This is a genomic window from Propioniciclava soli, assembly GCF_038502305.1.
Taxonomy (GTDB): domain Bacteria; phylum Actinomycetota; class Actinomycetes; order Propionibacteriales; family Propionibacteriaceae; genus Propioniciclava; species Propioniciclava soli.
Window position 1 is genome coordinate 1,376,548 of the sequence record NZ_CP115965.1, and the last position, 113,368, is coordinate 1,489,915.

General features: G+C 72.1%; 105 protein-coding genes, 2 tRNA genes, 1 other RNA gene and 1 pseudogene (2 of these 109 running past the window's edge). 68 read left to right on the forward strand and 41 right to left on the reverse strand.

The genetic code is table 11. The features are described 5' to 3' along the window. From PCC79_RS06320 to PCC79_RS06340, 5 genes are all read left to right on the forward strand, one after another. A protein-coding gene (locus tag PCC79_RS06320) for a TlyA family RNA methyltransferase (RefSeq protein WP_342373320.1) crosses the window boundary here: on the forward strand, positions 1-684 show its 3' portion. Its footprint begins 66 nt before the window's first position; 684 of the gene's 750 nt are visible here — the last part of the coding sequence; the start codon falls outside the window, past its left edge; it ends in the stop codon at positions 682-684. Positions 685-693: 9 nt separating this feature from the next. Then, on the forward strand, positions 694-1,629 hold the full coding sequence (locus PCC79_RS06325; RefSeq protein WP_342373321.1) for an NAD kinase: 936 nt from the start codon (positions 694-696) through the stop codon (positions 1,627-1,629). Then, on the forward strand, positions 1,619-3,307 hold the full coding sequence (gene recN / locus PCC79_RS06330) for a DNA repair protein RecN (protein WP_342373322.1): 1,689 nt from the start codon (positions 1,619-1,621) through the stop codon (positions 3,305-3,307). Before PCC79_RS06325 ends, recN begins: the two co-directional genes overlap by 11 nt. Positions 3,308-3,437: 130 nt before the next feature. Further along, complete coding sequence (locus PCC79_RS06335; RefSeq protein WP_342373323.1) at positions 3,438-3,932, forward strand: DUF3145 domain-containing protein; 495 nt, start codon at positions 3,438-3,440, stop codon at positions 3,930-3,932. Between the two features lie 131 nt (positions 3,933-4,063). Then, positions 4,064-4,888, forward strand: a complete 825-nt coding sequence (locus PCC79_RS06340; protein ID WP_342373324.1) for a PfkB family carbohydrate kinase — start codon at positions 4,064-4,066, stop codon at positions 4,886-4,888. Between the two features lie 51 nt (positions 4,889-4,939). Here the strand turns inward: PCC79_RS06340 and fabF are convergent, their stop codons facing one another. From fabF to PCC79_RS06375, 7 genes are all read right to left on the reverse strand, one after another. Continuing rightward, positions 4,940-6,193 (reverse strand): beta-ketoacyl-ACP synthase II, encoded by a 1,254-nt coding sequence (gene fabF / locus PCC79_RS06345; protein ID WP_232548269.1) that lies wholly within the window; start codon positions 6,191-6,193, stop codon positions 4,940-4,942. Between the two features lie 119 nt (positions 6,194-6,312). Beyond that, the gene (locus PCC79_RS06350) at positions 6,313-6,555 is read right to left on the reverse strand and encodes an acyl carrier protein (protein WP_342373325.1); all 243 of its coding nucleotides are present in this window, start codon (positions 6,553-6,555) and stop codon (positions 6,313-6,315) included. Between the two features lie 65 nt (positions 6,556-6,620). Then, positions 6,621-7,613: a beta-ketoacyl-ACP synthase III gene (locus tag PCC79_RS06355; RefSeq protein WP_342373326.1), complete on the reverse strand. Its 993-nt coding sequence runs from the start codon at positions 7,611-7,613 to the stop codon at positions 6,621-6,623. A 1-nt stretch (position 7,614) separates the two neighbouring features. Further along, on the reverse strand, positions 7,615-8,541 hold the full coding sequence (locus PCC79_RS06360) for an ACP S-malonyltransferase (RefSeq protein ID WP_342373327.1): 927 nt from the start codon (positions 8,539-8,541) through the stop codon (positions 7,615-7,617). Between the two features lie 78 nt (positions 8,542-8,619). Then, positions 8,620-9,444 carry an SDR family NAD(P)-dependent oxidoreductase gene (locus tag PCC79_RS06365; protein ID WP_232548266.1) on the reverse strand — a complete coding sequence of 275 codons (825 nt, stop codon included), beginning with the start codon at positions 9,442-9,444 and terminating at the stop codon, positions 8,620-8,622. A gap of 39 nt (positions 9,445-9,483) precedes the next feature. After that, positions 9,484-10,338, reverse strand: coding sequence for an SDR family NAD(P)-dependent oxidoreductase (locus PCC79_RS06370; protein ID WP_342373328.1), 855 nt, complete (start codon positions 10,336-10,338; stop codon positions 9,484-9,486). Positions 10,339-10,404: 66 nt separating this feature from the next. Beyond that, positions 10,405-11,586 carry a PucR family transcriptional regulator gene (locus PCC79_RS06375; RefSeq protein WP_232548264.1) on the reverse strand — a complete coding sequence of 394 codons (1,182 nt, stop codon included), beginning with the start codon at positions 11,584-11,586 and terminating at the stop codon, positions 10,405-10,407. Positions 11,587-11,680: 94 nt separating this feature from the next. Here PCC79_RS06375 and PCC79_RS06380 point away from each other — a divergent pair, with 94 nt between their 5' ends. From PCC79_RS06380 to PCC79_RS06390, 3 genes are all read left to right on the forward strand, one after another. Continuing rightward, positions 11,681-12,706 carry a PHP domain-containing protein gene (locus PCC79_RS06380; protein ID WP_232548263.1) on the forward strand — a complete coding sequence of 342 codons (1,026 nt, stop codon included), beginning with the start codon at positions 11,681-11,683 and terminating at the stop codon, positions 12,704-12,706. 98 nt (positions 12,707-12,804) lie between these two features. Next, entirely contained in the window at positions 12,805-15,552 is a 2,748-nt protein-coding gene (aceE, locus tag PCC79_RS06385; RefSeq protein WP_342373329.1) for a pyruvate dehydrogenase (acetyl-transferring), homodimeric type, read from the forward strand. 175 nt (positions 15,553-15,727) lie between these two features. Further along, on the forward strand, positions 15,728-16,105 hold the full coding sequence (locus PCC79_RS06390; RefSeq protein WP_342373599.1) for a DUF3052 domain-containing protein: 378 nt from the start codon (positions 15,728-15,730) through the stop codon (positions 16,103-16,105). Positions 16,106-16,193: 88 nt separating this feature from the next. On the opposite strand, the gene PCC79_RS06395 is transcribed toward PCC79_RS06390, so the two are convergent. Next, a complete protein-coding gene (locus PCC79_RS06395; RefSeq protein WP_342373330.1) occupies positions 16,194-16,901 on the reverse strand; it encodes a hypothetical protein in 708 nt (235 codons plus the stop codon). Between the two features lie 457 nt (positions 16,902-17,358). Here PCC79_RS06395 and PCC79_RS06400 point away from each other — a divergent pair. Then, positions 17,359-17,434, forward strand: a tRNA-Val gene (locus PCC79_RS06400). Between the two features lie 30 nt (positions 17,435-17,464). On the opposite strand, the gene PCC79_RS06405 is transcribed toward PCC79_RS06400, so the two are convergent. Further along, positions 17,465-18,886 (reverse strand): NAD-dependent epimerase/dehydratase family protein, encoded by a 1,422-nt coding sequence (locus tag PCC79_RS06405; RefSeq protein WP_342373331.1) that lies wholly within the window; start codon positions 18,884-18,886, stop codon positions 17,465-17,467. A 115-nt stretch (positions 18,887-19,001) separates the two neighbouring features. On the opposite strand from PCC79_RS06405, the gene prfB reads away from it, so the two are divergent. From prfB to PCC79_RS06435, 6 genes are all read left to right on the forward strand, one after another. Further along, entirely contained in the window at positions 19,002-20,111 is a 1,110-nt protein-coding gene (prfB, locus tag PCC79_RS06410) for a peptide chain release factor 2 (RefSeq protein WP_342373332.1), read from the forward strand. Between the two features lie 131 nt (positions 20,112-20,242). Next, positions 20,243-20,929 (forward strand): cell division ATP-binding protein FtsE, encoded by a 687-nt coding sequence (gene ftsE / locus PCC79_RS06415; RefSeq protein ID WP_232548259.1) that lies wholly within the window; start codon positions 20,243-20,245, stop codon positions 20,927-20,929. 13 nt (positions 20,930-20,942) lie between these two features. Further along, entirely contained in the window at positions 20,943-21,845 is a 903-nt protein-coding gene (gene ftsX / locus PCC79_RS06420) for a permease-like cell division protein FtsX (RefSeq protein WP_342373333.1), read from the forward strand. A 48-nt stretch (positions 21,846-21,893) separates the two neighbouring features. Then, positions 21,894-23,387 carry a peptidoglycan DD-metalloendopeptidase family protein gene (locus tag PCC79_RS06425; RefSeq protein ID WP_342373334.1) on the forward strand — a complete coding sequence of 498 codons (1,494 nt, stop codon included), beginning with the start codon at positions 21,894-21,896 and terminating at the stop codon, positions 23,385-23,387. 104 nt (positions 23,388-23,491) lie between these two features. Further along, positions 23,492-23,968, forward strand: a complete 477-nt coding sequence (smpB, locus tag PCC79_RS06430) for an SsrA-binding protein SmpB (RefSeq protein WP_342373335.1) — start codon at positions 23,492-23,494, stop codon at positions 23,966-23,968. Positions 23,969-23,978: 10 nt separating this feature from the next. Beyond that, on the forward strand, positions 23,979-25,850 hold the full coding sequence (locus tag PCC79_RS06435) for a DUF2207 domain-containing protein (protein WP_232548255.1): 1,872 nt from the start codon (positions 23,979-23,981) through the stop codon (positions 25,848-25,850). Positions 25,851-25,903: 53 nt separating this feature from the next. Here PCC79_RS06435 and PCC79_RS06440 read toward each other — a convergent pair whose 3' ends face one another. Then, the gene (locus PCC79_RS06440) at positions 25,904-26,272 is read right to left on the reverse strand and encodes an FKBP-type peptidyl-prolyl cis-trans isomerase (protein WP_232548254.1); all 369 of its coding nucleotides are present in this window, start codon (positions 26,270-26,272) and stop codon (positions 25,904-25,906) included. A gap of 116 nt (positions 26,273-26,388) precedes the next feature. On the opposite strand from PCC79_RS06440, the gene PCC79_RS06445 reads away from it, so the two are divergent. Together PCC79_RS06445 and ssrA are read left to right on the forward strand one after the other, a co-directional pair. Beyond that, positions 26,389-26,952, forward strand: coding sequence for a DUF1707 and DUF4870 domain-containing protein (locus PCC79_RS06445; protein ID WP_342373336.1), 564 nt, complete (start codon positions 26,389-26,391; stop codon positions 26,950-26,952). Between the two features lie 60 nt (positions 26,953-27,012). After that, positions 27,013-27,383: a transfer-messenger RNA gene (gene ssrA, locus PCC79_RS06450) on the forward strand. A gap of 207 nt (positions 27,384-27,590) precedes the next feature. On the opposite strand, the gene PCC79_RS06455 is transcribed toward ssrA, so the two are convergent. Then, positions 27,591-28,547: a cation diffusion facilitator family transporter gene (locus PCC79_RS06455; protein ID WP_342373337.1), complete on the reverse strand. Its 957-nt coding sequence runs from the start codon at positions 28,545-28,547 to the stop codon at positions 27,591-27,593. A 306-nt stretch (positions 28,548-28,853) separates the two neighbouring features. Between PCC79_RS06455 and PCC79_RS06460 the strand changes: the two genes are divergently transcribed. From PCC79_RS06460 to secA, 8 genes are all read left to right on the forward strand, one after another. Further along, a complete protein-coding gene (locus PCC79_RS06460) occupies positions 28,854-29,438 on the forward strand; it encodes a YqgE/AlgH family protein (RefSeq protein ID WP_342373338.1) in 585 nt (194 codons plus the stop codon). 25 nt (positions 29,439-29,463) lie between these two features. Then, positions 29,464-30,171, forward strand: a complete 708-nt coding sequence (mtrA, locus tag PCC79_RS06465; RefSeq protein WP_232548250.1) for an MtrAB system response regulator MtrA — start codon at positions 29,464-29,466, stop codon at positions 30,169-30,171. Positions 30,172-30,254: 83 nt separating this feature from the next. Next, positions 30,255-31,754: an MtrAB system histidine kinase MtrB gene (mtrB, locus tag PCC79_RS06470; protein WP_269779230.1), complete on the forward strand. Its 1,500-nt coding sequence runs from the start codon at positions 30,255-30,257 to the stop codon at positions 31,752-31,754. Beyond that, complete coding sequence (locus tag PCC79_RS06475) at positions 31,751-33,445, forward strand: LpqB family beta-propeller domain-containing protein (RefSeq protein ID WP_232548249.1); 1,695 nt, start codon at positions 31,751-31,753, stop codon at positions 33,443-33,445. Before mtrB ends, PCC79_RS06475 begins: the two co-directional genes overlap by 4 nt. A gap of 28 nt (positions 33,446-33,473) precedes the next feature. Beyond that, the gene (locus PCC79_RS06480; RefSeq protein WP_342373339.1) at positions 33,474-34,172 is read left to right on the forward strand and encodes a ComF family protein; all 699 of its coding nucleotides are present in this window, start codon (positions 33,474-33,476) and stop codon (positions 34,170-34,172) included. Between the two features lie 116 nt (positions 34,173-34,288). Next, on the forward strand, positions 34,289-34,900 hold the full coding sequence (hpf, locus tag PCC79_RS06485; RefSeq protein WP_232548247.1) for a ribosome hibernation-promoting factor, HPF/YfiA family: 612 nt from the start codon (positions 34,289-34,291) through the stop codon (positions 34,898-34,900). Then, positions 34,897-36,099: a winged helix-turn-helix domain-containing protein gene (locus tag PCC79_RS06490; protein ID WP_232548246.1), complete on the forward strand. Its 1,203-nt coding sequence runs from the start codon at positions 34,897-34,899 to the stop codon at positions 36,097-36,099. Before hpf ends, PCC79_RS06490 begins: the two co-directional genes overlap by 4 nt. Positions 36,100-36,168: 69 nt before the next feature. Continuing rightward, the gene (gene secA, locus PCC79_RS06495; RefSeq protein WP_342373600.1) at positions 36,169-38,958 is read left to right on the forward strand and encodes a preprotein translocase subunit SecA; all 2,790 of its coding nucleotides are present in this window, start codon (positions 36,169-36,171) and stop codon (positions 38,956-38,958) included. A 28-nt stretch (positions 38,959-38,986) separates the two neighbouring features. Here secA and PCC79_RS06500 read toward each other — a convergent pair whose 3' ends face one another. Beyond that, on the reverse strand, positions 38,987-39,475 hold the full coding sequence (locus PCC79_RS06500; protein ID WP_232548245.1) for an Rv3235 family protein: 489 nt from the start codon (positions 39,473-39,475) through the stop codon (positions 38,987-38,989). Positions 39,476-39,899: 424 nt separating this feature from the next. Here PCC79_RS06500 and PCC79_RS06505 point away from each other — a divergent pair, with 424 nt between their 5' ends. Continuing rightward, positions 39,900-40,499, forward strand: a complete 600-nt coding sequence (locus PCC79_RS06505; protein ID WP_232548244.1) for an RDD family protein — start codon at positions 39,900-39,902, stop codon at positions 40,497-40,499. A 39-nt stretch (positions 40,500-40,538) separates the two neighbouring features. Here the strand turns inward: PCC79_RS06505 and PCC79_RS06510 are convergent, their stop codons facing one another. Next, positions 40,539-41,273 carry a queuosine precursor transporter gene (locus PCC79_RS06510; protein WP_342373340.1) on the reverse strand — a complete coding sequence of 245 codons (735 nt, stop codon included), beginning with the start codon at positions 41,271-41,273 and terminating at the stop codon, positions 40,539-40,541. A gap of 104 nt (positions 41,274-41,377) precedes the next feature. Here PCC79_RS06510 and PCC79_RS06515 point away from each other — a divergent pair, with 104 nt between their 5' ends. The 6 genes from PCC79_RS06515 to PCC79_RS06540 all read left to right on the forward strand — a co-directional run bounded on the left by PCC79_RS06515 (position 41,378) and on the right by PCC79_RS06540 (position 47,066). Continuing rightward, a complete protein-coding gene (locus tag PCC79_RS06515; RefSeq protein ID WP_232548242.1) occupies positions 41,378-41,815 on the forward strand; it encodes a DUF5709 domain-containing protein in 438 nt (145 codons plus the stop codon). 117 nt (positions 41,816-41,932) lie between these two features. Next, positions 41,933-42,889 carry a PhoH family protein gene (locus PCC79_RS06520; RefSeq protein ID WP_232548241.1) on the forward strand — a complete coding sequence of 319 codons (957 nt, stop codon included), beginning with the start codon at positions 41,933-41,935 and terminating at the stop codon, positions 42,887-42,889. Further along, positions 42,886-43,338: an rRNA maturation RNase YbeY gene (gene ybeY, locus PCC79_RS06525; protein WP_342373341.1), complete on the forward strand. Its 453-nt coding sequence runs from the start codon at positions 42,886-42,888 to the stop codon at positions 43,336-43,338. The genes PCC79_RS06520 and ybeY overlap by 4 nt, the downstream gene beginning before the upstream one ends. Positions 43,339-43,405: 67 nt before the next feature. Continuing rightward, positions 43,406-44,776 (forward strand): hemolysin family protein, encoded by a 1,371-nt coding sequence (locus PCC79_RS06530; RefSeq protein WP_232548239.1) that lies wholly within the window; start codon positions 43,406-43,408, stop codon positions 44,774-44,776. 14 nt (positions 44,777-44,790) lie between these two features. Then, positions 44,791-45,840: a GTPase Era gene (gene era / locus PCC79_RS06535; RefSeq protein ID WP_232548238.1), complete on the forward strand. Its 1,050-nt coding sequence runs from the start codon at positions 44,791-44,793 to the stop codon at positions 45,838-45,840. 17 nt (positions 45,841-45,857) lie between these two features. Continuing rightward, positions 45,858-47,066, forward strand: a complete 1,209-nt coding sequence (locus PCC79_RS06540) for an FUSC family protein (RefSeq protein WP_342373342.1) — start codon at positions 45,858-45,860, stop codon at positions 47,064-47,066. Positions 47,067-47,069: 3 nt separating this feature from the next. Here the strand turns inward: PCC79_RS06540 and PCC79_RS06545 are convergent, their stop codons facing one another. Genes PCC79_RS06545 through PCC79_RS06555 form a run of 3 tightly spaced genes read right to left on the reverse strand, consistent with a single transcriptional unit; the run spans position 47,070 to position 50,287 of the window. Next, positions 47,070-48,443: a peroxidase gene (locus tag PCC79_RS06545; RefSeq protein WP_342373343.1), complete on the reverse strand. Its 1,374-nt coding sequence runs from the start codon at positions 48,441-48,443 to the stop codon at positions 47,070-47,072. After that, positions 48,443-49,180 carry a hypothetical protein gene (locus tag PCC79_RS06550; RefSeq protein ID WP_232548235.1) on the reverse strand — a complete coding sequence of 246 codons (738 nt, stop codon included), beginning with the start codon at positions 49,178-49,180 and terminating at the stop codon, positions 48,443-48,445. Before PCC79_RS06550 ends, PCC79_RS06545 begins: the two co-directional genes overlap by 1 nt. 27 nt (positions 49,181-49,207) lie before the next feature. Continuing rightward, the gene (locus tag PCC79_RS06555; RefSeq protein ID WP_342373344.1) at positions 49,208-50,287 is read right to left on the reverse strand and encodes a catalase family protein; all 1,080 of its coding nucleotides are present in this window, start codon (positions 50,285-50,287) and stop codon (positions 49,208-49,210) included. A gap of 115 nt (positions 50,288-50,402) precedes the next feature. Here PCC79_RS06555 and PCC79_RS06560 point away from each other — a divergent pair, with 115 nt between their 5' ends. Genes PCC79_RS06560 through PCC79_RS06575 form a run of 4 tightly spaced genes read left to right on the forward strand, consistent with a single transcriptional unit; the run spans position 50,403 to position 54,183 of the window. Next, positions 50,403-51,011: a TetR/AcrR family transcriptional regulator gene (locus PCC79_RS06560; RefSeq protein WP_232548233.1), complete on the forward strand. Its 609-nt coding sequence runs from the start codon at positions 50,403-50,405 to the stop codon at positions 51,009-51,011. Between the two features lie 36 nt (positions 51,012-51,047). After that, positions 51,048-51,746 carry a DUF1707 SHOCT-like domain-containing protein gene (locus PCC79_RS06565; protein WP_232548232.1) on the forward strand — a complete coding sequence of 233 codons (699 nt, stop codon included), beginning with the start codon at positions 51,048-51,050 and terminating at the stop codon, positions 51,744-51,746. After that, positions 51,743-53,128, forward strand: coding sequence for a hemolysin family protein (locus tag PCC79_RS06570; protein WP_232548231.1), 1,386 nt, complete (start codon positions 51,743-51,745; stop codon positions 53,126-53,128). The genes PCC79_RS06565 and PCC79_RS06570 overlap by 4 nt, the downstream gene beginning before the upstream one ends. Then, positions 53,128-54,183: a hemolysin family protein gene (locus PCC79_RS06575; RefSeq protein WP_342373345.1), complete on the forward strand. Its 1,056-nt coding sequence runs from the start codon at positions 53,128-53,130 to the stop codon at positions 54,181-54,183. Before PCC79_RS06570 ends, PCC79_RS06575 begins: the two co-directional genes overlap by 1 nt. Positions 54,184-54,230: 47 nt before the next feature. On the opposite strand, the gene PCC79_RS06580 is transcribed toward PCC79_RS06575, so the two are convergent. Beyond that, positions 54,231-54,533, reverse strand: coding sequence for a hypothetical protein (locus PCC79_RS06580; RefSeq protein ID WP_232548229.1), 303 nt, complete (start codon positions 54,531-54,533; stop codon positions 54,231-54,233). Between the two features lie 242 nt (positions 54,534-54,775). On the opposite strand from PCC79_RS06580, the gene leuA reads away from it, so the two are divergent. Together leuA and gdhA are read left to right on the forward strand one after the other, a co-directional pair. Beyond that, positions 54,776-56,527: a 2-isopropylmalate synthase gene (leuA, locus tag PCC79_RS06585; protein WP_342373346.1), complete on the forward strand. Its 1,752-nt coding sequence runs from the start codon at positions 54,776-54,778 to the stop codon at positions 56,525-56,527. 139 nt (positions 56,528-56,666) lie between these two features. Then, the gene (gene gdhA, locus PCC79_RS06590; RefSeq protein WP_269779225.1) at positions 56,667-58,004 is read left to right on the forward strand and encodes an NADP-specific glutamate dehydrogenase; all 1,338 of its coding nucleotides are present in this window, start codon (positions 56,667-56,669) and stop codon (positions 58,002-58,004) included. A gap of 4 nt (positions 58,005-58,008) precedes the next feature. Here gdhA and PCC79_RS06595 read toward each other — a convergent pair whose 3' ends face one another. After that, the gene (locus tag PCC79_RS06595; RefSeq protein ID WP_232548226.1) at positions 58,009-60,612 is read right to left on the reverse strand and encodes a PEP/pyruvate-binding domain-containing protein; all 2,604 of its coding nucleotides are present in this window, start codon (positions 60,610-60,612) and stop codon (positions 58,009-58,011) included. 255 nt (positions 60,613-60,867) lie between these two features. Between PCC79_RS06595 and argG the strand changes: the two genes are divergently transcribed. Then, the gene (gene argG / locus PCC79_RS06600) at positions 60,868-62,289 is read left to right on the forward strand and encodes an argininosuccinate synthase (RefSeq protein WP_232548225.1); all 1,422 of its coding nucleotides are present in this window, start codon (positions 60,868-60,870) and stop codon (positions 62,287-62,289) included. A 35-nt stretch (positions 62,290-62,324) separates the two neighbouring features. On the opposite strand, the gene PCC79_RS06605 is transcribed toward argG, so the two are convergent. Further along, positions 62,325-63,086 carry an SDR family oxidoreductase gene (locus PCC79_RS06605; RefSeq protein ID WP_342373347.1) on the reverse strand — a complete coding sequence of 254 codons (762 nt, stop codon included), beginning with the start codon at positions 63,084-63,086 and terminating at the stop codon, positions 62,325-62,327. 195 nt (positions 63,087-63,281) lie between these two features. Here PCC79_RS06605 and PCC79_RS06610 point away from each other — a divergent pair, with 195 nt between their 5' ends. Then, a complete protein-coding gene (locus tag PCC79_RS06610) occupies positions 63,282-64,202 on the forward strand; it encodes a universal stress protein (RefSeq protein ID WP_342373348.1) in 921 nt (306 codons plus the stop codon). Between the two features lie 10 nt (positions 64,203-64,212). Here PCC79_RS06610 and PCC79_RS06615 read toward each other — a convergent pair whose 3' ends face one another. Next, the gene (locus PCC79_RS06615; RefSeq protein ID WP_232548222.1) at positions 64,213-64,995 is read right to left on the reverse strand and encodes an isoprenyl transferase; all 783 of its coding nucleotides are present in this window, start codon (positions 64,993-64,995) and stop codon (positions 64,213-64,215) included. A gap of 185 nt (positions 64,996-65,180) precedes the next feature. Between PCC79_RS06615 and PCC79_RS06620 the strand changes: the two genes are divergently transcribed. The 7 genes from PCC79_RS06620 to larB all read left to right on the forward strand — a co-directional run bounded on the left by PCC79_RS06620 (position 65,181) and on the right by larB (position 73,068). Beyond that, the gene (locus PCC79_RS06620; RefSeq protein WP_232548221.1) at positions 65,181-66,308 is read left to right on the forward strand and encodes a sugar-binding protein; all 1,128 of its coding nucleotides are present in this window, start codon (positions 65,181-65,183) and stop codon (positions 66,306-66,308) included. A 105-nt stretch (positions 66,309-66,413) separates the two neighbouring features. After that, positions 66,414-67,952, forward strand: coding sequence for a multiple monosaccharide ABC transporter ATP-binding protein (mmsA, locus tag PCC79_RS06625; protein WP_332836156.1), 1,539 nt, complete (start codon positions 66,414-66,416; stop codon positions 67,950-67,952). A 4-nt stretch (positions 67,953-67,956) separates the two neighbouring features. Then, complete coding sequence (gene mmsB, locus PCC79_RS06630) at positions 67,957-69,189, forward strand: multiple monosaccharide ABC transporter permease (RefSeq protein ID WP_232548220.1); 1,233 nt, start codon at positions 67,957-67,959, stop codon at positions 69,187-69,189. A gap of 30 nt (positions 69,190-69,219) precedes the next feature. Continuing rightward, positions 69,220-70,542: a LarC family nickel insertion protein gene (locus PCC79_RS06635; protein ID WP_342373349.1), complete on the forward strand. Its 1,323-nt coding sequence runs from the start codon at positions 69,220-69,222 to the stop codon at positions 70,540-70,542. 9 nt (positions 70,543-70,551) lie between these two features. Next, entirely contained in the window at positions 70,552-71,532 is a 981-nt protein-coding gene (locus PCC79_RS06640; protein ID WP_342373350.1) for a squalene cyclase, read from the forward strand. An 11-nt stretch (positions 71,533-71,543) separates the two neighbouring features. Then, complete coding sequence (gene larE, locus PCC79_RS06645) at positions 71,544-72,413, forward strand: ATP-dependent sacrificial sulfur transferase LarE (RefSeq protein ID WP_342373351.1); 870 nt, start codon at positions 71,544-71,546, stop codon at positions 72,411-72,413. Then, entirely contained in the window at positions 72,406-73,068 is a 663-nt protein-coding gene (gene larB, locus PCC79_RS06650; RefSeq protein WP_342373352.1) for a nickel pincer cofactor biosynthesis protein LarB, read from the forward strand. Before larE ends, larB begins: the two co-directional genes overlap by 8 nt. A 24-nt stretch (positions 73,069-73,092) precedes the next feature. Here the strand turns inward: larB and recO are convergent, their stop codons facing one another. From recO to PCC79_RS06665, 3 genes are read right to left on the reverse strand one after another with little or no spacing between them, the layout of a single operon-like run. Continuing rightward, positions 73,093-73,833, reverse strand: a complete 741-nt coding sequence (gene recO / locus PCC79_RS06655) for a DNA repair protein RecO (protein WP_232548215.1) — start codon at positions 73,831-73,833, stop codon at positions 73,093-73,095. Positions 73,834-73,863: 30 nt separating this feature from the next. Beyond that, entirely contained in the window at positions 73,864-74,844 is a 981-nt protein-coding gene (locus PCC79_RS06660; protein ID WP_342373353.1) for an aldose epimerase family protein, read from the reverse strand. A gap of 25 nt (positions 74,845-74,869) precedes the next feature. Next, positions 74,870-75,880, reverse strand: a complete 1,011-nt coding sequence (locus PCC79_RS06665) for a LacI family DNA-binding transcriptional regulator (protein WP_342373354.1) — start codon at positions 75,878-75,880, stop codon at positions 74,870-74,872. 111 nt (positions 75,881-75,991) lie between these two features. Between PCC79_RS06665 and PCC79_RS06670 the strand changes: the two genes are divergently transcribed. The 3 genes from PCC79_RS06670 to araA are packed head-to-tail and all read left to right on the forward strand — an operon-like array spanning position 75,992 to position 79,867. Continuing rightward, positions 75,992-77,617 carry a xylulokinase gene (locus PCC79_RS06670; protein WP_342373355.1) on the forward strand — a complete coding sequence of 542 codons (1,626 nt, stop codon included), beginning with the start codon at positions 75,992-75,994 and terminating at the stop codon, positions 77,615-77,617. A gap of 41 nt (positions 77,618-77,658) precedes the next feature. After that, on the forward strand, positions 77,659-78,339 hold the full coding sequence (locus PCC79_RS06675; protein ID WP_232548211.1) for an L-ribulose-5-phosphate 4-epimerase: 681 nt from the start codon (positions 77,659-77,661) through the stop codon (positions 78,337-78,339). A gap of 28 nt (positions 78,340-78,367) precedes the next feature. Further along, the gene (araA, locus tag PCC79_RS06680; protein ID WP_342373356.1) at positions 78,368-79,867 is read left to right on the forward strand and encodes an L-arabinose isomerase; all 1,500 of its coding nucleotides are present in this window, start codon (positions 78,368-78,370) and stop codon (positions 79,865-79,867) included. Positions 79,868-79,891: 24 nt separating this feature from the next. On the opposite strand, the gene PCC79_RS06685 is transcribed toward araA, so the two are convergent. After that, positions 79,892-80,293, reverse strand: a complete 402-nt coding sequence (locus PCC79_RS06685) for a Fur family transcriptional regulator (RefSeq protein ID WP_232548209.1) — start codon at positions 80,291-80,293, stop codon at positions 79,892-79,894. 68 nt (positions 80,294-80,361) lie between these two features. On the opposite strand from PCC79_RS06685, the gene PCC79_RS06690 reads away from it, so the two are divergent. Beyond that, positions 80,362-80,670, forward strand: a complete 309-nt coding sequence (locus tag PCC79_RS06690; protein ID WP_342373357.1) for an antibiotic biosynthesis monooxygenase family protein — start codon at positions 80,362-80,364, stop codon at positions 80,668-80,670. A 7-nt stretch (positions 80,671-80,677) separates the two neighbouring features. Here PCC79_RS06690 and PCC79_RS06695 read toward each other — a convergent pair whose 3' ends face one another. Next, positions 80,678-83,002, reverse strand: coding sequence for a hypothetical protein (locus tag PCC79_RS06695; protein WP_342373358.1), 2,325 nt, complete (start codon positions 83,000-83,002; stop codon positions 80,678-80,680). A 196-nt stretch (positions 83,003-83,198) separates the two neighbouring features. On the opposite strand from PCC79_RS06695, the gene PCC79_RS06700 reads away from it, so the two are divergent. Genes PCC79_RS06700 through PCC79_RS06710 form a run of 3 tightly spaced genes read left to right on the forward strand, consistent with a single transcriptional unit; the run spans position 83,199 to position 85,827 of the window. Then, positions 83,199-84,371 carry a DegT/DnrJ/EryC1/StrS family aminotransferase gene (locus PCC79_RS06700; protein ID WP_342373359.1) on the forward strand — a complete coding sequence of 391 codons (1,173 nt, stop codon included), beginning with the start codon at positions 83,199-83,201 and terminating at the stop codon, positions 84,369-84,371. After that, complete coding sequence (locus PCC79_RS06705; RefSeq protein ID WP_342373360.1) at positions 84,368-85,105, forward strand: hypothetical protein; 738 nt, start codon at positions 84,368-84,370, stop codon at positions 85,103-85,105. Before PCC79_RS06700 ends, PCC79_RS06705 begins: the two co-directional genes overlap by 4 nt. Further along, positions 85,102-85,827, forward strand: a complete 726-nt coding sequence (locus PCC79_RS06710) for an amidohydrolase family protein (protein WP_342373361.1) — start codon at positions 85,102-85,104, stop codon at positions 85,825-85,827. The genes PCC79_RS06705 and PCC79_RS06710 overlap by 4 nt, the downstream gene beginning before the upstream one ends. A 26-nt stretch (positions 85,828-85,853) precedes the next feature. Here the strand turns inward: PCC79_RS06710 and PCC79_RS06715 are convergent, their stop codons facing one another. The 5 genes from PCC79_RS06715 to PCC79_RS06735 form a co-directional block, all read right to left on the reverse strand. Further along, positions 85,854-86,912, reverse strand: coding sequence for a dihydrodipicolinate synthase family protein (locus tag PCC79_RS06715; RefSeq protein ID WP_342373362.1), 1,059 nt, complete (start codon positions 86,910-86,912; stop codon positions 85,854-85,856). After that, complete coding sequence (locus tag PCC79_RS06720) at positions 86,912-87,931, reverse strand: NAD(P)-dependent oxidoreductase (RefSeq protein WP_342373601.1); 1,020 nt, start codon at positions 87,929-87,931, stop codon at positions 86,912-86,914. Before PCC79_RS06720 ends, PCC79_RS06715 begins: the two co-directional genes overlap by 1 nt. 20 nt (positions 87,932-87,951) lie before the next feature. Then, positions 87,952-88,761: a carbohydrate ABC transporter permease gene (locus PCC79_RS06725; protein ID WP_232548202.1), complete on the reverse strand. Its 810-nt coding sequence runs from the start codon at positions 88,759-88,761 to the stop codon at positions 87,952-87,954. Then, positions 88,758-89,606 carry a sugar ABC transporter permease gene (locus PCC79_RS06730; RefSeq protein WP_342373363.1) on the reverse strand — a complete coding sequence of 283 codons (849 nt, stop codon included), beginning with the start codon at positions 89,604-89,606 and terminating at the stop codon, positions 88,758-88,760. The genes PCC79_RS06725 and PCC79_RS06730 overlap by 4 nt, the downstream gene beginning before the upstream one ends. Positions 89,607-89,803: 197 nt before the next feature. After that, a complete protein-coding gene (locus PCC79_RS06735; RefSeq protein ID WP_342373364.1) occupies positions 89,804-91,063 on the reverse strand; it encodes a sugar ABC transporter substrate-binding protein in 1,260 nt (419 codons plus the stop codon). Between the two features lie 146 nt (positions 91,064-91,209). On the opposite strand from PCC79_RS06735, the gene PCC79_RS06740 reads away from it, so the two are divergent. The 6 genes from PCC79_RS06740 (at position 91,210) to PCC79_RS06765 (ending at position 98,272) form a co-directional block, all read left to right on the forward strand. Continuing rightward, positions 91,210-92,013, forward strand: coding sequence for a Gfo/Idh/MocA family oxidoreductase (locus PCC79_RS06740; RefSeq protein ID WP_342373365.1), 804 nt, complete (start codon positions 91,210-91,212; stop codon positions 92,011-92,013). Between the two features lie 10 nt (positions 92,014-92,023). Next, positions 92,024-93,037, forward strand: coding sequence for a LacI family DNA-binding transcriptional regulator (locus PCC79_RS06745; RefSeq protein ID WP_342373366.1), 1,014 nt, complete (start codon positions 92,024-92,026; stop codon positions 93,035-93,037). Positions 93,038-93,091: 54 nt separating this feature from the next. After that, positions 93,092-93,562 carry a transporter substrate-binding domain-containing protein gene (locus PCC79_RS06750; RefSeq protein ID WP_232548197.1) on the forward strand — a complete coding sequence of 157 codons (471 nt, stop codon included), beginning with the start codon at positions 93,092-93,094 and terminating at the stop codon, positions 93,560-93,562. Next, positions 93,559-94,557 carry a cation diffusion facilitator family transporter gene (locus tag PCC79_RS06755; RefSeq protein ID WP_342373367.1) on the forward strand — a complete coding sequence of 333 codons (999 nt, stop codon included), beginning with the start codon at positions 93,559-93,561 and terminating at the stop codon, positions 94,555-94,557. Before PCC79_RS06750 ends, PCC79_RS06755 begins: the two co-directional genes overlap by 4 nt. Positions 94,558-94,630: 73 nt before the next feature. Beyond that, positions 94,631-96,097: a glycine--tRNA ligase gene (locus PCC79_RS06760; protein WP_425325669.1), complete on the forward strand. Its 1,467-nt coding sequence runs from the start codon at positions 94,631-94,633 to the stop codon at positions 96,095-96,097. Between the two features lie 24 nt (positions 96,098-96,121). Beyond that, complete coding sequence (locus tag PCC79_RS06765) at positions 96,122-98,272, forward strand: alpha-galactosidase (protein WP_342373368.1); 2,151 nt, start codon at positions 96,122-96,124, stop codon at positions 98,270-98,272. Here PCC79_RS06765 and PCC79_RS06770 read toward each other — a convergent pair. Further along, on the reverse strand, positions 98,262-99,119 hold the full coding sequence (locus tag PCC79_RS06770; protein ID WP_342373369.1) for an SDR family oxidoreductase: 858 nt from the start codon (positions 99,117-99,119) through the stop codon (positions 98,262-98,264). The two genes, PCC79_RS06765 and PCC79_RS06770, sit on opposite strands and share 11 nt — an antisense overlap. 86 nt (positions 99,120-99,205) lie before the next feature. On the opposite strand from PCC79_RS06770, the gene dusB reads away from it, so the two are divergent. After that, positions 99,206-100,309 carry a tRNA dihydrouridine synthase DusB gene (gene dusB, locus PCC79_RS06775; RefSeq protein WP_342373603.1) on the forward strand — a complete coding sequence of 368 codons (1,104 nt, stop codon included), beginning with the start codon at positions 99,206-99,208 and terminating at the stop codon, positions 100,307-100,309. Between the two features lie 2 nt (positions 100,310-100,311). On the opposite strand, the gene PCC79_RS06780 is transcribed toward dusB, so the two are convergent. Beyond that, positions 100,312-100,977, reverse strand: coding sequence for a hypothetical protein (locus tag PCC79_RS06780; protein ID WP_342373370.1), 666 nt, complete (start codon positions 100,975-100,977; stop codon positions 100,312-100,314). 135 nt (positions 100,978-101,112) lie between these two features. On the opposite strand from PCC79_RS06780, the gene PCC79_RS06785 reads away from it, so the two are divergent. Continuing rightward, complete coding sequence (locus PCC79_RS06785; RefSeq protein WP_425325670.1) at positions 101,113-102,189, forward strand: HD domain-containing protein; 1,077 nt, start codon at positions 101,113-101,115, stop codon at positions 102,187-102,189. On the opposite strand, the gene PCC79_RS06790 is transcribed toward PCC79_RS06785, so the two are convergent. From PCC79_RS06790 to PCC79_RS06800, 3 genes are read right to left on the reverse strand one after another with little or no spacing between them, the layout of a single operon-like run. Further along, positions 102,173-102,739 carry a hypothetical protein gene (locus PCC79_RS06790; protein ID WP_342373372.1) on the reverse strand — a complete coding sequence of 189 codons (567 nt, stop codon included), beginning with the start codon at positions 102,737-102,739 and terminating at the stop codon, positions 102,173-102,175. The two genes, PCC79_RS06785 and PCC79_RS06790, sit on opposite strands and share 17 nt — an antisense overlap. 11 nt (positions 102,740-102,750) lie before the next feature. Beyond that, positions 102,751-103,470 carry a hypothetical protein gene (locus PCC79_RS06795; protein WP_342373373.1) on the reverse strand — a complete coding sequence of 240 codons (720 nt, stop codon included), beginning with the start codon at positions 103,468-103,470 and terminating at the stop codon, positions 102,751-102,753. Positions 103,471-103,495: 25 nt separating this feature from the next. Beyond that, a complete protein-coding gene (locus PCC79_RS06800; RefSeq protein ID WP_342373374.1) occupies positions 103,496-104,254 on the reverse strand; it encodes an ABC transporter permease in 759 nt (252 codons plus the stop codon). Between the two features lie 41 nt (positions 104,255-104,295). On the opposite strand from PCC79_RS06800, the gene dnaG reads away from it, so the two are divergent. The 4 genes from dnaG to PCC79_RS06820 all read left to right on the forward strand — a co-directional run bounded on the left by dnaG (position 104,296) and on the right by PCC79_RS06820 (position 107,764). After that, entirely contained in the window at positions 104,296-106,191 is a 1,896-nt protein-coding gene (gene dnaG, locus PCC79_RS06805; protein ID WP_342373375.1) for a DNA primase, read from the forward strand. Positions 106,192-106,309: 118 nt separating this feature from the next. Beyond that, positions 106,310-107,101 (forward strand): sigma-70 family RNA polymerase sigma factor, encoded by a 792-nt coding sequence (locus PCC79_RS06810; RefSeq protein ID WP_342373376.1) that lies wholly within the window; start codon positions 106,310-106,312, stop codon positions 107,099-107,101. A gap of 44 nt (positions 107,102-107,145) precedes the next feature. After that, a complete protein-coding gene (locus PCC79_RS06815; RefSeq protein ID WP_232548185.1) occupies positions 107,146-107,652 on the forward strand; it encodes a hypothetical protein in 507 nt (168 codons plus the stop codon). Positions 107,653-107,688: 36 nt separating this feature from the next. Next, a tRNA-Asn gene (locus tag PCC79_RS06820) sits at positions 107,689-107,764 on the forward strand. Between the two features lie 93 nt (positions 107,765-107,857). On the opposite strand, the gene PCC79_RS06825 is transcribed toward PCC79_RS06820, so the two are convergent. The 3 genes from PCC79_RS06825 to PCC79_RS06835 form a co-directional block, all read right to left on the reverse strand. Further along, positions 107,858-108,829, reverse strand: coding sequence for an SDR family NAD(P)-dependent oxidoreductase (locus tag PCC79_RS06825; RefSeq protein WP_342373377.1), 972 nt, complete (start codon positions 108,827-108,829; stop codon positions 107,858-107,860). 88 nt (positions 108,830-108,917) lie between these two features. Further along, positions 108,918-109,508, reverse strand: a complete 591-nt coding sequence (locus PCC79_RS06830) for a TetR/AcrR family transcriptional regulator (protein ID WP_342373378.1) — start codon at positions 109,506-109,508, stop codon at positions 108,918-108,920. Next, the gene (locus PCC79_RS06835; RefSeq protein ID WP_342373379.1) at positions 109,489-110,895 is read right to left on the reverse strand and encodes a DUF222 domain-containing protein; all 1,407 of its coding nucleotides are present in this window, start codon (positions 110,893-110,895) and stop codon (positions 109,489-109,491) included. The genes PCC79_RS06830 and PCC79_RS06835 overlap by 20 nt, the downstream gene beginning before the upstream one ends. A 187-nt stretch (positions 110,896-111,082) precedes the next feature. Here PCC79_RS06835 and PCC79_RS17395 point away from each other — a divergent pair. Further along, positions 111,083-111,370, forward strand: a pseudogene (locus PCC79_RS17395) (DUF3558 family protein); the annotation flags it as partial. A gap of 6 nt (positions 111,371-111,376) precedes the next feature. Beyond that, positions 111,377-111,760: a hypothetical protein gene (locus PCC79_RS06840; RefSeq protein WP_342373381.1), complete on the forward strand. Its 384-nt coding sequence runs from the start codon at positions 111,377-111,379 to the stop codon at positions 111,758-111,760. Between the two features lie 167 nt (positions 111,761-111,927). On the opposite strand, the gene PCC79_RS06845 is transcribed toward PCC79_RS06840, so the two are convergent. The 3 genes from PCC79_RS06845 to PCC79_RS06855 form a co-directional block, all read right to left on the reverse strand. Then, positions 111,928-112,155: a hypothetical protein gene (locus PCC79_RS06845; RefSeq protein WP_232548180.1), complete on the reverse strand. Its 228-nt coding sequence runs from the start codon at positions 112,153-112,155 to the stop codon at positions 111,928-111,930. Positions 112,156-112,209: 54 nt separating this feature from the next. Next, a complete protein-coding gene (locus PCC79_RS06850; protein ID WP_342373382.1) occupies positions 112,210-112,524 on the reverse strand; it encodes a copper chaperone PCu(A)C in 315 nt (104 codons plus the stop codon). 242 nt (positions 112,525-112,766) lie between these two features. Then, positions 112,767-113,368, reverse strand: partial view of a DUF7507 domain-containing protein gene (locus PCC79_RS06855; protein WP_342373383.1) — the 3' portion only. It continues 17,494 nt past the right edge of the window; only the last 602 of its 18,096 coding nucleotides appear in the window; its start codon lies off the right edge, out of view; its stop codon occupies positions 112,767-112,769.

Below are 113,368 nucleotides of genomic sequence, written 5' to 3' on the forward strand. Positions count from 1 at the left end.
GACCTCATCGCCCGCGGCCGGGTACGCGTCGAGGGCCGGCCGGCGCGGAAGGCGTCCGAACCTGTCGGCCCCGGCCAGCACGTCGAGGCCGACGCCGACCCCTACGTCTCCCGCGCCGCGCACAAGCTGCTCGGGGCGCTGGACGCCGCGCGCATCGCCGTGGGTGGCCGCGCGCTCGACGCGGGGGCGTCCACCGGTGGCTTCACCCAAGTGCTCCTGGAGCGGGGCTGCGCCCCGGTGTACGCCGTCGACGTGGGGCACGGCCAGCTGGCGGCCCCGGTGGCGTCCGACCCGCGCGTGGTGGCCCGCGAGGGCCTCAACCTGCGGGACCTGACGCTCGCCGACCTCGACGGCGAGCCGGTCGACGTGGTGGTCGCCGACGTGTCGTTCATCTCCTTGACCCTGCTCGTGGCGCCGCTGCTCGCCGTCCTGCGACCCACGGGGGTCGCCGTGCTCATGGTCAAGCCCCAGTTCGAGGTGGGCCGGGCGGCGCTGGACTCCCAGGGTGTGGTCGCCGATCCGGCGGCTGCGGTGGGGGCGGTGCAGCCCGTGGTGGATGCCGCCGCCGCGCTGGGCTGGGCCTGCGTGTGGCAAGGCGCCTCCACGCTGCCGGGGGAGCGGGGGAACCGGGAGTTCTTCGTGGTGCTGCGGGCCGGATCCGGGACTGTCGGCGGCGCCGGTTAGGCTGGCCAGGTGACCCAGCGAGACATCGCCCTGGTCGTCCACCCCGGGCGGCCCCCGGCCGTGGCAGCGGCCGTCGACTTCGTGCGCGGCGTCGCCGGCCACGCCATCACGTGCTGGGTGCGGGGTGAGGGGTTCGAGCCGGTCGCGGCGTCCGTCGAGGGGGCGGACGTCCGACGCTTCGACGACCTGCCGGAGGTGCCGGTGGAACTCGTGGTCGTCTTCGGCGGCGACGGCACGATCCTGCGGGCCGCGGAGTGGGCCGTGCCGCAGGGGTTCCCGCTGCTGGGGGTGAACCTCGGCCACGTCGGCTTCCTGGCCGAGCTGGAGCCCAGCCAGATCCACGACCTCTGCGCGCACGTCATCGCGAAGGACTACACGGTTGAGGAGCGGCTGTGCCTCGACGTCGAGCTGCGTGACCGGCCGGGTGGTGACCTGCTGTGGCGCTCCTTCGCCGTCAACGAGGTGTCGTTGGAGAAGGCCGCGCGCGAACGGATGATCGAGGTGGTCGTCGACATCGACGGCCACCCCCTCTCGCGTTGGGGCACCGACGGCGTCCTCGTCGCCACGCCCACGGGATCGACCGCCTACGCGTTCTCGGCGCAAGGCCCGGTGCTGTGGCCCGACCTGGACGCGCTGCTCGTGGTGCCGCTGCTGGCCCACGCCCTGTTCGCCCGGCCGCTCGTGCTGAGCCCCACCTCGACCGTCGTCGTCAGCATGCTGGAACACCCGGCGACCGGCGGGGTGCTCTGGTGCGACGGACGGCGCAGCACCACTGTGCCGCCGCTCAGCGAGGTCACCGTGCGCCGCAGCGAGCACGCCCTGCGCCTCGTGCGCACCACCCTGCAGCCCTTCGTCCAGCGGCTCGTGGCCAAGTTCGACCTGCCGGTCCACGGCTGGCGGGGGCAGGCCGAGCGGCGAACGCCCGAGGTCTTCGATGCTGACTGAGCTGCGCATCGCCGATCTGGGGGTGATCGACGATGCCGTCGTCGAGTTCGGCCCCGGTTTCACGGTGGTGACCGGTGAGACGGGCGCGGGCAAGACGATGGTGGTCTCCGGGCTGGGGCTGCTGCTCGGCGGGCGGGCCGACACCGGCCTGGTCCGCATCGGCGCCTCCCGGGCGCTGGTGGAGGGCCGCGTCACCACCGACGAGGCGTTCACCGCCTCGGTCGGGGCGGTCGGCGGCGTGGTCGACGGCGACGAGGTGCTGCTCACCCGCGTCGTGACCAGTTCCCGCTCGCGGGCGCGCGTCGGCGGCGTCCAGGTGCCCTTGCCCCTGCTGGCCGACGTGGTCGGCGAGCGCATCACCATCCACGGGCAGAGCGAGCAGCTGCGTCTCGGCTCCACCGAGCGGCAGCGCGACGTGCTGGACGCCTTCGTCGGCCCCGGCCACCTCGCGACGCTGGCGTCCTACCGGACGTGCTGGGCGCGTCGGCGGGCCGCGACGGCCGAGCTCGCCGAGCTGCGGACGCAGGCCCGCGCCCGGGCCCGGGAGCAGGCCCTGCTGGAGTTCGGCCTGGGCGAGATCGCGAAGGCCGAGCCGCGGGCGGGGGAGGACGAGGAGCTGCACGCCGAGGCGCGTCGGCTGCAGGCGACCGACGACCTCCGGCTCGCCGCGCGCGCGGCGCTGGTCGCGCTCGCCGGCGACGACGACGCCGTCGACGACGCGCCCCAGGCGCTCGGCCTGCTCGGTGCGGCGCGACGTGCCCTGGCTGGGGGAGCCGCCGAGGATGCGCAGCTGGCCGCGCTCGGCTCACGCGTGGACGAGGCCGCCTACGCGCTCGGCGACGTGGCGGGGGAGCTCGCGTCCTACCTGGCCTCGCTGGATGCCGACCCCGGGCGTCTGGAGTGGATCGCGGGCCGGCTGGCTGAACTGCAGGGGCTGACCCGACGCTACGGCCCGGGGCTGGACGACGTGCTGGCCTGGGCCGAGCGGGCGGCCACCGATCTTGAACGCCTGGCCGGCTCCGACGACCGCATCGCGGAGCTGGAAGCGGCCGTCGCCGCCTGCGACAGTGAGCTGGCCGCGCTGGCAGCGACGCTCACGCAGGCGCGCCGGGACGCCGCTGCGGAGCTGGGCAGACTCGTGGAGGAGGAACTGGTCGCGCTCGCCATGCCGCGCGCACGCTTGGAGTTCGCGGTGACCTCCCTCGACGCGCCGGGCCCCCAGGGTGCGGACCAGGTGACCATTCTGTTCTCGGCGAACCCCGGCAGCGCTCCGGCGCCGCTGGCGCGGGCGGCGTCCGGGGGTGAGCTGTCGCGCGTCCGGCTCGCGCTCGAGGTCGTCCTGGCTGCCGGCAGCGAGGGCCACACCTTCGTGTTCGACGAGGTCGATGCCGGCGTCGGCGGCGCGGTCGCCCTCGAGATCGGACGCCGCCTCGCCCGGCTGGCCCGCCACGCCCAGGTCGTCGTCGTGACCCACCTCGCCCAGGTCGCCGCGTTCGGGGACCGCCACCACGTGGTGCACAAGGCCGACGACGGCCAGGTGACCACGTCGGGGATCCGCGAGGTCAGCGGTGACGAGCGCGTGACCGAACTGGCGCGCATGATGGCCGGGCTGGAGGGCACACAGGCCGCCCGCGCCCACGCCGCCGAGCTGTTGGCCGAGGCGTCCGGCCAGCGCTGACCCCCTGCGCCGCCGCAGCCGCCGCCCTGGAGGGCGCCGCTTGACAGGGCAGGGCACAATGAATCCCAACGGCGTGATTTCGCGGTCCCGGTGGAGCAGGGGAAGGCATCACCGGACGAGAGGGATCGCCATGACAACGACTCGCGGAGTCCTGCACATCCATTCCGCCCCGTCGGCGTTGTGCCCACACATCGAGTGGGCCGTCGCCGGCGCGCTTGGCGTGCCTGTCGCCCTCGCGTGGGCGCCACAGCCCGCCGAGCGCGCGTCCTACCGGGCGGAGCTCGCCTGGCGTGGCCCGGTGGGCACGGCCACGCGCCTCGCCAGCCTCCTCAAGCGCTGGGGACGTCTTCGTTTCGAGATCACGGAGGAGGCGACGCCGGACTCCGAGGCCGAGCGGTACAGCTTCACCCCGGCACTCGGAGTGTTCCACGCCACGGTCGGCCTGCACGGCGACATCGTGGTGCCCGAGGATCGGATCCGGCACGCCCTGGCGTCCGCCACGGACGAACGCGCGCTGCGCGGCGCCCTGGACGACCTGCTCGGACGCCGTTGGGACGCCGAGCTGGACGTGTTCCGCCACGCCGCCGAAGGCGTCCCCCTGCGCTGGCTGCACGACGTCGGCTGAACGGCGGCGCTGACCCCGGCCGGGCGGGGGGAGCTGACCGGCGCATCGGAGGAGAAGTGCGGCCACCGGGCCCGCCCGCGCCGCAATGGTGGTGGAATGAAGCGTGCAACGACGCACGAGAGGAAGGCGCCATGGGCCGGGTCATCGTTCTGGGCTCCATCAACGTCGATCTGGAAACCAGGATCGACGCCTATCCGCAGCCGGGGGAGAAGGTGGTGGCTCACTCCCTCCACCGGTACGCCGGCGGGAAGGGGGCGAACCAGGCCGTCGCCGCGCGCGCCCAAGGCGTGGAGGTGCTGATGGTGGGGGCCGTCGGCGACGATGACGCCGGCCGCGCGTCCTTGAACCGGTTGCATCCGATGGGGATCAAGCTCTACGTCGAGCGCATCCCCCACGTGCCGACCGGCCACGCCCTCATCTTCTCCGACGGACGCACGAACGCCATCGCCGTGCTGCCCGGCGCGAACGCCAAGATCGGCCCGCGCCCGCTCGACCAGGTGAAGGGGCTGAGCCCGGGCGATGTGCTCCTGACCCAGCTCGAGACCCCGGCCGAGCGTGTCGCCCAGGCTGCGCGCCACGCGCACGAGCGGGGCGCCCGCGTCATCGTCAACGCGGCGCCCTACGTCGAGTTGCCCGACGACGTCTGCGCCATGGCCGATCCCCTGATCCTGCGGGCTGACGACGAGGACGCGTTCGCCGCACGGAGGGTCGAGCCGATCTCCCTGCTCGTCCTGCGCGGAGCGGCGGGGCTCGACTGGGACGGCCGCCGGTTCAGCGGGGAGGTGGTGCCGGCCGAGGACGTCGTGGACACCGTCGGCGCCTCGGACGCCCTCATCGGCACACTCGCCGCCCAGCTGGCGAAGGGAGCCGACCGACCCACCGCCGCACGCCTGGCCCTGCAGAAGGCGGCCGACAACGTCCGCCACGCCGGGGCGCAACGCTCGCCACGCCTCTGAGACGCCGCAGCCCCGCCGGCACCGGCCGGCGGGGCTGCCGCGCGTGGTGGCTCAGGTGTTCGCGTTCGTCACCGCGACCGCGACGTTGTGGCCGCCGAAGCCGAAGCTGTTGTTGATCGCGGCCAGGTCGCCCGCGGCGGGCAGCGGCGTCTTGACGTTCGCCGCCACGTTGATCGGGAGGTCCTCCTCCGGATCGGTGAGGTTGATGGTCGGCGGCACCATGCGATCCCGCAGCGCCATCACGCTGGCGATCAGCTCCACCGCCCCGGCGCCGCCCAGCAGGTGGCCGATCATCGACTTCGTGCTGGTCACGATCACGTCGTCGGTCGCATCCCCCAGGGCGCGGCGGATCGAGCCGGCCTCGGTGAGGTCGCCCTGCGGCGTCGAGGTGCCGTGGGCGTTGATGTGCTTGATGTCGGACGGCTCCAGCCCGCTCTCGCGGAGGGCCTTCGCCATGGCGCTGGCCTGCCCGCGGCCGGTCGGCTCGGGCTGCACCATGTCGTGGTTGTCGGCGCTGATGCCCGCACCGGCGACCGTGCCGTAGATCGTCGCACCGCGCGCCTTCGCGTGCTCCAGGGACTCGAGCACGAGAACGCCCGCCCCCTCGCCCATGACGAAGCCGTCGCGCCCCTTGTCCCACGGCCGGGACGCCCCCTCCGGGTCGTCGTTGCGGCGGCTGAGGGCGTGCATCTGGTTGAACGCGGCCAGCGGCAGCGCGTGAATGGTGGCCTCGGTGCCGCCGGCGACCACGACGTCCGCCCGGCCGAGCCGGATCTGGTCGACGGCCAGCGACACGGCCTCGTTGCTGGACGCGCAGGCCGACACGTGCGCCTGGATCGCGGCCTGGGCCCCCACGAGCAGCCCGACGTTGGCCGCCGGCGCGTTGGCCATGAGCATGGGGATGGTGAAGGGGCTCACGCGGCGCGGCCCCTTGTCACGGTAGTTGTCCCAGTTGTCGAGGATCGAGTGGAGCCCGCCGATGCCTGAGGACAGGGCGACCGCGAGGCGGTCGGGGTCGACGTCGTTGTCCTCACCGAGCCCGTAACCAGCCTGCTTCCAGGCCTCCTCGGCGGCGATGAGCGCGATCTGGGCCGACCGGTCGAGCCGGCGGGCCTTGACCCGGTCGATGACCTCAGACGGGTCGACCTTCAGCGTGGCGGCGATGCGGACGCCGAGGGGCTCGGCCCACTCCTGCGTCAGGGCGACGACGCCCGACGTGCCGGCCAGCATGGCCTCCCACGTGCTGGGCAGGTCGCCGCCGATCGGGGTGGTGGCGCCCATTCCGGTGATGACGACTTCGGTCATGACGTTCCTTCGGCGTGTGGGTGGGACGGGGATGGTGCGGGTGGGTGGGACGGAGGGTGGAGCGGTGGGGGGGGGACGCCCGGAATGGTCACGGACGCCCCGCCCGTCCCGGGGTGGGTTCAGCTGTGCTGCTCGATGTAGGCGACGGCGTCGCCGACGGTCTTGAGGTTCTTGCTCTCCTCGTCGGGAATCGTGACGCCGAACTTCTCCTCGCAGCCGACGATGATCTCGACCATCGCGAGGCTGTCGACGTCGAGGTCGTCGACGAAGCTCTTGTCGAGCTGCACGTCCTCGACCGGGACGCCGGCGACGTCGTTCACGAGCTCGGCGAGCTGGCTGCGGATCTCTTCGGTGGTGGCCATGGTGGCTCTCCTTCTTTCTGGTGGTGGTGGTTGGGTGGACGTGGTCGCCGGCCGGAGCCGGGGAATCAGGGCAGACGGACGACTTGGCCGGCGTACACGAGGCCGGCGCCGAAGCCGATGAGAAGGGCCAGATCTCCGCTCTTCGCCTCGCCGGAGGCGAGCATGTCGCACAGCGCGACCGGGATCGACGCGGCGGAGTTGTTGCCGTAGTGGGTGATGGTGCGGGCGACCGTGACGCTCTCGGGCAGGTGGAGGTGGCGCAGCATCGCGTCGGTGATGCGGTTGTTGGCCTGGTGCGGCACGAACAGGTCCAGCTCGTCGGGGCGGACGCCGGCGGCGCTCAGGCAGCGCTCGGCGGCCGTGGCGATGAAGCCGGTCGCCCAACGGAACACCGCGCGCCCGTCCATCACGATCGACGACGTCTCACCCAGGGCCAGCGCTTCCGGCCAGGGGTTGCTCATCGTGATGGCGTCGGCCTGCCCGCCGTCGGAGCCCCAGACGACCGGGCCCATGGCCGGCTCGTCGGAGGGCCCTACCACCGCGGCCCCGGCGCCGTCGGAGAAGAGGAACGCGGTGGAGCGGTCCTTGAGGTCGGTGAGGTTGCTCAGCGTCTCGGCGCCGATCACCAGCACGTGCGTCGCGGCCCCGGAGCGCACGAGCGACTCGGCCTGGGCGAGGCCGTAGCAGAACCCGGCGCAGGCGGCCGCGATGTCGAACGCGGCCGCTCCGTCGGTGCCGATCTTCGCGGCGATGACCGCGGCCAGCGACGGCGTCTGCAGCATGTGGCTGACCGTGGAGACGATCACTCCGTCGAGATCGGCACCGGTCAGACCCGCGTGGTCGAGCGCGGCACGGCCGGCGGCCAGGCTGAGCGACTCGACGGTCTCGCCCTCGGCGACCCAGCGGCGCTCGACGATGCCGGTGCGCTGCTGGATCCACTCGTCCGAGCTGTCGATGTAGGTGCACATCTCGGCGTTGTCGACGACCCGCGAGGGGAGGGCGGAACCCAGGCCCAGGATGCGGGCGTGGGGTGCGCCGGTGGACGGCTGCAGCGTCATGTCAGGCCTCCTGGCCGCGGTGGGTGGCGACGAACGCGCGGGCGTCGTCCAACTGGTCGGGAGTGTTGAGGTTGAACAGCGCGATGTCCTTGAGGTTGCGCTTGGCAATGCCCGTGAGCGTGCCGGCCGGTGCCAGCTCCAGCAGGCCCGTCACGCCGAGCTCGGCCATCGTGGCCATGCACAGGTCCCACCGGACGGGGCTCGTCACCTGGTTCACCAGGCGTTCGAGGTAGTCGGCGCCGGAGCGGACGACCGTGCCGTCGGCGTTGCTCAGCAGCGTGGCGGTGGGGTCGGCGGTGGCGAACCCGGACGCCACGCCCGCCAGCCGGTCCCGGCCCGGGGTCATGTGCACGGTGTGGAAGGCCCCGGCGACAGACAGCGGGATGACGCGGGCGCCGGCGGGCGGGTTGGCCCGGAGCGCCTCGATCTCCTCGACCGTGCCGGCAGCGACGATCTGGCCGGAGCCGTTGTTGTTCGCGGCGGTCGCGCCGACGGCCTCGATGGCGGCGAGGACGGCGTCGGCGTCCCCGCGCACGACGGCGGCCATGGTGGTCGGGCGGGCGGCGGACGCCTCGGCCATGCCGAGCGCGCGCTCGCGCACCAGCACCATGGCATCGGCGGGGGAGAGGACGCCGGCGATCGCCGCTGCGCCGATCTCACCGACGCTGTGGCCGGCAATGACATCGTCGGCCCCGACCTCGTCGAGCAGCGCCTCGGCCGTGATGAGGGCCGACGCGACGAGCAGCGGCTGGGCCACCGCGGTGTCGCGGATGGTCTCGGCGTCACTGGCGGTGCCGTGGGTGGCGAGGTCGACCTGCGCCGCCTCGGCCAACTCGCCCAGCCGCTCGGCGAGGGTGGGCGTCTCGAGCCACGGGGCGAGGAAACCGGGGGTCTGGGCGCCCTGGCCGGGCGCTACGATCGCGAGCACCCCTCCATCATTTCGGCCGGTCCGCACAAACCGTCGCGGTTGGCAGGCCAATGTTGCCCGCAGCTCTTTGTGTGGTTCCTACAACACGCCGGATCCGGGGGGCGGAGCCGGGGGCGCCGCGGCGTCTCCGTGTGCATCCTGGGGGAACTGGGTGGCGAACTTGCCCCCGCTGACGTCGACCAGCGTCCCGGTGAGGTAGGAGGCCTCGTCGCTGGCCAGGAAGCACAGCAGACCGGTGATGTCCTCGGGGGTGCCCCACCGGCGCACGGTCAGGGTGTCGAGCAGCCGATCCTGCGCGGCGGCGGGGAGGTGGTGGAAGCCGTTCATCGCGGTGGGCACCATGCCCGGGGCGTAGGCGTTGGCCGTGATGTTCCACGGCCCCAGCTCGCCGGCGAGCGTGCGCGTGAACTGCACGACGGCGGCCTTCGTGGCGGCGTAGGCGGCGCTGCCGGCGGACGGGATGACGGCGGCGAAGGAGGCGGCGTTGAGGATGCGACCTCGCCGTTGCACCTTCATCACCGGCACCACGGCCCGGCACACGTGGAAGGTGCCGGTCAGGTTCACATCGACCAGCAGGTTCCAGTCGGCGTCGCTGAAGCTCTCCACCGGCCCGAGCCGATTGACCCCGGCGTTGTTGACGGCGATGTCGACGGTGCCGCAGCGCGCCACGACGTCGGCGACGGCGGCGTCCACCGCCCGTGGGTCACGGATGTCGCAGGCGACGGTCACGTGACCGGTGCCGAACGCGGCGAGCTCATCGGCCAGCTCGTCGAGGCCCGCGGCGTCCACGTCGACGGCCGCGACCGTGCACCCCTCCGCGGCGAAGGCGAGGGCGATCGCGCGGCCGATCCCGCGCCCCGCTCCGGTCACCAGGGCGACGCGCCCAGACAGGTTTATCTGCATGGCTGCTCCTTGCTCAGAGGGTCAACTGAGCCACAGGGGTCAACTGGGCCACAGCTGCAGGCCGCCGTCGACCCGCAGCACCTGCCCGGTGACGTAGGACGCCTCGGGGGAGACCAGGAAGCGCACCGCCGCGGCGATCTCCTCGGGGCGTCCGTAGCGGCCGAGCCCCGGGTCGTCGGTGCGGGCGGGGTCCAGGGGCCGGCTCGCCCGGAACCGGGTGGTGAGGATGTCGCCGGGGGCGACCGCGTTCACGGTGACGCCGTGGGGGCGCGCCTGGGCGGCGAGGCAGCGGGTGTACTCGTGCACCGCGGCCTTGGCCGAGGCGTAGATCGCGCTCGACGTGAGTCCGGTCAGGCCCGCGATCGAGCCGATCGTCACCACCGCACCGCGTCGGCGCTCCAGCATGCCGGGGACGACCTCGCGGCAGACGTTCACGCACGTGGAGAAGTTGCGCTCCCAGATGGCCCGCACCTCGTCGTCGGCCAGCCCCAGCGCGTCGTTGCCCTCGGTGATCTTGCCGGCGTGGGGGCCGCGGACGCCGCTGGTGCCGATGTCCCCGCCGGCGGCGTGGACGAGGATGTCGAGGTCGCCCACCTGGGTTGCGGCCTCAGCTGCCAGGGCGCGGACGTTCCGGACGTCGACAAGGTCGCCGGCAACCCATCCCACCCGCGCACCGGTCTCCTCGGCCAGGCGCTCGGCCACCTCGGGCAGGGAGGCTCCGTCACCGAGGGCGGCGGACGAGTCGGGGTCGGACCCGTGGATCACGACGGCCGCGCCGGCCAGGGCCAGGTCCTCGGCGATCGCCCATCCGATCCCGCGGCTTGACCCGGTGACCCAGGCCGCCCTGCCGGCGAGCGGGCCGGCGCCGGCCCGGCTCGTTGCCTGCACGCCCATGCTGAGCCCTCCCTGCGAGGTTCGTGGTGCGTCCACCCTAGTGGGAACCGAGCGGGCCCGCGGCGGTCACCCCAGGAGTCGATAGAGGGTGCCCGCCAACCGCAGCACGTAGGCGTCCCGCGGGTCGGAGGGGGAGTAGCCCGTCAGCTCCTCGATACGGCCCAGGCGGTAGCGGACGGTGTTGGCGTGGATGAACAGGCGCCGTGCGGTCGCTTCGATGGACGTGCCGCAGGACCAGAAGGCCTCCAGGGTGGTGACCAGGTCGCCCCCGTAGGCCGCCAGCGGGGCGAAGATGCCCTGCGCGAGCTCGCGCCGGGCGTGTCCGTCCCCCGCGAGCGCACGCTCCGGCAACAGCGAGCGGGCCAGCACGGGCCGCGGCGCCTCGGGCCACGCGGGGGCAGCCCGTCGCCCCGACAACGCTGCCCGGGCGCTCACGACAGCCTCGCTCAGGTCGTCGACCAACGGCCCCACCACGACCGGGCCCGCGCCGAAGAAGTCCACCAGGCGGGCGACGTGGGCGGAGGCGTCCAGGTCGTCGTCGAAGGTACCGCCCAGCAGCACCACCAGGCGCGGCCCCTGGATGGCCGCCAGCACCTCCAGGCCCAGGCGGGTCGCGGCCGTCCGCAACCGGGCCACCGTGGCGTCGTGCGGCGGCGGGTCGCCGATCACGACGCACAGGGCGGCGGCATCCCCCCAGCCCAGGGTGGACGCTCGGGAGCTCACCGCGTCGTCGGCGTCGCCGCGCACCACGGCGTCCATCACGAGTGCTTCGAGGCGGGCATCCCAGGCGCCGCGGGCCTCGGCCGCGCGGGCGTAGACCTCGGCGGCATCGAACGCGGTCTCGCGGCTGTAGTGCAGCACCGCGGTGGTGAGCACCGGACGGTCGGGCGCGTCCAGTTCGGTGACGATCTGGTGCTCGACCGTCTCGACGGTGGCGCGGATGAGGTCGACGGTCTGCTGCAGGGCCAGGCTCCGGGTCAGCTCCCGGGGGGCGCCGGCGAAGATGTTCTGCTGCGCCACCCCCGTCGCGCCCTCGCGGAACCAGGTGATGAACCCGTCCACGCCCGCGCGCACGACCAGCGTGACCGACGCGCGATTGGCGGCGTCCAGCTCGGAGAACCAGGGGTAGCGCCGGGTGATCTCGGCCAGCGCGGCGGTGGTCATGGCCGACGCCGCGGCGGTGAGCCGGTCGGCGAGATCGGCGCGGGTGGCGTCGTCCGGCAGCCACTCCGGCGTCGCGTCCTGCATGACCACCCCTTTGACCGCGCGGTGCGGACTTCTGGCGAGCAACTGTAGTGCTCGCATCACGCCGCGGCGGGGACGGACGGCCTACGGTGGGGACGTGCGACGTGACCCGGTGGCCGACCTCCGCGAGATCGCCCGGCTGCTGGACCGCCGGGGCGGCCAGACGCGGCGCGCCCAGGCGTTCCGCCGGGCGTCCGACACCCTCGCCGGGTTGCCCGCCGAGGAGCGCGCGCGGGTGGACGCCTCCCGCACCTGGGCGAACCTGCCGGGCATCGGGGCGACCACGGCCCGCGTGATCGGGGAGTCCGCCGCCGGCCGCGTCCCGGCCTACCTGGCCGAGCTCGAGGCGTCCGACGGGCCGCTGGTGGCCGGGCCCAACCCGTTGTGGGAGCACCTGCGGGGCGACCTGCACACGCACACCGAGTGGTCTGACGGGTCGAGCCCCCTGGAGGAGATGGCGCTGGAGGCGGCCCGTCTCGGCCGGGAGTACCTCGCGATCACCGACCACAGCCCGCGCCTGCGGGTGGCCAACGGCCTGGACGCCGAGCGGCGTCTGGCGCAACTGGAGCACATCGCCGCGCTCAACGAGGCCCTCGACACGGTGCGGGTGCTGAGCGGGGCGGAGGTCGACATCCTCGACGACGGTTCCCTCGACGGCGCGGGAGAGGTGCTGGACAGCCTGGACGTCGTGGTCGCCAGCGTGCACAGCAAGCTCGCGATGGACGCCGACGCCATGACCGTGCGGATGGTCGCCGCCATCGCCACGCCGCGCACGAATGTGCTGGGCCATTGCACCGGACGCCTCGTGGCCGGCGACCGCGGCGTCCGCGCCCCAAGCCGCTTCGATGCCGAGGTGGTGTTCGAGGCGTGCCGCCAGTTCGGCGTGGCGGTGGAGATCAACAGCAGGCCCGAGCGGCAGGACCCGCCCGACGAGCTTCTGGCCCTCGCGGCGGACGCCGGCTGCCTGTTCAGCATCGACACCGACGCCCACGCCCCCGGCCAGCTCGGCTTCCTGGAGTACGGCGCGGCCCGCGCCCACGCCGCGGGGATCGCGCCCGAGCGGATCGTCACCACGTGGCCGGCCGATGAGGTCGTGGCGTGGGCGTCCGCGCGCCGGAGCTGAACCTGCGCCGGGTGGCGCGGGCGGCTAGGATCGACGAAGCCCCGGTGCTCGTCCGGACCTCAGTTTCGCCAGCATCGGATCTCGGAGAAAGGACTCTCGTGGCATCTCGCGACAGCGCGGGCCCCATCCTCAACGGCCTGCCGACCAACCTGCCCGACATCGACGCGGAGGAGACCTCCGAGTGGCTGGAGTCGCTCGACCTGCTCACCGATGAACAGGGGCGCAACCGCGCCCGCTACATCATGTTGAAGCTGCTCGAGCGTGCCCGGGAGCGGCACCTCGGCGTCCCGTCGCTGACGGCGACCGACCACGTCAACACCATCCCCGCCGAGGCCGAGCCGTGGTACCCGGGCGACCAGGATCTGGAGCGCAAGTTCCGCCGCCTGCTGCGCTGGAACGCCGCGGTCATGGTGCACCGCGCCCAGCGCCCCGGCGTCGGGGTGGGCGGCCACATCTCCACGTTCGCGTCCTCGGCGACGCTGTACGAGGTGGGCTTCAACCACTTCTTCCGCGGCAAGGACCACCCGGGTGGCGGCGACCAGGTGTTCTTCCAGGGCCACGCCAGCCCCGGCATGTACGCCCGCGCCTTCCTCGAGGGGCGCCTGACCGAGGAGCGCATGGACGGCTTCCGCCAGGAGAAGAGCCACCTGGTCGACGGCCGCATCGAGGCCCTGCCCAGCTACCCCCACCCCCGCCAGATGCCCGACTTCTGGGAGTTCCCCACGGTGTCGATGGGCCTGGGGCCGATCAACGCGATCTGGCAGGCGCACTTCAACAAGTACCTCCACAACCGCGGCATGAAGGACACGAGCCAGCAGCACGTGTGGGCCTTCCTCGGCGACGGTGAGATGGACGAGGTCGAGAGCCGCGGCGCCCTGCAGCTCGCGTCCTACGAGGAACTCGACAACCTCACCTTCGTCGTGAACTGCAACCTGCAGCGGCTCGACGGCCCGGTGCGCGGCAACGGCAAGATCATGAGCGAGCTGGAGTCGTTCTTCCGCGGCGCGGGCTGGAACGTCATCAAGGTCGTGTGGGGCCGCGGCTGGGATCCGCTGCTCGCCGCCGACAAGGACGGCGCGCTCGTCAACCTGATGAACACCACCTCGGACGGCGACTACCAGACGTTCAAGGCCAACGACGGCGCCTATGTTCGCGACAACTTCTTCGGACGCGACCCCCGCACCGCCAAGATGATCGAGAACTGGAGCGAGGACCAGGTCTGGCAGCTCACCCGCGGCGGCCATGATTTCCGCAAGGTCTACGCCGCCTACGACGCCGCCATGAAGTTCACCGGTGCGCCGACGGTCATCCTGGCCCACACCATCAAGGGCTACTTCCTCGGCCAGCACTTCGCCGGCCGCAACGCGACGCACCAGATGAAGAAGCTGGCGCTGGACGACCTCAAGCAGTTCCGCGACCGGCTCGACATGCCGGTGACGGACGCCCAGCTCGAGGACGACCCGTACCGTCCGCCCTACATCAAGCCGGACGAGAACGACGACCGCATCCGCTACGCCAAGGAGCGACGCCGCGCCCTCGGCGGGCCGGTGCCGGAGCGCCGCACGGCCGGCGAGTCGCTGAAGCTGCCGGAGGACAAGGCGTACGCGGCGGTCAAGAAGGGCTCCGGCAAGCAGGAGATCGCCACGACGATGGCGCTCGTCCGGCTGTTCAAGGACCTGCTGCGCGACAAGGAGTTCGGCGCCCACGTGGTGCCGATCATCCCCGACGAGGCCCGCACGTTCGGCATGGACTCGCTGTTCCCGACGATCAAGATCTACTCCCCGCACGGCCAGAACTACACGCCGGTCGACCACGACCTGATGCTGAGCTACCGCGAGGCGAAGAACGGCCAGATCATCCACACCGGCATCAACGAAGCCGGCTCGGTGGCGTCCTTCACGGCGGTGGGCAGCAGCTACGCCACCCACGGCATCCCCATGGTGCCCGTCTACATCTTCTACTCGATGTTCGGGTTCCAGCGCACCGGGGACGCGATGTGGGCGGCGGCCGACCAGCTCTGCCGCGGTTTCTACATCGGGGCCACCGCCGGCCGCACGACGCTGACCGGTGAGGGCACGCAGCACATGGACGGGCACTCGCCCGTTCTCGCGGCGACCAACCCGGCAGTCATCTGGTACGACCCGGCCTTCAGCTACGAGATCGCCCACATCGTCAAGAGCGGGCTGGAGCGGATGTACGGGGAGGACCCGGAGGACATCACGTTCTACCTGACGGTCTACAACGAGCCGACCGTGCAGCCGGCCGAGCCCGAGGGGGTGGACGTCGAGGGCATCCTGCGGGGCCTCCACAAGATCCGCACCGGGGAGGGTGACGGGCCCCGCGTCCAGCTGCTCGCCTCGGGCACCGGGGTGCACTGGGCCCTCGAGGCCGCGGACCTGCTGGCGCAGGACTGGGGCGTCGTGGCCGACGTGTGGAGCGTCACGTCCTGGACCGAGCTGCGCCGCGAGGCCATGGACGTCGACCAGCGCCGCTTCCTGAACCCGGGCGACGAGGTCGAGGACAGCTGGCTCGTGCAGCAGCTGGGCGACACCCAGGGCCCCATCGTCGCGACCAGCGACTACATGAAGCAGACCCAGGACCAGATCGCCCAGTGGCTGGGGGAGCGGTACGCCGCCCTCGGCGCGGACGGCTTCGGCTTCTCCGACACGCGGGCCGCGGCGCGGCGCTTCTTCCACATCGACGGGCCGTCGATGGTGGTCAAGGCGCTGCAGAAGCTCGCCGAGAAGGGTGAGGTGGACGCCGGCACCGTCGGTCAGGCGATCGACAAGTACCGCCTGCTCGACGTCACGGCCGGCTCGTCCGGGAACGCCGGCGGGGAGTCCTGAACCACGCCACTCCGGGGGCCGTCCGCACCGCGCGGGCGGCCTTCGCCGTGTTCTGCCCGCCCACGGCTCGCGGGCGGGCCGCTCCTCTGGCAGGCTTGGACCAGCAACCGCACGGACAGGGGGAAGATTCTTGGTAGGGCAGTCAAGCCCGGGGGGCGCTTCCCGGGTGGCCGCGATGGGCCTGGAGGCCGGGCAGGTCGTCCAGGAACTCGGCTGGGACGACGACGTGGACGAGTCCCTCCGCGAGGGCATCATGGACGCCATCGACGCCGACCTCGTCGAGGATCCCGTCGAGGCCGTGGACGCCGTCGTGCTGTGGTGGCGCGACGAGGACGGCGATGTCGCCGACGGGCTCGTCGACGCCCTGCGCGATCTCTCCCGGTCGGGGCACATCTGGTTGCTGACGCCCAAGGTCGGTCGCGACGGCCACGTGGGCCCGACCGACATCGCCGAGGGCGCCGTCACCGCCGGGCTGACGCTGGCGAACGTGGCCAACGTGTCGTCGCACTGGCAGGCGCAGAAGGTGGTCCGCCCCAAAGCGGGCCGGCGCTGACTACCTGCTTGCCGCGCGTCGAGGAGACAGGTTTTCTGCAGGGAGTGAGCGCGTCCACCCTGGTCAGGGACGCATACGGAAGGGGGGACTAGGCGGACGAGGTGGGACTGAACGCAGCGCCGCACGCAGAGCAACAGGCTGGACGGGTGACGGTGATGATCGCCTCTGCCACTCCTGGACGACCGTGGCGGCGTGCCAGTTGGCAGTAGCGCTCAGCCAGTCCCGCGAGGTCGGAGGTGTTGTCCGCGGGCGAGAGTCGCCCGTCGCCGGCGCGAGCGGCGTCTTCGCCCAGCACCCATACGTCCTCGCCGCAGAGCGGGCAGGCGACGAGTAGTTCTCCGTCAGAAATCGCGCTGAAGATGTTTGCCCAGTCGCCCTCACGTTCGAGGCCGGCGAGCGCCGCGAGGCCGTACAGGAACTCAGTGTCCGACTGGGCCAGAGCGAGGTTTCTGCTGGCGATCAGCGCGCCGTCCGAGAACTCGGTCGCGTAGTTGGCACGAGTGTCCGCGCAGTCCGATGCGACATCGGTAGAGGCTGCGATCGCGGCCAGCAGATGCAGAGCATCCTCGTAGCCTGCAGGTGCTGCTTCGGTCGCAAGTCGCGCCAAGTACGGCAACGCCGCGAAGCTGGCCGAATAGACCGTGCCCTGGTGGCAGAGCCGCCCCCAGAGATCCTGCCAGGCCTCGTCATCGTGGTTGTCTGCGGCCACCCGATGGAGCAGCTCCGGCACCCCTGTCGCCGGGCCATACGCATCACGCACCGATGTCCAGTCGACCGGCAGGTCCTCGCCAAGCACGTGACCAGTATCCTCCCGAGTTGCGTCTCAATGCCGTTCGGACGGACTCCGCGCACTTGTGCTCCCTTTACGCCCTAGCGAGGGGTCACCGCAGGGAATCTGCGGGCGCACTGATCATTGAGCACGCCTCCTACCTCGACCGGATCCCGAGCTACGGATACGACAGGCTACGCCTCACCCTCATCCTCGACATGCTCTGGACCAACATCGGCGCGAAGCTAGAACACGCGGCCCTCGTCCGGCAACGTGGACCAGCGGCCGCCTGAAGGGGAACCCCACCGAGCCGGGCCACGCCAGCCCGGCGCTTGACATGGCCGCACGCCACCGGGGCCGCGAATACCACCGCTGTCCCTAACGTGCCGTCAAGCGGTTGCGCCGTTAGGTCCCGACCCCCAGCCCCTGTCAGAATGGGAAGCCGAGCGAGTCAGGCTTCCGACAACGAAGCAGACACGTTCTGGGGCGCATAGCTCAGTTGGTAGAGCACCTGCCTTACAAGCAGGGTGTCATCGGTTCGAGTCCGGTTGCGCCCACCACCGTGATCCCCCGTCCCTCCCGGGCTAGGCTCAGCCTTCCAGTTGCGCCAGGAACGGGTTCCGCTCGGCCTGGACGCCGTACTGACCGGAGTCGCGCACGCACTCGGGGCACCAGTGCCCGTTGGTCAGGACCAGCCGGGGGCTGGCGGCGAACGCGTGACCGAACGCGCAGCGCCACACCAGCAGCGCGCCGGCGTCGCCGCGGGGCGCGTCGGGGCTGAGCAGCTCGCCGCCGCGGAAGCGGGCGGCGTCGTGGTAGTCGGAGGCGTCCCAATCATCGGTGGGCTTTGACTCGTCGTAGCCGTGGTCGAGCTGCGTGGGCGTCCGCGAGGGCTCCGGCGGCTCGAAGGTCGACCAGTCGCCGATCGCGCTCCAGGCGTCCTTGGACCCGAAGTGCGCCGCGATCTCATCGGCGCGCCCGCGCCGCAGCGCGTGCAGCGTGCCCCGGGCCTTGCGCGTCAGCGGCCGCATCACCAGGTGCTTCACGATCCAGGCAGGCACCTTGCCCGCGCTGCGCACCGAGGCGGGGGAGGCCGCCAGCGCGCGGGCGACCGCGTCGGCCAGCGTGTCCTCACGGAAGGGAACCAGATCCTGCAGGAGGTCGGAATCGGTGTACCAATGCCCATGGAAGTTCTTCAGGGCGAACCAGTTGCGGTCGTACCAGGCGCGGATGTCCCGGACGCCCATCGCCGCGCCCAGCGTGGTCTGCAGTTCCCAGTTGGTAAGCCGCCAGTCCTCGCCACCCCCGACGTTGTACGTGGCGTTCCAGAACTCCTCGGGGGCGCCCTCGGCGATGCCGGCCAGCAGCCGGGCGGAGTCCTCGTCCGAGGCCCACTCCATCACCCCGGCGAACGGGGTGTGCATCGCGATGGGGTCGCGGATGCCCAGCAACCCCGGGTGCAGGATCCCGGTCTGGCGCAACCAGGCCCAGCGGGGGAGGCCGGAATCCACCAGCAACCGCTCCGCGACCACCTTCGTCTGCCCGTACTCATCGAACTGCGAGACCCGGATCGGGTCGCCGACGCGTCCCCAGTGGTGCGGTGCCTGGCGATCCCCGGTCTCGGCGACCGAGCCGACGCCCACGACCTCGACGGCCCCCGGATCCGGCAACGCCTTCACCGCGGCGATGATGTGCTGCATCGAGCCGATGTTGACCCGCCGCGCGAGCGCAGGGTGGGCGTCCGCCAGGGGCGACACCACCGCACCGACGTGCAGCACCACATCCACCACCGCGACGGCGCGCGCCACATCGGCGGCGTTCGTGAGGTCGCCCCACACGACGGTGAGGTTGGTCATGTCGTCGAACTCGGCCAGGACGCGTCGCTCGGCTGGCGTCGGGAGCGCGAATGCGACGACGTCGACGGCATCGCGGCGGCGCAGCTCGCGCAGCGTGGCGCGGCCCCAGTTCCCGGTCGCCCCCGTCAACAGGATGCGGCGGCGGTGCTCTGCCATGGCAGGTTCTCCTTCGATCCGTGCGACACGTGCGCACTCAACTAGCGCGTGCTAGTTCATGATAGCAGGGCCCCCCATGTCGAGTGGGGGACGGGGGCCGGTAGAGTGGGCCGATGTGGCAGTAGACATCTCCCAGGACATCGCCGACCTCGACCGGTCGCTCTCCTCGATCGAGGCCGTCGTCGATCCCGAGGCCAAGCGGGCCGAGATCGCGGCCCTGCAGGAGCAGGTGGCCGCACCGGACCTGTGGGACGACCAGGAGAATGCGCAGCGCGTCACGTCGCAGCTCTCGCGGCTGGAGTCCGAGGTGGAGCGCGTCGTCCGCCTCCGCGGACGGCTCGAGGACGCCGGCGTCCTGGCTGAGCTGGCCCAGGAGGAAGGCGATCCGGCCTCGCTGACCGAGGCGCAGGCCGAACTCACCCGGCTTCGCAGTGAGATCGAGGCCCTCGAGGTCCGCACCCTGCTGTCGGGTGAGTACGACGAGCGCGACGCCGTCGTCACCATCCGCTCGGGCGCCGGTGGCGTCGACGCGGCGGACTTCGCCGAGATGCTCCTACGCATGTACGTCCGCTGGGCTGAGCGCCACTCCTACGCGGTCAAGGTGCTCGACACGAGCTACGCCGAGGAGGCGGGGCTGAAGTCGGTCACGTTCGAGGTGAGCGCGCCGTTCGCCTTCGGGACCCTGTCGGTCGAGGGCGGCACCCATCGGCTCGTCCGCATCTCCCCGTTCGACAACCAGGGACGCCGCCAGACCAGCTTCGCCGCCGTCGAGGTCATCCCGCTCATCGAGTCGACCGACCACATCGAGGTGCCGGAGACCGACATCCGCGTCGACGTGTTCCGCAGCTCCGGCCCCGGCGGCCAGTCGGTCAACACCACCGACTCCGCCGTCCGCATCACCCACCTACCCACCGGCCTGGTCGTCTCGATGCAGGACGAGAAGAGCCAGATCCAGAACCGCGCCGCCGCGATGCGCGTCCTGCAGTCGCGCCTGCTGCTGCTCAAGAAGTCCGAAGAGGATGCGAAGAAGAAGGAACTCGCCGGCGACGTCAAGGCGTCGTGGGGCGACCAGATGCGCTCCTACGTGCTCAACCCCTACCAGATGGTGAAGGACCTGCGCACCGGCCACGAGGTGGGCAACCCCGACTCGGTGTTCGACGGGGACATCGACGGGTTCATCGACGCCGGCATCCGCTGGCGCATGCAGGGCGAGGCCGACTCCTGAGCGGTGCGCGCAGGCGGCGTGCGTCGGCGTGCCGCACGGGGGCGGCGGGAGTCCTCACCTACAGTTGAAACGGCCGCCTGAGAAAACTCAGGACCCTTCCCCCATTCCCGACTCCGGCCGAGGGCACAGCTGTGATCACGTTCGACCAGGTCGCCAAGACCTACCCCGGGCAGCGGCGTCCCGCCCTGTCGCACATCGATGTCACCATCGATCCTGGTGAATTCGTCTTCCTCGTCGGCCCGTCGGGATCGGGCAAGTCGACGTTCCTGCGCCTGATCCTGCGCGAGCACCGCGCCACCCGGGGCAGCGTGACGGTGAACGGGCACGACGTCGGACGCCTCCCCGGCTGGCGCGTGCCGCGGCTGCGTCGCCAGATCGGCACCGTCTTCCAGGACTTCCGGTTGCTGCCGGGCAAGACGGTCCACGAGAACGTCGCCTTCGCGCTGCAGGTGATCGGCAAGTCGGGGTCCCACATCCGCCGCACCGTGCCGCAGACCCTCGAGCTCGTCGGGCTGGGGGACAAGGCCGATCGACTGCCCGACGAGCTCTCCGGAGGTGAGCAGCAGCGGGTGGCCCTGGCGCGCGCCGTCGTGAACGCCCCGCCGATCCTGATCGCCGACGAGCCCACCGGCAACCTGGACCCGGCGACCAGCGTCGGCATCATGAAGCTGCTCGACCGCATCAACAAGGGCGGAACGACCGTCGTCGTCGCCACGCACGACTCGACGATCGTCGACCAGATGCGCCGGCGCGTCATCGAGCTCAACGCAGGCGAACTGGTGCGCGACCAGGCCCAAGGCGTCTACGGGTATCGGTGAGGGAGGACCTGGCATGCGTCACACGCTGAGGGAGGCCGTCTCCGGCCTTCGCCGCAATCTGTCCATGACCCTGGCGGTCATCGTCACCATGTGGGTCTCGCTCACCCTGTTCGGCGTCGGTCTGCTGGCGGCCCAGCAGGTGGAGCTCATCAAGGGCCGCTGGTACGACCAGATCGAGATCACCGTCTTCCTGTGCACCGCCGACTCCTCGGGGCCCAACTGCACCCCGGGGCAGGACGCGACCGAGGCCCAGCGCGAGAGCGTCCGCGCCGCCCTGGAGGCCAACCCCGAGGTCGAGGCGGTGTTCTACCAGAGCAAGGCCGAGGTGTTTGAGGAGTTCCGCCTCGCTTATGCGGACTCGCCGATCCTCGACTCCATGTCTGCTGAGAACATGCAGGATCTTTTCAGGGTGGCCTTGGTGAACCCCGAGGAATATGCCCTCGTGCAGGGCTCGGTCGGGCAGGTGCCGGGCGTGCAGGCGATCCAGGACCTGCGGCAATACCTGGACCCCCTTTTCGAGTGGTTGAACCTGGCCCGCTGGCTCGCGGTGGGGGCGTCCGCGCTGCTCCTGCTGGCCGCCGGCCTGCAGATCGCCAACACCATCCGCATGGCGGCGATCAGCCGCCGCCGCGAGATCGGGATCATGCGGCTCGTGGGAGCCAGCAACGCCTACATCATGGCGCCGTTCCTCCTCGAGTCGGTGCTCGCCGGGCTGCTCGGGGCGGCCCTGGCGGGGGGCACGCTGGCGGCCCTGCAGAAGTTTGTGATCGTCGACAAGGCTAAACCTGCCATCCAGACTGTGCAGTGGATCGGCTGGGATCACGTGGCTCTCGCCGTCATCGGGCTTGTCACGGTCGCCCTCGTGCTTTCTATCATTCCCACGTTGATAGCGACGCGCCGCTTCCTGCGAGTCTGATCCCCGCAGGGTTCGGTGCGTCGACCGAACCAGCGAAGGGATCCCCCCGTGGACGTCTCGTCCCACGCCCCTGACCGTCCGTCCCGCTCGCGGGGCCGGCGTCGGGCCGCCACCGCGGCCGTCGTCGTGCTCGCGACGGCGCTCGGCACCCCGGTGGCCCATGCCGACACCCTGGCCGATTTGCGGGCCGCGGCCGCAGCGGCCCAGGCCAATCAGAATCAGGCCAGAAATGACATCGGCGAATCGACGGCGACGCTCGATTCGGCCACGCAGAAATTGGCGCAGTCGCAAGCGCAATTGGACGCCGCGCGCGCCGTTTTGGCCGATATGCAGGTGCAATTGTCCGCTGCCCGGGAGCGCGATGCCCAACTGGCCGCCGAGCTGGCCGCCGCCCAGGCGGCCCTCGAGGAGGCCCGCGCCCGCGTGGCCCAGGGCGAGGCCGACGTGGCCGCGCAGCAGAAGCTGATCATCGGCGCCGTCACCGAGTCCTACCAGCAGCGCTCGGGGTTGGAGGGGCTGTCGGTCGTGTTCGACGCGCGGTCCACCGCCGAGCTCGGGCAGCGCATCCAGTGGAACACCACGATCTTCGACACCCAGGCCGCGCAGAAGGCGCGCCTCGATGCGATCCTGCTCCAGCTGCAGGCGGCGCGTGATGAGGCGGCCGCCCTGGAGCAGCGGGTGGCCGACGCCAAGGCCGAGTCCGAGGCAAACGTGCTCAGGATCTCCCAGCTCGAGGCGCAGGCCGCCGCCCAGCAGCGATCCGTCGCCGCTCTCGTGTCCGCCAACGAGGCGGCGCGGCAGAGTGCGCAGGCGCAGCTCGCCGCCGACGAGGCGTCCTACGCGTCCTTCGCTGCGGAGGAGGCCCAGCTGCAGTCCGAGATCCAGGGCGAGCTCAGCCGGCTCAAGGCCGAGGCCGAGGCCCGTGAGCGCGCCGAGCGCGAGGCCCGGGAGCAGGCGGCCCGGGAGCGGGCGCGGGAACAGGCGGCCCGCGAGCAGGCGGCCCGCGAGGCGCGCGAGCGTGCGGCGCGCGACACGGCCGCCGCCCAGGCGGCGCAACGGCAGGCGTCCCAGCAGCGGGTGGCGGCCCCGGCACCGGAGAAGACGTCGTCGACGGCGTCGCGCTCGGGCGGGCGCGTGTCGTCGGCCGGCTTCGTCCGGCCGGTCAACGCCTCGCCGGGCTCGGCCTTCGGGATGCGCTTCCACCCCATCCTCAAGGTCTGGCGCCCGCACAACGGCAACGACTGGGGCGCTGCGACCGGCACGCCGATCTACGCCGCGCAGTCCGGCACCGTGTTGAAGGCCGGCCTCAACGGTGGCTTCGGCAACTTCGTGCTCATCGGCCACGGCAACCTCATCGACGGCAAGTACGTCACGACGGGGTACGCCCACCAGTCCCGCATCGCCGTGTCGGTGGGGCAGCGCGTCGAGCGTGGCCAACTGATCGGCTACGTCGGCAGCACCGGCCTCTCCACGACGCCGCACCTGCACTTCGAGGTGCGCCTCGACGGGGTCCCGGTCAACCCGATGCAGTACCTGCCCTGAGCACCGCCGGCCCCTGCCCGAGCCGCCCGGGAGCACCGGACGGCCCCGGGCGGGCGGATCGGGTTATGCTGGGCGTTCCGGGCGGAACACGAAGGGGGATCTCCATGCCACGACCCACGGGCAGGGTCCTCGTGGCCCAGAACAAGCTGGCGCGGCGCAACTATGCCATCGGCGACACGGTGGAGGCGGGCATGGTGCTCACCGGCACCGAGGTGAAGGCGTTGCGTGCCGGTCGGGCGTCCCTCACGGAGGGCTTCGCGACCGTCGACGACGGCGAGGTGTGGCTGCGCAACGTCCACATCCCCGAGTACACGTTCGGCACCCACAACAACCACCTTCCGCGCCGCAACCGCAAGCTGCTGCTCCACCGCCGCCAGATCGTCAAGCTCGAGCGTGAGGTGGCGGACTCGGGCCGCACCCTCGTGCCGCTGGCCATCTACTTCAGCGACGGCTACGCGAAGGTCGAGATCGCCGTGGCGACCGGCAAGCGCGAATGGGACAAGCGCCAGACGATCGCGAAGCGTGACGCCGACCGGGAGGCGCAACGGGCGCTGGCGACCCGGAACAAGGGCAGGCGGTGACGTGAGGGCCGTGCCTCGACGCCTCCTGGCGGCCCTGGTGGGCCTCGGGGTGATGCTGACCCTGTGGCTCGGGGTGGCGCTCCCGGCGTCCGCCGATGACTCCTTCGACTCCTTCGACGCCGTCTACACGGTGTCACCCGACGGAGCGCTGAGCGTCACCGAGACCGTGGTCCTGCGGTTCGGGGCCGACTCGGGGCGCCGCGGGTACGAGCGCTACCTCGTGACGCGTGAGCGTTACGACGACGAGCAGGACATGGTGTACGACATCTCCAACGTCGAGGTGTCCTCGCCGGATCCGGGGGTTTCCACGGAGGTGCAGACCACCCGCTACAACCCGTCGCCCCGCGAAGGCGTCCTGCGCATCCGCATCGGGAGCGCGGATCGCAGGATCACGGCGCCGACCGCCACCTACGTCATCAACTACGAAGTGCGGGGTTCGCTGCGGACGCCGCAGAGCGGCGTCCCCGAGCTCTACTGGGACGTGACCGGCTCGAGCATGGGCGCCATCGAGACTGCCGGCGTCCGCGTGAGCGTGCCCGGCGGCGCCCAGGGACAGGGGTGTGCGGTCGGGCAGCCGGGCTCGAACACGCCATGCACGAGTGCCACCATCGAGGCGGGTGAGGCGGTGTTCACCCAGGACGGCATTCCCGCGGGCGACCTGTTGACCGTGGGCGTCCAGATGCAGGCGTCCGCCGTCACCGGAGCCACCCCGATCCTGGTGGAGCGCGGGGATGCCCAGGACGTGCGGGTCACCCGCCTCATGCAGGGGGCCGGGGCGGTGGCCGCCTTGGTCATTCCCGTGCTCGGCTGGTGGTACTACCGCCGCAATGGCCACGACCAGCGGTACGCCGGTCTCCCGCCGGGCACCGTCCCTGCGCCGGGCCAACCCGCGACGATCACCCGTCACGACCCGCGCCAGGAGGTGCCGGTGTCGTTCAGCCCGCCGGCGCTGCCGCTGACCTACGCGGGCTTCCTGCTCGACGGCCATTACCGCACCACGCACCTCTCGGCCACCCTGGTGGGGCTGGCGACGTCCGGCACCGTCCAGCTCAGCAGCCAGGACGGAACGACCGCAATCCTCCGCGACCCGCGGCGAGCGCCGGATCATCCGAGCCGCCTGCTGCGCGACGAGATGTTCGCCCGGGGCGAGGACGCGGTGGACGTCAGCCGGGCCGGGCAGCTCGCGCAGGCGTCCGACCGCCTGGCCGCGGATGCGCGCTCCGAGGTGGGGGCGCAGAACTGGTTCACCCAGCTCCGGCGCGGCCGGCGTTCCGGCTCGGCCATGGGGCTGTTGTGGGCGGGCTTCCTCGTCGTCATGTTCCTCGACCTCCCGGCGCTCGGGGGGCTCTGGTGGTTCCTCGGGCCGGCCACGGTGTCGCTGGTGATCACCCTGCTCGTCGTGCGGGCGCGCATGGCGCGCGGGCAGCGGACGGCGCTCGGCCGGGCGTGGACCGACCAGATCGAGGGGTTCCGCACCTACATCGCCACCGCGGAGGCCGACCAGCTCCGCTTCGAGGAGGGCGAGGACATCTTCAGCAAGTACCTGCCGTGGGCCGTGCTGTTCGGCCTGGCCGAGCGGTGGGTGTCGGTGTGCCAGGAGGCGATCTCGCTCGGACGCCTCACCCAGCCCGACACGAGCTGGTACGGGGGCACCTTCTGGGACGGGCCGGTCATCTTGTGGAACCTGGACGCCGTGGGCTCCTCCCTGGGGCCGGCCACCGCGCCGTCGATCGCGCACAGCGGCCCGAGCTTCGCCAGTGACACCGGCTTCGGTGGCGGATCCGGCTTCGGGGGCGGGGGTGGCTTCGGCGGCCTCGGTGGGGGCGGTTTCGGTGGCTTCGCCGGGGGCGGCGGCGGTGGAGGCGGCGGCGGCAGCTGGTGACGCGACGGCGGCGGCGCCCCTGAGGGGCACCGCCGCGTCTTCATGGCGTCAGATCAGGCCACGCCCACCAGGTCGCACACGAACACCAGGGTCTCGTTCGGCTTGATGACGCCGCCCGCGCCCCGCGCGCCGTAGCCCAGGTGCGGCGGGATGGTGATGCGACGGCGTCCACCGACCTTCATGCCGGCGATGCCCGTGTCCCACCCCTGGATGACCTGACCCGCGCCGAGCGGGAACACGAGGGGCTCGCCGCGTCCGTAGCTGCTGTCGAACTCGGTTCCGTCGGACCAGGCGACCCCGACGTAGTGCACCGCCACGCGCTTGCCGGGTGTGGCTTCGGGGCCGCTGCCGGTCTCGAGGTCGTCGAGCTGGAGCTCGGTGGGTGGGGGAGTGTCGGGGATGTTCACGTCTGGCTTGTCCATGCACGCCACGCTACACACCGGGCGCCGCCCACCTGACACCACACACCCACCGCGCCCAGGGGTCGGGCGGGGGTTGACCCGATGGGCGGGCTGCGCCGAGGGGGCACACTGGGAGCATGACCGCCCTGGATGCCCCCCGCCCCGCACCCCCCATCACCGAGACCGAACGGCAGCGCGCCACCCAGCGGCTCTGCGACGCCTACGGCGAGGGACGGCTGGACGAGGTCGAGCTCGACGAACGCCTCTCCGCCGCGCTGGCGGCACGGACGCGTCGCGAACTGAGCGGGAGTCTGGCCGGCCTGCCCGCGATCAGCCGTCAGGTGCTCGCCACCCGGACCGGTCAGATCGCCGGTGGCTTGGCGCACCTGTCGGGCCTGTTCACGTGGATCCTGGGGCCACTGCTGTTCCACCTGATGGGCTCGCGGGGCTCGTCCGCGCGTGCCGAGGCGGCGAAGGCGTTCAACTTCCAGCTGATCGCCGGGCCGCTGTTCCTCGTCGTCGCCATCGCGGCGCCGCAGCTGCTGCCGGACTGGATCGCTGCGTTGACCGTGCTCGGCACTTGGCTCGGCTGGGCCTGTCTGACCGTGGTGGGCGGTGCGCGGGCCTTCAGCGGCCAGCCGTTCCGCAACCCCGTGACCCGCATCGTGCCGTGGGAAGCATTGGACACCCGCGGGCGTTGAGGAGGTAGCGTCCATCCGAGCCGGCGAGGATCGGGTAGGGTGGACGGGCACAACTCAACAGGGGGTGACTGGTTTCGACTCGGGACGGTAGTTCCAGGAGAAGCGGGCCGAGGAGCCAGCGACATCTCGTTAACGAACGCTGGAAACCATTAACTGCCGACAACACTCGCGCAGACTTCGCTCTCGCTGCCTGATCAGTGATCGAAGGGTCAGCCCGGATGTAGCCTTCCGTCCGGTGTCTGGCCTCATCTAGGAGGCTTGCTGACCAGCCGACGCCTTGGCGGCTGGTCGGGACTTCACCAGGGCTGGGCCTGTCCGCGACGTGCCGATGACGAGCGCGGGGGCCGAGCAGAACGACACCATCGGCTGCGCCCGGAGAATGTCTGGTTCGCCTTTCGAGGACGCGGGTTCAATTCCCGCCACCTCCACCCCTGTGTGCCTCGTGAGGGTGCACGTCAACCCCCGGACCCACGCTCAACCGCGCGGGTCCGGGGGTTTAGCGTAGCTGGAGCGATCGTGGTCGCCGGCGCTCCTGCCGGAGGTGATCGCCCCCGCCGACTCCCCTCCCTGCCGCGCCACGTGATGCACCCGGTGCCTGGTCCGTTTGCGATGCGCGGGGTCGTCGGTTCGGGACGCGCTCAGTCGAGCGCCGCCTCACCCGGGGCCGCGAGGCTGAGGACCGCGCGCTCGACGAAGGGGTTGGCCTGGAGGCGGTCCTCGACCGCTTGAAGCCGACCTTGCATGACGGACTCGGTCGCATCGTCCACGAGGTCGACGGCGGCGATGACGAAGACCCGGGAGGGTCCGACGTACTCCATGTGGAGGAAGGTCACCCGGTCGACCTCCGGGTCGGCCTTCAGGACGTCCAGGGCCCGGCGTCGAATCTCGGGGCTGACCGTCTGGCCCACCAGGAACTGGCCGTTGCGGACGATGAGCAGGATGGCGACCACGCCGAGCAGGACTCCGACGAGGATGGAGCCGATGGCGTCGTAGATGGCGTTGTCGGTGATCTCGTGCAGCGCGAGGCCGCCGGCGGCGAGCAGGATGCCCAGGAGCGCGGCGAGGTCCTCGAAGAACACCGCCCGCAGGGTGGTCTGGCTGGTGTCGAGGATGAACCGCATGGGTCGCATGTCGAGCCGGGCAGCGCTCGCGCGCGTCTGACGCACCGCCTGGGCAAAGGAGGTGCCCTCCAGGACGAACGCCACGGCGAGGACGGCGTAGCTCACCAGGTAGTCGCCACCCTCGCCCTCGGCGGAGAGCTCGGAGATGCCGTGCGTGATCGACAGGATCGACCCCGCCGTGAAGAGTCCGAACGCGGCGACCATGGCCCACACGTAGGCCTCGCGACCGTAGCCCAGCGGGTGCGTGTCGTCCGCACGCCGTGCCGAGCGCCGTTCGGCCACGAGGAGCAGTCCCTCGTTGCCGGTGTCGGCCCAGGAGTGGGCCGCCTCGGCAACCATGGATGCCGACCCCGAGAGCAGGGCGGCGACCGTCTTGGCGACAGCGATGAGAGCGTTGGCGCCGAGCGCGATCAGCACAGTGACCAGGTTGCCGCCCTGCGACTCCGGCTGGTCGGGGGCGGGCGTTGCGGTCACGAAAGATCCCGTGCCGCAATGGCGTGCCCCTGCCGAAGCTGGGCGCGGGGGCGGGTTCGTGCGGCGATCCTCGTGATGACCAGGTCCGTCATCGTGGCGCGCGTGTCCATGGTGTTGGTCGTCCCCTCGTGGCCGGCGGCAGCGAGCCGCTTCCTGGCTGCCGCCAGGATCCGGACGCGTCTCGATCTTCGCACGTTGGCGTGGGCCCGGAGTCCTTTCGAAGCGATGAGATGGGACGGCGGCCGCCCCCGGTCGCACGCTCCCGAGGATTCGTGGGCAGCCCCCCGCGCCGGCCTGCATGGCAGGATGAGCCTCGTGGACGCCGACAACCCGGGCCCGGCGATCAGGCCGGGCACCCTGCTGGTGGCTGGCGTCATGGTGGGCGACGGGCTGTTCGACGGCGCGGTGGTCCTGTTGCTCGACGTGGACGGCGACGGCGCGCTCGGCGTCATCCTCAACCGGCTCTCCGACTTTGACCTCGAGCGCGCACTGCCGGGGTGGGAGCGGCTGGTCAGCTTTCCGCACCGCCTCCACGACGGCGGACCGGTGTCGCCGGACGGCGCGATCGCGCTGGCGTCCCCGGCCGATGCCGCGGAGGAGCCACCTGGCTGGCGCGAGCTGTTCGCGACGGTCGGGTTGTTGCACCTGCAGACGCCGCTGGAACTCGCCGACGGTGCGTTCCGCGACCTCCGGATCTTCGCCGGCTACACCGGGTGGGGGCCCGGGCAGCTTGCGGGCGAGATCGCCGACGACCTGTGGCTCGTGGTGCCGGCCACGTACTCCGACGTGTTCGACCCCGACCCCCAAACGCTGTGGCGTCGCGTGCTGGCCCGCCAGGAGGGCGAACTAGGCTGGCTGTCGACATGGACGTCCACCCCCGAGCTCAACTGAGCCGGGGAAGACCGAGGAGGGCAGCATGGGGGAGAGCCGATCCACCGGCGGCGTGATCCTCGTCGTCGACGACGACGTGGCGCTGGCCGAGATGTTGCAGATCGTGTTGCAGGCGTCCGGGTACGAGACCAGCTGGGTGGCGCGGGGGGACAGGGTGCTGGAGGAGTTCCGCCGCGCCCGCCCGGATCTGGTGCTGCTCGACCTGATGCTGCCCGGGCGCGACGGCGTCGACGTGTGCCGGGATCTGCGGGCGGAATCCGACGTCCCGATCGTCATGCTCACGGCCAAGTCCGACACCCGTGACGTCGTGGAGGGGCTGGAGGCGGGCGCGGACGACTACGTGCCGAAGCCGTTCAAGACCCAGGAGTTGCTGGCGCGCGTGAAGACGCGGCTGCGCCGCTCGGCCCCGCCGGAGGAGGACGCCGACACCCTGCGCATCGGTGAGGTGGCGATCGACGTGGAGGCGCACACCGTCCACCGCGGCGGGGAGCCCATCGCCCTGACGCCGCTGGAGTTCGATCTCCTGCTCGCTCTGGCCCGCAAGCCCCGCCAGGCGTTCACCCGCGAGCTGCTGCTGCAAGAGGTGTGGGGCTACCGCCACACGGGGGACACGCGGCTCGTCAACGTGCACGTGCAGCGCCTGCGCAGCAAGATCGAGCGCGACCCCGAGCGGCCCGAGATCGTCGTGACCGTGCGGGGCATCGGGTACCGGGCCGGCGTGCCCAGCCCGTGACCACCCAGCAGGTGGACGCACCGCGTCCGGCCCCCGAACCGCCGGCCCTGGCGCGCTCGCCGCGGGCGTGGTGGTCGCGCTCGTTGTCGTTCCGGGTCGTGACGATGAGTGTCGCCGCCTCGCTGATCGTCCTCGCCGTGACCGGCTGGCTGCTGGTCGACAGTTCCTCCCGCGGCATCCTGGCGGCCAAGACCAGCCAGTCGGTGTCCGAGGCGGCGGCCGTGATGGACGGCATGCAGGCCTCGCTGCGGGACGCCGACCTGCGGACGTCCACGGTCAACGAACGGCTCACCCTGCTGGCCCGGGACGCGGCCAGCCGCGGCAACGTGGGTCACCAGTACGAGGTGGTGATCGCGGGGCCCGTCTCCGACATCGCGTCGGCCGGCGTCGACGTCGCCAGCGTGCCCGACCCGATCCGCTACGCCGTCGAGGTCGGTGGCTCGGAGATGTTCACCACCCCCACCGTGGTCCGGTTCACCGACGGCCGGGCCGACCGGGCGGGGCTGGTGGTCGGGGGCGCGCTCCTGGCCCCCGGGAGCGGGCGCTACCCGGTGTACTTCCTGTTCCTCATGGACCAGGAGCAGCAGACCCTCCAGGTGGTGCAACGCTCGGCGCTGCTCGCCGCCGCGGCCTTCCTCCCCCTGATGACCGGGATCATGTACCTCATCTCGCTGCAGGCGCTGCGCCCGATCCGGGCCGCGCGGGAGACGTCCGAACGCATCGCCGCCGGCAAGCTCGACGAGCGGATGGCCGTCCGCGGCTCGGACGACCTGGCCGGGCTGGGGCGCTCCATGAACCACATGGCCGACGAGTTGGGCCGCCGGTTGGAGCAGCTCGAGGATCTCTCCCGCGTGCAGCGGCAGTTCGTCTCCGACGTGAGCCACGAGCTGCGTACGCCGCTCACCACGATCCGGATGGCGGTGGACGTGCTCTACGAGGGCCGCGACGCCCTGCCGCCGCTGCCGCAGCGCTCGGCGGAGCTGCTCCGCCAGGAGATCGACCGCTTCGAGGTGCTGCTCACCGACCTGCTGGAGATCTCCCGGTTCGACGCCGGCGCCGCCGAACTCCAGGCCGACGAGGTCGACCTCGCCGCCCTGGTGGCGGCGGAGGTGGCCGCCCAGCAGTCGCTGGCCGAGGCGTACGCGACGACCATCCACGTGGACGCCACAGGCGACACCCGCTGCCAGGTCGACCCGCGGCGCATCCGGCGCATCCTGTCGAACCTGTTGAGCAATGCGATCGAGCACGGTGAGGGTCGGGACGTGGACGTCACGGTGCGCGCGAACGAGGACGCCGTGGCCGTCGCCGTCCGTGACCACGGCGTCGGGTTCAGCGCCGCCCAGGCGCACCAGGTGTTCTCCCGCTTCTGGCGGGCCGACCCGTCGCGGCAGCGCACGGTGGGCGGGTCGGGCCTCGGCCTGTCGATCGCGCTGGAGAACGCCGAACTGCACGGCGGCTGGCTCAACGCCTGGGGCCGCCCCGGCCATGGCGCCCAGTTTCGCCTCACGCTGCCCCGGACCCCGGGCGGCATCGTGGCCGAGTCGCCGATCCCGGTGGTGCCGGGGGCGGGGGGCGTCCGTTGAAACGCCGCACGCTGCTGCTCGGGGCGGCCGCAGGCGCCCTGGCCGGCTGCGCCTCGGTGCCGACCTCGGGCCCGGTGACGCAGGTGTCGGCCGACCCCGGCCGCATCAATCCGGGCGTGGAGATCGCACCCGCCCCACCCGGTCGCGACGCCACCCCGAGCGAGGTCGTGGAGGGCTTCCTGCACGCCATGGCGTCCTGGCAGCCCGGGTATCGGCTGGCCCGCGCCTACCTCACCCCGGCCGCGGATGCGGAGTGGAACCCGGACGCCGGCGTCCGCATCTACGCCGAGGGCAACCCCGTCGTCGCCACCGACGACAGCGCCGTGCTGAGCGCCCCCGTGGTCGGCACCCTCGACCACCTCGGATCGTACCGCCAGTCCAGCGGCGAGATCGACCACGACTTCGGGCTGGTCACCGACGCGGACGGCCAGTGGCGCATCGACCACCCGCCCGAGGGTCTGATCGTGTCCGAGTACCTGTTCACGAGTGCCTTCACCCGGGTCGTGGTGTACTTCTTCGCGCCCGGGCAGCAGTGGCTGGTGCCCGACCCGCGGTATTTCCCGCGCGGTTCCTACGCGCTTGAGGGGGCAGTCCGCTCGGTGGTGAGCACACCGACGGCCTGGTTGGCCCCGGGGCTGGACCCCGCGTCCCCCGTGGTGGGGCTGGACTCGGTCCGCGTCGACACGGACGGGGTCGCCCAGGTGGTGCTGCGGCGCACCGGGCCCGATCTGAGCGACGCCGAGCGGAGGGCGCTGGCCGTCCGCCTCGTGTGGACGCTGCGTCCCTTCGAGAACGTGGCGGCGGTCGAGGTCGGCTGGGCTGGCCAGTCGCCGTGGCAGGTGGAGGGGCAGGGGCGTCTCGTGGCGGTGGACGCCTTCGCGGACGCCGACCCGCAGGACCGGCAGACCAGCCGGCAGCTCTTCGCGGTCGTGGCCGGCCGCGTCGTGCGTCTGGTGGAGGTGCCGGGCGGCCTCGAGGCGATCGAAACCGCCCCCGGGCTGGACGCCGTCGCCTACGCCGCCGTCCGCCCGGACGCCCTCGCCGCGGCGGGGGTGAACGCCGACCGCTCCCAGCTCCTGGTGGCACCCATGACCCAGCCGGGAGCCGAGCCGGTCGCCTCCGCCATCGGCCTGCGCCGCCCGCACTACGCGCGGCAGGGCGAGCTGTGGTTCGTCGACGACCGAGGTGCGGTCGGTGCCGTGCTGCCGGACGGCCGGACGGTCGCCGTGACGGTGACGGGCTCGGCTGAGGGCCGCGTCGGGGCCCTGCGGGTCGCGCCGGACGGGGTCCGCATCGCGTTCGTCATGGATGGCCCCGGCGGGGGGACGGTGGCACTCGGCGTCATCGTCCGGGCGGAGGACGAGGTGCGCGTCGAGGGAGTCCGGGCGCTGTCGGTCACGGAGTCGGAACTCACCCAGCGTACCGTGCGCGACGTGGGGTGGCGCAGCGCCGACACCCTGTGCGTCCTCGTCGCCGACGGCAGAACGACGACCGTCATGTCCGTGGCGCAGGACGGGTCGGTGCTCGCGCCCATCGGGCCGACCGGTGAGGACGGGCTCGTCGAGCTCGCCGTGGCACCGGGCGTGCCGGCGCTGGCCCGCTCCACCGAGGGTGAGCTGCTGCGTTACAACGCCGACTTCCGGTGGTCGGCCCAGCAGTCGTCGGCGTCGTCGGTGTTCTACCCCGGGTGAGGTGACAGGCCCGGCCTAATGTCTGGGCGTGTGGGTGCGGGCGGGGGTGGACGCGGCGGCGTCCTGGTTCCTGGGCGCGAGCTGCCCCACGTGTGGTGCGCCCACCGCCGGCGTGTGTCCGGCCTGCCACGCCACACTCACCGGGGTGGCGCCGTTCGCGGCGCCGGTGGACGCCGGCGTCGCCGTGTGGGCCTCGGCCGACTACACCGACCCGTGGCGCACCGCGGCGATCGGGTTCAAGGAGCGCGGCGCGCGCAGTTTGGCCGACCCGCTGGGGTGGGCGTTGGCGCGGGCGGTCGCCGCCCTGCTGCTCGCCGGCGGCCGGCTGCCGGACGGGGTGGACCTCGTTCCCATGCCGTCGCGGGCGGCCGCCGTCCGCGAGCGCGGCCTGGACACCACGGCCCTCCTGGCCCGACACGCCGCCGCGGTGGTGGCCGGCACCGGGCTGGACGCCGGGGTGGACGCCTGCCTGCGCCACCGGCGTCGCGTCGCCGACCAGGCGGGTCTGGATGTCGTGGGCCGTCGGCGCAACGTGGCGGGGGCGTTCGTGGCGCGACCGCGGCGGGGGCGTCCGGTGGTGGTCGTGGACGACCTGGCGACCACCGGCGCCAGCCTGGCCGAGGCGACGCGGGCGCTACGGGCCGCGGGGGCCAGCGTGTGCGGGGCGGCCGTCCTGTGTGCCGTGACGCGGGAACGTCCCGGGGGCGGGGCACCCCCATCCGGGTGAATTGCGGACGGCGCTGCGCTAGGGTCGGCGCATGGCACCAGCAGCCAGGCCCCCGGCGTTCCTCGCCGGAGGCTGGCCCGGTGCCTTTCGTGATCCGCGATCAAGGAGGGTTCGCCATGGACGTCATCGTCACCGGACGCCGCTGCACCATCAACGACGACTTCAGGGAGAGGGTGACCGAGCGCATCGCCTCGATCGAACGCTTCCGCGATCGCGTCCAACGCGTCGAGGTGCAGGTGTCGGCCCACCCCCACAAGCAGCCCGACCACGCCACCAGCGTCGAGATCACGCTGTACGGCCGCGGCCCCGTCGTCCGCTCCGAGGCGGCCGCCGACGACAAGTCGATGGCCTTCGAGCACGCGCTGGACCGGCTGAAGGCCCAGCTCCGCCGCGCCGCCGACCGGCGCAAGGTGCACCGCGGGCTGCGGGTCGCCGAGACGCTCGAGATGGCGTCCGCGCCGGTGGAGACGCCGGCCGTCGACCCGGACGCCCCGCCCGTGCAGCGCATCGGCGGGCTGGAGATCACCGGCGACGGCCCGCTGGTCGTCCGCGAGAAGATCTTCCCCGCCACCCCGCTCACGTTGGCCCAGGCCCTGGACGAGATGGAGCTCGTCGGCCACGACTTCTTCCTCTACGTCGACGCCGAGTCGGGGGCACCGAGTGTCGTCTATCGGCGCAAGGCCTACGACTACGGCGTCATCCACCTCGATCTCGGTCAGAAGGAGTGACGCCGGTTCGGCTCACCCGTGCCGCCGCCCGCCGCATCGCGCTGGCCGCCCAGGGGTTTGGGCGGCCGCGCCCCGCGGCGGTCGGCATGCGCCACGTCGCCCGCGTCATCGGCGACGTCGCGCAGTTCCAGATCGATTCGGTGAACGTGGCGGTGCGTGCGCACTACATGCCACTGTTCGCCCGCCTCGGCCCCTACGACACCGCGCTGCTCGACCGGGCGGCCGGGCAGGCGCCGCGCCGGCTCGTCGAATACTGGAGCCACGCCGCCTGCCTCGTCGATGTCGACCTGTTTCCGGCGCTGCGCTGGCGGATGCGCGCGAATGCGGGCCGTGAGCACGCCACGCTCGCCCGCCTGCGCGCCGAGACACCCGAGCTCGAGCAGCGGGTGCTGGCCGACGTCACCGGCGCGGGGCCCCTGACGCCACGCGAGATCGACCACGCCGAGGAGCGCTCCCGCGACCACTGGGGGTGGAACTGGTCGGCCGTCAAGCACGTCCTAGAGCACCACTTCACGGCCGGAACGGTCGGCGTGGCCAGCCGCAACGCCGCGTTCGAGCGGCGCTACGACCTGACCGAACGCGTGGTGCCCCCCGCCGTGCTCGCGCGCGGGGAGCTGACGGCCGAGGACGCCCACCTGGCCTATGTGCGCCGGGCGGCGCGCGCCTTGGGGGTCGCTGACGTCAAGGCGCTCAGCACGTACTTCTACCTCCGCACCGATGCGGTGCGCCGGGCGGTGGCGACGCTCGAGGCGTCCGGCGAGCTGGTGCCGGCGACCGTCGCCGGGCTGCCGCAGCCGTTCTGGCTGTGGCACGCGGCGCGACGGCCGCGCAACCTGGCCGTGCAGGCCCTCGTGAGCCCGTTCGACACGTTGGTGTTCGACCGGCCACGGCTGGAGCAGCTGTTCGGCGCCGAGTACCGCATCGAGATCTACGTGCCCGAGCCGCAGCGCCGTTACGGCTACTACGTGTACCTGTTCCTCCACGGCGACGCGGTTGCCGCGCGGGTCGACCTGAAGGCCGATCGGGCGGCCGGCGTCCTGCGGGTGCAGGCCGCCTGGCTGGAGGAACCGGCACCGGCGGCCGCGACGGCCGCGGCGCTGGCGTCCGAGCTGCGCACGATGGCGGGCTGGCTGGGGCTCGACGACGTGGTGCCGGCCGGCCGAGGCACCCTCGCTGCGGAGCTGGCCGCCGCGCTGTGAGGGCCCGCCCGGTGGGGGCGGGGGCCGGGGCCGGTAGGATGACTCCTCGTGGGACTTTTCGACAAGCTGATGCATCTCGGCGAGGGGCGACAGATCCGTCGCCTCGCGGCGATCGCCGACCAGGTCAACCTCGTGGGGCCGGAGTTCGAGGCGATGAGCGACGACGACCTGCGCGCGGAGACGCCGGCGTTCCGCCAGCGGATCGAGAACGGGGAGTCGCTCGACACGATCCTCCCCGAGGCGTTCGCCGTCGTCCGCGAGGCGGCCACCCGCGTGCTGGGCAAGCGGCACTACGACGTGCAGATCATGGGCGGGGCGGCCCTCCACCTCGGCAACATCGCCGAGATGAAGACCGGTGAGGGCAAGACCCTCGTCGCGACGCTGCCCAGCTACCTCAACGCCCTGTCGGGCAAGGGCGTCCACGTCGTCACGGTCAACGACTACCTGGCGCGTTACCAGTCCGAGCAGATGGGCCGTGTCCACCACTTCCTGGGCCTCGAGACCGGTGTCATCCTGCAGCAGATGACGCCGGCGCAGCGCCGGGTGGCCTACGCGGCCGACGTCACCTACGGCACCAACAACGAGTTCGGCTTCGACTACCTGCGCGACAACATGGCGCTGTCGCTGGCCGACTGCGTGCAGCGCGGCCACCACTTCGCGATCGTGGACGAGGTCGACTCGATTCTCGTCGACGAGGCCCGCACGCCGCTGATCATCTCCGGCCCGGCAGAGGACAACCACCGCTGGTACCCGGTGTTCTCGCGCCTGGTGAAGCGCATGAAGCGCGACACCCACTACGAGGTCGACGAGAAGAAGAAGACCGTTTCGGTGCTGGAACCCGGCATCACGATGGTCGAGGACAGCTTGGGCATCGACAACCTCTACGAGTCGGCCAACACCCCGTTGATCAGCTACCTGAACAATGCGGTGCGCGCCAAGGAGCTGTTCCGGCGGGACAAGGACTACATGGTCACCCCCGAGAACGAGGTGCTGATCGTCGACGAGTTCACCGGCCGCACGCTCGTGGGGCGTCGCTACTCCGAGGGCCTGCACCAGGCGCTCGAGGCGAAGGAGGGCGTCCAGATCCGCGAGGAGTTCCAGACGCTCGCGACGATCACGCTGCAGAACTACTTCCGCATGTACGACAAGCTCGCCGGCATGACCGGCACGGCGAAGACCGAGGAGAGCGAGTTCCAGAAGATCTACGGCCTGGGCGTGCTGCCGATCGCCACGAACAAGCCGATGATCCGCGTCGACCAGCCCGACCTCATCTACCGCACGGAGGACGCGAAGTTCGACGCCGTGGTCGCCGACGTCGTGGAGCGCCACGCCGCCGGGCAGCCGGTGCTGCTGGGCACCGCGTCCGTCGCGAAGTCGGAGATCATCAGCGCCCGGCTCGTGAAGGCCGGGGTCAAGCACGAGGTGCTGAACGCGAAGAACCACGCGCGGGAGGCCGCGATCGTGGCGCTCGCCGGCCGCAAGGGCGCCGTCACCGTGGCCACCAACATGGCTGGCCGCGGTACCGACATCATCCTGGGCGGCAACGCCGAGTTCCTGGCGGACGCCGCCCTGCGGCAGCGCGGGCTCGACCCGCGGGAGAACGCCGAGGAGTACGAGGCGGCGTGGCCCGAGGTGTACGCCGAGCTCGAAACGCAGACGGCCGCCGAGCACGAGGAGGTCGTCGGGCTGGGCGGGCTGTACGTGGTGGGCTCGGAGCGGCACGAGAGCCGACGCATCGACAACCAGCTGCGCGGCCGGTCGGGTCGACAGGGCGACCCGGGGGAGTCGCGGTTCTACCTCTCGCTGGCCGATGACCTGATGCGGTTGTTCAAGGCCGACCTGATCGAGCGCGTCCTGCTCGTGCTCAACGTGCCGGACGACGTGCCGATCGAGAACAAGCAGGTCACCAACTCCGTGGCGAGCGCCCAGGAGATGGTGGAGGCGCAGAACTTCGAGATGCGCAAGAATGTCCTGAAGTACGACGACGTGATGAACCGGCAGCGGCACACGATCTACGGCGACCGGCGCAAGGTGCTCGAGGGCGCCGATGTGGACGGCCAGCTGCGGGTGGCGACGTCGCGCGTCGTGGAGCAGGTCGTCCGCCAGCACACCGAGGGGTTCCTGGAGGACTGGGACCTCGAGGCGCTGTGGACCCAGCTGCGGACCCTCTACCCGGTGGGCCTCGACCTGGAGGAGTACGCCGAGCGCACCGACCTGACGACCGACACGCTGGTGGACGACTTCGTGGCGGACGCCGACGCCGCCTACGACCGGCGCGAGGAGCAGCTGACGGCCCCGGTGATGCGCGAGCTGGAGCGGCGCATCGTCCTGACCGTGCTCGACCGCAAGTGGCGCGAACACCTCTACGAGATGGACTATCTGCGCGAGGGCATCGGCCTGCGTGCGATGGCGCAGCGCGACCCGCTGGTGGAGTACCAGCGCGAGGGTGGCGACATGTTCAACGCCATGATGGACGCCTTCCTCGAGGAGTCGATCGGCTTCCTGTTCAACCTGGAGGTCAACGCCGCGCCCCAGACGGCCCCGGCGCCGCAGGTCGGCGTCGTGACCGGCGCGGACGGGGCGCCGGTGAACGTCGCCGGGGCGGTGCAGGCCCCCGGCCTCACGCCGCAGCGCGAGCCGGCCCGGTTGACCTACACGGCTCCCGACGAGGACGGCCAGGCCGTCCGCAGCGCGGCCCCGGCGCAGGACGCGGCGTCGGATGGTGGTGCGGGTGCGGGTGCGGGTGCGGAGGACGGAGACGATGCCGACCAGCCGCGCCGCAGCAAGCTGGGCCCGAACCAGCGCTGCCACTGCGGGTCGGGCAAGAAGTTCAAGCACTGCCACGGCCGCACGGTCTGAGGCGGGCGCTCTGCCCGGGCGGGACCGGTCAGGAGTGGCTCCGGAACGGGCGGGTCGCCCCCTCGACGAGGCTCCCCTCCAGGGCGGTGCAGCGCCAGCGGGTGCGGCGCCCCTCGAGGCGGAGCGCCAGCGCGGCGTTGCGGTGGGCGTCGGCGAGCCGGAGCGTGACCTCGGCGACGCCGGGTCGGGGCTCCTGCATGCGGAACGAGGCCACGACCAGGCCGTGCGCGACGCGGGAACGCAGCACGTGACCGACCACGCTGCCCACCTCCTCGGCCACGATGGGGTGGGCCTGGCTCGGTGGACGCCGCCCGGCGAGCACCTCGACGAGCGCGACGGCGATCGCCCGCACGACCCGTTCCTCCGCCGTTCGGGAGGGCTGGGCGGGCCAGAGATCGGGCCGGGGCTCCCGGAACGGCAGCTCCGGCTGCGCCGGGCCATCGGCGGGCAGGGGTGGAACCAGTCGGATGAGCACCGGGCGGCTGAGGGGCGCGAGGGCCGGCACGGGAACCGTCATGGGACGAGCCTGCGGCGTGGACGCCTCGCGCCGCCAGCGCGACCGGTGCCGCCTGTGGACAACTCGCCCGCTCCCGGCACCCGATGTGAATGGGGAGTCCTCCCCACCGACAGTCCCCCTTCGCTCTGGCAGGCTTGGCACGACGATTCCAGTGCTCACCGCGCTCAGCCGGTGACGGACGCGAAGGAGGCCCCGGCCCGTGGAGTGCTCCTTGTGCCGGCACCACAACACCGCAGGGGCGCGCAGCTGCGCGCGCTGCGGCGCGCCGTTGGGAGGCGCGACTGCCGCAGCACGGCAGAGCGGACACGTCGGGCCGCGTCCAGAACCGTGGACCGGCGACGGTGAGCACCGGGCGGACAGGGCGGGCCGTGCGGACAGGGCGGGCCATCCGGACGAAGTCGACCCGGCCGCTCCGGAAGACGGCGTGGACGGTCGCACGGTGGCCCGGGCGGCGCTGCGCGGGGCGGGTGGGGGCCCGGTTCGTGGCCCCGCCGTCGTCCCGGACCCGGTTCGCCGACCTGACCCCACCCGGGCATCCGACCCGGCCCGGCGCCCCGCGCCGGCTGCGGCGACGGTGGCGCCCGATCTCGCACCTCTTGGCCAGCGATTCGGCGGAGCGCTGTTGGACGGGTTGTTGTTGAGCGCCGTCATGCTCGGGGCCCAGTTCGCGACCGGCTTCGTCGTGCCCCGGCCCACGACACCGCAGGCCCTGGCCGCCTACGTGGCGGCGATGGCGACCGTGCTCGGGAGCGTCTCGCTGCTGGCGCTGGTGTACTTCACGATCGGCAATGCGCGGGGTCAGACGCTCGGCAAGCGGCTGGTGGGGACGCGGGTGGTGCACTATCGCACCCGCGAGCGGCTCGGGTGGAGCCGGGGCCTCGCGCGCGCGGCGATGCTGTTCGTGCTCGGATTGCCCGCCGGTCTGGGCTACCTGTCGGTGCTCGGGCCGGAGCGGCGCGGCTGGCACGACCTGGCGTCGAACGCCGTGGTGGTCAGCGTCCCCGCACGCCCCCGCGCCGCCTGACCCGCCAGCCACCGGCGGGGTCGCGGACGCCGAGGAGAGTCAGTGGTAGTCGGGCTCGCGCCGCTTCACCGCCGCGACGAGCCGGTAGGTGACCGGGAGCAGCAGCACCTCCACCAGCACCTTGTAGACCCAACCCACCACGATGTAGTTGACGAGCTGGGGCAGGGGGATCGAGCCGCCCCCGAGCCACATCCCCAACGGGCCGAACGCGATGGTGCAGAACAGCACTGTGTCGGCGAACTCTCCGACGACGGTCGAGGTGACGAGGCGCACCCACAGGCGTCGCTCGCCGAAGGCGTCCTTGATGCGCACCAGCACCCACGCGTTGAGGAACTGCCCGACGAGGAATCCGACCAGGCTGGCCAGCACGATGCGTGGCACGAAGCCGAGGACGGCGCTCCACGCCTCTTGGTTGGGCCAGTCGACGGCGGGCGGGGCGGCGTCCACCACCAGGAAGGTCACGCTCATGACCGCGGCCCAGACGAACCCGGTGACGATGGCCCGGCGGGCGCGACGCATGCCGTAGACCTCCGCGAGCACGTCGCCCAGCAGGTAGGCGAGGGGGAACAGGAACGCGCCGCCGTCGGTGATGATCGGCAGCACCGGGAAGCCGAGGATCGCCACGTCCGGCCCGAACTGGATCAGCTTCGTCGCGCCGATGTTGCTGATGAGCAGCACGGCGACGAAGGACGTGAGCACGAGGTCGTGGACGCCGCGCGTCCCTCGCGCGTAGGTGGCGGTGGGCCGGTCGGTGCGGGTCGCTGTCGAGGTCACGGCCGCACAGCCTACGCCCCGCCGCCCGCGCCGCGATCACGGATCCACCCCAGCGGCCCGGTGATTGGCGTGCCTGGCGCGGGCGTTGGTGGCAGGATCGGTGCATGAGCGAGAACAACGGAATCGCGGACGGCTTCGACGACTCCCTGGAGCAGCTGCAGCCGGCGGACACGCTGGTGGATCGCGGCGTCCCGGACGTGCTCGACGAGGGGTACATCGCGCCGGACGACTGGTCCCCGGCCCAGGGCTTCGGCAACACCGCCGCGGAAATGCGCCGGGGCGAGACCCTCGCCATGCGCGTCAAGCAGGAGGAGCCCGAGTCGTCCGGCCCGGATGACCGCCCGTGGAACCCCGACGGCGAGTCGCGGCAGGTGGGCAACCAGCGCGCCGGACGCCTCGTGGACGCCCGCCACGGCGAGGCGGGTGTCGACGACGAGAAGGACGCGGTGGCGTTCTCGGTGGGCATCGACGGCGGGGCGGCCTCGGCGGAGGAGGCGGCGATGCACGTCATCGACACCGAGGATGACGACGAAGTCCAGTAGAATCACCCGGGTGCCGGCCGTGGGGCCGGCCCCTCAACCTGCCGCTGACGAGGAGCGATCCTGACTACTCCGCTGACCGAGGCCACCCGCCGCATCACGGTGCCGGCCTCCATCCCGATGGTCACCATCGTGGGGCCCCGCGACGAGTTCCTGCGCATCCTCGAGCAGGCGGTGGACGCCGGCGTCCACGTGCGCGGCAACGAGATCACCCTGACGGGTTCGGCCGCGGATGTCGCCACCGCTGCGGACGCCCTCACCGAGATCATCACGATCGCCCGCACCGGCCAGGGTCTCACCGCCGACGCCGTCGAGCGGGTGGTGGGGATGGCGTCCGAGCCGGGCGAGTTGCACGCGTCCGAGGTGCTGACCCAGAACATCTTGTCCGCGCGCGGCAAGACGATCCGGCCCAAGACGCTCAACCAGAAGCGGTACGTGGACGCGATCGATGCCCACACCGTGGTGTTCGGCATCGGGCCGGCCGGTACGGGCAAGACCTACCTCGCCGTCGCCAAGGCCGTCCAGGCGCTGCAGGCCAAGGAGGTCAACCGCATCATCTTGACCCGGCCGGCGATCGAGGCCGGTGAGCGCCTCGGCTTCCTGCCCGGCACCCTGAACGACAAGATCGACCCGTACGTCCGCCCGCTGTATGACGCGCTGCACGACATGCTCGACCCCGACCAGGTGCCGCGGCTGCTCACCGCCGGCACGGTGGAGGTGGCGCCGCTCGCCTACATGCGCGGCCGCACGCTGAACGACGCGTTCATCATCCTCGACGAGGCCCAGAACACCTCGATGGAACAGATGAAGATGTTCCTGACCCGGCTCGGGTTCAACTCCCGCATGGTCGTGACCGGCGACGTCACCCAGGTCGACCTGCCGTCGGGAACGAAATCGGGGCTGCGCGAGGCCGAGTCGATCCTGGACGGGGTCACCGACATCGCCTTCTGCCGCCTCACCAACCACGACGTGGTGCGGCACCGGCTGGTGGGGCGCATCGTCGAGGCGTACGACCGGTACGAGTCGACCCGACCCGAATCGACCCGTCCCGAACCCACCCGCAGGAGCAGGCCATGATCGACCTGAACAACGAGTCCGGCATCGAGGTGGACGAGAAGCGCCTCGTCCGGCTCGCCGCGTTCGCCCTGGAGCAGCTGCGGATCCATCCGCAGGCCGAGCTGTCGATCCTGCTGGTCGACGAGACCACGATGGCTGACTACCACGAGCGGTTCATGGGGCTGCCCGGCCCCACCGACGTCCTGAGCTTCCCCATGGACGAGCTGCGGCCCCCGTCCGACGACGACGAGCCGCCGCTGGGGCTGCTCGGCGACATCGTGCTGTGCCCGACGGTGACGGCGGCGCAGGCGTCCGAGCACCAGCGGACGCCCGAGGAGGAGGCCGACTACCTGCTCGTGCACGGCCTGTTGCACCTGCTGGGTTTCGACCATGCCGAGCCGGAGGAGAAGCGGGTCATGTTCGGCCTCAACGACCAGGTGATCGCCGCCTGGGCGGCGGCCGGCGCCTGACGGTCGCCCGATGCGCAACGGGTAGGATGGCCGCGACCCGTCGCCGCACAGAAACGGTAGTGCCCTGTTGACCCAATTCGAGTGGATCCTGCTGGGGGTTGCCGCTGTCTGCGTGTTGCTGTCCGGGCTGGCGACGGCCATCCAGGCGGCGCTGACGTCGTTCTCGAAGGCGCGTGCCGAGGCGCACGTGAAGAACGGACGCCGCGGCGCCGAGCGGCTGCTGACCATGACGCAGGATCCCGCCCCCTCGCTCAACACCATGTTGTTCGTCGGCATGGTGCTCGAGATCGTCGCCATCGTGTTGGTGACGGCCGTCGTCGCCGACCACGTCGGGAGCATCGGCGGGCAGCTGCTGTGGGCGGCCGTGCCGATGGTTCTCATCAGCTACATCCTCATCGGGGTGGGGGCCCGGACGCTGGGCCGCCAGCACGCCGATTCCATCGCGCTGCGCACGTCGGGGCTGGTCAGTGGGCTGACGACCGTGCTCGGCTGGTTCCCCCAGATCCTCATCATCGTCGGCAACTGGATCACCCCGGGCCGCGGCTTCGTCGACGGCCCGTTCACCTCCGAGGCCGAACTGCGCGAGCTGGTGGACATGGCGGAGGCGTCCGACCTGATCGAGGCGGGCGAGCGCCGGATGATCCACCAGGTGTTCGAGCTGGGCGACACCATCGTCAAGGAAGTGATGGTGCCCCGCACCGAGATGGTGTGGATCGAGGCCGACAAGACGCTGCGCCAGGGCCTGTCGCTCGCGCTCCGCTCGGGGTTCAGCCGGATCCCGGTGATCGGTGACGACGTCGACGACGTGCGCGGCGTGCTCTACCTCAAGGACGTGATCCGCCGCAGCTACGACAACCCGCAGGCGCAGGCGTCCGAGACGGTCGACTCGCTCATGCGCAAGCCGACGTTCTGCCCCGACTCCAAGCCCGTGGACGCCCTGCTGAAGGAGATGCAGCTCACCCGCAGCCACGTGGTGATCGTGGTGGACGAGTTCGGGGGCACGGCCGGGCTCGCGACCATCGAGGACATCCTGGAGGAGATCGTCGGCGAGATCGTCGACGAGTACGACCGGGAGATCCCGCCCTACGTGCAGCTCGCCGACGGGCGGTTCCGGGTCAACTCGCGCCTGCAGGTGGACGAGTTGGGTGAACTGTTCGGGCTGCGGGTCGACGACGACGACGTGGACACGGTGTTGGGCCTGATGGCCAAGGAACTCAACAAGGTGCCCATCCCCGGGTCGGTGGTCGAGTGGGAGGGCCTCGAGCTCGTGGCCGAGCGGGCGTCCGGGCGGCGCCACGCCATCCAGACGGTGGTGGCCGGCCTCATCGCCGACGACAGCCACGCCGATGCCGCGGTGGACGCCGCCGTCGGCCTGGCCGCCGAGAGCGGCGCCGAGGCCGGTCACCGGGGCGCCACGAGCTGGACACGTGACCAGTGAACGGAGCCGGCCACATGGATGACAGCCTTCCCGACGACCTCCCCGACGACCTCCCGGAGGACGTCGACGACGACCTCGACGACGACGAGCGGGCCTTGGGAGCCGGGGGGCCGGCCGCGGCGCCGGCGTCCGCGTTCGTTTTTCCCGAGGGGTTCCGGTCGGGCTTCGCCTGCTTCGTGGGGCGGCCGAACGCAGGCAAGTCGACGCTGACGAACGCGATCGTGGGGCAGAAGATCGCCATTACGTCGTCCAAGCCGCAGACCACCCGGCGGGTCATCCGCGGCATCGTGAACCGCGACGACGCCCAGCTGGTGCTGGTCGACACCCCCGGGTTGCACCGGCCGCGGACGCTGCTCGGTGAGCGTCTCAATGACCTGGTGCACGACACGTGGAGCGAGGTCGACGTCATCGGGGTCTGCCTGCCGGCGTCACAGCGGATCGGCCCTGGGGATGAGTACCTGGTGCGCCAGATCGCGGAGCTGCCGCGGCGTCCGAAGCTGATCGCGCTGGCCACGAAGACCGACCTGGTGAGCCGCGAGCGACTCGGCCAGCACCTCGTCAAGATCGCCTCGCTGGAGGAATCGCTCGGGGTGCGGTGGGAGTCCGTCGTGCCGGTCTCGGCGGTGGCGGGCGACCAGGTGGACGTGGTCGTCGACGAGATCGTGAACCTGCTGCCCCCGGGGCCAGCCCTCTACCCGGACGGGGAGATCACCGACGAGCCCACCGAGACCCGCATCGCCGAGCTGATCCGCGAGGCGGCGCTGGAGGGCGTCAGCGACGAGTTGCCCCACTCGATCGCCGTGGTCATCGACGAGATGAACCCGCGGGAAGGGCGTCCGGCCGACAAGCCGCTGATGGACATCTACGCCTCGGTGATCGTCGAGCGGGCGAGCCAGAAGGGCATCATCATCGGGCACCGCGGGGAGCGGCTCAAGCAGGTCGGCACCGATGCCCGCCTGCAGATCAAGCAGTTGCTCGGCATGCCGGTGCACCTGATGATCCACGTGAAGGTGCTCGCGGACTGGCAGCGCGACCCCAAGCATCTGAACCGACTGGGGTTCTGAGCGGACGGGGGTGACCGATGCCCGACAGCTTCCTCGTCCGCACCACCGAGCGGTTGGACCTGCGGCGCCGGGGCGTCTTCGTTGGCTCGGCGGTGCGGCAGGGGTTCCGCCGCGTCCGGGGGTCGCTGTTCCCGATCGTGGTGGCCGCGTTCGGGGCGTCTCTGGCCTGGCTGGTCGCCGAGCGCGTCTTCGGGCACACCAGCCCGATCTTCGCGCCGATCGCGGCGTGGGTGTGCCTGGGGTTCAAGGTGGACCGGGAGCCGCGGAAGGTCGCCGAGCTGGGGTTGGGGGCGTCCGTCGGCGTGCTCATCGGCGAGCTGCTCACGCACTTCTTCGACGCCGGCTGGTGGCAGATCGGCGTCGTGCTCGTCGTCGCCGCGTGTTTCGGGCGGTTCATCGATCGCGGTGACCTCACCACCATGCAGGCCGGGGTGAACGGCATCGTCATCGTCGGCATGTCGTGGTTGGACGCCGCGCTCGGCGGCGTCCAGAGCCGGTGGGTGGAGGCGCTGATCGGGGTGAGCGTCGCCTTCGTGATCGCGGTGCTGCTGCCCCGTCACCCCACCAGTCGGCCACGCCGCTACGCCACGTCGGCCCTCATCGCGCTGGCCGAGATGTTGGAGCTGATTGGCCGGGGCCTCACCACCGGCGACCGTGAGGTGCTGGGCGACGTCAAGGCGCAGCGGCGGGTGCTGACCGACGTGTCCGACGACTGGGAGCGCACGATCAAGACGGCGCGCGACGTCGTGGGGTTCAACCCGGCGCTGCGGCGGCACCGTGGCGAGGTGGCGGAGCTGGGCCGGCTGTTCCGGTTGCTGCGCCGGGCCGTGCGCAGCGCGATGCTGCTGGAGCGCCAGGCGGTGGGCATGACCGAGGAGGTCGGCTGGATGCCCGAGGTGGGCGGGCTGGTCAGCGACACCGCTCGGGCCGCCCGGCTGCTGGCCGACGCGGTGCGGACCTGGTCGCGGCCCGACCGGGCCCGCGCCCTGCTGCTGGACACCGCGGCCCAGCTCGCGCCGTCCCAGATGCGCGCCGACTACTGGCGCTCGGTGGCGCTCATGGTGCTGCTGCGCGCCCTGGTCGTCGACCTGCTGCAGATGACCGGTCTGTCGCGCGACGCCGCCCGCGCGGCCCTGGCCGAGACCGAGGGTCGACCGTTCGCCGACGACGATCCCGAACGGGGGCCCCACGCGAGCGACGACGGGGCCTCGCCCCTGTGGGGCTGAGCCTCAGGCCTGCCAGCCCGCCCGTCCGAGCCAGGCCAGGGCCGAGAGCGACGGCATGAACATGTACTCCCCGCCGCGGAGCCGGTTGAAGGTGGTCACCCCCGGGACGCGGCGGCGGGCCGGCTCGGCGGGCACGGTGAAGGTCCCCGGTTCGTCGTGGAGGCCGACAACGGGATCGCGCTCGGTGCCGAGGTCGATGAAGTTGCCGCGGTTGATCCACTCCTGTTGCAGGAACTCGATCGTGTCGTAGGCGCGCGCGCTGATGAAGATGAAGAACAGCCCGCGCTCGTCGTCGTGGTCATCGGCAGCGGTGAGTTCTCGCGTCCAGCGCGGCCCGAACGTCGACGATCGCCGGATGATGCGGTGAATGTTCTCGTCGTTCAGGATGGTGGTCTCGCTGAACCGCGGGTTCAGCCGGCGCGTGTGGCTGCTGTGCGGGCACACCAGGCCGCGGGTGTCGTCGGCGTAGTCGAAGTCGTTGTTCCGCGTCGGGTCGGCGCCGAGGGCGGGGTCGTCGCCCTCCGGGGCCAGGACGAGCGGAGCGCCCGAGCGCCATCGCCCGACCATCTGCGCACCCAGCCGGTCCTGGGCCGCCTCGTCACCGGCGTGGTCGCGCAGGAAGTCGTTCCAGGCGCCCACCCGGCTGTCGTACTTGCGCAGCACGACGAACGAGCCGTTGCGGCCCAGCACGTCGGGGGAGGGCATGGCGACCGGCGCACCGGTCTCGCTGTTCTCGCCGAGGATGAACTCCCCGGCGGCGATGGCCCGCTCCTGTCCCGGCTGCGGAGCCACGCCCGAGCCAGCGACGGTGGGCTGGGAGATCGAGTCGCGGTAGCCGAACGGGTTCTCGGCCCGCTCGTCGACGCCGAACGTGTGGGTGCCCACCACGGTGATCCCGGTGGACGCCTCGAGCTCGCGCTCGGCGGTCGCGACGGCCTGGGCGAGGTCGTCCTCGTTGTCCGCATAGATGGTCAGCGCCAGGTGGCAGCGCTGGTCGCGGTAGGCCTCCTCCCAGTCCTCGGGGGCGTTCTCACCGTGGTCGCGCAGCTGTTCGGCGCGCGCGGCCATGCCCTGTTGGAAGGGCAGCGGGAACGATTCGAGCGACGCGTCGGGCACGCCGAGCGCCCGCAGCCCGGCGAAGCTCAGGGCCACACCGGACCAGGCGTGCCGGTCCTCGGCCCAGTCGTCCGCGGAGGGGATGTGCTCGGCGAGCCGGGCGATGAGGTCGCGTCCGCCGTCCGGCTCGTCGAAGTGGACCATGGCGTGCAGCCCGACGTAGGGCTCGGGGCGCGCCCGCAGGATCAACGCCTGGATGTCGTCGAGCTGCAGGCTCACGTCCTCGCGGCGGAAGCGGCGCAGCAGGTGCGTGGGGGACATCAGTAGTCCACCCCCGTCGGCTCAGAGACCTGCTCGGCGAGGACGCGCAGCGCCTCCCGGGTGGTGGGGTCGACGGCATCGTTCGAGGCCATGGTGTCCAGGAACGTGTCGAGCGCCTGCTCGGTCCGCTGCAGGCGGCGGGTGTCGACGACGGTCACCTGCGGGTTGGCGACGAACCAGCCCGCGGCGTCGATCTGGTGCTCGGCGATGTAGTCCTTGACGTCGGGGGAGCTGATGCCGGGCCAGCCGACCACGTTCGCGAACAGCAGGTCCATCAGCTCGGGGATCTTGGTCGCAAAGTCGTTGATGTAGGTGTCCCAGTCGCCGTCGTAGGCGGTCGCGAAGATGATGCGGGTGTCGTCGTCGAAGAAGACGAAGCGCATGTTGTGCAGGGTCGAGACGCGCTGGGCGCCGTCGAAGTTGCCGCCGGTGAGGTTGAAGATCCGGCGCAGCCGATCAGCGCCGCCGGGCTTGAGTTCGGCGATGGCGGTGAGTTCGGAGACGTTGCCGGACTGGCGCCCAGCGCGCCCGGCGGACTGCGAGCTGCCGTCGTAGAGCGGGTTGTGGTCCTTGATCAGCGCGTTGATGGAGATCTGCGCGATGGTGGGGGCGTCTGCGGCGACCTCGGCGGCCACGCGGCGGAACTCCTCCAGGCGGGACTCGTCGGACAGCCGCGGGTCGGGGTTGCCCGGGCGGGGCAGATCCTTGCCGGTGTGGGGGGATTGCGTGTTGTTCATGGGGGGTTTCCTTTCGGGAGGTGGTGCTCAGGCGGGGATGTCGGAGGCCGACATCGGTTCGGCGGGGGCGACCGCGTTGAGGCGGTGCCGCAGGTCGGAGGACTGGGCGTAGGCGAGCCGACGCACGCGCATGATCGAGCCCAGCGGGCGGTGGGCCGCCAGCCCGTTGAAGGGGCTGAACGACAGGTGGTCGTCACCGTGGACCCGCCGCGCGGGCGAGCTGAGGTCCTGCGGGGGCAGGTGCAGGGTCGCGACGGTGCGGTGGGGCGACAGGGCCGGATCCCACAGCACTGCGGCGTCCTCGATCGGCATGCGCTCCAGGTCGGTGCAGAGCTGGACGCGGAGCTCGTAGTCGGCGCCGGCGTCGCGGAAGTGGCGCGCGATGGCGTCCGCGTTGCTGTCGAAGTCGGGCTCGATCGGCCGGCCGGTGAGCTCGGCGACGGCCCCGACCGGCGCGAGGGAGAGCTTGGCGACGGCGTCGCCGTACCGGAGCGCACCTTGGGTGTGGTAGGTCTCACCGAGCGGGTGGGCGTAGTCGCGGGCCAGGCCCTGGAGGGTGGCGCTCGGGGTGCGGCCGAGGCGCTCCACCCCCTTCTCGACGGCGCGGGCGGTGGCGGCGACGCCCCGCTGCACGGCCGCTGGCCGCTCGGCCTGCGACTCGAGCAGCCCCAGCATCTCCTGGTAGCGCGCGACGGTGCCGAAGGCCAGCACGGGGAAGTTGACCATCAGCAGGTCCTGGTTCGTGGAGTCGGGGTGGTCGGGCATCCGCTCGCCCTCGACGCCGAGGATCTTCAGCGCGAACCCGCGCGGCGCCGGCACCTCGTCGCTGCGGATGTCGCCGGGCGCGGACGACAGCCGCGCGACGACCTCGTGCTCGCCAGCGGTGGCGAAGGCGCCCTGGGCGAGCTCGTCGGGAAGGTTGTCGAGGACGCGCAGGGTGCCGGTGAGCAGTGCGTGGCTCTTGGCGTGGGCATCCCGGTGGGCGTGACGGTGGCGGCCGGCGGCCGCCAACTGCGTGTGCCCCATGTGCTCCACGATCTCGTGGGCGATGCGCTCCTCGTTGGGCTGAATGGTCTCGAGGTCATCTCGGTAGCGCAGGTGGTTCACGGTTCCTCCATGGTTTCGTTGGGTACACATCTGAGGCTACTCAAAAATGAGCGGATGTCAAAGATGAGGAAGATCAACATTGAGCGAGTGTCGCCACGGCGTAGGATGCGGAGGTATGACACCAACCACGATCGCAGGAGGGCGGCGCGAGCGCAGCAAGGCCGACAAGCGGGCACGGATCCTGGCCGCGGCGTCCGCCGGGCTGGAGCGCGACGGCTACGACAAGATGACGATGGCGTCGGTGGCCCACGCGGCCGACGTGGCGGCGGGCACGGTCTTCCAGTACGCGGCCAGCAAGCCGGAGCTGTTGATGATGGTGGTCGCGGACCGGTGGCGTCGGGACTTCCCGCACGTGCTGGAGCAGGCGGACGGCCACGATGACCCGGTCGAGGCCATCCTCGCCCTGCTCGAGCCATTCGTGACCGCGTCGGCGCACGACCCCGCCAACACGATGGCGGTGGCCCGGGAATTGCTGTTCGGCCAGGACGGGGTGCACCGGGACGCCGTCCTCGCCGAGGTCGACCAGCTCGAACGCCGCATCACCGACATCATCGGCGCCGACGCCCCGCCTGAGGCCGCTCGGGCCGCCGCGCGCATGGTGATCTCCGCCGGTCTGGTTGAACTCAACCGCGCCCGGCAGGGCATGGACTCCTGGCGTCCCCTCCCCGAACGCTTGGCCACCCTCGTGAGTCTCGCACTGAACGGAGCCCGAGCCTCACGGTGAGGGCATCAACGTCCGGGTCGGACTAGGGTCGTCGCCATGACAGTTGGGAGCCCCGGGCCGGAGGCGACACTCCGTGTCGGCACCGTCCATCGCGAACACGCGCTGGAGACGCTGCGCAACGCGGCCGCCGACGCCCGGATCACCTTCGACGAACTCGAGGATCGCGTCCCGCGGGCCGTGAACGCCCGCACCCGGGGGGACCTGGCCGCCGTGTTGGACGACCTCCTGCCCGCGGCCGAGCTGGCGGCGCTGTTGGGGGAGCAGTCCACTCCCGGGACGGGGCCGGGATGGCGCTTCGAGGAGCCGCTGTTGCTGCGATCCAGCGGCTGGCGCATGTTGCGCGTGCTGGGGGAGTGGGACGTGCCGCCCTTCCTCGAGGCGCAGTACGGCATCGGCAGCCTGACACTGGACTTCACTCGTGCCCAGGCGCTCGCGCCCATCATCGATCTCGTGCTGGTGGGGAGTGGGTGGGGTGCGGCGACCCTCGTCGTCCCTGCCAGTTGGGGCGTCGACACCCAGGGTCTGCAGATCGACTCCAGCTCCAGCGTGACGAGCACCGTGCCCACCCGCCCCAGCGCTGAGGGCGCTCGCCTCGTCGTCCGCGGCCGGGTGAGCGGCACGGTGACCGTCCGGACGCCCACGCGGGGGGACGAGCGCCGGGCGGAGCGGCTGCTCACGCGCGATCGCGACGCCGGCAGTGCTGCCGTTCGGGCCGCACTGGAGGCCGGCCGATGACCCCGATCGTCTCCCTCCTGGTCGGCGTGGTGGTGGTGTTCGCCATCACGGCCGCGACGGCCTACTTCGTGGCCCAGGAGTTCGCCTACGTCGCCGTGGACCGCTCGCGGCTCGCCAGCCGCGCGTCGGCCGGCGACCAGCGCGCCGAGGCGACGCTCACCATCACCCGACGCACCTCGTTCATGCTGTCGGGGGCCCAGCTGGGCATCACGGTCACCGGCCTGCTGGTCGGTTACGTTGCCGAGCCCCTCATCGGTCAGGCGTTCGCCAGCCTGGTCACCGGCGGCACGAGCACCGCCATCAGCGTCACGATCGGCGGCATCGTGGCCCTGGCGTTCTCCACGCTGGTGCAGATGCTGTTCGGCGAATTGTTCCCCAAGAACTACGCGATCGCGCGGTCGGCGCAGACGGCGGACGCGCTGACGCCCTCGACCCGGATCTACCTGACCGTGCTGGGCCCCGTGATCTGGGTGTTCGACAAGGCGGCCGAGCTGCTGTTGCGTGCGCTCCGCATCGAGCCCGTGCACGACGTCGAGGCCACCGCGTCCGCCACGGACCTCGAGCGCGTCGTCGCCCTCTCCCGCGACGCCGGCACCCTTGCGCCGACCCTCGCGGTGGTCATTGATCGCATCCTCGACTTCCCCCGCCGCGACGTCCAGCACGCCATGGTGCCGCGGGTCGGCGTCGACACGGTGCGTGACACCGTCACCGTCGCCGAGGTGCGCGCGCTCATGGCGACCGGTCACACCCGCTACCCGGTCCTCGATGCCGGCGAGCGGGTCGTCGGCGTCGTCGACCTGGTCGACGTGCTCGGGGTGCCCGCCGACGCGGATCTCTCGGTGACCCGCATCACCCGCGAGGCGCTGGTGGTGCCCGTCTTCATGCCGTTGCCGGATGCGCAGGCAGCACTGGCGGACGCCCACGCCGAGATCGCGTGCGTGGTGGACGAGTTCGGTGCCTTCGTCGGCATCGTCACGGTGGAGGACCTCGTGGAGGAGATCATCGGCGACATCGCCGACGAGCACGACCCGGTCGAGGCCGACGCGTCCCCGGGGGCGCCGGAGGGGCCGTGGGAGGTGGCGGGTGACGTCCACGTGGACGAGGTGGAGCGCAGCACCGGCCTGACCCTGCCCGAGGGGGACTTCCAGACCATCGCCGGCCTCGTCATCCGCGAGTTCGGTGACCTTCCCGAGGTGGGGCAGAGCGTCACGCTGCGGCTCGAACCCACCCCCGCCCAGCTCGCCCTGCACCCTGACACGCCGCCGCGGCATGTCACCCTCGAAGTGCTCGAGGTGGCGCGCCACGTGCCCGGCCGGGTGCTCATCTCCCTGGCCGAGGACGGCGCCGCCACCGAAGGCCCGGCCGCGGACGGGGGTGCGTGATGACCCCGCTCGAGACGTCGTTGAGCACCGGCGCGGTGATCGCCTTGACCGTCGTCATCATCGTTGCCTCCGCCTTCTTCGTGGCCACCGAGTTCGCGCTCATGGCATCCAAGCAGCACCGGCTCGAGGAGCGTGCCGACTCCGCCGCCGGCCGCGCCGCGCTCAAGAACTCCTCCGAGATCACCCTTCTCCTGGCCGGATCCCAGCTCGGCATCACCGTCTGCACCCTGGCGCTGGGCGCCATCACCAAGCCGGCGGTGCACCACTGGTTGATGGCGCCGCTGGAGGCGGTCGGACTCCCGCTGGTGGTGGCCGACGTGGTCGCCTTCGTGCTGGCTCTGGTGGTCGTCACGTTCCTGCACCTGGTGGTGGGGGAGATGGCCCCCAAGTCGTGGGCCATCGCCCACCCGGAGGACTCCTCGGTGCTGCTCGCGCTGCCCATGCGCGCTTTCATGGCCCTCGCCCGCCCGGTGTTGGTCGGCATGAACGCCGCCGCCAACTGGCTCGTGCGCAAGGCGGGCGCCGAGCCGGTCGACGAGCTGTCGGCGGGCCAGGACGTCGCGGGCCTGCGCGAGCTCGTCGAGCACTCCGCGAACGTCGGCGCGCTCGACGTCCGCTACCGCGGCTCGCTCACCTCGGTGCTGCGGCTGCGCGACCAGACCGTGCGGGAGATGCTGGCCGAGCAGCAGCACTTCACCGCGGTGTCGGCGGACGCCACGGCCGCGGACGTCCAGGCCGCCACCCGCGCGAGTGGGCACCTGCGCATCCTCGTGCGGGACGGCGACCGCACCGTGGGTGTCGCGCACGTCCGCGACACCCTGGCCGTGGCGTCGGACGCCCCGGTGCGCAGCCTCGCACGCACCCCGGTGGTCGTGGACGCGGGCGCGGGGCTGACCGCGGTGCTCGCCGAGCTGCGGCGCCATCGGACGCAGCTCGCCGTCGTCACCGAGTCGGGAGCCGAGGTCGGCGTCCTGAGCCTGTCCGACATCCTGCCGGGGCTCATGCCCTCGGCCATGGTCGAGTCCGGGGTGCCCGAGGAGGGCGACCAGCACTGAACCCGATCAGACCGAACCGCCAGCATGGGCCGGTCAGAGTGAGCCCGTCAGGGCAGTGAGCCGGGAATGTCGTGCTTGTCCGTCACGGCCTGGAGGTCGTGGATCGCGGTCTGGATCGACTCATCCGGCTCGGGCGCCTCCTGGGCGGCGAGTTCTTCCAGATCGGTGTCCAGGAGCGTCATCTTGGAGAGGTCGTTGCCCAGGTGGCCGGGCTCCGGGGCGTCCGCACCCGACGGGTCGGCGTCTGCCGCGTCGTGGTTGCGCTCTTCGGTGGCCTGCTCCCCACGCTGGGCGTGGGCGTGGCCCGCGCCGGCGGCGAACGGATCGAAGTTCTGCTGGTCCTCGCTCATGGATCGACCCTACGCACCGTGGGTGACACCCAGATGACCAACGGGTGGACGCCCGGGAAGCCGGCGCACCGGGGCCGGCAGGGATGTGTAGCATGACGCCATGGCATGGGCGTACCTGCTTCTTGGTCGCCGCAGCGAGGCCTAGACCTCCGCCCCACCGTGGGCGTGCGAGGCGTCAGGCTTCCTCGTTGCGGAGTTTCTCCACGCGCCTGGCAGCCCCCATCCACCGACAGGAAAGAGCCATGAGCACCACCACCTTCGGTACGGCCGCCCAGCAGGGTGCGCCCGTGCAACAGCCCAGCCCCATGCCGTTCCACCGCTACGCCGCGTTCGAGCCCGTCGACGTGCCCGACCGCACGTGGCCCAGCCGCAAGATCACCCACGCCCCGCGCTGGCTGTCCACCGATCTGCGTGACGGCAACCAGGCCCTCATCGATCCGATGACGACCGCCCGCAAGATGAAGATGTTCGACCTGCTCGTCAAGCTGGGCTACAAGGAGATCGAGGTCGGCTTCCCGTCGGCGTCCCAGACCGACTTCGACTTCGTGCGCAAGCTCATCGAGGCCGACCACATCCCCGACGACGTGCAGATCTCCGTGCTGACCCAGGCGCGGGAGGACCTGATCGCCCGCACCGCGGAGTCGCTCGCCGGCGCCCGCCGCGCCAACATCCACCTGTACAATGCGACGGCCGAGCTCTTCCGCCGCGTCGTGTTCGGCATCGACGAGGCGCAGTGCATCGCGATGGCCACCCGGGGCACCGAGCTCGTCATGAAATACGCCGAACAGCACCTCGGTGACGTGGAGTTCGGCTACCAGTACAGCCCCGAGATCTTCACCCAGACGCCGACGGACTTCGCCGTCGAGATCTGCAACCGGGTGGCCGACGTCTGGCAGCCGGAGGCCGGCCGCGAGATCATCTTCAACCTGCCGGCCACGGTGGAGATGAGCACCCCCAACACGTACGCCGACCAGATCGAGTACTTCGGACGCCACATCCGCAACCGCGAGAACGTCTGCGTCAGCCTGCACCCGCACAACGATCGTGGCACCGCCGTGGCGGCGACCGAGCTGGCCCTGATGGCCGGTGCCGACCGCGTCGAGGGCTGCCTGTTCGGCCACGGCGAGCGGACCGGCAACGTCGACCTGGTCACCCTGGCCATGAACCTGTTCACCCAGGGCATCGACCCGCAGGTGGACTTCTCCGACATCGACGAGGTGCGCCGCACGGTCGAGTACTGCACCGGCATCAGCGTCCACCCGCGTCACCCCTACGCCGGCGATCTGGTCTACACGGCGTTCTCCGGGTCGCACCAGGACGCCATCAAGAAGGGTCTCGAGGCCCTGGAGAAGAAGGCGTCCGACGCCGGCCAGACGATCCACGAGGTGCCGTGGGAGGCGCCCTACCTGCCGGTCGACCCGCACGACGTGGGCCGGACGTACGAGGCGGTCATCCGGGTCAACAGCCAGTCCGGCAAGGGCGGCATGGCCTACATCATGAAGAACGACCACTCGATGGATCTGCCGCGTCGCCTCCAGATCGAGTTCAGCCGGGTGGTGCAGCAGCAGGCCGACTCCCTCGGCGGCGAGGTCAACGCGGCGCAGATGTGGCGGATCTTTGAGTCCGAGTACCTGACGCGGCACACCCCGCTCGACCTGCTGCAGTACCGCTCGCAGTCGGAGGAGGGCGTCTACACCGTGGACGCCACGCTGCGCGTCCACGGCCGCGAGAAGCAGGTCGGTGGCGAGGGCAACGGGCCGCTCTCGGCGTTCGTGGACGCCCTCGGCATGGCGGGCCACCCGGTGCGCGTGCTCGACTACACCGAGCACGCCCTGTCCGCCGGCGGGGACGCCCTCGCCGCGGCCTACGTCGAGTGCGAGGTCGGCGAGGGCGACGACGCGCGCGTCCTGTGGGGCGTCGGGCGGCACAGTTCGATCGTCACGGCGTCCGTGAAGGCGGTGCTCAGCGCCGTCAACCGCCGCGCCGCGCTGTGAGCCCGGTCGGCCCGCCCGGTGGCCGGGCGGGCCGTCCGTTCCGTGACTGACGTCCCCACAGGCGGGATGCCCTCCCTAGGATGGGAAGGACCCCCGACGCGGGGGGCACCCACACCGAGGAGGCTGTACCCCCATGGAACTGACCCCGACCCTGCAGGAGGAGTTCGAGACCGTCGTTCGCCGCAACCCGGGCGAGGTGGAGTTCCACCAGGCGGTCCGCGAGGTGCTCGAGTCGCTCGGGCCGGTGATGGAGCGGCGTCCGGAGTTCGTCGAGATGGGCATCATCCCGCGCATCTGCGAGCCGAACCGGCAGATCATCTTCAAGGTCAACTGGCAGGACGACGCCGGCCGCGTCCACACCAACCGCGGCTTCCGCGTCCAGTTCAACTCCGTGCTGGGGCCCTACAAGGGTGGCCTGCGGTTCCACCCCAGCGTCTACCTCGGCATCATCAAGTTCCTGGGCTTCGAGCAGATCTTCAAGAACGCCCTGACCGGCATGCCCATCGGCGGCGGCAAGGGCGGCTCGGACTTCGACCCCAAGGGCAAGTCCGACAACGAGATCATGCGCTTCTGCCAGTCGTTCATGACCGAGCTGAGCGGCCACATCGGCCACGACATCGACGTGCCCGCCGGTGACATCGGCGTGGGCGGCCGCGAGATCGGTTACCTGTTCGGGCAGTACAAGAAGATGACCGGCCGCTACGAGTCGGGCGTCATCACCGGCAAGGGCCTCACTTGGGGCGGTTCGCGCGCGCGGACCGAGGCCACCGGGTACGGCACGGTCTTCTTCGCCGACGAGATGCTCAAGCTGTCGGGGGAGAGCTTCGACGGCAAGAAGGTGGTGGTGTCGGGCTCGGGCAACGTCGCGATCTACGCCCTGGAGAAGGTCAACCAGCTCGGTGGCACCGTGGTCGCGATGTCGGACTCCGGCGGCTACATCGTGGACGAGTCCGGCATCGATCTGGAGCAGATCCAGGATCTCAAGGAGATCCGGCGCGGTCGGATCAGCGAGTACGCGGACGCCAACGGCTCGGCCCGGTTCGTCGCCGATGGCTCCATCTGGGACGTGCCGTGCGACATCGCCCTGCCGTGCGCGACCCAGAACGAGCTCGATGAGACCGGCGCCGGCAGCCTGATCAAGAACGGGTGCACCCTCGTGGCCGAGGGGGCCAACATGCCCTCGACCCCGGAGGCGACCCGCGCGCTGCGCGCGGCCGGCGTCCGCTTCGCTCCGGGCAAGGCGGCCAATGCCGGTGGCGTGGCCACGTCCGCGCTGGAGATGCAGCAGAACGCATCGCGGGACTCGTGGAGCTTCGAGCACACCGAGGAGCGGCTCAAGGAGATCATGGTCGGCATCCACAGCCGCTGCTCCGAGACCGCCGAGGAGTACGGGGCGCCGGGGGACTACGTGCTGGGCGCGAACGTCGCCGGCTTCCTGCGCGTGGCCGACGCCATGATGGCCTTCGGCGTCATCTGAGGCCTCACCGGGCGCAGGGGGCGCCGTCCAGCGCCCCCGCGGTCGCGCAGAGCACGCGTTGGCTGACGACGTCGCTGGCGAGCTCGAGGTCGTCGAACGCGGCGACGTGCACCACCGATGCCAGGTGCGGCGCGGCGTCCGTCACGAGGTCGGAGACGAGGTTGGGCCGCTCGACGGCGAGGCCGGGGTGGAACGTCACGTCGGGCCGGGTGTCGAACACCGCGGCGTAGAAGATGCCGGTCTCGACGAGATCCTGGAAGAAGTGGCTGCCGTAGCTCAGTTCGGGCCGGAAGCCGCCCTCGGCGTAGGTCGTCTCGACGAGGGCGGTGGCGTGGTTGATCTCGGCGAAGCGGACCGGAACGCCGAGGGCCTCGGTCGAGGTGCCCCACCGGCCCGGGCCGAGCAGCAGGAACGGCTCGGACGCCAGCGCCCGGTTCACCTGCCCGACGAGCCGGGCCACGCCGTGGCGGGCGGGGGTGCCGAGCTGGAGGTAGCGCTCGGGACGGACGGCCACCACGTAACGAATCGGCGTGCGGACGTTGCCGCCCATGAATTCCCCGTGCGCGGCGAACAGGACGCCCGCCTCGTCGCGCACCGTCGGCATGGCCACTGCGGCGCCCGGGCCGCGCGTCTGCAGCGGCCGACACTGGACGACCCCCACCCGCACCGCACCCTCGGCGGTGATGTTGACGGTGAACTCGACGTCGACGGGGTAGTCGTAGGCGGACGCCAGGGCCGCGAGCATCCCGCGCATGAGCGGGGGGAAGGGCGTGCCCGCGAGCAGACCGCGGAAGTCGGCCACGACGAGGGGCTTGGACGTGCCGCGGGGGCGTCCGGTGCGGCGCTCGAGGTCGGCGCGGCGGCGCAGGGCCGCGGTGTCGGGGCTGGTGAACAGCGACCAGTCGGCGCGGACGTCGGTGCCCACCAGGGAGTCCAGCGGCACCGTGGCGAGGCCGGACGCGAGGTCGATCACGTCCACGCGGCGCTGGCTGAACTCCGACAGGTCGTCGGGATCGGAGAGGCGGCCGCGCAGCGGGTCGTCGAGCGCAACGATGCGGGCGTGGTCGAGGTTCGTCCGGTCGACGGCGCGCGTGCCGAGGCCCACCACCAGGCGCAGCATGCCGGCGTCGGCGTCCACGCTGGCGTCCCACGTGTAGAGGTTGGAGGAATTGGCGACGCCGGCGGCGTGCGGGAAGAAGCGGCCGTCGTGGTGGTCGCCCGAGACGCGCTGGACGAGGATCGCCATCTGCTCGTCGGCCTCGGCCAACCCGCGCACCTGCCGGTAGCGCAGCGCGTCCTCGCTCATGGCGGACGCGTACACCGCCCGCACGGCGCCCTCCAGGGCGGCGAGGCGTTCCTCGGGGGAGCCCTGGTTGGCCAGGAAGAAGCTGTCGTACTTGCCGGCGAAGGCATTGCCGAAGTTGTCCTCCAGCAGCGAGGACGAGCGCACGATGATCGGGGCCTGTCCGAAGTGCTCCAGCAGGGCGGTGAATTCCTCACGGATGGCGGTGGGAAAGTTGCCGTGGCGCAGGAGCTCGTGGAGCGTGGCCCCCGCGGTGAGAAAGCCCGCGTCGGAGCGCTGGGCGAGGCGGTGCTCCCACCAGCCATTGGTGACGAGGTAGGTGTAGAAGACGTCGGCGCCGATGTGGAAGGAGTCGTGGGGTTCGAGGTGCTCCGCGAAGCGCCGCTGCGGGTCGTGCTGCAGGATGGCGCGCGAGGTCAGCATGCCCACGGCCTTGCCGCCAACCTGGCCGGTGCCGATCACCCGGGACGCGACGACGAGCAGGTCGGCGAGCGTGAGGTGCCGGCGGGCCAGCTCACCCATGCGCTGCCCACGGTGGCCGAGCAGGGCGTCGGCGAGCACCGCATGGGCGCGGGCCTGGGCGTCGGCGTCCGCATCGAGGGCATCGAAGCAATCGTCGAGCAACTGCGTCCAGTGGTCCGGACGCCGCCGCGCCCGCCCCTTGGCGGCGGTGAGGCGGGCGGACGCCTCGGAGCTGGTGACCGGGGTGGCGGTGCCGTCGGCCACGAGGTGCGGGAAGAACATGGTGGCCGAGCTGCGCTGGTCGACCTTGAGGGGGTGGACGTACGTGGCGCCGTCCACGACGTGGAGGTCGAACAGCACCTGCGTGGTCTCCCGGATGCCGGCGAGCGTGGCCGGGGTGGTCGCGTCGCGCAGCAGCGGGAAGTAGGCGAGGGTGTCCAGCTCGTAGAGGAAGGGGCACGTGACCTTGAAGAAATTCATCACCATCAAGTCGGAGTGCCAGGCCTCGCGCAACTCGGCCAGCGAGTCGAACACGTAGAAGGCCTCGCGGCCGGTCGCCGCGATGAGGTCGTGGACGGCAACGGCGAACGGCTCGAAGCCCGCGGTGGGGTCGAGGTGGTGGGTCTCGACGTCGTCGCCCTCGACGAGCGGCGGGTGGGCGGCGAAACGCACGTACACCAGGCGACGGCCGTCGGCGCGGGCGGCCGTCCAGAAGGGGGCCAGCACCCGGGCGAAGTCGTCCAGCGACGCGCAGTGCCACACCACGTTGTCGCCGATGCGCAGGCCGTCGATCGCGGCGTCCAGCCCCGGCACCCCGGTGCTGATGCGGGCGCTGTTGGTCATGGTCCCGATCGTAGGGCGTGGCGTCCGGGCTGGCGGGGTGGCGGACGTCGACGACGCGGGCTTGTGCATGGGTTGTCGACGTCTTGAAGCCCGCGGGCGTCGACAAGGCGGGCTTGTGCATGGGTTGTCGACGTCTTGAAGCCCGCGGGCGTCGACAAGGCGGGCTTGTGCATGGGTTGTCGAGGCCGGGCACCGGTGAGCGCGGTGGCCGAGATGTTCAAGGTGCCCGCCCGGAGGGCCGATAGGATCGCGCCCATGTCCAAGGTGCTCATGAAGCTTCCCGTGGGGGAGAAGGTCGGTCTCGCATTCTCCGGGGGGCTCGACACGTCGGTGGCCGTCGCGTGGATGCGGGAGAAGGGGGCGATCCCGTACACCTACACCGCAGACATCGGCCAGTACGACGAGCCCGACATCGACTCGGTGCCGAGCCGCGCCGCCCAGTACGGCGCCGAGGGCTACCGGCTCGTCGACTGCACCACGGAGCTGGTGAACGAGGGCCTGGTCGCGCTGCAGTGCGGGGCGTTCCACATCCGCAGCGCCGGCGTCCCGTACTTCAACACCACCCCCCTCGGCCGCGCGGTGACGGGCACGATGCTGGTGCGCGCGATGCGTGAGGACGACGTCCACGTCTGGGGCGACGGGTCGACCTACAAGGGCAACGACATCGAGCGCTTCTACCGCTACGGGTTGCTCGCCAACCCGCAGCTGCGCATCTACAAGCCGTGGCTCGACTCCGACTTCGTCACCGAGTTGGGTGGCCGCGACGAGATGAGCGCCTGGCTCAGCGCGCGCGACCTGCCCTACCGCGACTCGAAGGAGAAGGCGTACTCCACCGACGCCAACATCTGGGGTGCGACGCACGAGGCCAAGAAGCTCGAGTACCTCGACACGGGCATGGAGATCGTCGACCCCATCATGGGCGTCGCCCACTACCGCGACGACGTCGAGATCGCCGCCGAGGTCGTCTCGATCGCGTTCGAGCAGGGCCTGCCGGTGCGCATCAACGGCCGCACGTTCCCCGACGCGGTCGCCCTCGTCCGCGAGGCCAACGACATCGGCGGACGCCATGGGCTCGGCATGAGCGACCAGATCGAGAACCGCATCATCGAGGCCAAGAGCCGCGGCATCTACGAGGCGCCCGGTATGGCCCTGCTGCACCTGGCCTACGAGCGGCTCGTCAACGCCATCCACAACGAGGACACGGTCGCCAGCTACCACAACGAGGGCCGCAAGCTGGGCCGGCTCCTCTACGAGGGCCGCTGGCTCGACCCGCAGTCCCTCATGATTCGCACGTCGCTGCAGCAGTGGGTGGCGTCCGCCGTCACCGGCGAGGTGACGCTGAAGCTGCGCCGCGGCTGGGACCACTCGATCCTCGACACCGCGGGCCCGGCGCTCAGCTACCACCCCGAGAAGCTCTCGATGGAGCGGGTCGAGGACGCCGCGTTCGGCCCGGTCGACCGCATCGGTCAGCTCACCATGCGCAACCTCGACATCGCCGACACGCGCACCCGGCTCGAGCAGTACTCCGCGCTCGGCCTGGTCGGCGGCGCGGTGAGCGAGCTGGTGGGCGAGCTGGACGGCGGTGAGGCCCGGGCGATCACCGAGGGTGTCGCCGGCGCGCCGGCCCACATCGAGGAGGCCCAGGTCATCTCGAGCATGGAGTCGGGGGCCGACTAGGCGCGGCCGAGCCGGCCCCCGGGCACGAGCGGCCGTCAGCGGGCGGCGTACCCGCCGTCGACGCTGAGCGTGGTGGCCGTGATGCCGCTCGCCAGATCGGAGAACAGGAACGCCGCCGCCTGCCCGATCTCCTCGGGTTGAATGAGCCGGCCGAGCGGGGTGCGGTGCTTCCACTCCTCGATGGTCTCCGGCGACTCCTCGCGGATCGCGTCGAGAATCGAGGTGTCGGTGTAGCCCGGCGCGAGTGCGTTCACCCTGACGCCCTCCTTCGCCCACTCGACGCCCAACAGCGACGCCATGTGCGCCACGGCCGCCTTCGTCGCGCCGTAGGCGACGTGCGTCTCGGGGGAAACGACGCGCAGCCCGGCAATCGAGGAGGTGAGGATGATCGCCCCCTCGCCGCGTTCCACCATGCGCCGCCCGAAGCTGCGGACCGTCCAGAAGACGCCATTGAGGTTGATGTCCACCGTCGTGCGCCACGTGTCGTCCGGGTAGTCGACGGTGGGCGACGTCGGCGCCACCCCCGCGTTGGCCATCAGCCCGAACACTGGCCAGCCGTCGGCCTCCAGCTGATCCGCCACGGACTCGGCCGCCTCCGGATCGGTGACATCCAGGTCGACGTACCGCACGCGATCCCCAGCGCCGAGCCGGGCCACCTCGTCTGCGCCCTCCTCGCCCACCACGTCGGTCACCACGACGCGGGAGCCGTACTCCAGCAGCGTTTGAGCCACGCCAAGCCCGATCCCTCCGATCCCCCCGGTGATCAAAAACACGCGGTCCTGGTCCAATCCCTTCACAGCCATCTCCTTCGTTGTGCAGTGTCGGCGGATGCCCGCCCGTCCCTCTACACCACCCCATGACCCGCCCGGAAGCAACCTCTCCGGGCGTTCTCCGGTGGGCGAGCCGGGTCGGGCGTAGGCTGGAGGCACACCTTGGGCCACGCCTGAGCGGTCCACCCGGTGAGGCGGGGCCCACTCAGTGAGGAGGAGGCCATGTCCATTTCGTTCGATGCCACCGGTGCGTTGGTCGTCGGGACCGATCTCTCGCGCAGGGCCGAGCAGGCCGTCGACTGGGCCGCAGAGCGGGCCGCGGAGCGCGGCTCACGCCTGCTGATCGTGCTCGCGCTGCCCGAGGTGCCGATACCGCCGCGCTCTCGCCTGTTCGACGCGATGGCGACGCCGGACTGGCCCGAGCATCTCCACCGGGCCGCCGCGGAACGCCTGGACGCGCTGCGCGAACGGGTCAGCGGCCATCACCCTGAGGTGTCGCTGGAGACGCACCTCCACGAAGGGCTGGCGTCCTACGCGCTCGCCCAGGCGTCGAAGACCGCCGAGCTCGTGGTCGTGGGGGCCCGCGGTGAGCACGCCCCGGCCACGGTGCGCGTGCTGGGCGGCACGGCGGACGCGGTGGTCGCCCACGCGCGCGGACCGGTCGCGGTCATCACCGACCTCGCGGACGACACCCCGGACGGACCCGTCGTGGTCGGTCTCGACGACTCCGCCGAAGCGGAGGCCGCGCTGCGGCTGGCGGTGGCCGAAGCGCTGCAGCGCCGCGTGGAGCTCGTGGCCGTGCACGCCTTCGACCTGACGCCCTGGCTGCCGGGTCCGCTCGGTGCCGGTGCCTTCGACCCAGTCCCCCTCGAGTCCGCGCTGCGTGACGCCATGGAGGCGAAGCTGGCCCCCCACCGGACGGCGCAGCCGGGCCTCGTGGCCCGCGTCGAGGTGGAGGCCGGGCAGCCCGCTCACCTGTTGGCCGAGGCGTCCAAGCAGGCCAGCCTCCTGGTCGTGGGCTCGCGCGGGCGCGGCGGGTTCGCCGGCCTCTTGCTCGGCTCCACGAGCAAGGCGGTGTTGCGCGCAGCCCGGTGCCCGGTCATCGTCACCCGTGCCGACGACCGCCGGGTGGCGGCCGCGTGACGGGGCGGCGTCAGGAGCTCTCGTTGGGCAGCGCCCCGCCGTAGCGGCGGTCGCGGCGGGCGTACTGTTCGACGGCGGCCCACAGGTCGCGCCGGTCGAAGTCGGGCCACAGCCGGTCGAGGAACACCATCTCGGCGTAGGCGGACTGCCACAGCATGAAGTTGGACGTGCGCTGCTCACCGGAGCTGCGGATGAACAGGTCCACGTCGGGCACATCGGGCCAGTAGAGCTGGGAGCGCAGCGTCTTCTCGGTGATCTTCTCCGGGTCGAGCCGACCGGCCCGCGCCTCCGCCGCGAGGCGGCGGGCGGCGTCCACGATCTCGGCGCGTCCGCCGTAGTTGACGCAGAACTGGAGCGTGAGCGTGGTGTTCGCCGCGCTCATCTGCTCCGCGACCTTCAGCTCGTTGATGACGCTGCGCCACAGCCGCGGTGCGCGTCCGGCCCACACGATGCGGACGCCGATGGCGCTCAGCTCCTCGCGGCGCCGGTGGATCACGTCGCGGTTGAACCCCATGAGCCACCGCACCTCGTCGGGCGACCGCTTCCAGTTCTCGGTGGAGAACGCGTACGCCGACAGGTAGGGCACGCCGATCTCGATGGCGCCGTGGATGACGTCGAGCAGGGACGCCTCGCCGCGGGCGTGGCCGTCGGTGCGGGGGAGACCGCGCTCCTTGGCCCACCGGCCGTTGCCGTCCATGACGACGGCCACGTGCTGGGGGACGACCGCGCGGGGCAGGCGCGGCGGACGGGCTCCGGAGGGGTGCGGGGTCGGCGGTCGGGGCGTCGCGGGCATGGGCGAAGGCTACCCCCCGGGGGCGGCGTCCGGCCGTGTCCAAACTGTGATGTCCAGCCACGCCCCGTGGTGATTGCGGTGGCCCGTGCGCCAGCCCTATGTTGCGGGAAACAACAACACCGGGTGGCGCGTGGTGGCGGCGCCCGGCGACGCGGCGCAGTGGCCGCGGAGAGAAAGGAAACGCGATGCGACGCATCTCAGCGGCGATCGGGGCCAGTGCCCTGGCCCTCGCCCTCGCGCTCGGCGGGTGCTCCTCGGAGCGTGCCGGAACCACGACCACGGGCGAGACCACCGCGGGCGGTACCACGGCCGCCGCCGAGGGTGGCCTCATCGGGATCGCGATGCCGACCCGCAGCCTCGAGCGCTGGAACAAGGACGGCGCCCACCTGGAATCCCTGTTGCAGGGGATGGGGTACGAGACCACCCTGCAGTACGCCGACAACAAGGTCGACCAGCAGATCACCCAGATCCAGAACATGATCAACCAGGATCCGGAGGTGCTGGTCATCGCCTCGATCGACGGCACCGCGCTGGCGCCCGTGCTGGCCACCGCGAAGAGCCGCGACATCACGGTGATCGCCTACGACCGGCTCATCAACGAGACGCCCGACGTCGACTACTACGCGACGTTCGACAACTACCTCGTCGGCAAGCTGCAGGGGGAGTACATCACCGAGCAGATCGGCAGCGACCAGGTCACGCTCGAACCGTTCGCCGGCTCACCCGACGACAACAACGCCAAGTTCTTCTTCTCCGGGGCGTGGGACGTGCTCAACCCGCTGATCCAGTCGGGCCAGATCACCGTCCCCTCCGGCAAGGCGCCGGCGACCGATGAGGAGTGGCAGAGCATCGGCATCCTCGGCTGGGGCAGCAAGGACGCCCAGGACGAGATGCAGAACCGCCTCAACACCTTCTACGCCGGCGGCGAGAAGGTCGATGTCGTGCTGAGCCCCAACGACTCGTTGGCCCTCGGCATCGCCCAGGCGCTCGAGGGAGCCGGCTACACCCCGGGTGAGGGCTACCCGATCCTCACCGGCCAGGACGCCGACAAGGCGAACGTGCAGAACATCATCGCCGGCAAGCAGTCGATGACGGTGTGGAAAGACACCCGCGAGCTGGGTGACCAGGTGGCCACCATGGTCGACCAGGTCGTCAAGGGCGAGGAGGTCGACGTGAACGACACCGAGACCTACGACAACGGCGAGAAGGTGGTCCCCACCTACCTGCTGGAGCCCGTCGTGGTGACGCAGGACAACATCGAGGACACCCTCGTGGAGTCCGGGTTCTACACCAAGGCCGACCTCGGGATCTGACCCGTGGGGTGGGGGACGCCGACGCGGGCGTCCCCCACCGCCCGGCCCCGACCACAACCAGCTCGTGCGGACGAGATCTCGTCGCGCGGAGCAGGAAGGCGCGCTGTGAGCGACGACACCATTCTCGAGATGCGGAACATCACGAAGACGTTCCCCGGCGTCAAGGCGCTGTCCAACGTGAATCTGCGGGTGCGCCGGGGCGAGGTGCACGCCATCTGTGGTGAGAACGGCGCCGGCAAGTCGACGCTGATGAAAGTGCTGTCCGGGGTGTACCCCCACGGCAGCTACGACGGTCAGATCCTCATCGACGGCGCGGAGGTGCGCTACCGCGGCATCCGCGACTCCGAACGGGACGGGGTCGTCATCATCCACCAGGAGCTGGCGCTGAGCCCGTTCCTCTCGATCGCGGAGAACATCTTCCTCGGCAACGAACGTGCCCGGGGCGGCGTCATCGACTGGAACGCCACCAACGCGCAGGCCTCGGCCCTCCTCACCCGCGTCGGCCTCGCCGAGGCGCCCGAGACGGTCGTGATGCACCTCGGCGTCGGCAAGCAGCAGCTCGTCGAGATCGCCAAGGCGCTCAGCAAGGACGTCCGGTTGTTGATCCTGGACGAGCCGACCGCCGCGCTCAACGACGACGACTCCGCGCATCTGCTCGACCTCATCCGGGGGCTGCGCACCGAGGGCATCACCTGCATCATCATCAGTCACAAGCTGAACGAGATCGAGGCCATCGCGGACACGACGACGGTGATCCGTGACGGCCAGACCATCGAGACGATGGACATGCACGGCGCCGAGCCGGTCACCGAGGCCCGCATCATCCGCGCGATGGTGGGCCGCAGCCTCGACCACCGGTTCCCCGAGCGGACGCCCCGCCTCGGCGCCGAGGTGCTGCGCGTCGAGGACTGGACGGTGCACCACCCGCTCGACCCCGAGCGGGCCGTCGTCCGCGGGGCGAACCTGGACGTGCGGGCCGGCGAGATCGTCGGCATCGCGGGGCTCATGGGCGCTGGCCGGACGGAGCTCGCCATGAGCCTGTTCGGACGCTCGTGGGGCACGCGCATCAGCGGGCGGGTGTTCCTCCACGGCGAGGAGGTGCAGCCCGCCACGGTGGACCGCGCGATCCAGCTCGGGTTCGCCTACGCGTCGGAGGACCGCAAGCGCTACGGGCTGAACCTCATCGACGACATCAAGCACAACACGACCTCCGCCGCGCTGGACAAGGTGTCCACGGCAGGCGTCGTCGACAACCCCAAGGAGTATGTCGTCGCCGACGGCTACCGCACCAAGCTGAACACGCGCGCCCCGTCGGTGGACACCGTCGTCGGGCAGCTCTCGGGCGGCAACCAGCAAAAGGTCGTGCTGGCGAAGTGGATGTTCAGCGAGCCGGAGGTCCTCATCCTCGACGAACCCACGCGCGGCATCGACGTGGGGGCCAAGTACGAGATCTACACCCACATCAACGCGTTGGCGGACGCCGGCAAGGCCGTGGTCGTCATCTCGTCGGAGCTGCCCGAGCTCCTCGGCATCTGCGACCGCATCTTCACCCTGTCGGCGGGCCGCATCACCGGCCAACTCGACCGCGCCGACGCCGACCAGGAGAGCCTCATGGCCCTCATGACCCAGCACAAGGAAAGGTGACCCGATGACGGCGTCCGCCTCCACAACCCCTGCCGCCGCCGCGCCCGAGCCCCAGCCGGCCGCGCCGAAGTCGGCGACCCAGCGCGCGTCGGCGCTGCGGCAGTACGGCATCCTCGGCGCGCTCGTCGCGATCGTGCTGTTGTTCCAGTTCCTCACCGGCGGCCGGTTGCTGATGCCCAACAACGTGGCCAGCCTGCTGCAGCAGAACGCGTACGTGATGATCCTGGCCATCGGCATGCTCATGGTCATCGTCGCCGGGCACATCGACCTGTCCGTCGGGTCGGTCGTCGCGTTCATCGGCGGCGTGCTGGCGATCTCGATGATGCAGTGGAACCTGCCCTGGCCGCTGGCCGTGCTCCTGGCCCTGGTCGTCGGCGCGCTCATCGGCTGCTGGCAGGGGTTCTGGGTCGCCTTCATGGGCGTCCCGGCGTTCATCGTGACGCTGGCCGGCATGCTGCTCTTCCGCGGTCTGGCGATCGTCATCGTCGGTGAGACCATCGCGGGGCTGCCCGCCGGGTTCATCGCCATCAGCAACCGGGGCGCGCTGGGCTGGCTCGGCTACGTCGGCAACCTGGACGTGTTGACCGTGGTCATCGGCGTGGTCGCCGCCGTCGGTCTCGTCGTGTCCCAGCTGCGCAACCGGGCCACGATGACCCGCCACGGGCTCGCACCCGAGGGAGCCGCGATGTTCTGGATCCGCAACGGCCTGATCGTCGCGCTCATCCTCTTCTTCACCTGGACGCTGGCGAACAGCTCGATCGGCACCCCGTTCGTGCTCATCCTCTGCGCCACCCTGATCCTCGTCTACGCCTTCGTGATGAACCGCACCGTCTTCGGGCGGCACATCTACGCCATCGGTGGCAACGTCGCGGCGGCGCGGCTCTCGGGTGTCAACGTGCGGCAGACCAACTTCTGGATCTTCGTCAACATGGGCGTGCTCGCCGCGCTGGCGTCCGTGGTCACCACCTCGCGCGCGGGCGCCGGCATCGCCGCGGCGGGCGTCAACTTCGAGCTGGACGCCATCGCCGCCTGCTTCATCGGTGGCACCGCGGTGACGGGCGGCATCGGCCGGGTCTCCGGCGCGATCATCGGCGCCCTCATCATGGGCGTGCTCAACATGGGCCTGTCGATCCTGTCCGTCGACCCCGCGTGGCAGCAGGCCATCAAGGGACTGGTGCTGCTCGGCGCCGTGGCGTTCGACCTCATCAGCAAGCGGCGGGGCGGCGCGGGCGCCTGACGCTTCCTCGGACCGGGCAGGATGGGGCCCATGGTTCACGCGTGGTTCGACGTCACCGCCGGGGTCGCCGGCGACATGGTGCTCGGCAGTCTGTTGGACGCCGGCGCGGACGTGGCCGCCGTGCAACAGGCGCTGGACGCCGTCGCGCCCGGCTCGGTGCGCCTCGAGACCGAGGTGGTCGACCGGGCGGGTCAACGCGGCACCAAGGCGCGGGTCCGCGTCCTGACCGACGACCCGCCGCACCGCACGTGGCGCTCGATCCGGGCCCGCCTGGCCGAGGCCGACCTCGATCCGACCACCCGTGACCGGGCCCTAGCCGTCTTCGGCCGGTTGGCGGACGCCGAGGGCGCCACCCACGGCATCGCGCCCGACGATGTCCACTTCCACGAGGTGGGCGCGCTCGACTCGATCGCCGACGTCGTCGGCTCGTGCGAGGCGTTGCGGCTGCTGGGCGTCACCAGCGTGTCGGCCTCCCCGGTGGCGCTCGGCTCCGGACGCGTCCGCGCCGCCCACGGCGACATCCCCGTCCCCGTGCCCGCGGTCGCCCGCCTCGTGGTGGGCTGGCGGACCCTGGCGTCCACCGGCACGCCCAACGCCCACGCACCCGGGCACGCGCACCCGCACGCGCATCCGCACCCGCACGGACACGAAGACGACCCGGCCACCGGAGCCCACGACACCCCCGCCGAGGTGCTGACCCCCGGCGAACCGGGTGAGCTGGCCACCCCGACGGGGGTCGCGCTCATCCGGGCGCTGGCCGACGTCTGCGAGGCGCTGCCGCCCCTGCTGGTGACCGGCCTCGGCGTGGGAGCGGGCGGCCGCGACACCCCGGGCCGGCCCAACGTCGTCCGCGTGATGCTCGGCGAGCCGGTGGCCGACCACCCGGCCACCGATCTCGCCGAGCTCCGCGCCAACGTCGACGACCTCGACCCCCGCCTGTGGCCCGGGGTGCTGGACGCGTGCCTGGCCGCCGGTGCCGCCGACGCGTGGCTCGTCCCGATCCAGATGAAGAAAGGGCGCCCCGCGTTCACCGTGCACGCCCTCGCCGACGCGGCGTCCCGGCCGCGGATCATCGACGTGTTGCTGTCGCACACGACCACCCTGGGCGTCCGCGAGTCGCCCGTGACGCGCACCGTGCTCGACCGGTCCTGGACCGACGTCGACGTCCTCGGCCAGTCGGTGCGCGTCAAGGTCGGCGCGCGCGGGGGCCGCGTGCTGCACGCCGCCGCGGAGTTCGCGTCCGTGGTCGACGCCGCGCGGGCGCTCGGCGTCCCCGAGGCCGAGGTGGCCCAGCGGGCCGCGGCGGCGATCGTCGCCGCGGGGCTGGTGCCGGGAGTCCGTCACCCGCAGTAGCGTTGCGGCATGGACACCGCAGTGCTCGACTGGCTGCTCGACTCCGACCCGGCGCTGCGCTGGCAGGTCGAGCGTGATCTCGCCGGGGCCGACGAGGTCACGTGGCAGGCGACCCGCGCCCGGGGCGCGACCGAGGGGTTCGGCGCGCGGCTGCTCGCGCTGCAGGACGACGACGGCCAGTGGGCCGGCGGCGCCTACTTCCCGACGACGATCACCCACCCCGTGGAGTGGGGGGATCGGGAGTCCCAGCCGTGGCTGGCCACCACGTGGGCGCTGAACAGCCTGCGGGAGTGGGGCGTGGACGCCGGCGTCCTGGCGGGCACGGCCGACCAGCTGGCGGCGAACTCCCGCTGGGAGTACGACGACCTGCCCTACTGGGGCGGGGAGGTGGACGCCTGCATCAACGCCTGCACCCTCGCGAACGGCCAGTGGCTCGACGCCGACGTCGACGGCCTGCTCGCCTGGTTCGCCGAGCACCGCATGGCCGACGGCGGCTGGAACTGCGAGTGGGTGAGCGGTGACACCCGCAGCTCGTTCCACTCCACGCTCAACGCGCTGATCGGCCTGCGCCAGTGCGAGGAGCTGGGCGGCGGCTCCACGCGGGACCTGCGCGCCCCCGCCGAGGAGTACCTGCTCTCGCGCGGGCTCAGGCTGCGCGCGTCCACCGGCGAGCCGGTCGGGGACTGGGTGGACGCCCTGGAGTACCCCTTCCGCTGGCGCTACTCGGTGCTCCGCGCGCTCGACCACGTCCGCGCGGCGGCCCTGCTCGACGGCACCCCACCCGACCCCCGGCTGGCCCCCGCCATCGACGCGCTGCGCGCGCAGCGCACCGGCGACGGCCGGTGGCTGCAGGGCCGCCGCGACCCCGGTGCCGTCTGGTTCCTCGTGGACGCCGATGCGGGCGAGCCGTCCCGCTGGCTCACCTTCCACGCCGAGCGCGTCCTGCAGTGGTGGGACGCCGCCGCGCCGGCCGGCGCGCCCCGCGGCTAGACTGCCGCCCGATGACATCTGCCCCAGCCACCGCCCCGTTCGCCGCCCTGCCGGAGGGGCCGCGGGCCGACGCCGACGCCGTCGCCGCGCTGCTGGCCGGCCACGGTCGCGTCGGGGTGGCGTTCTCCGGTGGGGTCGACTCCGCGGTGCTGCTCGCGGTGGGCGTCCGCGCGCTGGGGCCGGACGCCGTGCTGGGCCTGCTGGCGGTGTCGCCGTCGCTGGCCCGCGACGAGCTGGCGCGGGCGCGGGCGACGGCGTCCGAGATGGGCGCCCGCCTGGCCGAGTTCGCCACCCACGAGGACGCCAACCCCGCCTATCGCGCCAACGGCGTCGACCGGTGCTTCCACTGCAAGGACGAGATGTTCACCGTCATCGACGCGACGCTCGTCGCCGAGCACGCGCTGGGCGCGGTGGCCTACGGCGAGAACGCCGACGACGCGGTGCGGCCCGACCGGCCGGGTGCCCAGGCGGCGACCAACCACGCGGTGCTGCGGCCGCTGGCCACCGCCGGGCTGACGAAGGAGCGGGTCCGCGCGCTCGCCCGCGCGCTGGGGCTGGGGGTCGCCGACAAGCCGGCCGCGCCCTGCCTGGCCAGCCGCATCCCGCACGGCCAGGAGGTCACGCCGGCGAAGCTGCGCCAGATCGAGGCCGGCGAGGAGGTGCTGCGCGCGCTGGGCTTCACCGACGCGCGGCTGCGCCACCACGGCGACATCGCCCGCATCGAGGTGCCGGTCGCCGAGCTGGCGCGCCTGGCGGACGCCGGCGTGCGCGAGCAAGCGCTCGGGGGTATCCGCGCGGCGGGGTTCCGGCACGTGACGGTCGATCTCGCGGGCATCCAGTCCGGCGCGTTCACCCTGCAGGTGGTGCGGGCGCGTGGCTGACGACGACGTCGCCGACCTCGATCTCGGCCGGGGGGCGCGCCGCGGCTACCCCGAGGCCGTCTACTGCGAGGGCAAGTCCGTCGAGGCCTGCGCCGAGATCGCCCTCCGCGTGAGTGTGCGCGCCGACGTGGTCACGATCTTCACCCGCGCGGACGCCGACCGCGCCGCCGCGATCCTCGCCGTGCTCCCCGACGCGTTCCACGACCCGGTGGCTCGGCTGCTGGTGTGGCCGGCGCGTCAGCCCGAGGCGTCCGGCGAGCTCGTGGTGGTGGCGTGCGCGGGCACGTCCGACCTGCCGGTGGCCCGCGAGGCCCTGCTCACCGCCCGCCACCTCGGCCGGCGCGCCGAGTTGGTGGTGGACGTGGGCATCGCCGGCTTGCACCGCACCCTCAACCGCCTGGAGCTGTTCCGCTCGGCCGGGGTCGTCGTGGTGGTCGCGGGCATGGACGGCGCCCTGCCCGGCCTGATCGCCGGGCTCGTCGCGTGCCCGGTCGTTGCGGTGCCGACGTCGGTGGGCTACGGCGCCGCGTTCGGCGGGATCGCCCCGCTGCTCACCATGCTCAACGCCTGCGCGCCCGGGGTCGGCGTGGTCAACATCGACAACGGCTACGGCGCCGGCCACCTCGCCGCGCAGATCGCGGCACCGCGCGGGTGAGCCCGGCTCAGCGTTCGACCAGGCTCAGCGCTCGACCAGGCCCAGCGTGCGCAGGCCGCGCTCGGTGTGCCAGCCCACGAAGGCGGCGATCAGCCCGGACGCCTGGCGCTGGACGCCGGCGTCCACCGTCCGTGTCGCCTCCCACGAGCCGCTGATGAGGGCCTGCAGGTAGGCCAGGGCGCCCGGCCGCAGCAGCGGCGTCCCCGGCGGCCGGCACCGCGGGCAGACCGTGCCACCGGCGGCGGGGGAGAAGGCCTCGTGGGGGCCGGCGTCCCCGCAGGACGCGCAGTCGCCCAGGCTGGGCGCGAAGCCGGCGGTGGCGACCGCGCGCAGGAGGTAGGAGTCCATGACCATGGTCGGCGGCCGCTCGCCGTCGGACGTGCCCGCGGTCAGCGCGTGCAGCCCGCCGGCCAGCAGCCGGAACTGCGCCAGCGCAGGCTCGCCCTCCACGCCCACCAGGCGGTCGGCGGTCTCGAGGAGCACCTGGCCGACGGTGTAGCGGGGGTAGTCCGCGCCGAGCGGCTGCGACCAGGGGTGCAGTGTGACGGCCTCGGTGATGACGTCGAGGGTGCGCCCGGTGGCGAACTGCAGGTCGACGTGGCTGAACGGCTCGAGCCGGGCGCCGAACTTGCTCGACGTCCGCCGGACGCCGCGCGCGACGGCGCGCACCTTGCCGTGGCGGCGTGACAGCACGGTGATGATGCGGTCGGCCTCGCCCAGCTTGTGGGTGCGGAGGACGACCGCCTCGTCACGGTAGGTCGGCACCCGCCCATTGTCGCAGGGCGGGGAAAGGACTCAGAGCGACAGGCGCCAGCGCGTCGTCGAGGTGTACGACTGCCCGGGCTCCAGCCGGATCGACGGGTAGTCCGGCCGGTTGGCGGCGTTGGGGAACTGCTGGGTCTCCAGGGCGACGCCGGCGTGGTCGGGGTAGGGCCGGTGCAACCCGGCGGTGCACCGCTGCAGCCCGGCGCCGGTGAACACCTGCAGGCTCGGCTGGTCGGTCCAGATCGCCAGGCTGCGGCCGGACGCCGGATCCGCCAGCTCGGCGACGGGCTCGCCGTCGAGGCCCGGGGCGTCCAGCACGAACGCGTGGTCGAGGCCGTCGACGGCCCGCACCTGCGGGTGGTCCGCGGCCATCGCGTCACCCAGGCGGACGCCGCCGCGCAGGTCGAACGGGGTGCCGCTCACGTCCTGGGGGTCGCCGGTGGGGATGCCCGTCTCGTCGGTGAACAGGACGCGGCCGGCACGCACGGTGAGCACCTGGTCGAGAATCGTGCCGGAGCCGGCGAGGTTGACGTAGGGGTGCGAACACGGCGAGGCGAGCGTGACCTCGGTGGTGGTGACGGTGATGACGTGGGTGAGCTCGGCGCCGTCCAGGGTGTAGGTCACCGTGGTGGTGAGCACGCCGGGCAGGCCGCCGGGGGCGTCCGACCACTCAAGCGCCAGGGTGACGCGGTCGTCGGTGGCCTCGGTGATGTCCCACGTCTTGGTCGAGAAGCCGTTCGGCCCGCCGTGGAGGGTGTTGCCGCGGTCGTTCACGGCCATCGCGTGATCGGTGCCGTCGAGGGTGAACCGGCCGCCTTCGATGCGGTTCGCGGTGGGACCGACGAGTTCGCCGAGGTAGAACTCTCCCTCGGCGCGGGCGGCGTCCTCGGCGTGGCCGAGCACGAGATCGACGTCGCCGTCGTCGGTGTGCGCGACGACCCGGTTGAGCGCCGCGCCGAGCGCACGCACCTCGACGGTGAACAGATCGTTGCTGAGGATGTGGTGGTCCATGATGGCCTTCCTGGTGGGGGACGCGTCAGCGGGTGCTGGCGCGGACGACGAGTTCTGCGGTGACGGTGTGGTGCTCGGCGGGGCCCCCGTCGACGGCGGCCAGCAGTGCGGCGACGGCCCGCGAGCCCACGACCGCGAACGGCTGGCGCACCGTGGTGAGGGCGGGAGCGAGGTGGGCGGCACCCACCATGTCGTCGAAACCGACGACGCTGACGTCCTCGGGCACCCGGACGCCGGCCTCCCGCAGCGCGGCCAACAACCCGAGCGCCATGACGTCGTTGGCGCAGAAGATCGCCTGCGGCACCCCGTCGGCGATCCACGCCCGGCCCACGGCGTGCCCGCACTCGGCGCTCCAGTCGCCCTCGGCCAGCCGGCCGCGGGGCAGGCCGGCGGCGCCGAGGGCGTCCGCCCAGCCGGCGACGCGGCGCTCCGCGTCGATCCAGCCCGGCGGCCCGCTCAGGTGGGCGATGTCGGTCAGCCCGCGGCCCACGAGGTGGGTGACGGCGGCGCGGGCGCCCTCCGCCTGGTCGACGCCGACGCTGCCCACGCCCGCGCCGGTGGCGGCATCCGCCACCACGAGCACCGGGCCGGTGCCCCCGGCGGCGCGGGCGGCGTCCACGAGCCACGGGTAGGGCGCGATGACGGCGATGCCGTCCACGCGATGCGCGGCGAACGAGGTGAGGATGGGGTCGACCTGCGACGCGTCGTCGTCCAGCACCCCGACCAGGGCGGTGAAGCCGGCCGCCCGCGCCGCGGTCTCGATGCCGGCGAGCACCGCGGACGGGCCGAGGTGGGGCAGCCCGGTGGCCAGCACGCCGAGCAGGCCCGAGCGGCGGGTGACGAGGGCGCGGGCGGCGAGGTTGGGGCGGTAGTCCAGGGTGGCCATGGCGGCCCGGACGCGGTCGCGGGTCGCCTCGCGCACGTGGGGGGAGCCGTTCAGCACGCGGGAGACGGTCTGGTGGGAGACGCCGGCCAGGGCCGCCACATCGCCCATGCCGGCCGGACGGGACCGGCCGCCCCCGGTCGTCGTGGTCATCGCCGCCACCCCCTCGGGTCAGTTCTGGCTGCTAGTCTAGAGCCAGCCCGTGTGAACGCTAACATCCCGGCGACGGAGCTGGGGGGATCGCATCGGGCGGAGGGAGCAGAGGTGACGCAGACGGAGCAGCCCGCGGTGGGCGCGGATCAGGAGCGGAGCCGGCAGGCCATCGTCGACGGCGAGACCAGCCTCGGCATCGAGCTCGGCTCGACGCGCATCAAGGCCGTCCTCATCGGGCCCGATCACCAGCCTCTTGCCAGCGGATCGCACGCGTGGGCGTCCACCCGCGACGGCGGGCACTGGACCTACGACCTGGCCGCCGTCGTCGTCGGACTGCAGGCGGCCTGCGCCGATCTGGCGCAGGCGGTCGAGCGCACCCACGGCGTCCGCTGGGAGCGCGTCGGCGGCGTCGGCGTCTCGGCGATGATGCACGGCTACCTCGCCTTCGACGCCGACGGCGAGCTGCTCGTGCCCTTCCGCACCTGGCAGAACACCACGACGGGGCAGGCCTCGGAGGAGCTCACCGCGCTCTTCAGACACCCCATCCCGCAGCGCTGGAGCGTCGCGCACCTCTACCAGGCCGTGCTCGACGGGGAGGAACACGTCGGCCGCGTCGCCGCCCTGACCACGCTCGCCGGGCACGTCCACACGCTGCTCACCGGGGAGCGCGTCCTGGGGGTGGGGGACGCCTCCGGCATCCTCGCCATCGACCCGGCCACCGGCACGTGGGACGCCCGCATGATCGAGCAGTTCGATGCGCTCGTGGCCGAGCGTGACGTGCCGTGGCGGCTCGCGGACCTCCTTCCCCGCGTCCTGCCCGCCGGTGAACAGGCCGGCACGCTGACCGAGGCGGGCGCCCGGCTGCTCGACCCAAGCGGCGCCCTGGCACCCGGTTGTCCCGTCGCCCCACCGGAGGGCGACGCAGGCACGGGCATGGTCGCGACGAACGCGGTCGCCCCGCGCACCGCCAACGTGTCCGCGGGCACCTCGGTCTTCGCGATGGTCGTGCTGGAGGGGCCGCTGTCGCAGGCCCACGCCGAGGTCGACCTCGTCACGACGCCGGCCGGCGACCCCGTGGCCATGGTCCACTGCATCAACGGCACGCTCGACCTGAACGCCTGGGTGGCGCTGTTCCGCGAGGCGGCCGGGCTCCTGGGGGCCGAGGTGGACGAGACCCGGGCGTTCGAGCTGCTCTACACCGCCGCGCTGGGGGCGGACGCCGACGGCGGCGGCCTGCTCGCCTACAACTACGTCGCCGGGGAGCACGTGACCGAGCTGGAGGAGGGGCGTCCGCTCCTCGTCCGGACGCCGGGGAGCACGTTCAGCCTGGCCAACGTCATGCGGACGCACCTGTACGCGGCCTTCGGCGCGCTGCGGATCGGCATGGACGTGCTCGACGCCGAGGGCGTCGAGGTGGACGAGATGATCGCCCACGGCGGGGTGTTCGCCACCAAGCAGGTGGCGCAGCGCTTCCTCGCGGCGGCGATGCGGACGCCGGTGTCGGTCGGTGCCACGGCCGCGGAGGGCGGCGCCTGGGGCATGGCGCTGCTCGTGTCGTTCCTGCGCGCCGGTGGCGGCGACCTGGCCGCGTGGCTGGCGTCCGAGGTGTTCGGCGACGCCGCGGTCGAGACCGTGACCCCGGATGAGGCCGACGTCGCCGGCTTTGACACCTTCATGGCGCGCTACCGCGCCGGGCTCGCCATCGAGCGTGCGGCCGTCGACGCCCTGCCGTCCTGAGCACGTTCGTTTCCCGTCTGCCACCACCTGAGAGGACCCCGATGACCGACCCGCGCCTGGCCGAGTTCCGCGCCGAGATCGACCGCGTGAAGCAGGTGGTGACCGACCTGCACGCCGAGCTGCCCGCCAACGACCTCGTGACGTGGACCGCCGGCAACGTGTCCGAGCGCGTGCCGGGGGTCGACCTGTTCGTCATCAAGGCCTCCGGGGCCCGCTACCACACCCTGACGAGCGATGACATGGTGGTGTGCGACCTCGACGGCAACCGCGTGGAGGGGGAGCGCAAGCCGTCCTCCGACACCGCGGCCCACGCCTACGTGTACCGCGCAATGCCGCAGGTGCAGGGCGTGGTGCACACCCACTCGACCTACGCGACCGCCTGGTCGGCCCGGCGCGAGCCGATCCCGTGCGTGCTGACGATGATGGCCGACGAGTTCGGCGGCGACATCCCCGTCGGCCCGTTCGCGCTGATCGGCGACGACTCGATCGGCCGCGGCATCGTCGAGACGCTGCGCGACTCGCGCTCGCGGGCCGTCCTCATGGCCAACCACGGCCCGTTCACCATCGGCTCCTCGGGGCTGGACGCGGTGAAGGCGGCGGTGATGCTCGAGGAGGTGGCGCGGACCGTCCACACCGCGCGGCTGCTCGGGGAGCCGCAGCGGATCGACCAGGCCGACATCGACCGGTTGTGGGACCGGTACCAGAACGTCTACGGGCAGTGACGCGGCCCACCAACCAAGGGAGAACAAGATGAGTGAGCGCAAGCAGGTGTGGTTCCTGACCGGCAGCCAGGGGTTGTACGGCGAGGACGTCCTGACGCAGGTGGCCGACCAGAGCCGGACGGTGTCGGACGCGCTGGCGTCCGCCGAGCAGATGCCGGTCGAGGTGGTCGCCAAGCCGGTGCTGACCGACACGGCCGGCATCCGGCGCGTGATGATCGACGCGAACTCCGACGACGCCTGCGTGGGCGTCATCGCCTGGATGCACACGTTCAGCCCGGCGAAGATGTGGATCACGGGGCTCGACCTGCTGGCCAAGCCGCTGCTGCACCTGCACACGCAGGCCAATCGCGACCTGCCGTGGGCCACCATCGACATGGACTTCATGAACCTGAACCAGGCCGCCCACGGCGACCGCGAGTTTGGCTACATCCAGACGCGGCTGGGCAAGAACCGGACGACGGTGGCCGGGCACGTCTCGAACCCGTTGGTGGTGGAGCGCGTGGCCACCTGGGCCCGCGCCTGCCTGGGTGCGGCCGAGCTGGCGCAGCTCCGCGTCTGCCGCTTCGGCGACAACATGCGCTCGGTGGCCGTCACCGAGGGCGACAAGGTCGCCGCGGAGCTGACGTTCGGCGTCAGCGTCAACACGTGGGGCGTCAACGACCTGGTGGCGGTCGTGGACGCGGTGGCGGACGCGGAGGTGGACGCCGTCGTCGAGGAGTACCTCGACCTGTACGACGTGGCCCCCGAGCTGCGCCCCGGTGGGGACCGAGCGGAGTCGCTGCGCTACGGCGCCCGCCAGGAGGTGGCGCTGCGGCGCTTCGTCGTCGACGGCGGGTTCGGGGCGTTCACGACGACGTTCGAGGACCTCGGCGGGCTGAAGCAGCTCCCCGGCCTGGCGGTGCAGCGGCTCATGGCCGACGGCATCGGCTTCGCCGGCGAGGGCGACTGGAAGACCGCGGTGCTGGGCCGCGTCCTGAAGACGATGGAGGTCGGCCTGCCGGGCGGCAGCTCGTTCATGGAGGACTACACCTACCACCTCGAACCCGGACGCGAGCTCTCGCTGGGGGCGCACATGCTCGAGGTGGATCCCTCCATCACCGGCGAGAAGCCGCGCATCGAGGTGCACCCGCTGGGCATCGGCGACCGGGAGGACCCGGTGCGCATGGTGTTCACCGCCGCGACCGGGCCGGCCGTGGTGCTCGGCCTGTGCGACCTGGGCGACCGGTTCCGCATGGTGAGCAACGACGTCGAGCTGGTCGAGCCGCTGGAGGACCTGCCGAACCTGCCGGTCGCGCGTGCGGTGTGGCGGGCGGACGCCGACTTCAGCACCTCGACGGAGTGCTGGCTGCTCGCGGGTGGGCCACACCACACGGTGTTGTCGACCTCGTTGCGGCGCGAGCACCTCGCGAACCTGGCGACGATGCTGGACGTGGAGCTCGTCTCCATCACGGGCCGGACCGAGACCGAACAGTTCGCCAAGGAACTGCGGTGGAACAACGCCTACCACCGCCTGGCCATGGGGTTCTGAGGGGGCAGCGTCAGCGCGGGGCTCTCACGACGCGGCGCAGGCCGCGCAGGTGCCGAACAGTTCGAGCTCGTGGTCGACGTCGATGAACGCGTGCCGCGCGGCGATCGTGCCGACGAGGGACTCGAAGTCATCGAGCTCGAACTCCACGGTTCTGCCGCAGGAGCGGCAGATCAGGTGGTGGTGGTGGCCGGTGCCCTGCCCGCAGGAGCGGTAGGCGGCCTGGCCGTCGGGCGTCCGGATGACGTCGGCCTCGCCGGCCTCGGCCATCGACTGGAGGCTCCGGTACACCGTCGCCAGCCCGATGCTCTCACCGGCGTGGCGGAGCAGGTCGTGGATGTCCTGGGCGGTGCGGAACTCCGCCAGGCCGTCGAGGGCCTCGGCGACGGCCGTCCGCTGCCGGGTGCGGCGTTGCGGTGTCTGCGTCATGGCAACCTCCTCGCGGGGGAGCCTACCCGGACGTCCTCGCGGGCGGCGTGGCAGCTAGGGTGACGGCCATGGTCGTGGTCAACCGGTTCCGCGTGGCGCAGGACGCCGCCGCGTCCTTCTCGGGTCGGGCGGACGCGGTGGCCGCGTTCTTCGGGTCGTGCCCGGGCTGTGAGGGCGCCGAGGTGGTGCGCAACCTGGACGACCCCGAGCTGTGGGCGATCGTGTCGCGCTGGGCCGACGTCGGCTCCTACCGCCGCTCCTTCAACGGCTACGAGGCCAAGATGGCCCTCATGCCGCTGCTCGGCGAGGCCATCGACGAGCCGAGCGCCTACGCCGACCCCGCCGACGTCGGGTTCAACGTCCCCCGGGGCAGCTGAGCCGGCCCTAGCGCCCACGGGCCGCGTCCCACAGCAGCCGTCGCTCGATCGGGCTCAGCTGCCCGGCCGCGACCCGAGCGCTCAACCACGGTTGGAGCACCGCCTCGTATCGGCGTGGGGGGACTCCCTGGGTGGGGATGAGATCCTGCAGCGTGCAGCCGGTGGTGAGGAACCGGTTGCGCACGGTGGTCGTGCGGCCGAGCAGCGTCACGTACGGCCGCGTGTCCGGCGCGGCGCAGTCGGTGGCGGCCGGCCCGTACTGACCCAGGTGCGTGAAGCTCCGGGCACCCTCGGGGCGCACGGTCGTCCAGAACGAGCCGTCGGGGGAGAGCTCCCACCGCTGCGTCCCCTCGCCGAGCAGGGTGGTGGCGACGAAGGCCAACGGATCGACCACGACGACGGCGTCGTCGACGCTGGCGTACAGGTAGCCGTTGGGGTGGAAGACGAGCTCGCCCTCACCGGGCTGGACGGGCCCGGAGGTGCCGAGGTGCAGCGTCCGGGTCACCGCGAGTGTGTCCGGGTCGGCTTCGAACAGCGTGTGGTCGGCCAGGCCGTAGAGCAGTCCGTGGTGCTCCACGAGCGCGTTGACGCTGCGGGCGCCCTCCACCGGGGTGACCGACGCGACGACGGACTTCGTTGCGGCGTCCCACGCGATGAGGGTGCCGGAGCCGGGCACGGGTTGCGTTCCGGTGCCGCCCACGGTGGACGACCCGGCGAACACCCGCGAGCCGACGAACGCGAGCGCGGCGATCGTGTGGTCGGGCACCACGTCGACGGTGACGTCGACGGCCCCGGTGGTGGGGTCGAGGACGGCGATGGCCCCGCCGTGCAGCCCGTAGTCGGGGTTGGTGCCGTACCAGATCCTGCCCTCGTGTTCCTTCGCCTCGATCGGGCGAATCTGCTGGTGGGAGTCCTTCAGCGTCGCGTGGGTCGTCAGGGTGGGCGAGGAGGAGGACGAGAAGGGTGCGCTGACCAGCGTGCCGTTGGGGTAGACCCCGGCGTGGACGACCCCGTCGACCAGCGTCCAGTCCTCCACCTGCCCGAAGCGGGTGAACGGCGTGGCGGTTCCGCGCGCCACGTCCCAGCGGCTCGTGTCCCCATTGAGGAACGCGTTGACCAGCACCTGGCTGCCGTCGGCGTTGGGGAGGACGTGCTGCAGCGGGGACGGCACGCGGGGGATGTCGTACTGCACCCGCTGCCACCGTCCGCTGTCGATGTTGAGCATGAAGCCGCCGCCGGAGTAGTTGCCGGCGAGGGCGTAGAGGACGTCCTGGCCGTTCTCCACCGTCCAGCCGTACCCGATCAGGGCCCCGCGCACGGTGGTGTTGGCCCCGGTGCGCGCGACGGTGTCGGTGGCGAGGTCGTAGCGGACCACCTCGACGCTGTTGCGGCCGTTCACCACCTGGGTGCTGGAGAAGTAGACGCCACCCTGCTTGGCCTCGGAGACGCCGCGGGCGCTGAGCGGGTACGCGGTGAAGGGGATGCTGGCGGACACGTCGGTGAAGGCGACCTCGGTGAGGGACTCGGCGTCGACGACCCGGACGTACCCGCCCCAGTTCACGAACACCCTTCCCTCGGCGTAGTCGAGGTCGGAGACGGAGCTGACGGCCTTGGGGGCGGCGGCCAGGGTGACCTCGGCCAGCGCACCGGTGGTGAGGTCGAACCGGTAGAGGTGGGCGGTGGCCTGCGTGCCGATCCACAGGGCGTGGCGGTCGGGGTCATAGACCGTGCGTGTGTACTGGACGGAGGCGTCCGGAATGGGCACCTGCAGGTCGGTGAAACCGACGCCGTCGGCGTACGACCACACGGTCGCGTGGGGGTAGGAGCCGCCGTAGACCGTGCCGTCGGGGGCGAACGAGAGGCCGTAGAGGTAGGTCGCCCCGCCCGGGGCCTGACCCAGGTCGGTCATCTCCGCGGTCGCCGGATCCCACCGATAGAGGTGGCCGTCGGTGTAGGTGGCGGCGTACACGCGGCCGTCGGGGGCCACCTGCACCATGGGGGCGCCGGATGCGCCCACCATGGGGTACTGGCCCAGCAGGGTGTTCGTGCCCGAGGTCGCGGTGGACACGTTGAGCGCGGCGTCCTCACCCATGGGGGCCGCGTAGGCGACGAAGGTGCCGTCCGGGAGGTGCCCGAAGTCGCCCTCCACGACCGTGAGGGAGCTGATCGGCGAGCCGAGGTCGGTGAGGGCACCCCCGGGCGCCGGGGGAGCGGTGTAGCTGGCGGGCAGGGGATTCTCCGCGGCGTGGGCGGGCGCCACGAGACAGACGGACGCCGCGAGGGCGGCGGCGAGGACGCCGAACAGGGGCCGTCGAGCAGAACGCAGGGCCATGGTTCCTCCAGGGGATGTGGTCACCGGTGACTCGGTCTGGGCACCACGGTAAACGTATTCTGCGGCGTCCGACAAGGGGTCGCGCGGGCCTGTCCCGAGGCGCAGAAAAGCTTTGCTCCCTGTGCGGCCCGGGCGCTAGCGTGGAGCACCGGGGCCGGGCGGCCCCGTCTCAAGACGCAGGGGGCAGGAGCGACCGGTGGAACTCACCCAGCGACAACCGTTCGGCGCCGAGGCGCTCGAGAACTGCGCCGCCGCGCTGGCGTCCGGCAGCCTGTCCAGCGTGAACGGGCCGTTCACCGCGCGGTTGGAGGAGGGGTTCGCGTCCTTCTACGGCGCGGCCCACGCGGTCGCGGCCTCCTCCGGCACCGCGGCGCTCCACACCGCCGTCGCGTCCCTGCGTCTCGAACCCGGCACCGAGGTGGTCGTGGCCCCGATCACCGACGCCGGTTCGGTGGTGCCCCTGCTGTACGAGGGACTCATCCCGACGTTCTGTGACGTGGACGAGCACCTCGCCATGACGGTCGAGGGCGTCGAGGCGGCGCTGACCGAACGCACCGGCGCCATCATGCTCGTCCACCTGTTCGGGGGCGTGTCGGACGCGGCGGCGCTCCGCCGGTTCGCTGACGAGCGGGGCCTGTTCCTCATCGAGGACTGTTCCCAGGCCCATGCGACGCAGCTGGGCGCGCGTCCCGTGGGCACCTTCGGGCACCTGGGTGCCTTCAGCATGCAGCAGAGCAAACACATGACCAGCGGGGACGGTGGCGTGGTGATCACCGACGACGACGAGCTCGCGGGCCGCATGCGGCTGTTCCGCGACAAGGGCTGGGACCGGTCCTCCCCGCACGCTCGCGCCTACCCCCACCTAGGGCTCAACTACCGCATCACCGAGCTGCAGTCCGCCGTCGCCCTGCCCCAGCTCGCGACGCTGCCGGCCGTCGTCGCGCGGCGTCGAGCGATCGCGGCCCGGCTGGACGAGGCCGTCGCGCAGGCGCCCGGTGCGGAGGTTTGGACGCCGCCGCCGGGCGGACCGGCGTCGTACTGGTGCTACCCGTTCTACGTGGCCCCAGAACGCCGCGACGCCGTGGCCGCAGCGCTGCGCGAGGCCGGGGTGCCCGTCACGGGTGGCTACATCGGCGCGCCGATCTTCGAGTGCCTGGCCGCGACCCACGAGCAGCGCACGTTCGGTTCCTCGGGCCACCCCTTCCCCCTGGCCGGCGAGGGCTTCTCGTATGCCGACGTGGCGGTGCCTCACGCCCGAGCCGCGTTGGACCGGGTGGTGGTGGTGTGGATCCACGAGCACCTCACCGACGCCGACACCGACGCCATCGCGGCGGCCATCACCGAGGCCTGCAACAGGGGTGCGGCGTGAGCGCCGGCACAAACGCTGCGGCCCTGCAGGTGTGGGACGCCGACCTGCTGGTGGGGCGCGACCCGGTGACCGCCGTGCGCACCGCGGTGCCGGATCTGGCCGCCTGGCTGGCGGCGGGGGCCGGCGTCCCGATCGGCGGCGGCGTGTTGGGCTCCCTGCGGGCGATGACGTTCGACGCCGCGTCCGGCAACGCGGAGGTGGTCGAGGCCGCACGCACGCTCGGCCTGGTGCCCTCCCTCACCCTGGAGACGCGCGACTGGCTGGGGGCGAGGGCGGCGCTGGCGGCGGCCCCGGACGGCACGGTGGTTCGGTTGGCGCCGCAGCGGCAGGACTGTCTGCCCACCCATCCGGGGTTCGCCGCGATCGTCCGGGCCTGCGCGGAGCGCGATCTCCTCGTGTTCGCGGAGGGTGACGTCCGGGTGTGGGGGCCCGCCTACGCCGGCCGGGGGTTGCGCGTGGTGTTCCTCGACGCCCACTTCTACCATCTGGGCGACCTCGTGGCGCTGGCCGCCGACGAGCCGGGGTTCCACGTGTCGACGCGGCTGCTGAACGGGCCGGACTCCCTCGAGATCGTGGTCGACGAGCTCGGATCGGACCGGCTCGTGTTCGGTTCCCGCGCCGGCTTCCACGAGGGGCGCTCCGCGGTCGAGCGGCTGTTGACGTCCACCCTGGACGACGAGGCGCGGCGCGCCGCGGCGTCCGGGAATCTCGCCCGGCTGGTGAGGCGCGCATGATCGTCGACGCCCACGCCCACTGGGGCCCTTGGTTCTTCTCGATGGAGACCGGCTCCCTGGCGCTCAACCGCGCGCTGCTCGACCGATTCGGCATCGACGTGCAGGTGGTGAGCGCCATCGAGGCGATCACCTACGACCCCGTCAGCGGCAACGCGGCGCTGGAGCGGGAGTTCGCGAACGCGGACGACCCCCGCCTGCGGGGCTACGTCACCATCGACCCCCGCGACCTGGCGGCCGCCGAACGGGATCTGGGTCGGCTCACCCGGCCGCGCTGGGTGGGGGTCAAGATCCACACGCACTACACGGCCACCCCCATCGCGTCCGGCGCGATGCGGAACGCGCTGCGGCTCGCCACGGACGCCGGCCTGCCGGTCCTCGTGCACACGTGGGGTGGGGACGTGGTCGACCTCGCCGACCAGGCGGCGGCCATCGACGGGGCGTGCCTCATCGCCGGCCACATGGGGGCCAACGCGTGGCGGCTGGTGCCCGACGCGCGGCGCCGCTCCGACCGGATCTGGTTCGAGCCGTGCTGGTCCCAGCCCGAGGCGCACCGCATCCGCTGGGTCTTGGACGCCATCGGCGCCGACCGGCTGGTGTTCGGCACCGACGCCACGCTGATCGATCCGTCGGTCACCTTCGGGGCGGTCCACGCTGCGAGGCTCTCCGACAGTGAGCGCGCCGCGGTGATGGCCGGCAACGCCGCCGACCTCCTCGGGCTCTGACCCCGCCCCCCAACCGGCGCCTGCGGTCAGGACAGCCAGGCGTCCCGGTGCTCGGCGATGAAGTCCTCATCGAGCAGGTCGGGGAACCGGCGGCGGGCCGCCGCGATGAGGTCGGCCTGCCCCGGTGAGACCCGCTCGGTCGGCGCCAGACAGCGCGCCGAGGGGGCCAGGCCCTGCTGGCGCAGCACCTCGTTGACGCCGGCCACGCAGCCGGCGAACTGGTGGACCACGTCGAAGACCGCGGCGTTGACCTCAGTGAGGTCCTGGCCCAGGGCGAGCAGATCGGGCGACGCGTCGCTGGCCGCCAGGCAACGTTGCGTCAGCTGCGCGGCCGCCCGGGTGCCGACGGCGAACTGCCCGAGGAGACCGCCGGCGCAGCGCAGCTCGCGCTCGACACCGCCCACGACGCGGCGGTGCGGGGTGACGAGGTCGGCGACGATGGCGTCGTCGTTGCCGGTCAGGAGCGCCACGTCGCGCCACCGGTCGGACGTGAGGATCGCCGACGCGACGTCCCGCGTCCGGTAGCGGTCGAACGGCGCGGCCTTGACCCCGATGCACGTCGGCTGCTCGACCAGCCGCTGCCAGAACCGCGGTGAAAGGTAGCGACCGCCCACCGACTCCTGCAGGTAGAACCCGATGGTCGGCAGCGCGGCACCGACGGCCGCGGCCCGGTCCAGGATCGCGTCCTCGCCCGCGTCGGGGGCGCCACGGCTGCTCAGCAGCACGGCCCGGTAGCCCAGGGACGCCGCCGCCTCGGCCTCGGCCACCGCCTGGTCGGTGTCCCCGCTCACCCCAGCGACCAGCGTCGCATCCAGACCGGAGGCCGCCAGCTCGTCGTGGACGAGCTCCCAGACGTCGCACAGCAGCACGCGGTCGTCGTGCAGCTCGAACTGCGTGGTGTGGACTCCGACCGCCAGCCCGGCGACACCGGCGGCCAGGTGGTAGCGGACCACCGCGCGCTGGGCGCGCCAGTCGATGCGCCCGTCGGCTCCGAGCAGCAGCGGCATGGCGGGGATCGCACCGCCGAGCGCGGGTGGCCGCGCCGTCGCCAGCGCGCCGGGCCCGCTCGAGGTGGCGGAGGTCATCAGAATCTCCCGTCTCGGGTCTGGAACTTGGTCGCCTTGCCGAGCTGGCGCCCCCCGGCGGCGATCCACGCGGCCGTCCACGCCCGGGCCTGGGCCAGCCCCACGGTCGGGTAGCCGAACAAGGCGTGGCAGCGCGACGCGTCCGAGAGCAGCGCCTCGGGCGCCTCCGTCCCGACGATGTGCGCCTCGCGCCCGAGCAGGGCGGCGAACTGCTCGGCGAGGCGGCGGGTGGAGGCCGTCTCGGGGCCGGTCCCGTTGAGGACGAAGGGTTCCGGAGCGGCGTGCTCCAGGAGCCGGATGCTCCACTCGGTGGAGTCGCGCTGCCACACGACGTTCACCGCCCCCATGGTCACGTCGACCTCGGCGCCGGAGGCCACCTTGCCCGCGATGTCGGCGAGCACGCCGTAGCGCAGCTCGACGGCGTAGTTGAGGCGGTAGATCGCGACCGGCGTGCCCCACTGCGCGGCGGCGTGGGCGAAGGCCTGCTCCCGGGCCAGGCAGCTCTGGGCGTAGGTGCCGACGGGTCCGACCGGATCGGTCTCGGAGCAGCCCCCCGAGTGCGGTGGCACGAACGGGTAGACGTTCCCCGAGCTGTAGACCACCGTCGGGACGCCCCGGTAGCGCGACGCGGCCAACCCGGGCACCACGGCGTTCATCCACCACGTGAGGTGCTGGTTGCCCGTCGAGCCGAACTTGTTCCCGGCCAGGAAGAAGACCGCCCCGGCGTCGGGCAGCCCGGCCCAGGCATCGGGATCGGCGAGGTCGGCGGTCACCGGCTCGACGCCCCAGCGGGTCAGCCGGTCGCGCACGTCGGCGTCGGACCACCGGCTGATCGCCAGCACCCGCCGCGGCGAGCCCGCGGCGTCCAGCGCCCGCCGGAGCATGCGGCACAGGGTGGGGCCCACCTTGCCGCCCGCCCCGAGCACCACGATGTCGCCGGTGGTGGACGCCAACGCCGCGGCCACGGCGTCCGACGGCGCCGAGAGCTGCTCCTCGAGGGCCGCCTCGGTGGTGGGCATGTCGGTCACGGGTGGCCTCCTCAGCCCTTGATTCCGGTGGACGCGATCGAGTTGACGAGGTGCCGCTGCAGCAGGAAGAAGATGACGAGGCAGGGGATGACCGTGATCAGCGCCCCGGCCATCACCTCCGAGCGGGCAACCTGCTCGCTCTGCAACGTCGCGAGGCCGACGGTCAGCGTCCGCATGGCGTTGGACTGCGCCATGACGAGCGGCCAGAGGAAGTCGTTCCAGTGCCACAGGAAGACGAAGATGCCCAGCGTCGCCAGGATCGGCTTGGTGAGCGGCAGCACGATCTGCCAGAAGGTGCGCCACTCGCCGGCACCGTCGACGCGGGCGGCGTCGAAGAGCTCGTCGGGCAGGTCGCGGATGAACTGGCGCATGAGGAACACCGCCTGGCTGTTGGCCAGCGTCGGCACGATGAGACCCCAGAACGTGTTCACGCCCTCGAGCCGGGCCATCAGGATGAAGAGCGGGATCAGCATGGCCTGGAAGGGCACCATGAGCGTGGCGAGGAACGACCAGAACAGGATCTCCCGCCCCGGGAACCGCTTCTTCGCGAAGGCGTACCCCGCCATGGCGGCGGTGAGCAGCACGATCACGACGCTCACGACGGAGTAGACCAGGCTGTTCCACGTCCAGCGCACGAAGTTGCCGGACGCCAGCGTGGCGCGAAGGTTGTCCAGGGTGAGGGACGCCGGCCACGTCTGCGGGATCGTCGGTGCATAGGGCGGGCTCAGGGCGAGGACGACGACCATGAGGAACGGTGTGACGGTGCCGAGCGCCAGGAGGCCGGCGAGCAGGTGCGCGGGGGTGAGGCGTCGCTTGGTCATGCCGTCTCCCGGTCGAGCACGAGGCGCTGCACCAGCGAGAGAACCAGCACGATCGCGAACAGCACGACGCCGACGGCCGCGGCCTGACCGAAGTTGAAGTACCGGAACGCCGAGTCGTAGAGGAAGTACACGAGCGAGTAGGACGCCCGCGCCGGGCCGCCGCCGGTCATGACGTAGGCGGTGTCGAACACCTGGAACGCGGCGATGGTCTCGATGACGAGAACGAAGAACAGGCTGGGGCGCAGGAGGGGCAGGGTGATGTGGCGGAACTGGCGCCACGCGGTGGCGCCGTCGATGCGGGCCGACTCGTAGAGCTCCTCGGGAATCGTCTTGAGGCCGGCGAGCAGGATCAGCATCGAGTAGCCGTAGCCGTGCCACACCGACGCCGACGCGATGGAGGTCAGGATCAGCGGCTGGGCTCCGGACAGGAACGGGATGGGTGCCTGGCCGAGGGCGCCCACGACCGCGTTGATCGGCCCCTCCAGGGAGAGCAGCCACGTCCAGATGATGCCGGCGAGGACGAAGGAGGTGACGTACGGCAGGAACATCATGGAGCGGAACAGACCGGAGCCCCACACGATGTGGTTGAGCAGCAGCGCGATGCCCAGCGCCACGGCGAGCACGAGCGGCACGTAGATCACCGCGTAGAGCAGGGTCGTGGCCAGGGCGTTGCGGGCCACCTCGCTGGTGAAGAAGTCGGCGTAGTTCTTGAGGCCCACGACGTCGAAGTCCCCGGAGAGCTTGTAGTTGGTGAAGCTCAGCCCGATGGCCCCCAGCGCCGGGAAGGCGCGGAACATGACGAACAGCACCAGCATGGGCAGCACGAACAACAGCCCGGCGGTCATGTCCCGGCGACGCGCGGCACGGCCGGGGACGCGCGGGGCGGAGCCGGTGCGTGTTCGACGGGGGTCAGCCGGCACGTCGGCCCGCGATGACGGACGCCATGGTGCTCCCTCCTGGGTGGGGATCCTCGGGTGGGGATCCGTGGCGGGGGGAGGACCCGGCCGGCCTGGCGACGGGCCGGGTCCTCCGCAGGGACGGGTCAGCTCTGCAGGATGGCGTTGCACTCGGTCTCGGCGTCGGCGAGCGCCTGCTCCACCGTCTTGGTGCCCTGGAGCGCCGCCTGGATGTGCGCGGACAGCGCAGCCATCACCTGGCGCGAGTGCGGGTTGACCTCACCGGGCCGGGCGTACTCCAGCGCCGCCTGGAACGGCGCGTTGAGCGGGTCGGAGCTGTCCGCCGTGGCGTCGGTGCGCGCCGGGAAGTAACCGGACGCCTCCGACAGGCTGGTCTGGAACTCCGCGGAGGACAGGTACTGCGCCACCACCTCGGCGGTGCCGTCGTCGTCGCTGATCGAGGTGCGCGCCAGCAGACCGGGCAGGCCGAACGTCACCTGCTCCTCACCCGTCAGCGGTGCGCCGACGGCGACGGCGTCCTCGCCGAGGGCGGTCTGCAGGGTGGCCGCGTCCGCCTTGACGGCCATCGGGGTCATCGCGATCGTGCCGTTGGTGAGGCCCGACCCCTCGACGGTGTTCTCCTTGGTGGCGGCGTCGGCCGGGAGGGCGTTGGCGTTCTTGAGGTCGACGAGCAGTTGCAGCGCGGCGCGGCCCTCGTCGGAGTTGAAGGCCACGGATTCCCCGTCGTCGGCGAACACCGAGCCCCCGGCCTGCCACAGGAACGGGTAGTACGTCATGTTCAGGGTGGCGACGCCGGAGTAGTCCATGAGGGTGATGCCGTTGGCGGCCAGGGCCGGCGCGGCCGCGGTGAGGTCGTCCCAGGTCTCGGGCAGCTCCGTGATGCCCGCCGCCTCGAAGAGCGGCTGGTTGTACACCGGCGCGATCACCGTGTGGTAGAGCGGCACCGCGTAGATCTCGCCGTCGACCGTGGCGGCCGTGACGGCGGATTCAAGGAACGCGGGATCCTGGGCGTCCGCCAGCGACTTCAAGCCGCCGTTGTCGACGAAACCGGGCAGCGAGTCGGGCGTGAGGAGCACCAGGTCGGGCCCGGTGTTGGACGCGATCGCCGTCGCCACCTGCTCGTCGCGGCCGGCCCACGGCTGCAGCTCGATCGTGAGGTCGATGGACGGGTGGTCCGCCTCGAAGGCGCTCTCGGCGTCCGCCCAGAAGGTCTGGGAGGCCGCGTCGTCGGCGATGACCGGGTACATCCACACCGTGACGTCGCCGCTGGGCTCACCGCCGGCGGTGTCCGTGCCGGCCGTGGTGCCGGGTGTTGCGGCGTTCCCCGAGCAGCCGGCGAACGCGAGGGTGAGGAGCGTGGCACTGGCCACGAGTCGTGACTTCATGGGGAACCTCCTGACGTGGGACTGCCCGGGTGACAATCCGACTCCGACGCCTCCTGCGGCAGGAAACGTTTACTATGGCGGTGACAATAGCGCTGCCCAGGCCCGGTAGGAAGCGGTCTCGGCGCGTTTCGGAAGGGAGGTGCGGCGTGCGGATCGGCCTGGTGGGTGACGAGAGCAGCCACGCCGATGCGCTGGCGGGGTGGCTGGCCCGGCATCCGGATGCCGGGGCCCGTCTCACCGCCGTGGTCGGCCCCACGCGGGGCTGGGAGGGCCTCGACGTCGTCGCCGAGCCGCCCGATCTCGTGGGCCTGGTGGACGCCGCCGTCGTCCTGGGCCGCGACGGATCGCACCACCGCGGCGCCGCCGAACCGCTCCTGCGTGCCGGTTTGAGCGTGTTCGTCGACAAGCCCTTCGCGCTGACGAGCCGGGACGCCGCCGCGCTGATCGCCCAAGCTCGGGCGGCGGGCGGGCGGGTGACGAGCTTCTCCGCCCTGCGGTGGCACCGGGGGGTGGCCGGCGTGTCGCCGGCCCGCCCAGATGACGTGCGCGTCGTCCGGGTGAGCGGACCGACGGACCCGGCGTCCCCCCACGGTGGCCGCGCCTTCTACGCCCCGCACGCCATCGAGCTGGCCCTGGCGCTCGCCCCAGGCCCCGTGCGCGATCTCAGCGCCCACCCCACGCGGGAGGGGGTGGTGCTGCGCTGCCGTACCTCCTGCCCCATCGAGATTCGACTGCTCGGGCAAGAAGCGCCGTTTCGCGCCCGCGTCACCACACCGTCGGGGGCCCGGCAGGCGGAGCTGCCCCTGGGCCCGGACTATTTCGACCCCGCCGCGGCGGCGATCATGCGCTTCCTGGCCGGGGGACCGTCGCCCGTGGCCCACGCCGAGGTGCTCGACGGCGTCCGGCTGCTGGAGGCCGCGCTGCGGGCCGAGGCCTGCCCGGGGCGTTAGAGTCCGGGCCATGGGTGGCAACCTCAAGCAGGTCGCCCGCGAGGCGGGAGTCTCGCTGGCGACGGCCTCACGCGTGCTGTCGGGCAGCAGCTACCCCGTGAGCGCCGAGCTGCGCGAGCGCGTCGTCGAGGTCGCCGCACGGCTCGACTACGTGCCCAACGCGCAGGCGCGCGCCCTGATCACCGGCAACGCGCGCACCGTCGGGGTGCTGGTGGGCCAGGTCGGCGACCACTACTTCGACGCGCTGGTCGACGGCGTCCGCCGTGTCGCGGCCGAGGAGTCGTGCCTGGTCACCGTCGTGAGCACCGATCGTGACCCGGAGCGGGAGCTGGCCAGCTTTCGCCAGCTGCAGTCCCACGGAGCGAGCATCATCATCGTGGCCGGGTCCGGCCTCGACGACGAGGAGTACCGCGTGGGCCTGGCGGCGCGGGTGGCGTCGTTCTCCCAGACCGGTCGGGTGGTGCTGCTCGGGCGTCACGAGCTGGACGCGGGCGTGCCCGCGGTGCGCGTCGAGGCGGACAACCACGGTGCCGGCCACGCCCTGGGCGCCCACCTGCGCCGCCTCGGGCACACCCGCGTCGGTGTGCTCTCGGGCTCGGGGGTGGTGACGTCCACGGTGGACCGCGTGCGCGGGGTCGCCGACGGGCTGGGGCGGGCACCGACCGTGGTGCAGGTGCCGCAGACGCGTGACGGGGGGTACGCCGGCATGTCCCAGCTGCTCGCCCTGGACGCCGACCTCACCGCGGTGGTCACCACCGCGGATCAGATGGCCATCGGCGCCCTCGCCTACTGTCGCGACCACGGCCTCGCGGTGCCCACCGACATGTCGGTGGCGGGCTGCAACGACATCTGGGTGGCCCGTGACCTCACCCCGTCGCTCACGACCGTGCACATCCCGTTGGAGGAGATGGGCGGCGCCGCCCTGCGCCTGGCTCTCGCGGAGGAGAACGGCGGGTTGAAGCGCCAGTTCTTCCCCGTCCAGCTCGTCGTGCGCGAGTCGACGGGGCCCTCCCCGGACGCCTGAGCAGCCGCCCCCTGGTGGGCGGGCGGGCTGACGAGCCGGGTGTAGTGTGCGGCCGTGAAGCGCTGGATCGTGCGGGTGTTCGCCGTGGTCGTGGGGGTGTTCCTGCTGGCCGGGTGCTCCGACCTGCCCCGTGACCCGGACGGCACGTTGGAGCGCGTGCGCTCCACCGGCGTGCTGCGGGCGGGGGCGTCCGGGAGCGAGGGCGCGGTGGTCGTGAAGGACGGCCGGGTGTCCGGCCCGGAGGCCGACCTGGTCGAGGGTTTCGCCGACTCTCTGGGCGTGCGCGTCGAGTGGCGCCCGGGCGGGGAGCAGGAACTCGTGGCGGCGATGGAGGACGGCGAGCTGGACGTCCTGGCCGCCGGGTTCGCCGACGACACGCCGTGGGCCGACACGGTGGCGGTGACCCGGGTCTACGGTGCCGGGAAGGTGGGCGGAGACGACGTCGGGCGCGTGTTGGCCGTTCCCCTGGGGGAGAACGCCCTGCTCGTCGCGCTGGAGACCTACCTCGACCGGGCCACGCCGTGAGCGGGCCGTCGAGGGTCGCCCGCTTCGGCAACACCGAGCTGCCACCGGAGCAGGAGGCGGCGCTGCGGCGCGCCCGGCGGCTGGAGTGGGTGAGCCTGGCGTTCCTGACCAGCGGCGTCGTGGTGGTCTACCTCGTCATGGGCAACAGCCAGGCGATGAAGGTGGCCTGGATCGAGGACCTGCTCTCCCTGATCCCGCCCCTCGCCTTCCTGCTCGCGACGAGACGGGCGGGGCGGCGTCCGAGCGTCAGCCATCCGTACGGTCATCACCGGGTCGTGGGTTCGGCGCACCTGACGGCGGCGGTCGCCCTGCTCGGCATGGGGCTGTTCCTGGTGTTCGACTCGGGCTCGGGGCTGCTCGCCGGCGAGCACCCGCCGATCGGCACGGTGCAGCTGTTCGGGCAGACGGTGTGGACCGGGTGGCTGATGATCGCCGCGATGGTCTACACCGGCGTCTTCCCGGTGATCCTGGGCCGTCGGAAGTTGCCGCTGGCGCGGGACCTGCACGACAAGGTGCTCTACGCCGACGCCGACATGAACAAGGCCGACTGGATGACCGCGGCGGCCGCCATCGTGGGCGTGCTGGGCATCGCCTACGGCGTCTGGTGGCTGGACGCCGTGGCCGCGCTCGTGATCGCCGGCAGCATCCTGCACGACGGGGTCTCCCAGCTGCGCGGGGCGGTCCGCGACCTGCTGGACGGGGAGGCCCGCACCTTCGACGACGCCGACGTCCACCCGGTCGTCGACGACATCCTCGAGGCGGCCCACTCCCGGGCGTGGGTGGATCGGGCGGGCTGCCGCGTCCGCGACCAGGGCCACGTGTTCCACACCGAGGTGTTCGTGGTGCCGGTCGGGCCGCTTGGCGCCGAGCAGTGCGACGAGCTGGCCGAGGCCATCGGCCGCCTGGACTGGAAGCTCGACGACGTGGTCGTCGCCCCCGTCGGCGCGTTGCCCCCCGGCGTGCGGACGCGTCCCCGGGCGGCAACGGAGTCCTGAGCTCGCGGCACCCATGGCAGGAGTGGCGGCGCCCGGGGTCGACGGCTTCGAGCGCGATTGCGGGGCGTCCACGATGGTGGCCGGGACGCGGCGCACCGGTAGGCTTGCCCGCCGGGGTGGGTGCCAGCCGGGCATCCCCGGCCGACCAGGAGGCACAGCAGTGGCCAGCAAGCTCGACAACGTCATCAGCCTCACGAAGCGCCGCGGCTTCGTGTACCCGTGCGGTGAGATCTACGGCGGGACGCGCGCGGCGTGGGACTACGGGCCCTATGGCGTCGAGCTCAAGGAGAACATCAAGCGGCAGTGGTGGAAGGCCGTGGTGCAGAACCGGCCGGATGTGGTCGGGCTCGACTCCTCGATCATCCTGCCCCGGCAGGTATGGGTCGCCTCGGGCCACGTCGGGGTCTTCTCCGACCCGCTGACCGAATGCCAGAGCTGCCACAAGCGCTTCCGCTCCGACCAGCTCGAGGACGCCTTCGCGTTCAAGAAGGGCCGTGCGCCGGAGTCGCTGGCCGAGATCAACTGCCCCGAGTGCGGCACCCTCGGCCAGTTCACCGAGCCGCGTGACTTCAACATGATGCTCAAGACGTACCTCGGCGTCATCGAGGACGAGTCGGGGCTGCACTACCTGCGCCCCGAGACCGCGCAGGGCATCTTCGTGAACTTCGCCAACGTGCAGCAGACCAGCCGCATGAAGGTGCCGTTCGGTATCGGCCAGGTCGGCAAGAGCTTCCGCAACGAGATCACGCCCGGCAACTTCATCTTCCGCACCCGCGAGTTCGAGCAGATGGAGATGGAGTTCTTCGTCGAGCCGGGCACGGATGAGGAGTGGCACCAGCACTGGATCGACGCCCGCCGCGACTGGTACGTCGACCTCGGCATCAACCCCGAGCACCTGCGCCTCTACGAGCACCCCGCCGAGAAGCTCAGCCACTACAGCAAGCGCACGGTCGACATCGAGTACGACTTCGGGTTCACCGGCGGCGACGGCTGGGGCGAACTCGAGGGCATCGCGAACCGCACCGACTTCGACCTCGGCACGCACAGCGAGCACTCGGGGCAGGACCTCTCCTACTTCGACCAGGCCAAGAACGAGCGTTACCTGCCGTACGTCATCGAGCCGGCGGCCGGGCTGACGCGCTCGCTCATGGCCTTCCTCGTCGAGGCCTACACCGAGGAGGAGGCCCCCAACGCCAAGGGCGGCACCGACACCCGTACGGTCCTGCGCCTCGACCCGCGCCTCGCGCCGGTCAAGGTGGCCGTCCTGCCGCTCTCGCGCAACGAGAAGCTGTCACCCAAGGCGCGCGACCTGGCCGCCGAGCTCCGCAAGCACTGGAACGTCGAGTTCGACGACGCCCAGGCGATCGGACGCCGCTACCGCCGCCAGGACGAGATCGGCACCCCGTACTGCGTGACGGTCGACTTCGACACCCTGGAGGACAACGCGGTGACGATCCGCGAGCGCGACACGATGGCCCAGGAGCGGGTCTCGCTCGAGCAGGTCGCCGGCTACCTCGCGGGACGCCTCATCGGCTGCTGAGCCGCCCGCCCGTAGGGTGGAGCCGTGACCTCACCGCTGCGCTTCACCCTGCGGGCCGCCGGCGTCAGCCTCGTGCTGGACGCCTCCGACGGCCACCTGCCCACGGTCCTGCACTGGGGTGCCGACCTCGGCGCCCAGGACGCCGACGCCCTGGCCCAGCTCGCGGCGGCCGTGGCGCCCACGCCGCTGCCGAACGGTCCGGACGCCCCGGTGCGCGTGGCGTTGGTGCCCGAGCAGGCCAGCGGGTGGGTGGGGCGTCCGGGTCTGACGGGCTGGCGCGACGGTGGCGTCGACTGGTCGCCTCGCTGGAGGGTCACGGACGTCGCCAGCGAAGGCACGCCGATCCGCGACGGCGCCGACCTCGGCGCGGCGGCCGTCACGGTCACCGCGTCCGACGCCGAGGCGGGGCTGATCTTGACCCTCGAGGTCGAGCTGACCCCGCAGGGCCTGGCGCGCGCCCGGGCCTCGGTGGCGAACGACGCGGCCACCGACTACCACGTGGGCGAGCTCCTCGTGGCCTTCCCGGTGCCGCGGCGGGCCCGCGAGATCCTCGACCTGGCCGGCTCCTGGGGCGCCGAGCGGCATCCGCAGCGGCGGGCGCTCACCGTCGGCGTCCATCTCCGCGAGGGACGACACGGCCGAACCGGCGCGGACGCCGCGACCATCCTGCACGTCGGCGAGCCCGGGTTCGGTTTCGCCCGCGGCGAGGTGTGGGGCGTCCACACCGCGTGGAGCGGCAACCACGTCCACTACGCCGAACGCGACGCCTCGGGCCACCAGCTCATCGGCGGAGGCGCACTGCTGCTGCCCGGTGAGGGTCGGCTGGGGCCCGGGGCGTCCCACCGGGGGCCGTGGGTCTACTTCAGCCACGGCGTGGGGCTGGACGCCGTCGCCCGCCGCTTCCACCGCTGGCTGCGGGCGCGGCCCCAGCACCCCGATCGCGCCCGCCCCGTCACCCTCAACGTGTGGGAGGCGGTGTACTTCGACCACGATCTCGACCGACTCCGCGACCTCGCCGACCGCGCCGCCGCCCTGGGCATCGAACGCTTCGTGCTGGACGACGGCTGGTTCGGTTCGCGGCGCGAGGACACGTCCGGGCTGGGCGACTGGGTGGTCAGCGCACAGGTGTGGCCGGACGGCCTCGGCCCGCTGGTCGACCACGTGACGGGCCTCGGCCTGCAGTTCGGGTTGTGGGTGGAGCCGGAGATGGTCAACCCCGACTCCGACGTCGCTCGCGCCCATCCGGAGTGGTTGCTCCAGCCGGGCCACGGCCGGTTGCCGGTCGAGGCGCGCCACCAGCAGGTGCTCAACCTCGGCATTCCCGCCGCGTACGCCCACGTGCGCGATCAGCTGATGGCGCTGCTGGGGGAGTACGCCATCGCGTATCTCAAGTGGGACCACAACCGTGACCTCGTCGAGGCCGGCACCGCGCCGGGCGGCGCTCCGGGCGTCCGCGCCCAGACGCTGGCCGCCTACCGGCTGATGGACGAGCTGAAGGCGGCGCACCCCGGCCTGGAGATCGAGGCGTGCTCCTCGGGTGGCGCCCGCGTCGATCTCGAGGTGCTGCAACGCTGCGACCGCGTCTGGGTGTCCGACTGCATCGACCCGCTGGAGCGCCAGACGATGCTCCGCTGGACCGGCCAGCTGCTCCCGCCCGAGCTGCTGGGCTCCCACATCGCCTCGGGCCGCTCGCACACCACGGGACGGGTCCACGACCTGTCGTTCCGGGCGGCGACGGCGGTGTTCGGCCACCTCGGCGTCGAGTGGGACCTCGCGCAGGCGTCCGACGACGAGATCGCCGAGCTCGGAGCCTGGATCAGCTGGTGGAAGGCGAACCGCGAGCACCTGCTCGGCGGCGACCTGGTGCGCGTCGACACCCCGGACGCCGACGTGTGGATCCACGGCGTGGTGACGCCGGAGCGCGGGGTGTTCGCGGTGACCCCGGGGCGGATCGACGCCGTCACCAACCTCGGGGACGTGGTGCTGCCGGGGCTCGACCCGGACGCGGACTACGACGTGAGCGTCGTGCGCGTCGGGGCCGAGCCACCGGTGTGGGGCGCGCCGGCGTGGTTCGGCGGCGTCCGGCTGTCGGGGCGCGCGCTGGCGAGCGTGGGCGTCCGATTCCCGGCGATGGCGCCAGACCACACCGTCCTGGTGGACGCCGTCAGAACGTAGGCTTGCCGCCCGTCACGCCGAGGACGGCGCCGGAGACGTAGCTCGCCTCGTCGGAGGCCAGGAACACGAACGCGGCGGCCACCTCGATGGGCTGGCCGGCGCGGCCGAGCGGGGTGTCGGAGCCGAAGCCCTTCACCTTCTCCTTGGCCATGGTGGCGGGAATCAGCGGCGTCCAGATCGGGCCCGGCGCCACGGCGTTCACGCGGATGCCGTCACCGCCCAGCTCGGCGGCCAGGTTCACCGTCAGGTTGTTCAACGCCGCCTTGGTGGACGCGTAGTCGAGCAGGTGCTCCGAGGGGGAGTAGGCCTGCACCGAGGTCGTGATGATCACCGCTCCGCCGTCGGCGAGCTCGTCCGAGAGGGCGCGCACCAGCCAGAACGGGCTGAACACGTTGGTCTCGTAGGTGCGGACGATCTGGTCCTCGGGGAACTCCTCGAGCGCGGGGTGGGTCATCTGGTACGCGGCGTTGGGGATCAGCACGTCGAGGCCCCCGAGGAACTCCACGGCCTCCGCGGCCAGGCGGCGGTTCTCCTCGGCGGTGCGCAGATCTCCGGCGATGGCCATGACCTTGCCGCCGGCCTGCGATGCGAGCCGCACGGTCTCGTCGGCGTCGGCCTGCTCCTGGGGGAGGTGGGCGATGACGACATCGGCACCCTCCTTCGCGAAGGCGATCGCGATGGCCCGGCCGATGCCGGAGTCCCCACCGGTGATGAGGGCGCGCTTGCCCTTCAACCGGTCGCGACCGACCCACGAGGTCTCACCGTGGTCGGGGGAGGGCTTCAGGTCGGCGACGGTGCCAGGCCAATCCTGGGTCTGACTGGGAATCTTGCTCAGGTCTGCACTCATTCTTCGACCCTACCGGGCCGCGGGTAGGATTGTCCCTCGTGCCCGTTCATCCGCCGCTGCGTCTGACCGCCCCGTCCGGGGGGACGGTGGAGGTCGCGACCCCCGTCGTCCTGGCTCCGATGGCCGGCATCACGAATCCGGCCTACCGCCAGCTCTGCCTCGAGCAGGGCGCCGGGCTGTACGTGTGCGAGATGATCACCAGCCGCGGCATCGTCGAACGCAACCCGCGGACCCACGCGATGCTGCAGTTCGCGCCGGGGGAGACGACCCGGTCGGTGCAGCTCTACGGCGTCGACCCGGCGACGATGGCGCGGGCCGCCGCGATCCTCGCCACGGATTTCGGCGTCCACCACATCGACATCAATCTCGGCTGCCCGGTGCCCAAGGTCACGCGGCGCGGGGGCGGCGGCGTCCTGCCCTGGAAGCGGGACCGGCTGGCCGCCCTGCTGCAGCAGACCGTCGCGGCCGCGGACGCCCACGGCGTCCCGGTCACCATGAAGACGCGGCTGGGCATCGACGCCGACCACCTCACGTACCTCGACGCCGGCCACATCGCGCAGGATGCCGGCATCGCGGCGGTCGCGCTCCACGGGCGGACCGTGCAGCAGGCCTACGCCGGGCAGGCCGACTGGGACGCCATCGGCACCCTGGCCGACGCGCTCGACATCCCGGTGCTGGGCAACGGCGACGTCTGGGAGGCGTCCGACGCGCTCCGCATGGTCGAGCAGACCGGCTGCGCAGGCGTCGTGATCGGACGCGGCTGCCTCGGCCGCCCCTGGCTGTTCCGTGACCTGGCCGACGCGTTCGCAGGCCGGGACACCCGGCACCTCCCGACGCTCGGCGAGGTGGCCGCCATGGTGCGTCGGCACGCCGAGCTGCTCGCGGAGATCCACGGCGAGCGCCACGGCTGCACCGACCTGCGCAAGCACATGGCCTGGTACTTCAAGGGCTTCCCGGTGGGCGGTGACCTCCGGCGAGGGCTGGCGTCGATCTCCTCATTCGCCGAGCTGGACGCGCTGCTGGCCCAGCTGGACGCGGACGCGCCGTTCCCGACCTCCGAGCTGGGGGCGCCGCGGGGGCGGCAGGGGACGCCGCGCGACAAGGTGACGCTGCCCCAGGGCTGGCTCGACTCCCGGACGCTCGGCGACGAGGACCTCTCCGCCGCCGAGTCCGACGTCTCGGGCGGCTAGCGTCAGCTGACCGCCGACATGGCCGGCATCATGCCGAGCACCATGAGGATGAACGCCACAATCGGCGCGAGCACGCCCAGGATGATGCCGAACAGCGCCAACGGGCGGGCCGAGCGGCGCACGAACGCGACGATGGCCATGATCCAGCCGGCCAGACCACCGAAGGACGCGACCATGCCGGCCAGGGTCCAGACGCTCATGTCGACCGCGAACTGCTCGACGGCGGGGTCGTTGGGGGACATGGTGGATGCCGCATCCACGCCGATGTCGAGGATCAGGTTGCCGAAGGCGGCGCCGAACTGCCATCCGACCACGGCGATCAGCACCGTCATGGCCGCCACGATCCCCAGCGCGATGCGGCCCAGCATCGGGCTCGGCGTGCTCGGTACGGGCTCCTCGGGCCAGCCCCCCTGGGCGTAGCCCTGCTGCGGGTAGCCGTAGCCCTGCTGGGCGTACTGCTGCGGGTAGCCGTGCTGTGGGTAGCCCTGCTGGCCGTAGCCCTGCTGGGGGTACCCCTGCTGGCCGTAGCCCTGTTGGGGGTACCCCTGCTGGTCGTAGCCCTGTTGGGGGTAGCCCTGCTGGCCGTACCCCTGCTGCCCGTACTCCTGCTGGGGATACTGCGGGGCCTCGCCGTCGCGGGGCTCGGGTGCCGGCGGGGTGCTGCTCATGGGAGCTCCTCAGGTCAGTGGGTCCGACGTCGCGCCCATCATAGGGCGGCCCGCTTGGAGGACGGCGGAGGCGTCCGGGAGGATGGGGGCATGTCGGATGCGTTGAACCCGCGCACGCGCGCCTGGGCGGCGACGATGCGCGGCCACGAGGGCCACGGGGTGGTGCGGGCGCACGGCGACTCGTCGGCGACGGTCGACCTCGCGGCGCCGATCGGTCGGGAGGCGCGTGAGGAGCGCGAACGGCTGCTGCTGCGACCGGGGGCGACGTTCAGCGACGGCGCTGGGAACCGGGCGGTGCCCGAGGAGCCGGACGTGGAGCGGACCTGCTTCGAACGCGACCGGGACCGCATCGTCCACTCGACCGCGTTCCGGCGGCTGGCCGGCAAGACGCAGGTGGTGGTCCACCCCAACGACCACGAGCGCACCCGGCTTACCCATGCGCTCGAGGTCGCCCAGGTCGCGACGTCGATCGCGCGCGGCGTCGGCGTCAACGTCGCGCTCGCGGACGCCATCGCGCTCGGCCACGACTGCGGGCACGGGCCGGGTGGGCACGCGTCCGAGGAGGCCTTCGACGCCTTCCTCGGCGAGGGGTACGACCACGGCCCGTGGGGCGCCGACGTGGTGCTGACCGGGCTCAACCTGTGCGCCGAGACGCTCGACGGCATCCGGAACCACTCGTGGTCGCGGCCGGCGCCGGCCACCGTCGAGGGCGAGATCGTGAGTTGGGCCGATCGCATCGCCTACTGCGCCCACGACCTGGAGGACGCGGTGGCCGCGGGCATCGTCTCGCTCGCCGAGCTGCCGGCCGACGTCGTCGCCCTCGCGGGCCGGACCCGGCGTGAGCACCTGGCCACGTTCATCCGCTCGGTCATCACCACGGTCGCGCACACCGGTGAGGTGGGGATGGACGCCGACGTGGCGGGGGCGCTCGCGTCCCTGCGGCGCTTCAACTACGAGCGCATCTACACCCGCGCCGAGTCGGTGGCCCAATCCGACGCCGTCATCGGTGTGCTGCGGGCGCTGGTCGAGTTCTACGCCGAGCGGCCGGACGCCCTGCCGGCCGACCACCGCCCGGCCGCGGAGGCCGACCCCGTGCGCACGGCCGTCACGTACGTGGGCGGCATGACTGACCAGTTCGCCTTCGACACCGCCGTGGCGCTGCTGGGGTGGGACGCCGCTCGCCTGCCCCGGGGCATCAGACGCGTGACCTGAGCAGGGGGAGGACGCCCCAGGCGAGCGACAGGCCCAGGAGCAGCCCACCGATGCCCCACAGCCAGGGTGCCGGATCCGGCGGGGTCATGCGGCCGACCACGACGGCGCCCTGGTCGCGCACCACGGCCACGTCGGTGATCCGGGCGGAGCGGCCCCGGGCGATGATGTCCGGGCCGGCGGCGACCACGGTGCCGGGGAAGTGGACGGCGACGTCCAGGCTCGTCACCTCCTCCAACTCGCTGACGGCCGGGCCGCGCCGCGTGGGCGCGGCGAGCACGGCGAGGTCGTCGGCCACCGACAGCCAGCCGTAGGTTCGGTTCAGCGTGCCTTGGGTGGCGGGGACGAGGCCGGTGAGGTGGCACGACGTGAGGTCAGGGCTGAGTTCGGCGAACAGCTCGGGCTCACCGAGGGCCTGGTCGGTGCACCAGCCGAGGGTCTCGCCGGAGATCGTCAGGTCCACCCGCGCGCCGGCCGGTTCCACGTCGATTCGGCCACTGACGTCGCAGCCACCAAGCGTCAGGGCCGCGACCCCGGCCGCGACGGCGACCAACCCCGGTCGTCTCACGGCCCGGGCCGCCACACGTCGGGGTCCTCGGGCGGCGGTGCGTCCACCGGCCGCTCCTGGACCGGACCGGGCAGCGGCGCGAGCGGGTCCCCGTCGGCATCCGGGGGGTCGGGACGCGCGACGCGCCGGCGATGGACGACCAGGGACGCCCACGCGATCAGCAGGCCGGCGGCCAGCCCGATCCCGCCCGCCATCAGCGTGATCGGCAGGCGCGGCTGACGGGCGGCGACCACCGTGACCCCCTGGGCGCGGACGGCGGCGGCGTCCGTGATGTGGGCCACCGGGCCGGACGCCGTACCCCCCGCGCTCACCGTCTCGACGTCCCCGGCGAACGTGACGGTGAGGTCGATCGCGGTCAGGTTGTCGTTGCCCGGCAGGCCGATGTAGGTGGAGGGAATGAGGAACAGCAGGGCGCGCTCGGTGACGGGCGCCAGGATGCTGAGGAATTGGGCCTCGTCCTCGGCGGCGCCTGCCCGGTCAATCGTGCCGTGGAGGCGGCAGGTGCTCGTGCCGGTGCCGGGCTCGGACCCGACCCGCTCGAACACCAGCGCCTCAGGACCGCCGACGCAGGAGGGGCCGGGGAACTGCGCGAAGGTGACGTCCACATCCAGCCGCTCCGCGTCGACGTGGACGGTGCCGGTCAAGGCGCAGCCGCTGAGGGTCACCGTGGCCAGGGCCGCGGCGACGACCGTCCACCGCTGGCGCCATGGGGTCACTGTAACCCCGTCCGGCGAGGGGACCTCAGGGGTGGAGGGTGGAGCGCAGGTCTGCCGGCACGACGCGGCCGCGGGCGATGAGCCACGTCAGTGTGGTGACGGTGCAGGCCTGCCCGGCCATGATCGCGACGAGCACCAGCACCTGGGCGGCACCGGCCTGCAGGGGCGATCCGCCGCCGAGCAGGACGCCGATGAAGGCGCCCGGGAGGGTCACCAGGCCGACGGTCTTGGTCTGGTCCAGATTCGGCACCAGCCCCTCCGCGGTGACCGGATCGATGACCTCGCCGATCGCCTCGTGCCGTTGCAGGCCGAGCGCCAGGCCGGCCTCGTAGATGCCGCGCTGGTCGCGGAGCTCGGCGAAGAGGCGGCGTCCGGTGAGGGTGTGGGCGGTCATCATGTTGCCGATGACGATGCCGCCGAGGGCGACGACGGTCGTGCCGTTGACGGGGGTGGCCCCCGAGACGAGCACGAGCCCGAGCACGGGCAGGACGCCGGCGAGCAGGGCCAGCGCGGTGAACGGCCAGCAGTCGCGGACGCCGACGCGTCCGGTGGTCGTCCACACCGCGATGGTGAACATCAGCGCCGCGAAGGCAATGCCGCCCACGAGGGTCTGGACGGCCGCCGCGACCACGAGCGAGACTGCCGCCAGCTGCGCGACCGCGCGGACGGCCGCGACGACCTGCTCGCGCGCGATGCCGAGGCGTCCGACGAGGGAGGCGGCGACCGCGAGGGCCAGCAGCAGCACGAGGGCGAGGACGAGGCCGGGGCCCAGATCGACGGTCACGCCCTGCAGGGTAGCCCGCCGGCGCGGCTACACTGCGGCTCATGGCTGGCCGGATCCATCCCGAGGACCTCGAGACGGTCCGGGAACGGTCCCGGATCGACGAGGTGGTCTCGGCGTTCGTGGCGCTGCGGCCGGCCGGCGGGGGCTCGCTGACGGGCCTGTGCCCCTTCCACGACGAGAAGACGCCGAGCTTCCGGGTGACGCCCGCCAAGGGTTTCTACTACTGCTTCGGCTGTGGCGAGGGCGGCGACGTCATCGGCTTCGTCCAGAAGATCAACAACATGGGGTTCACCGACGCCGTGGAGTATTTGGCCGACCGCTGCGGCGTCCAGATTCGCTACACCGAGGGCGACGGCGGCCCGAAGCACGAGCCGGGCCTGCGCATGCGCGTCCTGGAGGCCAATGCGGCCGCCGCCGAGTTCTTCGCCGCCCAGCTGACCAGCCCGGATGCCGTCGAGGGGCGCCGCTTCCTGCACGGCCGGGGGTTCACCCGCGAGCACGCGGACCATTTCGGCATCGGTTTCGCGCCGCGCTCGGGGACGGCATTGCGCGAACACCTGCTCGGCAAGAAGTTCTCCCGCGACGACCTGGTGAAGGCCGGGCTGGTGCGCGAGAACGGGTGGGACTTCTTCCAGGGACGCCTCGTCTGGCCGATCCGCGACTCGGGGCGCTCGACGCTGGGCTTCGGCGCGCGGCGGCTGTTCGACGACGACCGCATGCCGGCCAAGTACCTCAACACCCCCGAGACGCTCGTCTACAAGAAGAGCCACGTGCTCTACGGGCTCGACCTGGCCCGCACGCACATCGGCAAGAAGAACCAGGCGGTCGTGGTCGAGGGTTACACCGACGTGATGGCCTGCCACATCGCCGGCGTGGACACCGCGGTGGCGTCGTGCGGCACGGCGTTCGGCGCGGACCACTCGCGCATGATCGACCGGCTGATGACCGCCGATGCCTACTCCGGGGAGGTGGTGTTCACCTTCGACGGCGACGCGGCCGGCCAGGCGGCGGCCCTCAAGGTGTTCAGCTCGGACGCCTCGTTCACCGCGCAGACCTACGTCGCCATCGAGCCGAGCGGCCTGGATCCGTGCGACCTGCGCATCCAGTCCGGCGACCCGGCGGTGCGCGAGCTCGTGGCGCGACGGGTGCCGCTGTATCGCTATGTCATGCGCAACACCGTCGAACGGTTCGACCTCGACCGGGCCGACGGCCGGCTCGCCGCCGTCCGCGCCGCTGCTCCGCTGGTGGCGAGCGTGCGGGACGCCGCGCTGGTGTCCGGCTACCTGCGGGAGCTGGCCGGCTGGGTCGGGCTCAACCCCGACGAGGTGCGCGCCGAGGTGACCCGCGCGAACGCCCGGAAGGTGCCGGACGAGCCCGCGCGGGTGCGCGGGGCGGCCGAGACACCGGGGGCGACGGGGGCACCGGGGGGCGCGGACGCCCCGGCCGAGACGACGCAACAGGCGCTGATGGAGCTGCCCGATCCGCGGGACCGCCGGCTCGAGACGGAGCGGGGATTCTTGAAGCTTGCCGTCCAACAACCGGCGTTGTTCGACGACGCGTGGTTCGGCGTGGTGCCCGACGACTTCGCCCACCCGAGTTACGCGCGGGTGTTCGGGGTGCTGGCCGCCGGCGACCGCCGTGCCGCCGGGTTCGCCCAGGCGGTGGTGGCGGGCATTGACGACGCGGTGGGTGAGCAGCTGGTCGTGGCCCTGTCGGTGGAGCCGCTGTACGGCGAGCCGACGGCCGCGTACGCCCGTGAGTACGCCTCGCGGTTGCGGCTCGCGACGGTGACGCGGCGGATCAACACGCTGAAGTCCCGCCTGCAACGCACGAATCCGGTGGAGCAGCAGGCCGAGTACAACCGCGGGTTCGCCGCCCTGCTCGAGTTGGAGGCCACGCGGCGCTCGCTGCAGGCCGCGGCGGTGGGCGAGGTCTGAGGCCCCCCGGGGCACCGATTTGTGAGCGGTGCTCCCCGATCGGTGTTGGCGGCCAGGGGCGTCCACATCTGCGTGAGGGCGACTGTCCCGGGGCAGGTTCGGGGGCGACGCTGAACCCATGACGCAGCAGACTCGACGTGATGATCGCCGGCCGAACGAGGCCCGGCTCGCCCGCCGCATCGAAGCAGGGGTGGTGGCCGGTGCGGTGCTCGCCGGGCGCATGACCCCCGCCGACCCTGTGCCCGAGGCCGATCTCCGGGCGCTCGTGGCCGACGGGTGCGCGGCCCGTGCGGAGCTCGTGGCCGCCCACGGCGGCCTGGTGTGGCTGGTGGTGAATCCCGTCGCGAACCGGACGGGGCCCGATCGCGACGAACTGCGTCAGGAGGCGTGCCTCGGCATGCTGGAGGCGATCGAGCGCTTCGACCCGGCGCGGGGCTGCTTCGCGACCTTCGCGCTGGTGCGCATGCGGTTGCGGGTGGGGGAGGCGGCCGCCACGCGGCTGGGGGCGCTCGGGCTGCCCGCCAAGCGAGCGCGGGCGTGGTGGCAGGTGCAGACGAGCAGGGCGGCGCTGGAGGCGTCCGGGCGGACGCCGGGAGTGGAGGACATCGCGCGGCAGAGCGGCCTGGACGCGGCCCGCGTCGGGGCGCTGCTGGGGTGGCGGACCACCCGGCCGCTCACGGACGAGGACGAGATCGCGCTCGGCGAGCCGGCCGAGGAGCGCGGGCCGCTGGTCGAGGAGTTGCTGCAGGCGCTGGACCGTGACCAGCGCGTGCTGATCGCGCACCGCTACGGGATCGGGCGGAAAGCGGCCGGGTCGTGCGCCGAGGTGGCGCAGCTGCTGGGGGTGAGCGAGGCCACCGTCCGGCGGCGCGAGCGGGCGGCGCTGGCCGTGCTGCGCCGGGCGGCGTGAGGCGGCTGGCGGGGGCGTGGCGTGGAGCACGGCACAATGGTGCGGTGAAGCTGTTTCCCGAGCGCCTGGACGCCGCCACCCGCCAACGCCTGGCCGACCATGTCGGTGGCCGCCCCCGCGTGCTCGCGTGGGGCCGCGCGGAGACGGGCGCGGTGGTGGCGCTGCCCGACCGGTTGTGCGTGCCCGGGACGAACGGCGGCTGGGACGACGTGCCGTGGCACGACGTGCTGCACGGGGGTTGGGACGATGAGGGCAAGGCGTTGCGGTGGACGCGGCTCTCGACCAGTGAGCAGCAGGCGGTCGTGCTCGGTGAGCCGGGCAGCCTGCCCGAGGTGTTCCGCGAGCGGGTGGAGGCCACGTTCCTGTTCTCCCAGGTGGTGCACCCGCGCCCCGGCAAGGCCATCACGATCACGGCACGGCGCAACCTCGCCGACGGGGACGCCCGCATCCTGTGGACCGCCCACCCGGCGCGCGGCGTCCGCATGGACGCCGAGACCCTCGCTTTCGCCGAGCAGGAGCTGGCCCGGTTGCGGGCCGAATATGCGTTCTGAGACGAGGTTTGCTAGTGTTGCGACGCGCCAGAGCGATCCCCTGTAGCTCAATTGGCAGAGCATCTGACTGTTAATCAGAGGGTTACTGGTTCGAGTCCAGTCGGGGGAGCCAAGCCGGTGTCCAGTGGACACCGGCTTTGTTTTGCCCGGGGTGCTCGTCAGCTGAGGCGCGTGGCCGTGAAGGGCACCTCGCCCATGGGTCCGCTCACCGTTCCGGTGAGCGTGTCGCCGTGGGGGGTGCAGACTCGGCGGTGGGTGCGGACTGGGTGGTGGGCATGGCGGCGGACGGGCCTGTCTTGACGCTGGCACTCTGCCCGCCGTCGACCACGATGTTCTGGCCGGTGATGTACTCGGCCAGGTCGCAGGCCAGGAACAGGGCGGCGCGAGCGAGGTCGTCAGGGAAACCGGGCCGACCCATCGGCACCATCTGCTTGATCAGCGCGCCGAACTGCCCACTCTCGATCGCCTGGGCGGCTGCTTCCGGCAGGTGGACGGGGAGGTCGTTGCCCAACACCTTCGACAGGTCACCGGACGCGAACGCCGCGAGCCGCTCCTGGGTCATGGTGGACCCCGGCGTCAGCGCATTGACCGTGATGCGGTGGGGTGCGAGTTCTTGCGCGAGCACGCGGGTGGCGGCCCACAGGCCGGCCTTCGCGATGCTGTACACGGCGAACATGGGCGTCGCGTTGACGAACGCCGTGGAGAGCAGGTTGATGATGCGGCCACCCCGGCCGCGCTCCACCATGTCCGCCGCCGCGTACTGGGCCAGGAAGAAGGCGCCCTTGGTGTCGGTGTCGAGCAGCCGGTCCCACAGTTCCTCATCGGCCTCCAGGGCGGTGCCGGGAGGGAACGTCGCGGCGTTGTTGATCAGGATGTCGACCCCGCCGAAGCGCTCCCGAGTGGTGGCCACCAGCTGGCGGGAGTCGTCAAGGTTGCCGATGTCGGCGACCACGCCGACGCAGGTGCCGGGCAGGTCGGCGGTCGTCTCCTCCACGGCGCGCAGCGCGTCCGCGTGACGGGCCGTGAAGACCACGGTGGCGCCGGCCTCGGCGAGACGCCGGACGATCGCCTCACCGATCCCGCGGCTGCCGCCCGTGACGATGGCCGTGCGGCCTTCCAGGGAGAGGAGCTGGTCGAAGGGCAGGGGCTGGGGCATGGTGAACGGCAGGGCGCTCATGGTGGGACTCCTTCACAAGTCGAGGTGCTCTCGAACCTAGGCCTTGCCAGGCACGCGAAAAACCGATGACGCCGCCGAGTTGTTCCAGTTACGCGCCCTGGGCGATGGCCCTCAGGGAGGTGAGCAGGCCGTGCCCCAGGGGGCTGCCCATGAGCTCCGCCAGCCGGTCCGGGGTCACCTCGTCGCCGGGAACCGCCAGCACCGCGACGAGACCGCCGAACACGAACTCCAGCTGGTCGCGCTGCCCCGGGGAGAGCCGCGCCGCATCGACGCCGGCGGCCTCGAGCCACAGGGACGTGAGCGACCGCTTCAGGATGTCGGTCAGGGTGACCGAACCGCTGCGTGCGAACAGGACGGCGCGCGCGAAGTGGGCACGCACGTCCGCGGACACCTCGACCGGCCAGTCCGTCGTGTCCTCCTGCCCCGGTGAGCGTGTGCTGAACGTCCCCAGCACGCGCCGCGGGAGGTCGGGGAGCAGGTTGCGCTCGAACAGCTGCTCGGCCATGTCGTCGATGTTGGCGAAGTAGTAGTAGAAGGTGTTGTGGTTGACGCGGGCGTGCGCCGACAACGCGGCGACCGTGAGATCCGCGTACGGGCGCTCCGCCAGCAGGCCCCAGAACGCGGCCTCGAGCCGCTCCTGGGCGCTGGGGCCCTGCTGGTCAGCGCGGGGGCGGGGCATGGCCGAGCCCTGGCAGGTGCAGGCGCACGGCCTGCGGCGGATAACGGAGGTCGAGGCGAGGGCGCGACCGCGCCGGCGGTGCGACGGGGGCCGCGTTCGGGAGCCGGTGGGTGCCGGACCGCGTGACGAGGTACTGGCGGTGGTGGGGGCTGGTCCACAGATACGTGCCGGGGACGAGGGCGTCCACGTGCCAGCCGCCGTGGGTCTTGCCGCGATGGGGGGTGCGGCCGAGTGGGGCGAGGTTGGCCAGGCTGGTCTGACCGGGCGGCCCGCCCGCACGGTGGGGAACCGTGTGGTCCAGGTCGCAGGCCCGGGCGGGGGCACTCGCGTGGGGGAACGTGTCGTAGGGGTTGCGCAGGGTGGCCGCGAAGCGGAGTCGCTCGGGGATCTCGTAGGAGTCGACCGGCGCGAGGGCAGCCGGGTCGAGCACGGGCCGGATGGCCAGGTGACTTCCCGAGAACAGCTCGGGCAGGTGGGTGACCAGGGACGGACCCCAGCCCTCGATACGGGCGACGCCGTCGGGCTCGGAGAGGGCCTCGGCGGCCACGTGCACCACCAGCGTCGCCCTCCGTTGCGGGGCCGACGCCGGTTGCGCGTCGGGTGTGGTTCCGGGTTCGCCGAAGAACATCCGCGCGAGGACCCCGACCGCGGCCGCACGCGCCTGCTCCACGGTGGTGGGCATCGTGGCGCTCGGGGTGGTGGATTCGAGCATGTCGCGGCCGATGATGTCGAGAGCCTCGTCGAGGGCCAGGCCGTCGGCTGCGCGGAGGCGGCCACCAAAGCTGACGTGACCATCGGACAGCTTGCCCACCCACACGTGCGTGTGGCGGCGTTCCTGCTGGGCGCGGCGGGCGGCCTGCGCGGGATCGGCCTTGACCACCAGCCCCTTCAAAAGCCGGGTGGCTCGGGGCCACGGTAGGCCCGCAGCGGCCGCTCCGGCCATCTGCTCATCCACCCACTGCGCTCCCGCGCGGTCGAGGTTGGCGCACTCGGTGGTGATCCGACGCGCCTGGTGCACCCGCATCGCGCCGGACTGGACGGCCTCCCACAGGGCGGGGTGGCGATCTCGGAGGTTGACCGCGTCCGCGATCCGGGCGGCAGCGTCCGCCGGCCGGATTCCGAGCAGGGGGCCGACCTCGAGGGCGAGGAACTCACCGACCACGGCGGTTCCGTCGGCACCGGCTGGCAGGGCGCGCTCGATGCCCTCCACCCGGGCGCAGGCACCCAGGGCCGCCGGCTCGTCGATCTCCCAGTGGTCGGCCAACCAGAGCAGGGCCCGGACCTGTTCGACCTCGGCCTCGCGCTGGGCGGCCGCGGCGGCAGCCAGGCGATCCAGACCCGCATCCACCGGGTCCGGGCCGCCATCTGTGCGCGCCTCCCACGTCATGCACCCATACTACACGATTAGAACAGGCGTACCAATAGATCAGAGCAGGAGATGGAATGACTGCTCATGCCGCATGCTTGCCGAAGGCTCGACCGGAAGCGACGTCTTCGGTAGGCTCCCGAACCGAGGAGGAACTATGCGTCACAAGCTCTTGGCGGTCGTCCCTGCTGCCGGTCTCCTGATGATGATGGCTTGCTCCTCACCAGCGACGAGCTCGCCTGTTGCGCCTCCCAGCGCGCCGGCGCCGGCCGCGAGCTCGCCCGCGGCGTCGTCGCCTCAGTCGCCGTCTGCGGCCATAACTCCTCCGCAGAACGCCAGCGCCACATCTCCCTCTGATCCTTGCGGTCTGCTGGGGCCTGAAGAAGTGGCGCGGTTGACCGGCGAGTCTGGTACGCCTGCGACCTCGGAATCTGGCCAGACTGCGGGGATGCCGAACTGTCAGTGGACGGCGTCGAATGGTCTGGTCGTACAGGTCCTGAGCATGGATGCCTCCCAGTGGGCGAAGGCACTGCCGGACGCGGTGGAGACCATCGAGCAGGCGATCGACTCGCCGCAGTTGGCGCCCATGAAGCCTCGGCTGGAGCGCGTGAGGGAACTCATCGCGTCGGGTGAGACGCTGTCCAGCACTGATGCATGCTCCATCTTCTCGACCCTTGCGGAGATGGGGGGTGAGCCGGCCGGAAGCCAGGTGACGCACCGGGTTGTCCCCTCGAACGAGAACCCGCTGGCCGTGAACGTGCAGATATGTGAGGCGGGTTGGTACACGTCGTTGCAGTTGATGTCGCCGCAACAGAAGTTGCCTGAACCGCTGCCGATTGAGCAGGTCACGCAAGCAGCGCAGGCGGCCCACGAACGCGCAGGCTGAGACTTCAACTGCCGCCCGCCGGAGGGCTGTGGCGTTCGGGCCCACCAGGCCGTGCACGTCACTCCACGCCCATGCGATGACAGCGACCGGTACGACACCGATCAGGGCCAGCCACTGGCCCGGGAGGTGGCGGGGGAGTCGGTGCGGAGTCGGTCAGCGCGGTTCAGTCAGCGCGGCGTCAGTCGGCGGGCCGGGAGGGTGGCGGTACGGAGTTCGCCGTCCTTGACGTAGGCCACCAGGGCCTCCCACTCGCCGCCCAGGTTGGTCCATTGCGCGATAACCCCGGGCAGGACGCCGTCCACGAAGCACCACGGCGTCCGGGGCTGGGCGGAGGGGGTGGTCGCGTCCACGCGGTCGGCCAGCGCCCCGAACGCGGCATCGGTCCGGGAGCTCATGGCCCCAGCGTGGCACGACAGGGCGGCTTTGTCGAACAGAAGTTCGAATACCGGCTACTCGACCTCGACGCCCGCGGTGAACTCCACGACGCCCTCGGTGCCGAAGTAGGCCTGCAGGGCTACCTCCTGGCCGGCGGTGACCGCTTCGGTGACCCCGGTCAGGCGTACCACGACCTGGTCGTTGCCGATCTCGGCGCTGCCGCCGGCCGGCACCTCGAGGCCCGTCGAGAGCGGCGTCAGCTCGTCACCGGCAGGCGTCCCGAGCTGCACCATGCCCGCGCACGGGCAGGCGACGGCCCGCAGGGTCACCGCTTGGTCCCCCTCGTTGGTGAAGGTCGCGATGAGCGTCGCGTCGTCGCCGGAGCGCACGAGCGTGGCCTCGCTCGCCGCGACGCCGGCCGGCGCCGGCTCGGCGGTCTCCTCGGCAGCAGCCTCGCCGGCACCCGCGGCCTCGCCCTCCGTCGCGGCGGGGGTCGTCGCGTCGGTTGTGTCCGGTGCCGTGGGGGGGGGCGGTGCACCCGCTCAGCAGCACCAGGGCGGCCACGGCCGGCGCGAGCGCGAGGCGCCACCACCGGGTTCCGGTGAGGGTGGGGAACGGCATCTTCACAGGGTCACTCCTTGTCATCGGTGGATCGGCGCCGGTACCCGAGCAGCAACCCGCCGGCCAGCAGCAGGGCCAGGCCCGCCGCGAGGGCGCCGAGGGTCGTGTCGGTTCCGGTCTGCGGCAACCGGGGCGGAACCGGTGCCGGTGTGGGGGTCGGGCTGGGTGCCGGGGTGGGCCCGGCGGTCGGCGTCGGCGTGGCCGTTGGCGAAGGCGACAAGGTCGGGGTCGGGGGAACGACGGGGGCGGCCGGCACGTCCACCACCGTGGCCGCCACGGCCTCGAGGCTCGCGTGGCACGCCAGCACGGCGGCCAGGGCGACGAGGTCCGCCGTCGAGGTCGGGCAGGGCGCCGGGGCCAGGCCCGTGGCCGTCGCGATGTTGCGCACCTGCCCCGCCGTGATCCACCCCTCGGCAACCCCGGTCGTGGCCGTCACGGTCACCGACGCCCCCGGCGCCAGCGTGGACACCGGCACCACGACGCCGGGCACGAGCGGGTCGTCGACGCCCAGATCGCGCACCGTCGTGTTGCCGGTGTTGGTGAGCGTGAACGTCCACGTCACCACGTCATCGGTCGTGCCGCCGGCCACACCGCGATCGGCGTACACGCCGC

Coding starts and splice junctions, on each gene's coding strand:
- recN (WP_342373322.1), top strand. CDS start 1,619: ATGCTGACTGAGCTGCGCATCGCCGATCTGGGGGTGATCGACGATGCC.
- PCC79_RS06335 (WP_342373323.1), top strand. CDS start 3,438: ATGACAACGACTCGCGGAGTCCTGCACATCCATTCCGCCCCGTCGGCG.
- PCC79_RS06340 (WP_342373324.1), top strand. CDS start 4,064: ATGGGCCGGGTCATCGTTCTGGGCTCCATCAACGTCGATCTGGAAACC.
- fabF (WP_232548269.1), bottom strand. CDS start 6,193: ATGACCGAAGTCGTCATCACCGGAATGGGCGCCACCACCCCGATCGGC.
- PCC79_RS06350 (WP_342373325.1), bottom strand. CDS start 6,555: ATGGCCACCACCGAAGAGATCCGCAGCCAGCTCGCCGAGCTCGTGAAC.
- PCC79_RS06355 (WP_342373326.1), bottom strand. CDS start 7,613: ATGACGCTGCAGCCGTCCACCGGCGCACCCCACGCCCGCATCCTGGGC.
- PCC79_RS06365 (WP_232548266.1), bottom strand. CDS start 9,444: ATGCAGATAAACCTGTCTGGGCGCGTCGCCCTGGTGACCGGAGCGGGG.
- PCC79_RS06370 (WP_342373328.1), bottom strand. CDS start 10,338: ATGGGCGTGCAGGCAACGAGCCGGGCCGGCGCCGGCCCGCTCGCCGGC.
- PCC79_RS06375 (WP_232548264.1), bottom strand. CDS start 11,586: ATGCAGGACGCGACGCCGGAGTGGCTGCCGGACGACGCCACCCGCGCC.
- PCC79_RS06390 (WP_342373599.1), top strand. CDS start 15,728: ATGGGCCTGGAGGCCGGGCAGGTCGTCCAGGAACTCGGCTGGGACGAC.
- PCC79_RS06405 (WP_342373331.1), bottom strand. CDS start 18,886: ATGGCAGAGCACCGCCGCCGCATCCTGTTGACGGGGGCGACCGGGAAC.
- ftsX (WP_342373333.1), top strand. CDS start 20,943: ATGCGTCACACGCTGAGGGAGGCCGTCTCCGGCCTTCGCCGCAATCTG.
- smpB (WP_342373335.1), top strand. CDS start 23,492: ATGCCACGACCCACGGGCAGGGTCCTCGTGGCCCAGAACAAGCTGGCG.
- PCC79_RS06440 (WP_232548254.1), bottom strand. CDS start 26,272: ATGGACAAGCCAGACGTGAACATCCCCGACACTCCCCCACCCACCGAG.
- PCC79_RS06445 (WP_342373336.1), top strand. CDS start 26,389: ATGACCGCCCTGGATGCCCCCCGCCCCGCACCCCCCATCACCGAGACC.
- PCC79_RS06460 (WP_342373338.1), top strand. CDS start 28,854: ATGAGCCTCGTGGACGCCGACAACCCGGGCCCGGCGATCAGGCCGGGC.
- mtrA (WP_232548250.1), top strand. CDS start 29,464: ATGGGGGAGAGCCGATCCACCGGCGGCGTGATCCTCGTCGTCGACGAC.
- hpf (WP_232548247.1), top strand. CDS start 34,289: ATGGACGTCATCGTCACCGGACGCCGCTGCACCATCAACGACGACTTC.
- secA (WP_342373600.1), top strand. CDS start 36,169: ATGCATCTCGGCGAGGGGCGACAGATCCGTCGCCTCGCGGCGATCGCC.
- PCC79_RS06500 (WP_232548245.1), bottom strand. CDS start 39,475: ATGACGGTTCCCGTGCCGGCCCTCGCGCCCCTCAGCCGCCCGGTGCTC.
- PCC79_RS06515 (WP_232548242.1), top strand. CDS start 41,378: ATGAGCGAGAACAACGGAATCGCGGACGGCTTCGACGACTCCCTGGAG.
- PCC79_RS06520 (WP_232548241.1), top strand. CDS start 41,933: ATGGTCACCATCGTGGGGCCCCGCGACGAGTTCCTGCGCATCCTCGAG.
- ybeY (WP_342373341.1), top strand. CDS start 42,886: ATGATCGACCTGAACAACGAGTCCGGCATCGAGGTGGACGAGAAGCGC.
- era (WP_232548238.1), top strand. CDS start 44,791: ATGGATGACAGCCTTCCCGACGACCTCCCCGACGACCTCCCGGAGGAC.
- PCC79_RS06540 (WP_342373342.1), top strand. CDS start 45,858: ATGCCCGACAGCTTCCTCGTCCGCACCACCGAGCGGTTGGACCTGCGG.
- PCC79_RS06545 (WP_342373343.1), bottom strand. CDS start 48,443: ATGTCCCCCACGCACCTGCTGCGCCGCTTCCGCCGCGAGGACGTGAGC.
- PCC79_RS06550 (WP_232548235.1), bottom strand. CDS start 49,180: ATGAACAACACGCAATCCCCCCACACCGGCAAGGATCTGCCCCGCCCG.
- PCC79_RS06560 (WP_232548233.1), top strand. CDS start 50,403: ATGACACCAACCACGATCGCAGGAGGGCGGCGCGAGCGCAGCAAGGCC.
- PCC79_RS06565 (WP_232548232.1), top strand. CDS start 51,048: ATGACAGTTGGGAGCCCCGGGCCGGAGGCGACACTCCGTGTCGGCACC.
- PCC79_RS06570 (WP_232548231.1), top strand. CDS start 51,743: ATGACCCCGATCGTCTCCCTCCTGGTCGGCGTGGTGGTGGTGTTCGCC.
- PCC79_RS06575 (WP_342373345.1), top strand. CDS start 53,128: ATGACCCCGCTCGAGACGTCGTTGAGCACCGGCGCGGTGATCGCCTTG.
- PCC79_RS06580 (WP_232548229.1), bottom strand. CDS start 54,533: ATGAGCGAGGACCAGCAGAACTTCGATCCGTTCGCCGCCGGCGCGGGC.
- leuA (WP_342373346.1), top strand. CDS start 54,776: ATGAGCACCACCACCTTCGGTACGGCCGCCCAGCAGGGTGCGCCCGTG.
- PCC79_RS06595 (WP_232548226.1), bottom strand. CDS start 60,612: ATGACCAACAGCGCCCGCATCAGCACCGGGGTGCCGGGGCTGGACGCC.
- argG (WP_232548225.1), top strand. CDS start 60,868: ATGTCCAAGGTGCTCATGAAGCTTCCCGTGGGGGAGAAGGTCGGTCTC.
- PCC79_RS06610 (WP_342373348.1), top strand. CDS start 63,282: ATGTCCATTTCGTTCGATGCCACCGGTGCGTTGGTCGTCGGGACCGAT.
- PCC79_RS06615 (WP_232548222.1), bottom strand. CDS start 64,995: ATGCCCGCGACGCCCCGACCGCCGACCCCGCACCCCTCCGGAGCCCGT.
- PCC79_RS06620 (WP_232548221.1), top strand. CDS start 65,181: ATGCGACGCATCTCAGCGGCGATCGGGGCCAGTGCCCTGGCCCTCGCC.
- mmsB (WP_232548220.1), top strand. CDS start 67,957: ATGACGGCGTCCGCCTCCACAACCCCTGCCGCCGCCGCGCCCGAGCCC.
- PCC79_RS06635 (WP_342373349.1), top strand. CDS start 69,220: ATGGTTCACGCGTGGTTCGACGTCACCGCCGGGGTCGCCGGCGACATG.
- PCC79_RS06640 (WP_342373350.1), top strand. CDS start 70,552: ATGGACACCGCAGTGCTCGACTGGCTGCTCGACTCCGACCCGGCGCTG.
- larE (WP_342373351.1), top strand. CDS start 71,544: ATGACATCTGCCCCAGCCACCGCCCCGTTCGCCGCCCTGCCGGAGGGG.
- PCC79_RS06660 (WP_342373353.1), bottom strand. CDS start 74,844: ATGGACCACCACATCCTCAGCAACGATCTGTTCACCGTCGAGGTGCGT.
- PCC79_RS06665 (WP_342373354.1), bottom strand. CDS start 75,880: ATGACCACGACGACCGGGGGCGGCCGGTCCCGTCCGGCCGGCATGGGC.
- PCC79_RS06675 (WP_232548211.1), top strand. CDS start 77,659: ATGACCGACCCGCGCCTGGCCGAGTTCCGCGCCGAGATCGACCGCGTG.
- araA (WP_342373356.1), top strand. CDS start 78,368: ATGAGTGAGCGCAAGCAGGTGTGGTTCCTGACCGGCAGCCAGGGGTTG.
- PCC79_RS06685 (WP_232548209.1), bottom strand. CDS start 80,293: ATGACGCAGACACCGCAACGCCGCACCCGGCAGCGGACGGCCGTCGCC.
- PCC79_RS06690 (WP_342373357.1), top strand. CDS start 80,362: ATGGTCGTGGTCAACCGGTTCCGCGTGGCGCAGGACGCCGCCGCGTCC.
- PCC79_RS06695 (WP_342373358.1), bottom strand. CDS start 83,002: ATGGCCCTGCGTTCTGCTCGACGGCCCCTGTTCGGCGTCCTCGCCGCC.
- PCC79_RS06710 (WP_342373361.1), top strand. CDS start 85,102: ATGATCGTCGACGCCCACGCCCACTGGGGCCCTTGGTTCTTCTCGATG.
- PCC79_RS06715 (WP_342373362.1), bottom strand. CDS start 86,912: ATGACCTCCGCCACCTCGAGCGGGCCCGGCGCGCTGGCGACGGCGCGG.
- PCC79_RS06720 (WP_342373601.1), bottom strand. CDS start 87,931: ATGCCCACCACCGAGGCGGCCCTCGAGGAGCAGCTCTCGGCGCCGTCG.
- PCC79_RS06725 (WP_232548202.1), bottom strand. CDS start 88,761: ATGACCAAGCGACGCCTCACCCCCGCGCACCTGCTCGCCGGCCTCCTG.
- PCC79_RS06730 (WP_342373363.1), bottom strand. CDS start 89,606: ATGACCGCCGGGCTGTTGTTCGTGCTGCCCATGCTGGTGCTGTTCGTC.
- PCC79_RS06735 (WP_342373364.1), bottom strand. CDS start 91,063: ATGAAGTCACGACTCGTGGCCAGTGCCACGCTCCTCACCCTCGCGTTC.
- PCC79_RS06745 (WP_342373366.1), top strand. CDS start 92,024: ATGGGTGGCAACCTCAAGCAGGTCGCCCGCGAGGCGGGAGTCTCGCTG.
- PCC79_RS06760 (WP_425325669.1), top strand. CDS start 94,631: ATGGTGGCCGGGACGCGGCGCACCGGTAGGCTTGCCCGCCGGGGTGGG.
- PCC79_RS06770 (WP_342373369.1), bottom strand. CDS start 99,119: ATGAGTGCAGACCTGAGCAAGATTCCCAGTCAGACCCAGGATTGGCCT.
- PCC79_RS06780 (WP_342373370.1), bottom strand. CDS start 100,977: ATGAGCAGCACCCCGCCGGCACCCGAGCCCCGCGACGGCGAGGCCCCG.
- PCC79_RS06785 (WP_425325670.1), top strand. CDS start 101,113: ATGCGCGGCCACGAGGGCCACGGGGTGGTGCGGGCGCACGGCGACTCG.
- dnaG (WP_342373375.1), top strand. CDS start 104,296: ATGGCTGGCCGGATCCATCCCGAGGACCTCGAGACGGTCCGGGAACGG.
- PCC79_RS06810 (WP_342373376.1), top strand. CDS start 106,310: ATGACGCAGCAGACTCGACGTGATGATCGCCGGCCGAACGAGGCCCGG.
- PCC79_RS06825 (WP_342373377.1), bottom strand. CDS start 108,829: ATGAGCGCCCTGCCGTTCACCATGCCCCAGCCCCTGCCCTTCGACCAG.
- PCC79_RS06830 (WP_342373378.1), bottom strand. CDS start 109,508: ATGCCCCGCCCCCGCGCTGACCAGCAGGGCCCCAGCGCCCAGGAGCGG.
- PCC79_RS06835 (WP_342373379.1), bottom strand. CDS start 110,895: ATGACGTGGGAGGCGCGCACAGATGGCGGCCCGGACCCGGTGGATGCG.
- PCC79_RS06840 (WP_342373381.1), top strand. CDS start 111,377: ATGGATGCCTCCCAGTGGGCGAAGGCACTGCCGGACGCGGTGGAGACC.
- PCC79_RS06845 (WP_232548180.1), bottom strand. CDS start 112,155: ATGAGCTCCCGGACCGATGCCGCGTTCGGGGCGCTGGCCGACCGCGTG.